Annotated in this window: 103 protein-coding genes and 2 tRNA genes (2 of these 105 cut by a window edge); 44 read left to right on the top strand and 61 right to left on the bottom strand. The window is 62.1% G+C overall.

The window, feature by feature from the left end; genetic code table 11:
* Nucleotides 1-592, bottom strand: the 5' portion of a protein-coding gene (locus OVA24_RS12650; RefSeq protein WP_267670187.1) for a class I adenylate-forming enzyme family protein. The gene continues 656 nt to the left of window position 1, outside the view; the window shows 592 of its 1248 coding nt (coding positions 1-592); it begins with the start codon at nt 590-592; its stop codon lies off the left edge, out of view.
* 74 nt (nt 593-666) lie between these two features.
* Between OVA24_RS12650 and OVA24_RS12645 the strand changes: the two genes are divergently transcribed.
* A complete protein-coding gene (locus tag OVA24_RS12645) occupies nt 667-1917 on the top strand; it encodes a beta-ketoacyl-[acyl-carrier-protein] synthase family protein (RefSeq protein WP_267670186.1) in 1251 nt (416 codons plus the stop codon).
* The gene (locus OVA24_RS12640; RefSeq protein WP_267670185.1) at nt 1914-2933 is read left to right on the top strand and encodes a beta-ketoacyl synthase N-terminal-like domain-containing protein; all 1020 of its coding nucleotides are present in this window, start codon (nt 1914-1916) and stop codon (nt 2931-2933) included. The genes OVA24_RS12645 and OVA24_RS12640 overlap by 4 nt, the downstream gene beginning before the upstream one ends.
* A 10-nt stretch (nt 2934-2943) precedes the next feature.
* Here the strand turns inward: OVA24_RS12640 and OVA24_RS12635 are convergent, their stop codons facing one another.
* Entirely contained in the window at nt 2944-4047 is a 1104-nt protein-coding gene (locus OVA24_RS12635) for a Gfo/Idh/MocA family protein (RefSeq protein WP_267670184.1), read from the bottom strand.
* A 129-nt stretch (nt 4048-4176) separates the two neighbouring features.
* Between OVA24_RS12635 and OVA24_RS12630 the strand changes: the two genes are divergently transcribed.
* From OVA24_RS12630 to OVA24_RS12620, 3 genes are all read left to right on the top strand, one after another.
* Nucleotides 4177-4602: a hypothetical protein gene (locus OVA24_RS12630; RefSeq protein WP_267670183.1), complete on the top strand. Its 426-nt coding sequence runs from the start codon at nt 4177-4179 to the stop codon at nt 4600-4602.
* A gap of 36 nt (nt 4603-4638) precedes the next feature.
* Nucleotides 4639-5688 carry a BPSS1187 family protein gene (locus OVA24_RS12625; RefSeq protein ID WP_267670181.1) on the top strand — a complete coding sequence of 350 codons (1050 nt, stop codon included), beginning with the start codon at nt 4639-4641 and terminating at the stop codon, nt 5686-5688.
* A gap of 260 nt (nt 5689-5948) precedes the next feature.
* Nucleotides 5949-6437: a hypothetical protein gene (locus tag OVA24_RS12620; RefSeq protein WP_267670180.1), complete on the top strand. Its 489-nt coding sequence runs from the start codon at nt 5949-5951 to the stop codon at nt 6435-6437.
* Nucleotides 6438-6455: 18 nt separating this feature from the next.
* Here OVA24_RS12620 and OVA24_RS12615 read toward each other — a convergent pair whose 3' ends face one another.
* Nucleotides 6456-7262, bottom strand: a complete 807-nt coding sequence (locus OVA24_RS12615; protein WP_267670179.1) for a 3-keto-disaccharide hydrolase — start codon at nt 7260-7262, stop codon at nt 6456-6458.
* A 104-nt stretch (nt 7263-7366) separates the two neighbouring features.
* Here OVA24_RS12615 and OVA24_RS12610 point away from each other — a divergent pair, with 104 nt between their 5' ends.
* Nucleotides 7367-7867, top strand: coding sequence for a hypothetical protein (locus OVA24_RS12610; RefSeq protein WP_267670178.1), 501 nt, complete (start codon nt 7367-7369; stop codon nt 7865-7867).
* Here OVA24_RS12610 and moaA read toward each other — a convergent pair.
* The 6 genes from moaA to OVA24_RS12580 all read right to left on the bottom strand — a co-directional run bounded on the left by moaA (nt 7852) and on the right by OVA24_RS12580 (nt 12417).
* Nucleotides 7852-8859, bottom strand: a complete 1008-nt coding sequence (moaA, locus tag OVA24_RS12605; RefSeq protein WP_267670177.1) for a GTP 3',8-cyclase MoaA — start codon at nt 8857-8859, stop codon at nt 7852-7854. The genes OVA24_RS12610 and moaA overlap by 16 nt on opposite strands.
* A gap of 64 nt (nt 8860-8923) precedes the next feature.
* A complete protein-coding gene (locus OVA24_RS12600; protein WP_267670176.1) occupies nt 8924-9880 on the bottom strand; it encodes a molybdenum cofactor biosynthesis protein MoaE in 957 nt (318 codons plus the stop codon).
* 18 nt (nt 9881-9898) lie between these two features.
* Nucleotides 9899-10144, bottom strand: coding sequence for a MoaD/ThiS family protein (locus OVA24_RS12595; protein ID WP_345783443.1), 246 nt, complete (start codon nt 10142-10144; stop codon nt 9899-9901).
* Nucleotides 10138-10731, bottom strand: a complete 594-nt coding sequence (locus OVA24_RS12590; protein ID WP_267670174.1) for an NTP transferase domain-containing protein — start codon at nt 10729-10731, stop codon at nt 10138-10140. Before OVA24_RS12590 ends, OVA24_RS12595 begins: the two co-directional genes overlap by 7 nt.
* A complete protein-coding gene (gene moaC, locus OVA24_RS12585; RefSeq protein WP_267670173.1) occupies nt 10728-11213 on the bottom strand; it encodes a cyclic pyranopterin monophosphate synthase MoaC in 486 nt (161 codons plus the stop codon). Before moaC ends, OVA24_RS12590 begins: the two co-directional genes overlap by 4 nt.
* Before the next feature lie 10 nt (nt 11214-11223).
* Nucleotides 11224-12417 (bottom strand): molybdopterin molybdotransferase MoeA, encoded by a 1194-nt coding sequence (locus tag OVA24_RS12580; protein ID WP_267670172.1) that lies wholly within the window; start codon nt 12415-12417, stop codon nt 11224-11226.
* Between the two features lie 89 nt (nt 12418-12506).
* Between OVA24_RS12580 and OVA24_RS12575 the strand changes: the two genes are divergently transcribed.
* Complete coding sequence (locus tag OVA24_RS12575) at nt 12507-13196, top strand: 3-keto-disaccharide hydrolase (protein ID WP_267670171.1); 690 nt, start codon at nt 12507-12509, stop codon at nt 13194-13196.
* Between the two features lie 56 nt (nt 13197-13252).
* On the opposite strand, the gene OVA24_RS12570 is transcribed toward OVA24_RS12575, so the two are convergent.
* Nucleotides 13253-13606, bottom strand: coding sequence for a cupin domain-containing protein (locus OVA24_RS12570; protein WP_267670170.1), 354 nt, complete (start codon nt 13604-13606; stop codon nt 13253-13255).
* An 83-nt stretch (nt 13607-13689) separates the two neighbouring features.
* Between OVA24_RS12570 and aroB the strand changes: the two genes are divergently transcribed.
* From aroB to OVA24_RS12540, 6 genes are all read left to right on the top strand, one after another.
* Nucleotides 13690-14772 (top strand): 3-dehydroquinate synthase, encoded by a 1083-nt coding sequence (aroB, locus tag OVA24_RS12565; protein WP_267670169.1) that lies wholly within the window; start codon nt 13690-13692, stop codon nt 14770-14772.
* Nucleotides 14773-14839: 67 nt separating this feature from the next.
* On the top strand, nt 14840-15853 hold the full coding sequence (gene hflK, locus OVA24_RS12560; protein ID WP_267670168.1) for an FtsH protease activity modulator HflK: 1014 nt from the start codon (nt 14840-14842) through the stop codon (nt 15851-15853).
* A gap of 2 nt (nt 15854-15855) precedes the next feature.
* Complete coding sequence (gene hflC, locus OVA24_RS12555; protein ID WP_345783442.1) at nt 15856-16857, top strand: protease modulator HflC; 1002 nt, start codon at nt 15856-15858, stop codon at nt 16855-16857.
* Nucleotides 16858-17246: 389 nt separating this feature from the next.
* Complete coding sequence (locus OVA24_RS12550) at nt 17247-18014, top strand: hypothetical protein (protein ID WP_267670166.1); 768 nt, start codon at nt 17247-17249, stop codon at nt 18012-18014.
* Nucleotide 18015: 1 nt separating this feature from the next.
* Entirely contained in the window at nt 18016-18555 is a 540-nt protein-coding gene (locus OVA24_RS12545) for a hypothetical protein (RefSeq protein WP_267670164.1), read from the top strand.
* Nucleotides 18552-19709, top strand: coding sequence for a hypothetical protein (locus OVA24_RS12540; RefSeq protein ID WP_267670163.1), 1158 nt, complete (start codon nt 18552-18554; stop codon nt 19707-19709). The genes OVA24_RS12545 and OVA24_RS12540 overlap by 4 nt, the downstream gene beginning before the upstream one ends.
* Before the next feature lie 7 nt (nt 19710-19716).
* On the opposite strand, the gene OVA24_RS12535 is transcribed toward OVA24_RS12540, so the two are convergent.
* Both OVA24_RS12535 and OVA24_RS12530 read right to left on the bottom strand, forming a co-directional pair.
* Entirely contained in the window at nt 19717-22287 is a 2571-nt protein-coding gene (locus OVA24_RS12535; protein ID WP_267670162.1) for a right-handed parallel beta-helix repeat-containing protein, read from the bottom strand.
* 135 nt (nt 22288-22422) lie between these two features.
* Nucleotides 22423-22839, bottom strand: a complete 417-nt coding sequence (locus OVA24_RS12530; RefSeq protein ID WP_267670161.1) for a YlbF/YmcA family competence regulator — start codon at nt 22837-22839, stop codon at nt 22423-22425.
* 117 nt (nt 22840-22956) lie between these two features.
* Here OVA24_RS12530 and OVA24_RS12525 point away from each other — a divergent pair, with 117 nt between their 5' ends.
* From OVA24_RS12525 to OVA24_RS12515, 3 genes are all read left to right on the top strand, one after another.
* Nucleotides 22957-23385, top strand: a complete 429-nt coding sequence (locus tag OVA24_RS12525; RefSeq protein ID WP_267670160.1) for a protein kinase family protein — start codon at nt 22957-22959, stop codon at nt 23383-23385.
* 24 nt (nt 23386-23409) lie between these two features.
* On the top strand, nt 23410-24216 hold the full coding sequence (locus tag OVA24_RS12520) for a PP2C family protein-serine/threonine phosphatase (RefSeq protein ID WP_324287859.1): 807 nt from the start codon (nt 23410-23412) through the stop codon (nt 24214-24216).
* Nucleotides 24217-24369: 153 nt separating this feature from the next.
* Entirely contained in the window at nt 24370-25392 is a 1023-nt protein-coding gene (locus OVA24_RS12515) for a glutamine synthetase beta-grasp domain-containing protein (protein ID WP_267670159.1), read from the top strand.
* A 99-nt stretch (nt 25393-25491) separates the two neighbouring features.
* On the opposite strand, the gene OVA24_RS12510 is transcribed toward OVA24_RS12515, so the two are convergent.
* From OVA24_RS12510 to OVA24_RS12500, 3 genes are all read right to left on the bottom strand, one after another.
* Entirely contained in the window at nt 25492-26037 is a 546-nt protein-coding gene (locus tag OVA24_RS12510; protein ID WP_267670158.1) for a J domain-containing protein, read from the bottom strand.
* On the bottom strand, nt 26037-26393 hold the full coding sequence (locus OVA24_RS12505) for a HesB/IscA family protein (protein WP_267670157.1): 357 nt from the start codon (nt 26391-26393) through the stop codon (nt 26037-26039). The genes OVA24_RS12510 and OVA24_RS12505 overlap by 1 nt, the downstream gene beginning before the upstream one ends.
* A 76-nt stretch (nt 26394-26469) precedes the next feature.
* Nucleotides 26470-26778 (bottom strand): hypothetical protein, encoded by a 309-nt coding sequence (locus OVA24_RS12500; protein ID WP_267670156.1) that lies wholly within the window; start codon nt 26776-26778, stop codon nt 26470-26472.
* Between the two features lie 147 nt (nt 26779-26925).
* Here OVA24_RS12500 and OVA24_RS12495 point away from each other — a divergent pair, with 147 nt between their 5' ends.
* From OVA24_RS12495 to OVA24_RS12485, 3 genes are all read left to right on the top strand, one after another.
* Nucleotides 26926-28086, top strand: a complete 1161-nt coding sequence (locus tag OVA24_RS12495) for a class I SAM-dependent rRNA methyltransferase (protein ID WP_267670155.1) — start codon at nt 26926-26928, stop codon at nt 28084-28086.
* A 127-nt stretch (nt 28087-28213) separates the two neighbouring features.
* Nucleotides 28214-29470: a DUF1552 domain-containing protein gene (locus OVA24_RS12490; protein ID WP_267670152.1), complete on the top strand. Its 1257-nt coding sequence runs from the start codon at nt 28214-28216 to the stop codon at nt 29468-29470.
* A gap of 6 nt (nt 29471-29476) precedes the next feature.
* Nucleotides 29477-31930: a DUF1592 domain-containing protein gene (locus OVA24_RS12485; protein WP_267670151.1), complete on the top strand. Its 2454-nt coding sequence runs from the start codon at nt 29477-29479 to the stop codon at nt 31928-31930.
* A gap of 10 nt (nt 31931-31940) precedes the next feature.
* Here OVA24_RS12485 and OVA24_RS12480 read toward each other — a convergent pair whose 3' ends face one another.
* Genes OVA24_RS12480 through OVA24_RS12460 form a run of 5 tightly spaced genes read right to left on the bottom strand, consistent with a single transcriptional unit; the run spans nt 31941 to nt 40300 of the window.
* Nucleotides 31941-33113 carry a mandelate racemase/muconate lactonizing enzyme family protein gene (locus OVA24_RS12480; RefSeq protein ID WP_267670149.1) on the bottom strand — a complete coding sequence of 391 codons (1173 nt, stop codon included), beginning with the start codon at nt 33111-33113 and terminating at the stop codon, nt 31941-31943.
* Nucleotides 33110-34384, bottom strand: a complete 1275-nt coding sequence (locus OVA24_RS12475; RefSeq protein ID WP_267670148.1) for an MFS transporter — start codon at nt 34382-34384, stop codon at nt 33110-33112. The genes OVA24_RS12480 and OVA24_RS12475 overlap by 4 nt, the downstream gene beginning before the upstream one ends.
* Nucleotides 34381-35823, bottom strand: coding sequence for a DUF1501 domain-containing protein (locus OVA24_RS12470; protein ID WP_267670147.1), 1443 nt, complete (start codon nt 35821-35823; stop codon nt 34381-34383). Before OVA24_RS12470 ends, OVA24_RS12475 begins: the two co-directional genes overlap by 4 nt.
* The gene (locus tag OVA24_RS12465; protein WP_267670146.1) at nt 35820-39398 is read right to left on the bottom strand and encodes a DUF1553 domain-containing protein; all 3579 of its coding nucleotides are present in this window, start codon (nt 39396-39398) and stop codon (nt 35820-35822) included. The genes OVA24_RS12470 and OVA24_RS12465 overlap by 4 nt, the downstream gene beginning before the upstream one ends.
* A gap of 59 nt (nt 39399-39457) precedes the next feature.
* The gene (locus OVA24_RS12460; RefSeq protein WP_267670145.1) at nt 39458-40300 is read right to left on the bottom strand and encodes a PEP-CTERM sorting domain-containing protein; all 843 of its coding nucleotides are present in this window, start codon (nt 40298-40300) and stop codon (nt 39458-39460) included.
* Nucleotides 40301-40436: 136 nt separating this feature from the next.
* Here OVA24_RS12460 and OVA24_RS12455 point away from each other — a divergent pair, with 136 nt between their 5' ends.
* Nucleotides 40437-41462, top strand: coding sequence for a LacI family DNA-binding transcriptional regulator (locus tag OVA24_RS12455; protein WP_267670144.1), 1026 nt, complete (start codon nt 40437-40439; stop codon nt 41460-41462).
* A 3-nt stretch (nt 41463-41465) separates the two neighbouring features.
* Here OVA24_RS12455 and OVA24_RS12450 read toward each other — a convergent pair whose 3' ends face one another.
* The 3 genes from OVA24_RS12450 to OVA24_RS12440 all read right to left on the bottom strand — a co-directional run bounded on the left by OVA24_RS12450 (nt 41466) and on the right by OVA24_RS12440 (nt 47043).
* Nucleotides 41466-42656, bottom strand: coding sequence for a hypothetical protein (locus tag OVA24_RS12450; RefSeq protein WP_267670143.1), 1191 nt, complete (start codon nt 42654-42656; stop codon nt 41466-41468).
* 134 nt (nt 42657-42790) lie between these two features.
* On the bottom strand, nt 42791-44785 hold the full coding sequence (locus tag OVA24_RS12445) for a c-type cytochrome (RefSeq protein ID WP_267670142.1): 1995 nt from the start codon (nt 44783-44785) through the stop codon (nt 42791-42793).
* A gap of 38 nt (nt 44786-44823) precedes the next feature.
* Nucleotides 44824-47043 (bottom strand): DUF6797 domain-containing protein, encoded by a 2220-nt coding sequence (locus OVA24_RS12440; RefSeq protein WP_267670141.1) that lies wholly within the window; start codon nt 47041-47043, stop codon nt 44824-44826.
* 94 nt (nt 47044-47137) lie between these two features.
* Between OVA24_RS12440 and OVA24_RS12435 the strand changes: the two genes are divergently transcribed.
* Nucleotides 47138-47608 carry a GNAT family N-acetyltransferase gene (locus OVA24_RS12435; RefSeq protein WP_267670139.1) on the top strand — a complete coding sequence of 157 codons (471 nt, stop codon included), beginning with the start codon at nt 47138-47140 and terminating at the stop codon, nt 47606-47608.
* 189 nt (nt 47609-47797) lie between these two features.
* Here the strand turns inward: OVA24_RS12435 and lpxI are convergent, their stop codons facing one another.
* The 10 genes from lpxI to OVA24_RS12385 form a co-directional block, all read right to left on the bottom strand.
* Nucleotides 47798-48622, bottom strand: coding sequence for an LpxI family protein (gene lpxI, locus OVA24_RS12430; RefSeq protein WP_267670137.1), 825 nt, complete (start codon nt 48620-48622; stop codon nt 47798-47800).
* A gap of 56 nt (nt 48623-48678) precedes the next feature.
* Nucleotides 48679-49527 carry a phosphodiesterase YaeI gene (gene yaeI / locus OVA24_RS12425; RefSeq protein ID WP_267670136.1) on the bottom strand — a complete coding sequence of 283 codons (849 nt, stop codon included), beginning with the start codon at nt 49525-49527 and terminating at the stop codon, nt 48679-48681.
* Nucleotides 49528-50683: 1156 nt separating this feature from the next.
* A tRNA-Leu gene (locus OVA24_RS12420) sits at nt 50684-50763 on the bottom strand.
* 82 nt (nt 50764-50845) lie between these two features.
* Nucleotides 50846-52525 (bottom strand): right-handed parallel beta-helix repeat-containing protein, encoded by a 1680-nt coding sequence (locus OVA24_RS12415; protein WP_267670135.1) that lies wholly within the window; start codon nt 52523-52525, stop codon nt 50846-50848.
* Between the two features lie 104 nt (nt 52526-52629).
* Entirely contained in the window at nt 52630-56847 is a 4218-nt protein-coding gene (locus tag OVA24_RS12410; protein ID WP_267670134.1) for a PVC-type heme-binding CxxCH protein, read from the bottom strand.
* 73 nt (nt 56848-56920) lie between these two features.
* Nucleotides 56921-58096, bottom strand: coding sequence for an FG-GAP repeat domain-containing protein (locus tag OVA24_RS12405; protein WP_267670132.1), 1176 nt, complete (start codon nt 58094-58096; stop codon nt 56921-56923).
* 277 nt (nt 58097-58373) lie between these two features.
* A complete protein-coding gene (locus OVA24_RS12400; protein WP_324287858.1) occupies nt 58374-58847 on the bottom strand; it encodes a DUF6886 family protein in 474 nt (157 codons plus the stop codon).
* 322 nt (nt 58848-59169) lie between these two features.
* Nucleotides 59170-59244, bottom strand: a tRNA-Thr gene (locus tag OVA24_RS12395).
* Nucleotides 59245-59369: 125 nt separating this feature from the next.
* A complete protein-coding gene (locus OVA24_RS12390; protein ID WP_267670130.1) occupies nt 59370-60008 on the bottom strand; it encodes a response regulator transcription factor in 639 nt (212 codons plus the stop codon).
* Complete coding sequence (locus OVA24_RS12385) at nt 60005-62083, bottom strand: ATP-binding protein (protein WP_267670129.1); 2079 nt, start codon at nt 62081-62083, stop codon at nt 60005-60007. The genes OVA24_RS12390 and OVA24_RS12385 overlap by 4 nt, the downstream gene beginning before the upstream one ends.
* A 118-nt stretch (nt 62084-62201) precedes the next feature.
* On the opposite strand from OVA24_RS12385, the gene OVA24_RS12380 reads away from it, so the two are divergent.
* Together OVA24_RS12380 and OVA24_RS12375 are read left to right on the top strand one after the other, a co-directional pair.
* Complete coding sequence (locus tag OVA24_RS12380) at nt 62202-63077, top strand: hypothetical protein (protein WP_267670128.1); 876 nt, start codon at nt 62202-62204, stop codon at nt 63075-63077.
* Nucleotides 63078-63093: 16 nt separating this feature from the next.
* Nucleotides 63094-64743, top strand: a complete 1650-nt coding sequence (locus tag OVA24_RS12375; RefSeq protein ID WP_267670127.1) for an FAD-dependent oxidoreductase — start codon at nt 63094-63096, stop codon at nt 64741-64743.
* A gap of 55 nt (nt 64744-64798) precedes the next feature.
* Here the strand turns inward: OVA24_RS12375 and OVA24_RS12370 are convergent, their stop codons facing one another.
* Complete coding sequence (locus tag OVA24_RS12370) at nt 64799-65272, bottom strand: phage regulatory CII family protein (RefSeq protein ID WP_267670126.1); 474 nt, start codon at nt 65270-65272, stop codon at nt 64799-64801.
* Nucleotides 65273-65315: 43 nt separating this feature from the next.
* Entirely contained in the window at nt 65316-66320 is a 1005-nt protein-coding gene (dusB, locus tag OVA24_RS12365; RefSeq protein ID WP_267670125.1) for a tRNA dihydrouridine synthase DusB, read from the bottom strand.
* 95 nt (nt 66321-66415) lie between these two features.
* Between dusB and OVA24_RS12360 the strand changes: the two genes are divergently transcribed.
* The 3 genes from OVA24_RS12360 to OVA24_RS12350 all read left to right on the top strand — a co-directional run bounded on the left by OVA24_RS12360 (nt 66416) and on the right by OVA24_RS12350 (nt 68450).
* Entirely contained in the window at nt 66416-67084 is a 669-nt protein-coding gene (locus OVA24_RS12360; protein ID WP_267670124.1) for a hypothetical protein, read from the top strand.
* Nucleotides 67085-67164: 80 nt separating this feature from the next.
* The gene (locus OVA24_RS12355) at nt 67165-68124 is read left to right on the top strand and encodes a phosphoglycerate dehydrogenase (RefSeq protein ID WP_267670123.1); all 960 of its coding nucleotides are present in this window, start codon (nt 67165-67167) and stop codon (nt 68122-68124) included.
* Nucleotides 68124-68450: a DUF2288 family protein gene (locus OVA24_RS12350; protein ID WP_267670122.1), complete on the top strand. Its 327-nt coding sequence runs from the start codon at nt 68124-68126 to the stop codon at nt 68448-68450. Before OVA24_RS12355 ends, OVA24_RS12350 begins: the two co-directional genes overlap by 1 nt.
* Before the next feature lie 143 nt (nt 68451-68593).
* On the opposite strand, the gene OVA24_RS12345 is transcribed toward OVA24_RS12350, so the two are convergent.
* The 9 genes from OVA24_RS12345 to OVA24_RS12305 form a co-directional block, all read right to left on the bottom strand.
* Nucleotides 68594-69040, bottom strand: coding sequence for a hypothetical protein (locus OVA24_RS12345; RefSeq protein ID WP_267670120.1), 447 nt, complete (start codon nt 69038-69040; stop codon nt 68594-68596).
* Nucleotides 69041-69217: 177 nt separating this feature from the next.
* A complete protein-coding gene (locus tag OVA24_RS12340) occupies nt 69218-70501 on the bottom strand; it encodes an RNA polymerase sigma factor (protein ID WP_267670119.1) in 1284 nt (427 codons plus the stop codon).
* Nucleotides 70498-70890, bottom strand: coding sequence for a YciI family protein (locus tag OVA24_RS12335; RefSeq protein ID WP_267670118.1), 393 nt, complete (start codon nt 70888-70890; stop codon nt 70498-70500). Before OVA24_RS12335 ends, OVA24_RS12340 begins: the two co-directional genes overlap by 4 nt.
* A gap of 17 nt (nt 70891-70907) precedes the next feature.
* Nucleotides 70908-71258 carry a DUF1428 domain-containing protein gene (locus OVA24_RS12330; protein WP_267670117.1) on the bottom strand — a complete coding sequence of 117 codons (351 nt, stop codon included), beginning with the start codon at nt 71256-71258 and terminating at the stop codon, nt 70908-70910.
* A 31-nt stretch (nt 71259-71289) separates the two neighbouring features.
* Nucleotides 71290-71676, bottom strand: a complete 387-nt coding sequence (locus OVA24_RS12325; protein WP_267670116.1) for a hypothetical protein — start codon at nt 71674-71676, stop codon at nt 71290-71292.
* A 15-nt stretch (nt 71677-71691) separates the two neighbouring features.
* A complete protein-coding gene (locus OVA24_RS12320; RefSeq protein WP_267670115.1) occupies nt 71692-72099 on the bottom strand; it encodes a VOC family protein in 408 nt (135 codons plus the stop codon).
* The gene (locus OVA24_RS12315) at nt 72096-72533 is read right to left on the bottom strand and encodes an SRPBCC domain-containing protein (protein ID WP_267670114.1); all 438 of its coding nucleotides are present in this window, start codon (nt 72531-72533) and stop codon (nt 72096-72098) included. The genes OVA24_RS12320 and OVA24_RS12315 overlap by 4 nt, the downstream gene beginning before the upstream one ends.
* Nucleotides 72530-73060, bottom strand: a complete 531-nt coding sequence (locus tag OVA24_RS12310; RefSeq protein ID WP_267670113.1) for an SRPBCC family protein — start codon at nt 73058-73060, stop codon at nt 72530-72532. Before OVA24_RS12310 ends, OVA24_RS12315 begins: the two co-directional genes overlap by 4 nt.
* A 176-nt stretch (nt 73061-73236) precedes the next feature.
* A complete protein-coding gene (locus OVA24_RS12305) occupies nt 73237-74115 on the bottom strand; it encodes a hypothetical protein (RefSeq protein ID WP_267670112.1) in 879 nt (292 codons plus the stop codon).
* An 89-nt stretch (nt 74116-74204) separates the two neighbouring features.
* Here OVA24_RS12305 and OVA24_RS12300 point away from each other — a divergent pair, with 89 nt between their 5' ends.
* From OVA24_RS12300 to OVA24_RS12265, 8 genes are all read left to right on the top strand, one after another.
* On the top strand, nt 74205-75065 hold the full coding sequence (locus OVA24_RS12300) for an alpha/beta hydrolase (RefSeq protein WP_267670111.1): 861 nt from the start codon (nt 74205-74207) through the stop codon (nt 75063-75065).
* A gap of 140 nt (nt 75066-75205) precedes the next feature.
* The gene (gene gltB / locus OVA24_RS12295) at nt 75206-79879 is read left to right on the top strand and encodes a glutamate synthase large subunit (protein ID WP_267670110.1); all 4674 of its coding nucleotides are present in this window, start codon (nt 75206-75208) and stop codon (nt 79877-79879) included.
* Nucleotides 79880-79948: 69 nt separating this feature from the next.
* The gene (locus OVA24_RS12290; RefSeq protein ID WP_267670109.1) at nt 79949-81670 is read left to right on the top strand and encodes a 4-alpha-glucanotransferase; all 1722 of its coding nucleotides are present in this window, start codon (nt 79949-79951) and stop codon (nt 81668-81670) included.
* Between the two features lie 21 nt (nt 81671-81691).
* Nucleotides 81692-82900: a peptidylprolyl isomerase gene (locus OVA24_RS12285; protein WP_267670108.1), complete on the top strand. Its 1209-nt coding sequence runs from the start codon at nt 81692-81694 to the stop codon at nt 82898-82900.
* Nucleotides 82901-82990: 90 nt separating this feature from the next.
* Nucleotides 82991-83305, top strand: a complete 315-nt coding sequence (locus tag OVA24_RS12280) for a Sec-independent protein translocase subunit TatA/TatB (RefSeq protein ID WP_267670107.1) — start codon at nt 82991-82993, stop codon at nt 83303-83305.
* 13 nt (nt 83306-83318) lie between these two features.
* The gene (locus tag OVA24_RS12275; protein WP_267670106.1) at nt 83319-84329 is read left to right on the top strand and encodes an endonuclease/exonuclease/phosphatase family protein; all 1011 of its coding nucleotides are present in this window, start codon (nt 83319-83321) and stop codon (nt 84327-84329) included.
* Nucleotides 84330-84447: 118 nt separating this feature from the next.
* A complete protein-coding gene (locus OVA24_RS12270; protein WP_267670105.1) occupies nt 84448-85332 on the top strand; it encodes a metal ABC transporter substrate-binding protein in 885 nt (294 codons plus the stop codon).
* Between the two features lie 35 nt (nt 85333-85367).
* Complete coding sequence (locus OVA24_RS12265) at nt 85368-86246, top strand: DMT family transporter (protein WP_267670104.1); 879 nt, start codon at nt 85368-85370, stop codon at nt 86244-86246.
* Nucleotides 86247-86253: 7 nt separating this feature from the next.
* Here OVA24_RS12265 and OVA24_RS12260 read toward each other — a convergent pair whose 3' ends face one another.
* The 4 genes from OVA24_RS12260 to OVA24_RS12245 form a co-directional block, all read right to left on the bottom strand.
* Complete coding sequence (locus tag OVA24_RS12260; RefSeq protein WP_267670103.1) at nt 86254-87408, bottom strand: Gfo/Idh/MocA family protein; 1155 nt, start codon at nt 87406-87408, stop codon at nt 86254-86256.
* 67 nt (nt 87409-87475) lie between these two features.
* A complete protein-coding gene (locus OVA24_RS12255) occupies nt 87476-88558 on the bottom strand; it encodes a Gfo/Idh/MocA family protein (RefSeq protein WP_267670102.1) in 1083 nt (360 codons plus the stop codon).
* A 116-nt stretch (nt 88559-88674) separates the two neighbouring features.
* Nucleotides 88675-89715 (bottom strand): sugar phosphate isomerase/epimerase family protein, encoded by a 1041-nt coding sequence (locus OVA24_RS12250; protein ID WP_267670101.1) that lies wholly within the window; start codon nt 89713-89715, stop codon nt 88675-88677.
* Between the two features lie 73 nt (nt 89716-89788).
* Nucleotides 89789-90514, bottom strand: coding sequence for an aminotransferase class IV (locus OVA24_RS12245; protein WP_267670100.1), 726 nt, complete (start codon nt 90512-90514; stop codon nt 89789-89791).
* 82 nt (nt 90515-90596) lie between these two features.
* On the opposite strand from OVA24_RS12245, the gene OVA24_RS12240 reads away from it, so the two are divergent.
* Genes OVA24_RS12240 through OVA24_RS12220 form a run of 5 tightly spaced genes read left to right on the top strand, consistent with a single transcriptional unit; the run spans nt 90597 to nt 94889 of the window.
* Nucleotides 90597-91997 (top strand): glycoside hydrolase family 183 protein, encoded by a 1401-nt coding sequence (locus tag OVA24_RS12240; RefSeq protein ID WP_267670099.1) that lies wholly within the window; start codon nt 90597-90599, stop codon nt 91995-91997.
* Nucleotides 91998-92006: 9 nt separating this feature from the next.
* Entirely contained in the window at nt 92007-93821 is a 1815-nt protein-coding gene (locus tag OVA24_RS12235) for an NPCBM/NEW2 domain-containing protein (protein WP_267670098.1), read from the top strand.
* 48 nt (nt 93822-93869) lie between these two features.
* Complete coding sequence (locus tag OVA24_RS12230; RefSeq protein ID WP_267670097.1) at nt 93870-94247, top strand: hypothetical protein; 378 nt, start codon at nt 93870-93872, stop codon at nt 94245-94247.
* 31 nt (nt 94248-94278) lie between these two features.
* Nucleotides 94279-94491 (top strand): ribbon-helix-helix protein, CopG family, encoded by a 213-nt coding sequence (locus OVA24_RS12225; RefSeq protein ID WP_267670096.1) that lies wholly within the window; start codon nt 94279-94281, stop codon nt 94489-94491.
* On the top strand, nt 94488-94889 hold the full coding sequence (locus tag OVA24_RS12220) for a type II toxin-antitoxin system VapC family toxin (RefSeq protein ID WP_267670095.1): 402 nt from the start codon (nt 94488-94490) through the stop codon (nt 94887-94889). The genes OVA24_RS12225 and OVA24_RS12220 overlap by 4 nt, the downstream gene beginning before the upstream one ends.
* 45 nt (nt 94890-94934) lie before the next feature.
* On the opposite strand, the gene OVA24_RS12215 is transcribed toward OVA24_RS12220, so the two are convergent.
* Entirely contained in the window at nt 94935-96362 is a 1428-nt protein-coding gene (locus tag OVA24_RS12215; RefSeq protein ID WP_267670094.1) for a glycoside hydrolase family 75 protein, read from the bottom strand.
* Nucleotides 96363-96587: 225 nt separating this feature from the next.
* Between OVA24_RS12215 and dnaX the strand changes: the two genes are divergently transcribed.
* From dnaX to polX, 4 genes are read left to right on the top strand one after another with little or no spacing between them, the layout of a single operon-like run.
* Nucleotides 96588-98093, top strand: coding sequence for a DNA polymerase III subunit gamma/tau (gene dnaX, locus OVA24_RS12210; protein ID WP_267670093.1), 1506 nt, complete (start codon nt 96588-96590; stop codon nt 98091-98093).
* An 18-nt stretch (nt 98094-98111) separates the two neighbouring features.
* Complete coding sequence (locus OVA24_RS12205; RefSeq protein WP_267670092.1) at nt 98112-98417, top strand: YbaB/EbfC family nucleoid-associated protein; 306 nt, start codon at nt 98112-98114, stop codon at nt 98415-98417.
* A 52-nt stretch (nt 98418-98469) separates the two neighbouring features.
* Nucleotides 98470-99465, top strand: a complete 996-nt coding sequence (locus OVA24_RS12200; RefSeq protein ID WP_267670091.1) for an endonuclease/exonuclease/phosphatase family protein — start codon at nt 98470-98472, stop codon at nt 99463-99465.
* 13 nt (nt 99466-99478) lie between these two features.
* Nucleotides 99479-101224 carry a DNA polymerase/3'-5' exonuclease PolX gene (polX, locus tag OVA24_RS12195; protein WP_267670090.1) on the top strand — a complete coding sequence of 582 codons (1746 nt, stop codon included), beginning with the start codon at nt 99479-99481 and terminating at the stop codon, nt 101222-101224.
* On the opposite strand, the gene OVA24_RS12190 is transcribed toward polX, so the two are convergent.
* From OVA24_RS12190 to OVA24_RS12160, 7 genes are all read right to left on the bottom strand, one after another.
* Complete coding sequence (locus tag OVA24_RS12190; RefSeq protein WP_267670088.1) at nt 101225-101464, bottom strand: hypothetical protein; 240 nt, start codon at nt 101462-101464, stop codon at nt 101225-101227. It lies immediately after the preceding gene.
* A gap of 725 nt (nt 101465-102189) precedes the next feature.
* Entirely contained in the window at nt 102190-103296 is a 1107-nt protein-coding gene (locus OVA24_RS12185; protein WP_267670087.1) for a DUF4350 domain-containing protein, read from the bottom strand.
* Nucleotides 103293-104735 (bottom strand): DUF4129 domain-containing protein, encoded by a 1443-nt coding sequence (locus OVA24_RS12180; RefSeq protein WP_267670086.1) that lies wholly within the window; start codon nt 104733-104735, stop codon nt 103293-103295. The genes OVA24_RS12185 and OVA24_RS12180 overlap by 4 nt, the downstream gene beginning before the upstream one ends.
* The gene (locus tag OVA24_RS12175; protein ID WP_267670084.1) at nt 104725-105696 is read right to left on the bottom strand and encodes a stage II sporulation protein M; all 972 of its coding nucleotides are present in this window, start codon (nt 105694-105696) and stop codon (nt 104725-104727) included. The genes OVA24_RS12180 and OVA24_RS12175 overlap by 11 nt, the downstream gene beginning before the upstream one ends.
* A 1-nt stretch (nt 105697) precedes the next feature.
* The gene (locus tag OVA24_RS12170; protein ID WP_267670083.1) at nt 105698-106426 is read right to left on the bottom strand and encodes an RDD family protein; all 729 of its coding nucleotides are present in this window, start codon (nt 106424-106426) and stop codon (nt 105698-105700) included.
* A 57-nt stretch (nt 106427-106483) separates the two neighbouring features.
* A complete protein-coding gene (locus OVA24_RS12165) occupies nt 106484-107614 on the bottom strand; it encodes a serine hydrolase domain-containing protein (RefSeq protein WP_267670082.1) in 1131 nt (376 codons plus the stop codon).
* A gap of 4 nt (nt 107615-107618) precedes the next feature.
* Nucleotides 107619-108863: an AI-2E family transporter gene (locus tag OVA24_RS12160; protein WP_267670080.1), complete on the bottom strand. Its 1245-nt coding sequence runs from the start codon at nt 108861-108863 to the stop codon at nt 107619-107621.
* A gap of 163 nt (nt 108864-109026) precedes the next feature.
* Between OVA24_RS12160 and OVA24_RS12155 the strand changes: the two genes are divergently transcribed.
* Nucleotides 109027-109563, top strand: a complete 537-nt coding sequence (locus tag OVA24_RS12155; RefSeq protein ID WP_267670079.1) for a hypothetical protein — start codon at nt 109027-109029, stop codon at nt 109561-109563.
* Nucleotides 109564-109654: 91 nt separating this feature from the next.
* Here OVA24_RS12155 and purB read toward each other — a convergent pair whose 3' ends face one another.
* From purB to OVA24_RS12130, 5 genes are all read right to left on the bottom strand, one after another.
* The gene (gene purB, locus OVA24_RS12150) at nt 109655-111073 is read right to left on the bottom strand and encodes an adenylosuccinate lyase (protein ID WP_267670078.1); all 1419 of its coding nucleotides are present in this window, start codon (nt 111071-111073) and stop codon (nt 109655-109657) included.
* Nucleotides 111074-111094: 21 nt separating this feature from the next.
* The gene (gene ccsA, locus OVA24_RS12145; protein WP_267670077.1) at nt 111095-113134 is read right to left on the bottom strand and encodes a cytochrome c biogenesis protein; all 2040 of its coding nucleotides are present in this window, start codon (nt 113132-113134) and stop codon (nt 111095-111097) included.
* Complete coding sequence (locus OVA24_RS12140) at nt 113127-114401, bottom strand: cytochrome c biogenesis ResB family protein (protein WP_267670076.1); 1275 nt, start codon at nt 114399-114401, stop codon at nt 113127-113129. Before OVA24_RS12140 ends, ccsA begins: the two co-directional genes overlap by 8 nt.
* A 40-nt stretch (nt 114402-114441) precedes the next feature.
* Complete coding sequence (locus tag OVA24_RS12135) at nt 114442-115047, bottom strand: hypothetical protein (RefSeq protein ID WP_267670075.1); 606 nt, start codon at nt 115045-115047, stop codon at nt 114442-114444.
* Nucleotides 115048-115194: 147 nt separating this feature from the next.
* Nucleotides 115195-115343: the 3' portion of a hypothetical protein gene (locus OVA24_RS12130; RefSeq protein WP_267670074.1), read on the bottom strand. 607 nt of this gene lie beyond the right edge of the window; 149 of the gene's 756 nt are visible here — the last part of the coding sequence; its start codon lies off the right edge, out of view; its stop codon occupies nt 115195-115197.

Below are 115343 nucleotides of genomic sequence, written 5' to 3'. Positions count from 1 at the left end.
GTGAACCCAGGATCCCGGCCCGGTGCCAGGCCCGCCAGATGGAAGGCACCGCGGGGATGGTGATCGAATCATGGTCACGGCAGATTTCCTCGATCACCCGTGGGAATGGGACCGTCGCCAGGCAGACGGGGACGCCGTGCAGGATCATCTGCAGCACCACGTTTGAGAAGCCATAGGAGTGTGCCAGCGAGATGACCGCCAGATTCGGCACATCCGCGGAAAGGCCCATCGCATGGAACAGGCGGTCCCCGTCCGCGATGACCTGCCGGTCCTCGAAAAAGATCGCCCGCGGCACTCCGCTGGCACCCGGGGTGTACTTCACCAGACAGGTTCCTTGCGGAGGGGGGGCCTTCAGGACAGGCTCCGGAGCATCTTTCTCGACCGGGACGACCGCCACCCCGTCACGCCACGCCCGGAGGATGGTCACAAAAAAACCGGCATCCCCCGTCCTGGCAACCAGCGTGCTTTCCGCCACGGGTGCCCGTTCCACCCTTTCCGCCAGTTCTCCGAAGGAAACGACATTTCCGCCGTCGAGGACGGCAGGTCGTGCGGCATACCGCCTTGAGGTTTCCAACCAACGGAGATAGAGCATTTGACAAGGTGCGCGGCAGTCCGTAGCTACCGCGGACCCTGTCTGACGAGCCTTAACTTCCCCAAGATCTCTCCGTGGCCTACTTCCATGATGCCCTCCACCCGGTCCTGACCAGGCCCGTGGTCATTTCGGGAGCGGGGATCGTTTCCCCCATGGGCCGGAATTGGGAGGAAAATGCGACCGGATTCCGCGAAGGCAGAACCACCTTCCGGCCCGTCACCCTGTTCGACGTGTCGAAACAACGGGTGGGCACCGCAGGTCAGGTTGATCTCCCGGAGGCATCTCCTTCCCTTCGAATTTCACAGAAGGCGTGGTCCCGCATGGATCGCGGCACGAAGCTCGCCTGGATCGCCGCGCGTGAGGCTCTGGCAAGTGCCGGACTGGACGGTGGGGCGATGCCTGTGGTGGTCGGCACCTCTGCGGCTGCCATGCCCATCGGTGAGGAATATTACAAGGAAGCCCTGCGCTCCGGCAACAGGAGGCACGACCAGTTTTCCCGGGTGGAGTGGTATCAGTCACAGAGGCAGCTCACGAACATGGCGCGCCTGCTGGACGTGGAAGGCCCGTTGAGGATCATCTCGAACGCGTGTGCCTCCGGTGCGAATGCCATCGGCCATGCGTTCCACCTCGTCAGATCCGGGCGGGTGGACCGTGTGCTTGCGGGAGGCTATGATGCGCTCTCCCAACTCGTTTTCGCCGGGTTCGACGCACTCCAGGCGCTCAGCCCATCCGGCATTCCCCGCCCGTTTGACGCGGCGCGGGATGGTCTCGCCCTCGGTGAAGGTGCCGGCTTCGTCGTGGTGGAATCCGCGGAAGCGGCGAAACAACGCGGCGCACGGGTGATTGCGGAGGTCCTCGGCTACGGGGCGGCCACGGACATCCATCACCTCACCCAGCCGCACCCGGAAGGTGACGCCGCGTTGTTCACCATGCAGACAGCTTGCCGGATGGCCGGGGTGTCTCCGGAACAGATCGACTACATCAACTCCCACGGTACCGGCACTCCTTTGAATGACATCGCCGAAGGGCATGCCATCCAGCGCTGGGCGGAAAATTCCACTTCTGGAGTGAAGGTCAGCTCCACGAAATCATCGATCGGACACTTGCTCGGCGGGGCTGGTGCGGTGGAGTCGGTGATCTGCCTGATCGCCATGGAAAAGCAGTTCCTGCCCGCGAATCTCAACGTCCGCGAACCGGATGAGATCTGCACTTTCGACCTGATCCGTGAACCCCGCGAGGCGGTTCTCAACCGTGTCTTGACGAATTCCTTCGGATTCGGCGGCGCGAATGCCACCCTCGTCTTTGCCAAGGAGGGCCTCCGATGAACGGCAAAGACCTGATCATCAGCGGCATCGGCGCCGTTTCCCCCGCAGGTTGGGGTGTTCCCGCCCTGATGGCAGCCCTCGGTTCGGGAACCACCTTGCCGACCACGGAGATCGAGCGGCCTCTGGAGCAAGGAACCGTCCGCACCCCCGTTCTGAGAGTTCCGGCAGATGCCGCATCATCGCCGAAGTTCGCACGGCTCCGGAGGACCAGCCCGATCTCAAAGTTCGCGGCGGCGGCCGTGGCGGAGGCACTGGGTTCGGATCGCATCGCCGCCAGCGTGGCGGGAGAACTCCGGATTGGCGTCATCTTCACGCTTACCAACGGCTGCGTGAATTACTCGAACCGGTTCTTCGGTGAGGCACTGGCAAACCCGGCCATCGCCAGCCCCATTCTTTTCCCGGAGACCGTCTTCAACGCGCCCTCCAGCCACATCTCCGCGATGATCGGCGGGCGCAGTCCGAACGATACCCTCGTGACGGATGGTGCGGGTTTCTTCAGCGGCATGGATCTGGCCGCCGAGTGGATCAGCCGTGGCGATGTCGATGGATGCGTGGTGGTCGCCAGCGAGGAGATCGACTGGCTGAGCGCGGAGGCACTGCTCCTCTACTCCCGGAACTATCTTCCATCAGAAGGAGCCGCCGCCGTGTATCTCGAGCGCGGCGATGGCCCTGTGCGGGTGTTCAGGCTGCCGGATCCCATTCCTTTCTCCTCCGTGTCCCGTCCACAGGCGGCAAGGGACATCCGGGAAATCCTCCGCAGTGAAAACGAGGATGCTGCCCTACTGGTTGACGGCACCATCGGCATTCCCCGGATCGACCGCGCGGAGACGGACGCATGGACGGATTGGTCCGGTGCACGCCTTTCGCCCCGCCGCATTCTAGGGGAGTCCATGGGAGCCGCCGCCGCACTGCAGGTGGTCGCCGCAGTTGCATCCGTCCGCTCCGGCACCTGCCGCCAGGCGGTCGCCACCGCCGTCGGTGGCAACCAGCAGGCGGCCGGGCTGGTCATCGGTTGAGGAGCGCGGCTCAGTAGCCGAGATCCGCGAGTTTCACGGCGGCACCCGTGTCCGCCGCTTCCACGATCCCGCGGATCACACCGATGTCCCTGCGCCCCATTTCTCCTGGCACGCGGCTGGGTTGCTTCGCCAGAATGGCCGCGATCTGCCCTTCGATCTGGAGCGCCTGTTGGTTCACCACCGGGTGGGCCATCGCGCCGTCCGGTGTGAAGCCCTTCTGCCCGCCGTAGCCATAGGCGGGTGAAATCTCGATCTTCCCTTTCTCCAGTTCCGCCCGCACGTAGTTCCCGCTCCGCCCGTAGCTGGAGAAGCCATCCGATTTCCTGCCACCGGGGAACTCCAGCGTCCACTCGTAGGTTTCCGGCACTTCTTTGAAGATGTCGGGACGGTCCGTGGACTTCTTCGCGGTGACGGAAATCGGATTCACCTGGGCGGTATAGAGCGCGCCCTGCACGGCATAGACACCCACATCATAGAGCGCGCCCGCCACGCCCATGTCCTTCTTGATGCGCCAGGCGTTGTGGCCGGTGAAGTTGTTCACCTTGTAGCCGTTCCCCACCTCGATGGATTTCCAGTCGCCATATTTCTTCGTCTTGAGGGCATCCATCAACTGGAGGTGATAGGGATCCCAGTGAAGGCGGTAGCCGATCTGGAGGGTGACGCCCGCCTTCTTCGCCGCGGCGATCATGCGGTCACAGTCCTCAACGGTCGGAGCCATGGGTTTCTCGCAGATGACGTGTTTCCCGGCCTCCGCCGCGCGGATGGCATACTCCGCGTGCAGGCCGGTGGGGGTCACCACATAGACCACGTCGATATCCTTGTTGTCCTTGATGCTGTCGAAGTTCCCGTAGCTGTACACATTGCCGTCCGGAATGCCGTATTCCTTCTGCCATGCCGGCACCTTGTCCGGAGAACCGGTCACCACTCCGGCCACCCGGGCGTTGGAAGTCGCCTTCACCGCCGGAGCCAGATGCTTCGTCGCGTAGTCCCCCAGTCCGAGGAAGGCGATTCCGAGTTTCTTCCCGCCACCCTCCTGGGCGCGGAGGTTCAGAAGCGGAGCGGCCGCAGCAGCGGCACCAAGATGCAGGAAATGACGGCGGCTGAATGGTTTCATGGTCTGCCAATCAAGGGCATATGGCCCCGATTTTCAACGGAAAGGTTTCCGGAAATCCGGCCGCACTCTCCCTCCCCCTCCTGTTGACAGCAACTTGACAATCTAACAAAGCCGCCGGACGCTGCTGCCATGATCTTCCGGCATCTCTTTCCCTTCGTGGGCGGCGTGTTGCTCCTCACCCAGTGCGGACCCCAGTCCATGTTCAATCCCGCGCAGGAAGTATCCGTGAAGGACATCCCTCCGGTGACCAAATCGGAGGCGGCCTTTGTCAATGATCCGGCAGGCAGCCGTCTGGACTACCGGGACAACCACGGCGAATACACCTACCGCCTGAGCAAGACCCGCCTCTATCAGTTCGCCTCCCTTTCCAAGAATCGGAAACAGTCCGACACCCGTACCGGCGTGTGGATGTACAAAAAGACCGGCGCGAAAACCGGCCAGCTCATCCTCGATGGCAACGACATCTGGAACCTGCGCTTCATTTCGAAGAACCGTGCCGCCGCCAAGAATGTGGGCGATGTCCGGACCTATTACTTCGACTTCGAGTGGGAGTAAGAACAGGCTGAATGTGGCCGTAGCCATCCGCCGTTTATGAAACCCACCTTGCTCTGTCTCTCGCTCGCGCTCGCTTCGCACGCCTTCGCCGCGCCTCCCGCTTACAAGGATCCCGAGCCAAAGCTGTATAATCTGACCGCCCGCGCGAGCCAGATCGACCCGCGGGCAAAGGAGCATCCGGAGGTCGGCTTCGTTTTCGAGAAGGAAGGCAAACCCGCCGATACGGAGAAAGCATCCGTCGATACCCGCGTTGCCCCGCAGGGGAAGCTCGTCATCTGGCTGATGGGCCACAACCAGGCGCACTTCGACCGCATCTCCAGCTATGGTCTCCATGCCATCCAGGTCCACTATGCGAACGGCTGGTTCGGAAAGCTGTCGAAGGAAACCCCTCCCGGAGATGATCTGTGGCTCTCCAAAATCCGCCTGGAAGCCGCCATCGGCGAGGACCAAGGGCCTGCGATCGACATCCCGAAGCCGGATTCCATCATGGAGCGCTCCTACCAGTTCGTGAAGTGGCTGGAAAAGGAGAATCCGCAGGGCAACTGGGGCCAGTTCCTCTCGGCGGATGGCAAGGGCCTGCAATGGGAAAAAGTGATCCTCAGCGGAGCCTCCCACGGTTCCACCACGGCGGCACGTTTCGCAAAGCATACGAAGGTGGACCGGGTGGTGATGTTCTGCGGTCCGCGCGACCAGTTCGAGGCCTGGCAGAAACTCCCGTCCGCCACGGCGGAGAACCGCTATTTCGGATTCTCCCACGTGCTGGATGGCGGCTGGTCCGGCGACCACTATTGCCGCTCATGGATCATGCTGGGATTGAACAATTTCGGCCCGGTGGTGGACATCGCGGAAGCAAAAACACCCTACGGCAACACCCGCCGCCTCGTCTCCGCCGCTGATGTGGGTGGCAGCTCGGAGAAAGCCCATAGCTGCGTCACTCCGGGCAAGGCCTCACCGAAGGACAAGGACGGAAACTTCCTGTTCGAGGATGTCTGGCGCTACCTCTACACCCACCCGGTGGAGGAGGCCGGGGATCCCGTGAAGCCGGAAGCGGACTGCCGCCTGGACCTGCGGAGCGTCAAGCAGTGACGACAGATGCGCCCGACGATCATCCTAGCCCTGCCCCTCGTTGGTGCGGTATCCTGATCTCCCCGACCGAAGAATCCGGTGTTCACTCTGGAGCAACTCACCGGACAGCGGGTGACGGACCACCGTCTTGTGCGAGAGCCATCATCGGCAGACCCGCAAAGAAAAGAACCAGCGGGAATCAATCAGTCGCCGCTATTTCCACGCGATACCATTCTTACCATCTTGAAACACGGATAGAATCGCCATAGTCCCATCATCCGATGCACCGTGCCGTCCTCTGCCTTCTTCTGCTTCCGCTCTGCACTTGCAAGCCCGGTGCCAAGGGATCCGCGCAACCCATGGAGAAGCATCAAGAAACTCAGATCGTGTATCCGGAGCACTTCGAATCAGCATGGGTCATGTCTTCCGGTTGGAACGGATACATGGGCGTTGCCATCGCGCTCACAAAGGATCGCTATTACTACTGGATGTATTCCGATGTGGGAAATCCCACAGACTATCCCTTCACCGGAAGTTATGAGATCCGGGGCGATCTGTTGCTGCTAGGAGAACCAAGTTGTGTCCTGGAGAAGACTCCGCCCGACGAGTTGGTCCTCTATAGCTCCAGTTGGAAAATCTCCGACACAAAGAGGGGCAAGAGACTGAATGCCACCGGAGACAGGTCCGGCGACAAGGGCAGAAGCCTGATGCCCGATTTCCAGTTCAACCCGAAGAATCCGTTCAGGAATCAACACTCCCTCGATCCATGAACCGTCGGATAATTCCGATCAAGGTTGCTCCAGCGACTTCAGCTCGATGTTCCGGAACCACACGCCCTGGCCTTCCGCCTGCAGCGCGATGTGTCCGTAGCTGAGCAAGCGGGCCGCACCGGCATCCAGCAACTCGCTGGCGGGTGAGATGGCATTCTCCGGATCAAGCTGCGGCTTCTGGAAGCGGAGCACCTCCACGCCGTTCACGCGGTGGATCACCTCCTCATTGCCACGGACCTCCACCTCGATCTTCACCCACTCGCCCGCCGGGAATGTGGGCGAGGTGGAGTTGACGATGTGCTTGGTCACCAGCTTTCCATCCATCTCGATGTGGGTTCCCGGCGAGCACATGTTTCCGGTCGGGCGCGCACCCTTGCCTTCATCCGCGAGGAACTGGCACTCGATGCTGGAGGGGAACTCCTGATCGATGCCCATGCTCTGCGGCGACTGGGAATGGATCATCACGCCGCTATTGAGATTCACGTAGTGCGGGGCGTCCGCCATCATCTTTCCCTCGAAGCGGTATTCGCAGCGGAAGATGTAACGGGAGTAGGCTATGTTCGTGTAGAGGTGGCCGTATTGCTTGCCGAATTTTTCATAGCCGTCGTAGGACACCTTGAGGATACCATTTTCGACGCGGAACGTGTTGTGCGTGTTCTCCCCCAGCGGATGGCCGGTGATTTTTGGTGTCCAGCCGGTGAGATCCTTGCCGTTGAAAAGCTTCACCCATTTCCCCTCCTCAGCAGCACCGGCAGGCAGGATGGCGGCGAGCATGAGAGGACAGGCGGCGACAATGGCACGGAGTTGGTTGCGGGAAAGAGGCATGGCGTATGGTGATGAAACTCTGCCGCTTCCCGCAGGATGCCAAGCGGAATGAATTCAGCGGTCCCAGCTTCCATTGGCCAAACCATCCGCTATCACCACGACACATGCCGCCACGCATCACAGCCCCGGAACCCACCACGATTCTCCGTACGTTGAAGATGCTGTGGCAGTCGGTCTCCATGGCGGCGTTTCTCGGTTCGCTTCTCACTGCTCTCATCTTCCACGGCGATTTGCCTGAGAACACGGCATTCGTCTGGACCATGGGCGTTTTCGCCGGGAGCCTCCTGCTGGCGTTGCCGCTTCTCCTCCTGCTTTCCGTTCCCTTTCTGGCAGGCATCAGGGCCTTCTCCCGCAGGTATGACCGCCACCTGTTCCCGACCACCGTGATTGGTGGCATGTGCGGTGTGGTGGCGGTGGTGCTCCTGCTGCTCTTCATCAGGATCTCGGCTTCCGGACTCACGTTGCCGGGTCCGCTCCCCGTGACGGCAGCATCCGTCGGAAAGATCCTGTTGGTGGGCTTTGCCTACGGCATGTCCCTGGCCCTGTTCATCTGTCTGAACCAACGTCCCGCGGATCGCCACCGCGAAATTCAACCGCCCAGATAACTCATCTCCGCTTTCGGCCTCGCTACCAAGCCACGCTCCTCGGAGTATCGGTCGGTACGGGCCTGCCACACGTTACGGACCGTTTCCCGCAACGCGTCATCCGGAAGGCCACCGCGCAGCACGCCTTTCAGATCAAACCCATCCGCCGCGAAGAGGCAGGTGAAGATCTTTCCATCCGCAGAAACACGGAGGCGCTGGCAGTCCTGGCAGAACGGATTGCTGACGGAGCGGATCAGCCCGATCTCCCGGCCATCGTCCGCATGCCGCCAATGCACGGCAACCTCCCCGCGATAGGCGGCCTGCCGTGGCTCCAGCGTGAACTCTTTCCCGAGGATCTCCAGGATCTCATTCCCGGACACCACCTGGTCCATCCGCCAACCGTTGGTCTCACCCACGTCCATGTATTCGATGAAACGGAGATCCACGGCCGCGTCCTTTGCCCAGCGGGCCAAGGGGAGGATCTGGCTTTCATTCACGCCGCGCTGGATGACGGCGTTCACTTTCACCGGCAGGCCGAAAACCTGTGCCGCGGAGATCCCGGAAAGCACGCGCTCCACCTTCGCCCCCGTGCCGTTCATCCGGGCGAAAATCTCCCCGTCGAGGGCATCCATGCTCACCGTCACCCGGTTCAGGCCGGCCAGTGCCAGCGCCTCGGCATGATGTCCCAGCAGGATGCCATTCGTGGTCATGGCGATGTCCTTCACCCCGCGGATGGAAGACAGCATGGCAATGAGATCATCAAGGCCACGGCGCAACAACGGCTCGCCCCCGGTGAGGCGGATCTTTTCCACGCCCAGCGGCACCATCACGCGCACCAGCCGTTCCATTTCCTCGAAGCTGAGCAGCTCATCCTTCGGCAGGAACGCGTAGCCAGGACCGAAGATCTCCGCCGGCATGCAGTAGCGGCAGCGGAAATTGCAACGGTCCGTCACGGAGATCCTCAGATCCCGCAATCCCCGTCCCATGCGGTCCACCACCGGCGGCAACTCCATGTGGGAACCATAAGGTGGAACAACAAGGGGGGCAACTGGGTATGGCGGCATCGGACTTTCCTGCTTATTTCTCCGCTGGATCCACTTTCAGCACGCCATCCGACAGGATTCTCGCCCGCAGACCGCCCCCAAAGTCCGGCTTCAGGAACTCTTCCGCTCCGGGAGCGATCGCCTCGTCCATCCAGTAGCAGGGCTTGCATTCCTCGCTGCCCTCGAACTCCACTCCCTGGAACCGGAACCTTCTGCCCACCCACTGGGAAAGATCGACTCCCTCCACGATGACGTTCCTGCGGAAAATACCCGCCGAGAGATCCGGCTGCCCGAACTTGCCGCGGATCGCCTCCACCATCTTGATATCAAAAAAAGTGATCTGCCCCTTGTAATCCTCCTTCATCCCGAAGTAGCGGTCCCCCCTCAGTCCCATTCCCGCCACGCACTCCACGGAGTCAACGGCGCGGATGCCATGATCCTGCCTGCCCAATCCATGGCGGCCACGGAAGTCATGACCGTCGGAAAGGTACATCCAACGGATGCTCGCGTCCCACTCCGGCGGGTCGCCCGGCTTTTCCAAACCGGTCTCCGACGACTTATTGTCCGGCCCCACCCAGTCGATCCGGCCGTCCTTGTAGGTCTCTTTCTTCCACACCGGCAGCTCGTATTTCAAGCGCTCCATGATGGCCCGCGCACCATCAAATGCGGCGGCCCGATGGGCGGAGACCACCCCCACCCATACCGCTGACTCGCCGATCTCCAGCGCCCCGGTCCTGTGGACTCCGCGCACGCGCAGCAGGCCATGTCTCGCAGCTTCTTCCTCCAGGATGCGCTGGCCGACTTTCACCGCCATCGCCGGATAGGCCTGGTACTCCAGTCCGGCCACCTCGGAGCCTTCGTTGTGATTCCGCACCCGGCCGTCGAACATCACCCGTGCACCCGCGCGGTGGTCCGTCAATTCCTCCGCCAGCAGGGAGGGCTCAAAGCCCTCCCCCGCAAGCGTGAACCGGATCGGCGTATCGTCATTCATGACACGGAGACCCTATCTTCAACCTCCGGACATGGGAGGTAAAAACGCCACCACATCCCCGCTTTTGATTCCCCCGTCCCATGCGGCGAATTCATCGTTCACCGCCACCCGGAAGTGGGCGATGGAAAGGCCGAGTCCATGGCGCGCGTCCAGTTCCGCGTAGAGTTCCGCCGCTGTGGTCGCAGCGGAGTCCACACGCTCCTCAGCAAGTCCACGTCGCTCCGCCAACAGGCCGAAATAGAGGACGGTGAAAGTCGTCATGATTCCGTGGCGGCCTTCCAGTCCTCCGGTGTGTTCGCGTTGTCGAGAGCCCCGTTGGTCATCGGCTCCAGCAGACGGCATTCGTTCCGGATGAGGATCTTCCTCGGGCAGAAATGATCCGCCTTCACCACCACTTCCCGGGCCTCACTGGAATACCACGTGCAAAGCGGTTCCGGCAGCGAGTCGAACTCACTCCGGTAGGCGAGGAACAGCTCCCCTTCCCGCCTGGAGGAAAGCAGATGCTCCAGCGAGGCGAGATCCAACCGGGGCAGATCACACGCCACCACCAGCCAGTCCGCATCCGGCCGCGAATTCATCGCCGCCAGAATACCGGAAACCGGGCCTGAACTACCATCTGCATCCCTCAGTAACTCCGGTGCCTTGTCGGCAAAACCTTCCGGGACCTCCTGATCCGCCCGCAGGGAAAGATACACGTCCGCGCAGCCCGCCTGCTCCAGCAGGTCATGGCAGCGCCTGCCGAGCGTCCGTCCGTCGGGATGCAGAAGGGATGCCTTGTCCGTCCCCATCCGGGAACTCCGCCCGCCTGCCAGCACCAGTCCGCAGAGCGGCTTCCGGATTTCACCACTCATGGGTTCTGGTAATGGTAGTCGCCGGACTTGCCCCCGGTTTTGGAAATCAGCCGCGTCTCGCGGATCACGATGCCCTTGTTCAGCGCCTTGCACATGTCATAGACGGTCAGTGCCGCCACACTGGCTCCGGTGATGGCCTCCATCTCGACGCCGGTTTTTCCGGTGGTGGTGACGGTGCAGAGGATCGAGATCCCATCACCTTCCGGATTGATCGTGAAATCACAGGCCTCCACCGGCAGCGGATGGCAGAAAGGGATGAGCTCGCTGGTCTTTTTCACCGCCATGGTTCCGGCAATGATCGCCGTCTGGAACACCGGGCCTTTCGGACCTTTCAGATCGCCGTCCTCCAGCCTGGCCATGATGTCCGCGCCGAGCGTCATCTTCACTTCCGCGACGGCGGTCCGGCGGTTCGCCGCTTTTCCCGTGATGTCCACCATCGATGGCTGGCCACCGCGGACGTGTGTGAATGCGTTTTCTTCCATGGGGATATAATCAGAGCCACGGGGTGAACGGGACTGCGACCGGCAGACCCGCATGTTCGCCGCGTGGAGGCAGGGTGACAAAACCATCGCTTTTCAGCAAGCCGACGAAATCGCCGCTGTTTCCGGTAGGTGCGGCCTCCACCCGTCCGTCCTCCCGCAGCACCACCGGCAGGTGCTGCGTCATACCCTCCAGCCCCCGGCAATCCACCGGCACGACCCGCCGTCCAGACTTCTCCTCCAGCCCGACCGCACGGCCCAAGGCGGGCAGCACGAACGCATGCAGCCCGGTGATGGCTGAGACCGGATTCCCCGGCAGGGCCATGACGATCTGTCCTTTTGGGCCGATCCAGCATCCGGCCGGCTTTCCCGGGCGCTGGGCCACTCCGTGGAAAAGCTCCGTGCATCCCAGTTCCGCCAGCACTACCGGAACAAAGTCTCTTGCTCCCTTTGACACCGCCCCCGTCAGGATCAGCCAATCCCCGGCGGCCAGGCGCTCAGCAAGGACAGCGACCGCCACTTCCTCGTCGTCGCAAACCGTGCCGACATTCGCGGCGGGGAATCCGGCCCTCGCCAGAGCGGTCGCCACCGCGTGGGCATTGGACTGCCGGATCTGGTGAGGCAGCGGCGTTTCGTCCACTCCCACCAGTTCATCCCCGGTCGCCACCACGGAAATGACAGGCACTCTGGACACCTCCAGCGATCCCACGCCACATGATGCGGCCACGCCGATCTCCCGCGCCCCCAGCAGCGCACCCTCCTGCAGAAGCACCGTTCCTGCCGCCACATCACTGCCACGGGCGTGGATGAATTTCCCAGCCACCGGTGCGGCCCCATCACGGAACCTCGCTCCGCCTTCCTCCATTCCCGCCAGTTCCTCCACTGGCACCACGCAGTCCGCACCTGCCGGACAGGGCGCGCCGGTCATCACCTCCACACAGGTTCCCGCCTCCTCCGGAAATCCGACCTGTGGCAAGCCCGCCATCGCCTGCCCGGTCACCTTGAAAACCCGCGTCCCGTCCGTCCACTCCGCGCTCCGCAGCGCGAAACCGTCCATCATCACCCGGTCGAACGGCGGAAAGTCCCGGTCCGCCAGGATGGTCTGGCGGAGCACTCGTCCCGCGGCATTCTCGATCCGCACCTCCTCCGTCCCCATCCGTGGGACCATCTCAAGCAGTTTTCCGAGCGCCTCGCGGAACGAAATCATCCCCCATCATCCTACTCTTCCGGTTATCTCCAAGTGAAATTCCTTCATTGAAACAATGACCGGAACCCGCTCGTATCGGCTTCGCTTTTATGAAATCCATCATCCTGCTCAGCGCCCTGGCGCTTCCTGTTTTCGCCGGCGAACCCAACACCCTCTCCGACAAGGAGAAGGCGGACGGCTTCAAACTCATCTTCGACGGCAAGTCGCTCGACGGTTTCCGCAACTTCAAGAAGGAGGATGTGAACGCAAAGTGGATCGTCAAGGACGGTGCCATCACCCTGACGGAAAAGGGCGGCGGCGACCTCCTCACTAAGGACCAGTATGCGAACTTCGAGTTCCGCTTCGAGTTCAAGATCGCCCCGGAAGGCAACTCCGGCATCATGTGGCGTTCCAGCGAAGCGGGCAAGGCCCCCTACGAAACCGGTCCGGAATACCAGGTGCTGGATTCCCGCTCCAAGACCGCCTATCAGCATGAGATCAAGCGCGGCAACCTCGCTGGTGCCTTCTACGACATCATCCCCGCCAAACCGGAGGTTTCCAAGCCGGCCGGCGAATGGAATGAAGGCAGCATCAAGGTGGATGGCACCAAGATCACCCTCACCATCAACGGCACCGTCACCGCCGATGTGGATACCTCCACCGAGCAATGGAAAGAACTGCTCGCGAAGTCCAAGTTCGCCAAGTGGGAGAAGTTCAACAAGGAAGCGAAAGGTCACCTCGTCTTCCAGGACCACGGTGACGTGGTGTCCTTCCGCTCCCTGCGGGTGAAGGAACTCTGATTTCCCAATCCAGGAACAGAGCCGGGAGCATCCAGCCCCGGCTCTTTTTTGTGCCCTCAGGCAAAGAACGTGTCCTCATGCGCGTAGGGCGGCGCGCAGCAGCAGAGGAAGCGCATCGCCCCTTCCGCTGTGATCTGGTGCCAGGCCTTTGCCGGGATCAGGATGGCGTCACCGGGACCCACTTCGCGTTCCTGTCCGTCGATTTCCATGAGGCCCTTCCCTTCGAGGATGTAGTAGAACTCCTCGCTCACTCCGTGATAGTGCCGCTCGGTCGCCGCTCCCGGCGGCAGCGTCGCTTCCGCCAGGCTCTGGTTCGCCACGGGGGCGTTCGCACGGTCCAGCAGGCTGCGGATCGTCGAACCGTCCTTGGTGGTGAACGGCACCTGTTCGTCGTATCTGCGGATTTCCATGCGCCAGCCCATCATAGCCGGATTGAATTGGGAATTTGGAATTTTGGATTTGGAAAATGCCGATCCTCGCCAATCCTCCGCGCATGCCTTCCGTGCGAGTCAATCTGTCCGACCGTTCCTACGATGTGGTTGTCGAACCCGGCCTGCTCCAGCGGGCGGGCCAAGCCATCCTTGAAGCAGGCATCAAGCCCTGCCGGGTCGCCGTCGTCACGGACAGCAACGTGGTGAAGTTCCACTCGGAGGCCCTACTCGCCTCGCTGGCTGAGGCTGGTTTCCAGACCACCCTCCATGTCGTTCCCGCCGGAGAATCATCGAAGTCGATGACCCAGGCGGAAGAAGTCTGCCGCGGAATGATCCGGGAGAACCACGACCGCAAATCCCTGCTTGTCGCCCTGGGCGGTGGTGTGGTGGGAGACCTCGCGGGATTCGTCGCAGCCATCTTCTACCGCGGCATCCCCTTCATCCAAGTGCCGACCACCCTGCTCGCTCAGGTCGATTCCTCCGTGGGAGGGAAAACCGGCGTCAACGTGGAGGAAGGGAAGAACCTGTTGGGAGCATTCCACCAACCGAAACGCGTGCTGGTGGATCCCCACACCCTGCGCACCCTGCCCGCCCGGGAGTTCCACGAAGGCTTCGCGGAGGCGATCAAGCATGCGGCCATCCGCGACGCCGGCATGGTGGGTGAACTGGCCGCGCTCGATCCCGAAAGCCGGGATGTGCCTGCGGATCTCATCGCCCGCAACATCGGCATCAAGGCCCGGGTCGTGGAGGAGGATGAGTACGAAACGAAGGACATCCGCGCACTGCTCAATCTGGGGCATACCATCGGCCACGGCATCGAGGCGTCCCTTCCCTACGGAGAGATGCTCCACGGTGAGGCCATCTCGCTGGGCCTGCGGGCCGCAGTGTTCCTGTCCGAGAGGAAGGCCGGCCTCCCACCGGAAGCTGGCCGTGCCATCATCTCCCTGCTGGAGCGTTTCCACCTCCCTGTCATCCTCCCGGAGCGGATCACCACGGACACGGTCATGGACCGGCTTTCCAAGGACAAGAAATTCTCATCCGGGCAGATCCGCTATGTGCTGATCGACTCTCCTGGCAGTGCCTTCGTCAGCAGGGACATCAACGCGGACGATCTCCGGGAGGCCATGGGGCACCTCCGGGACTGAGCCGGTGATGCCTGGATTTTCCGGGTTTTCTTGACTCCTCACGCCGGTCGGGACTTCGTTGGTCGCCATGGCCACCAAGCCTCCCAAGTTCCCATCATCTCCCCCGGCATCGAACATTCTGACAAAGCTGCCGAAGATCATCTTCGGGGTTTTCATCCTGATCATGGTGCTGTCGGGGCTGTTTTCCTCATTCTACACCGTCCCGGCGGAGTCGCAGGCGGTGGTTCTCCGCTTCGGCAAGCCGATCAAGACCAGCATGCCCGGCCTCCACTTCAAGATCCCATTCGGCGTGGACAAGAGCTATGCGGTCCAGGTTGAGCGGCAGATGAAGCAGGAATTCGGCTTCGGCACGGACAACTCGACCAATCCCTGGCAATACGGAGCGGAGGACGAGCAGGAGCAGGAGAAGAACATGGTCACCGGAGATCTCAACGCAGCCTTGGTGGAGTGGGTGGTGCAATACCGGATCGATGATCCCATGCAATACCTCTTCGAGGTGGAGTCCCCGGATGCGGCCCTGCGGGACCTTTCCGAGAACGTGATGAGGGAGGTCGTCGGAGACCGCACGGTGGATGAGGTCATCACCATCGGACGGCAGGAGATCGAGACCATCGCCACCCAGAAGCTCCAGGATGCCACACGCAGCTATGAGATGGGCCTGCGCATCGACCAGATCCAGCTCAAGAACGTGAATCCTCCGCGCCGCGTGCAGGGCAGCTTCAATGAGGTGAACAACGCCCTCCAGGAGAAGGAAAGCGCCATCAACATCGCCAATGGAGAATACAACAAGGCCGTGCCGCTCGCGCGCGGTGAGGCGGACCGGATGGTCAGCGCCGCTGAAGGGTACGCCATGAAACGGGTGAACGAGGCCGAGGGTGATGTCGCCTCCTTCGAGGCACTGCTCAAACAGTACAGCACCGCGCCCGACGTCACGCGGAGACGCATCTATCTGGAAACCATGTCCGAGATTCTCCCCAATATCGGCAGGACCGTGATGCTGGATGAGGACGCGAAGGGCCTGCTGCCGCTGCTCAACCTTGGCGGTTCCACCGTGACTCTTCCGGAAGGAGGTGCCCGATGAACATGCGCGCATTCGTCACCTTCCTCGTCGTCGTGGGTTGCATCCTACTGCTGATGATCTTCTCCGGCTGTTTCTACACCGTGAAACCGTCGGACCAGGTGATCATCACCGAGTTCGGCAACCCCGTTGGCAAGCCCATCACTGAACCGGGGCTGCATCTCAAGAAGCCGTTCATCCAGGTGGTGAACGTCATCCCGAAAAACATCCGACCATGGGATGGACCCAGGAATGAGATGCCCACCAAGGACAAGCTCTACATTTCGGTGAACGCCTTCGCCCGCTGGCGCGTCACGGATCCGCTGGAGTATTTCCGCCGCCTGCGGGACGAGCGCAGCGCCCTCTCGCGGATCGAGGACATCATCGGCAGCGAAACCCGCAGCGCGGTCGCCAAGCATGATCTCATCGAGATCATCCGCACCGACAAAGCCCGCAAGCCTCTCCGGGACGAAACCTTGGAGGAAATGACCGAGAACTCACCCGGCAGCATCGGCACCCTGCCGCCCATCCGTCGTGGCCGCCACGCCATCGAGGCTGACATCCGGAATGACGCCAGGGCGAAGCTCGCTGAACTGGGCATCGAGCTGCTGGACGTCCGATTCAAGCGGATCAACTACAACTCGACGGTGGTCGAGAAAATCTATGAGCGGATGATCTCCGAGCGTCTCCAGATCGCCTCGAAATTCCGGTCGGAAGGCCAGGGTCAGGCCGCGCGGATCCTGGGCGACAAGGAAAGGGATCTGAACAAAATCGAATCCGAAGCCTACAAGAAGGTCCAGACCACCCGTGGTGCGGCTGATGCCAAAGCTTCCGAAATCTATGCCCGGGCCTACGGCCAGCGGCCGGAAGCGGCGGAACTCTATGAATTCCTGAAGTCCATGGAGATGTACCGTCGCACCATCGGCGGAGACTCCACCCTGATCCTTTCGACGGACAGCGATCTATTCAAATACCTCAAATCCGCTGACGGAAAGCCGAAGGCACCGGCCCTCCCGCGAGCGGAGTGACAACCTGGTAAAAATGCGGGGTTTCTGCATTCATAAGCGGGAAATCCCCGGAATGAGTGTTTTCCGGGCACAAGAGGTCCGCGGATACGTATTATCGCCCGACGTGTAATGTCCTCATAAGCACATTGTCGAACTGACCTTTGGTATCACCAGAGGCAAAGGCTGTAAGGTGATGCTCACACCCGCAGACGCCAACGGATCACCCACCCGGCTCACCTTCAACGGTGGAACGGGATTCCGGAAGGCGGCTGATCACCCGCACCCCCTTACATCCAGTTCCGATGAGCGCACGCTCGAAAATAGGCGTCCTTGCCATGGCAGGGGCGCTGGCCCCCTGTCACCAGAGCCATGCCCAGGTCCAATGTTGGGCTCCCGGGATGATCGCGCCGGTGAGCCTCACCGAAACGAATCGTTCCGCGACCATCTCCGTCGGCAAGCCGTTCCGTTACGACGTCTTCGGAGTGGCTGGAAAGCTCGAACTCGGTGAACGGGCGGTGAATGCCACCGTGGTCAACGGGGTCTTCAAGGAAAAGCTCCTGGGCGGCCTGCTGGGCACCGGCGGCACGGTCCAGTCCACGGGCTTCGTTGCCCTCCAGACCGGACTGACGAACTTCTATCCCCAGCGTCTCTCGATCAAATCGAGCACCCCCGGCACTTCCGTCGGGCCGGTCCACCAATACGGCGCCAACTGGACGCTCAGTGATCCCCTGCATCCGGCCACCGTGAACCTCGGATTCCACATGCCAGGGTCCTCGCTGCTCGGCTCCCTGCTTCCAGGCATCGCCAGTCCGGCCAACTACAACCTCAACCCGAAGGGTTACTTCTACGTTCTGGGGGAATACCACGCCGCCCCGCCAGTGATGTCCGGGGTACTGACCATGTCCTCCGCGGATCAGGTCATCACCGGATCCATGGTGAACGTCTCCTTCCAGATCGCCCGCTATGACGCACCGATCTACCGTCCGCCCTTCCTCGGGCTGGATCTCGCGGATGTGGGGCTGACCGTGCTGGGATCCCCGCCCGCCGAGCCTCCTGCCGGACCGCTCACCCAGGCCATCGCGCCCATTACCACCGGCCTGAGCACCGACCTGAACGTCACCGTGGACATCGCCACCGGCCAGGGTCCGGGATGGCTGAAGGTCACCATCACACCCTGAGATGAAGCATCACCTCCACATCCTCGGCCTGCTCGCCGCCACCTGTTCCGTCCTCCATGGAGCGGATGTGCCGGAACGCAAGCCGGGAACCGGGCTGGCCGTCGTGCCGAAGGACGCCGGACACCCAACCATCGATTCGACCACGGATGAGCAACTGACCGCCCGGAGGCAGGCATCTGTAGCCGGGCAGGAACTGCCCAAACCGATGCCACCGCAGCCGCAGGGCTTCGGACTGCTGGAGATGTCCACCCCGCTGGAAGGCGGCGGCGAATTCATCCTCCTGCCAAAGGACAGCGTCATCTGGTGCCCACCCGGCCTGCGAAGCCACATGGTTTCATCGCCCTCCGGCAAGTTCACCGACTGGCTGACCTTTTTCTCAGCGAACCGCGCGTGGATCACCACCATGGATGTCACCCATGACCAGATCACCGGCAAGACCCCGCTGCATCCCGACACCATGGAACGATACAGGAAAGGAAACCTGCTCGTTGTCGCAACCTTCCAGGGAGGCCCCATTTCCATCCCGACCCAGACGCCATGAAAACCCGGCAGATTTCCCTTTTCATCATCACGCTGCTGGTATCCCAGGCAGAGGCTGTGGATTTCGTCCGGCAGATCCAGTTGATCAATGGACGGACGGTCGTCTATGACACGCCCATCGCCCAGAAGAATGGCACGGTGCGGTCGAAGCCACTGGAGGGTGATGGCGCGATCTTCCAGCTCTACGCCTACCAGGATCCCGTCTTCAGTCCGTTCACACTACTCGACGCCGCCGTGGGTACTGCAGTGCGCGCGAATGTATCCCTCAGCTCCAACCTCATCGACCTGACGGTGCTGGGCATTCATCTGGACATCAACCTCGGCAGCGATCCGGCTGGTTCCTCCCTGCCGCAGCTCCTGGCGGAGCAAACCGTGGGCGCCTACATCCCGGAGGCACGGATCTCCCTCACCTCCGCGGACCCCTATTTCCCGCCCCGCACCAGGGCGGACCAACCTTTCGCCGCCAGCGTGGCGGTCGGCCGGCTCCCCACGGACACGGACAATCTGCCCGAGGGCGTCCCCACCAAGGTGACGATGGCCCGCAGCTACAAGCTCTACGAGAGGACCCTCCACATCCCTGCCGAGAACGGCACCGGACAGGGAACCTACGACCAGGGCTTCGAGTTCAGCAAGAACGGCACCTTCAGCCTTCCGGGCATCTATCAGAATCTTCCCGGGGAGTTCCCGACCAAGGCCATGGGCGAGGAATCATTCACCGCCACGGTGAAGCTCGGCGACGCACGTGCCACCGTCGGCTCCGCGACCATCCAGATCTGGCCGGTATGCACCGCGGTGATCGAGGGGATCGAGCCCGGGAAAACGTATCAGGAAGCGCCCCCGGAGGCCCGGGTGACCCTGACGGATCTCTATCCGGACAGCGTGACCTACGCCCAGATCTACCGCGGACCTCCCGCCCTGGGAACCACGGGGACCAAGCTGCCGTCCTCAGCCTTCTCCATCAACACCTTCGCCCCGCAGAATGCCGTGGTGCCGCTGGCCGACATCGCGGATGGATTCGGGGAGGATGGAACCTACACCATCGAGGTGCTGACGATCACGCCTTTCAACCACCGGCAGCCCGAACGGATCGCTTATGTCTCCTTTGAGCTGAAACGGACGATTTCCGTCCGGGCGATGTCCGCTACGATGGAGTAAAGGCGGATCAGGGCTTCGCCCGGAATTCGCTGTCGTATTGGCCGATCTTCTCCACCGGAATCTGCTGGAACCCGAGCTTGAATGCCGGCGAGTCCTTCTTCAGGCGATAGTCATCCTTTTCCTGATTCTCGAAGAGCGGATCAGCGATGATGGAGTGCTTGTCCCAACCGACGGACTGCCATGATGTCCAGCCGTCGAGTGCCACCGCCTCATGGACCGTCAGGTCCTTGATCAGAACGTCCCCCTCGGAATCCGCCAGATCCACGCGGATGAAGAACTTGCTCATCCAGGGCTTCCACTTCGGATCGGACTCCCGGAGCATCGCGCCGGTGAGTTCGAATTCCTGCCACTCCGTGCCGAGGGTCACTCCCTTGGCGTCGGATTGCCAATAGCCGTTCCCGGCTGAGAAAATGGCGTAGGAAAAACTGCCCCGCATGCCGGGCTTGGTCCCTTTCAGCTTCATCTTCGCCCGATAGGCTCCGCCCGCCTTGGCAGGCATCGACGGACTGTGCAGGCTTACCTTGCTGTTCTTCGGGTCATCGCTGGTTGCGGCTTCCACCCGCAGGACGTTTTCCGGCTCCGCCTGGAGTTTCAGTTCCTTGCGAGGCTTGTGGTTCCATCCCCATCCCTTCGGCACCTTGCCCTCCGGTGTGCCCGCCAGCAAGGCAGAGCTCCCCATGAGTTCTTCACCGGTATCAGCTCCGGTGAGGACCACGGAGGTGTTGATCTCCCTGCCGCCGTTCCAGACCAGATTCCGGTCGAACGTGTTGTATTCCGCGGAAACACTCTTCAGGTCCGCATAGCGGAGGGAGGCATCCTTCCAGGCGATGATGTTCCTTTGTGCGATGTTCCCGGACATGATGGTTCCGTCCGGACGGACCGCGTTGCGCGGGTCGAAGTCCATGTTCCGCAGCCCCTTCCAGGCGGGCTGCTCCTTCACCTTGTCCCAGCCGTCGATCATCATCTGATGGTGGTTCTTGAAGAACGGATGGTTGCCGCTCCAGCCGCTGTACTCCACCTGGCGCTCGCCGCCGTCCACGAAGATGTTGTTCTCGATGATGTGGTCGCGGCCGTTGTGCAGGTGCAGTGCGGCACGTGCGCTGCGCACCACGATGTTGCCCACGATGTCCAGACCGCCCGCGTTGTCATCCATGTAGATGCCCCAGGTGAAGTGGGGGTGCTTCAGTCCGTCCGCACCCTGCCCCACGCCGATGGTGTCGTGGATGAAGTTGTATTTCAGGGAGGTGCCGCGGGAGCTGATCCAGTCCCGCCCTCCGGTATAAACCGCACCGCCGTCCTGGGTCTCCAGCACGGTGTGGTGCATGTGGTTGTAGTCGACCACGAGATTGTTCCCGCTGAACTGGACGGCCATCCGGGGAGTATGGTGGATGTGGTTGTGGGTCGCCTTGTTCCCCACCCCACCCAGGCCGATGCCGGCACCGTTCTTCTGGATCATGCCGGGATGGTGGACGTGGTTGTTGTCCGCCACGTTGTTCGCGGACTCCAGTTTCACCCGATCACCACCGCCCAGGCTGATGCCCGTGGCACCGGTGAAAGAGACATCATTTCCGGTCGCCAGGTTGTTCTTTCCATGCATGGAAATCCCAGAGCCGTTCCAGCCGCCCGCTTCGGTGATGACACAACCGGCCACGGTGCAGTTCTCCGTTCCGGAAAAGCTGATGGCAGTCTCCGTGCAACCGGTGAAGTTCAGACCGCGGATGGTGATGTGCTTGGTGGCTGCCGCCATCTTCACGAAGCTCCCCAGCTTCGGGATCCGCACCTCACCCTGGTCTGCCGGAGGCCAGAAGTAGAGGGTTTCCGTCGTGCGGTCGATGTACCACTCGCCGGGTGCATCCAGCTCCTCAAGGGCGTTCTGGATGAAATACCGGTTGTGTGGGTGAAGATCATAGCCGCAGTCCTTCTGCAGTGTCAGGGTGTTCGCTGTGGCATCGACCGATGCCACCGGCATGATGAAATTCCACCAGCCGTAGCCCGCGAAAATGTTCATCTCAAGCTCCTCCGGTTTCGCCCATTTCCGGACGTCCTTCGGATCCAGATAGGCCACACGCTTCCAGCGGTGCCCCTCGATCTTGTCCTTCGGCACGTCCTTGAGAAACGCCCATCCGCTGTAGAGCGGATCCGCCGGGTCCGCATTCGGGTATCGTGCCAAGGGCTGGCGCTTGCCATTGAACAGCAACTGCCGGATCGCCGCCTTGCCCAGTCCCAGTTCCTTCAGGTCGGCCTTCCGGATCTTTCCTTGGTGCCCGGTGAAATCCTCCACCTTGGGGGCTCCGTTGAACCAAGCCGTTTCCCCCTCCACCCCGCGATAGACCACCGGGAATTTCTCCGTGCCGGAATCGATCACATCGAGGGCGAGCGTCTCTTGCATTTCATAGGCTCCCCCGTGAACCCAGACGGTGACCGCTTCATTGAGCGGCGCCTTCTTCTTCAGGGCACGGATGGCATCGCGGGCCTGCACCAGGGTGCCGAACGGAGCCTCCACGGTCCCCGGAGCGTCCGCCTTTCCGGAGGGGGTCACATGGAACTCCAAGGCGAAGGCGGAACTCGCCAAAAACAAACAAAAACCGAAACGAACCAACATAATCAGACACAGAACCAACCATAACCGACCCGACTTGCACCAAAAAAAATCCGGAAACCGCACGAAGCGGCTCCGGATGGTGAAAAAGACTACCGGTTTGGCCGGAACGTATCAGCCGCAACCGCAACCACCACCGCAGCAACCGCCGGAATCCTGGATGTCGTCCTCAGTGGCGACACGGCCAAGTTCGATGGTCGCACCGACGTACTTGGCGATTTCCCCCTGGAGCTGCTCCAGTTCCCGTTGGGCTTCGAGGAAGTCACGGGCGATCTCGTTGGCGAACAGGGCGTCGCGGGCGGCTTCGAACTCGGTGACCTCGGACTTGCTGAGTTCGATCCCGGCCCGTTGCTTGTGGGCGAGCTCATCGCCGCGCTCATGGACACTCTGGTACTGGAGGCGTGCGGCGTCATCGGAGAGGAAGCGCTCGACCTTAGCCTGGTTCTTACGGAAAGAAGGGTCCGCGACGATTTCGGCGCAAAGTTCTTTGGTTTTCGCAATGACTGCGGACTGTTCGGCAACGGCTGACATAGCGGTTTTATAAACCCGCCCACCCCGACTGGCAACGGAACATTTTCCGGACGGTGGTCCCCGGTAAGTTTGCGCTGGGCCATGGGCAGCCAATGCCTACCATCTCCCCCAACTTTCATGTCCATCCAACCGATCAAAGACGGAATCCGTTCCCACGTCCGCATCGACTTCTACGGGAATGTCCACAAGCGCCTGCGCGGCACCGATGCGGACAAGCGCTACGCCACGGAAGTGGAGGTGCTGAAGGTGCTCGAGCAACGGGGCTGCCCTTACGTGCCGAAGGTGATCGAGGAACATCCGGAGGAGAACTACTTCGTCTCCACCAACTGCGGGATGCCCGCCCCCCATATCCCGAAAGAGCGGGCGGACCAGCTTTTCGCCGCGCTGGAGCGTGACTACGGAGTCCGGCATCTGGACGCGGAGCCGCGGAACATCACCTACTCGGACAAACTGGCGCGTTTCTGCATCATCGACTTCGAGTTGGCGGAAATCCTGCCGTTCCCCACGCCATCGGAGGATGCATCCCAGCCCGCCGCCAATATCTGATCCATCCTCCCAGAAAAACCCACCGTGTCCGAAGGCGCGCTTTTCCACTGGTCCTATCGATCCCACAGCGGATCCCGCAAACCCCGGAATGACGATTCCGTGGTGGCATTCGCTTCGGGCCTTGGCGGAGCTGAATCGCTCCCGGAATCCGGGAGCAGGACCTTGTCCGAATGTGACCTAGTTTTCGCGGTCTCTGATGGGATGGGTGGCGGAAATGCGGGAGATCTGGCTTCCTCCCTTTTGTTGCGTGGGATGAGCGAAATGATCCCGGAGACATTCAAAGCCGCGGCTTCAGGTTTCTTCCCGGACTCACTGGAGCATCTCGGCGACACGCTCCGGGCCGTGCATGAGCAGATCAACGTGGCCGCGGCATCCTGTGAGGAACAGAAAGGGATGTCCGCCACGGTGGCACTGGCGTGGTTCACCCCGGAGAACCTCTATCTGGCGAATGTGGGTGACTCCCGGATCTACCTTTCACGCGGTGGAGAACTCACCCAGCTCTCCAAAGACCACACCCTCGCCTGGGATCAGTGGAAACGGGGCCAGATCGGCGAGATGCAATATCGCTCCCACCCTCGTCGGTCGGCGCTCTACGAAGTCATCGGTGGCGGCCACCCAAGGATGCGGCCCCATCTGGCAGCAGTCCCCTATCTCCCCGGTGACCGCTTCCTGATCTGCTCCGACGGACTCATCGACGGGCTTACCGAACAGCACATCGCCAATGCCCTGTCGGAAGACCTCAGCCCCACCGGAGCGTTGGAAAAGATGATGGAACGGGCTCTCCGCAGTGCCGGCGGCGATGATACCACGCTCATAGTGATCCACTTGTAGAATTCATTGAAAATTTTCGAAGTTTCCACCCGCTGGCATATTAGTTGCTTTCATACCTCTCGGAAAGCAATCCGCCCATTGAGAATCTTCACAGATTCCCCTTGACCGGGCTGCTCTCCAAAAATACCGCTAACGCACTGATTACCAAAAAATATGGCCAAATACAAATTGGAATACATCTGGCTCGACGGCTACAAGCCAACCCCGAACCTCCGCAGCAAAACCCTCATCAAGGATTTCGACGCATTCCCGAAGCTTGAAGAACTGCCAAACTGGGGCTTTGACGGTAGCTCGACCCAACAGGCTGAAGGCCGCAGCTCCGACTGCGTCCTGAAACCAGTGGCCCTCTATCCGGACACCACCCGCCGCAACGGCGTGCTCGTGATGTGCGAAGTCATGATGCCAGATGGTGTGACCCCCCATCCTTCCAACTCCCGTGCCACCATCCTGGACGATCCGGGCGCATGGTTCGGTTTCGAGCAGGAATATTTCCTTTATCAGGACGGCCGTCCCCTCGGCTTCCCGACCGATGGCTACCCAGCCCCGCAAGGTCCATACTACACCGGCGTCGGCTACAAGAACGTGGGTGACATCGCCCGCCAGATCGTTGAGGAGCACCTCGACCTCTGCCTTGACGCAGGCATCAACCACGAAGGCATCAACGCCGAAGTGGCGAAAGGCCAGTGGGAATTCCAGATCTTCGGCAAAGGCTCCAAGAAGGCCGCCGACGAAGTGTGGGTTGCCCGTTACCTCCTGATCCGCCTTTGCGAAAAGTACGGTATCGACATCAACTTCCACTGCAAGCCGCTGGGTGACACCGACTGGAATGGTTCCGGCATGCACGCGAACTTCTCCACGGACTACCTCCGTGAAAAGGGCGGCAAGGCCTACTTCGAGGCCCTGATGGCTGCATTCGGCGACCACACCGCCGAGCACATCGCCGTCTATGGTCCGGACAACCACATGCGCCTCACCGGCCTCCACGAAACCCAGTCGATCGACAAGTTCTCCTACGGAGTCGCTGACCGTGGTGCATCCGTCCGCGTTCCGCACAGCTTCGTGAAGGGTGACGCCTATCGTGGCTATCTCGAGGACCGTCGTCCGAACTCCCAGGGTGATCCATACCAGATCGCCTCCCGGATCCTCGCGACCATCGAGACCGTGCCCAAGCCCTGATTCTTTCCGGGTTATTCCGTTCATCGCAAAACCGTCTTCCCTTCATCGGGAAGGCGGTTTTTCCGCGTTCAGGCGTGAGAATGAACCTCATCCAGTGGATCACAACATCCTGGCGTAGAGGCTCTTCAGGGAGGTTTTCCACTTTTCCAGGAATGCCAGGTTCCTTACCTTCTCCGAGCCCGTAGCTGAATCCGGATTCGTGGCCATCCACGGCGCGAACACGGCGCATTCCGCCGCCAGGGAGGCATCCACCTCCGCGATCATTTCCTCAACGCGCTGGAGGCAGTTCTGGAGTTCCGGCTCCAGCAATGCCTTCCCCAGGGCCGACTGGGCGGTCTCCCGCTTGCGGATCACGGTTTCCGCCATCTGGCTGACCGGGCCGATCTTTCCGAACAGATCCATCAGTCCCGGGGCGATCATGCCACGGGGTTCCACGGCCGTTCCCCGGAGGGAAAGCCAGTGGGCAAGCCGCCGGGACGGGCTGGACAGAATCGCGAGAGCTTCCTTCAGTGCGGCGAATTCCCCTTCCCCACCTCCGGCATCCGGGTGCAGCCGCTTTCCGGCTTCCCGGAACGCGCCACGGAGCTCTTCATCGCCCAAGTCCAGCCGTGGCGGCAGCGAGAGGGTCTCGAAAGCATCCGTCATCACGCCGCGAAGCTTTCACCGCATGAACAGGTGACCACCGCATTCGGGTTGCTCACCTTGAAGCCGCCCTGCTGGAGGTCATCGGAGTAGTCCAGTTCGCTGCCGCTGACAAAGAGGGCGCTTTTCGGGTCGATGACCACGTTGACCCCGTTGCTGGGAACGAGGATGTCTCGGTCCCGCGGCCCATCGACCAGATCCATCTTGTATTGGAGTCCGGAACAGCCGCCGCCCACCACGGCGATGCGCAGCCCACCGTCGGGCCTGCCCTGGCGCTCCAGCAAGCCACGCAGGTGGCCGGAGGCGCCGTCCAGCACCTTGATGAGCTTCTCGTTACCTATCTTGTAGTTGGCCGTCATGGCTTCGTATCGACTTTGGTAGCACAAAAAAGGCGACGGTCATAGACCGCCGCCCCTTTTTCATGTGGGAAAATGATCAGGACTCCTCTTCGGCAGGTGCCGGAGCGCCTTCCTCGATGTTCTCGATCGCCTCAACCGTCTTGTCGGCGACTTCCGCCACGGCGGCATCATCGACTTTCTTCGCAGGAGCCTTCTTGGCGGCTGCCTTCTTGGCAGGAGCGGCGGCTTTCTTCGCAGGAGCGGCTGCCTTCTTGGCAGGAGCGGCTGCTTTCTTCACGGTCGAAGACTTCTTGGAGATGCCACCCAATTTCGCCTGATCCTTCTTGCGGTTCAGGTAGTCGGCACGGCGGCGGCGTTTGATGATCTTATTGGATTGCTGTCCCATGATTGGTAGAGCCACTGGCTAGGGACTGGAGCCGACCAGCGCAAGATCATAATTCCACAAGGCCTGCGAACCGTCCCGGACGGGGAGAAATTGAGCTGAGATTCGCATTCGACATTCCGCCGCTTCCCGGCGCAGAGTCCCCGCCCCATGGCAGGACTCATCATCGCACCGCGCGCCCGCATTTTCCACGGTCACGAGTGGATCTACGCCACCGAGATCAAGAAGGCATTCGGCAATCCGCAGCCCGGGGATGTGATCACGCTGAAGGATTTCCGCGACCGGCCGCTCGGCTCCGCCATCTACAATCCGCAATCCCAGATTGTCGCCCGCCGCTTTTCACGCCGGAAGCAGGACCTGGATCTGGATTTCTTCACCCGCCGCATCCAGCAGGCGATCGAGCACCGCCAGCGCCGTGGCATCGACGATACCCTCGCCCGTCTGGTCTGGAGCGAGTCCGACGGCATCCCCGGCCTGATCGTGGACCGCTACGGCGACCACCTCTCCGTCCAGACCCTGACGCTGGCCATGGATCAGAGGAAGGAACTCATCCGTGACGCCCTGCTCGCGCTGCTTTCCCCGAAGTCCATCGTCCTGCGGAACGACTCCCCCTACCGCAAGGCGGAGGGGATGGAGCCGGGCATCGAGATGCTCCACGGCGAAAACCCCGGACCGTTCCAAGTGCGGGCGAACGACCTGACTTTCGAGATCGACCTCTTCGACGGGCAGAAGACCGGCCTCTACCTCGACCAGCTCCAGTCCCACGCCGAGGTGGCGAAGCTGGCCAAGGGCAAGCGGGTGCTCGACTGCTTCACCAACCAGGGCGGATTCGCGCTCGCCTGTGCGAAGGCGGGAGCCGCGAAAGTCACCGCGGTGGATGTCTCCGCGAGCGCCTGTGAGGCCGCGAGGAAGAATGCGGAGGTCAACGGAGTGGAGATCGATGTCATCGAGCACAACGTCTTCGATTTCCTCAAGCACGCGAAACCGGACTACGATCTCATCATCCTGGATCCGCCGAGTTTCACCCGGAACAAGAAGACGCTCATGGATGCCATGCGCGGCTACAAGGAGATCCACCTGCGCTCGCTGAAGCTGCTGGAAAAGGGCGGCATCCTCTCCACCTTCTGCTGCTCCCACCACGCGTCGCGCGAGCTGTATCTGGAGAATATCGTGGATGCCTCCATCGATGCGAAGAAGTCCCTGCGCCTGGTCGCGGAGCACAGCCAGCGCGCGGACCATCCGATCCTGCTTTCCATCCCGGAGACGGGCTACCTGAAGGGCTTCACGGCCGAGGTGATCGCCAGCCGCTGACCGGTCGCGCGGCGGGTCGGCGATTTCCCATGATTTCGTTGAAAAATGAAATCATGCGGACGTGTATGGCAAAGGTTGGCACCGGTCCGTCCGGATGCTTGCCCGCGACCCAACCCATCCGCAGGTCATGCAAAACCCCACCACGTCCCGCCGGAATTTCATCAGGACATCCTCCGCCTTTCTCGCCCTGCCGTGGCTGGAGACCTACGGCGCCCCGGGAGGGCCGCCCGCACCACGCCGGATGGTGAATGTCTGCACCGCCTTCGGACTGTATGGGCCATCCTTTTTCCCAAAGACCGCAGGCAGGGACTACGAGCCGGGCGAATACCTGGGCATCCTCAAGGATCTCCGGGAGCGGTTCACGGTGTTCTCCGGGATTTCCCATCCCGAGATCGGCGGCGACCACGCATCGGAAGTGTGTTTCCTCACCAGCGCGAAGCACCCCACCTCCAGCGGTTTCCGGAACACGGTGTCGCTGGACTATCTGGCGTCCCGGCATGTGGGGAGCGCCACGCGCTTTCCTCTGCTGTCCCTGCGGACGCATGACGGCGGGGGCGGCCTTACCTACACCGGCACCGGCGCGGGAGTGCCTCCGCTGGACTCCCCTTCGCGGGTCTTTGCGAAAATGTTCCTCGCCGGACAGGCGAAGGAGGTGGAGGCGGAGGTGGAACGCCTTCGGCAGGGCCGAAGCGTGCTCGACCGGATGGGCGACCGCTTTTCCTCGCTGAAAGGAAAGCTCAGTGTGCGGGACCAGACCCAGCTCAATGACTACACGGATGCGGTGCGGGACATGGAGAAGCAGCTCCAGGCCGACGAGGCATGGGCCGTGAAGCCCAAACCACAGATCAGCGAGGCCCCACCCGTGGACAGCAATGACCGGGCGGACAGCATCGGCCGGGCGCGCTTGTTATTCAATCTCACACGACTCGCGCTGCAGACGGACTCCACGCGGGTGATCTCGATCTTCATCCGGGGGATGGATCTCAAGCCACCGATCGATGGTGTGGACGAGGACCATCACGGCCTGTCCCACCATGGGAAGAATCCTGCGAAGATCGAGCAACTGCGGATCATCGAGCGCGCGGAGATGCAAGCGTTCCGGGATTTCCTCACCTCGCTGCGGGATACCCCGGAAGGCGGCGGCAGTCTGCTGGATTCCACGCAGGTGCTCATCGGCAGCAATCTGGGGGACGCCAGCGGCCATGGCACCACCAACCTTCCCATCCTGCTGGCAGGTGGAGGGCACCGTCATGGCGGCCATGTCGCCGGAGACACGGAACGCAACACGCCGCTGGGCAACCTGTTCGTCACGATGCTGCAGGAGTTCGGCGTGGAGACGGATCGGTTCGGTTCCAGCACGGGCAATATGAACGGCATGCTCTGAAAGGCCATGCACGCGCTGAAACGAATCTCCATCCTGCTCGCCGGCATGTCCTTTCTCCGCGCCGTGGCGGCGGAGGATGCAGCCGTGTCCTATGGCAGGCAGGTGGAAGCGGTGCTGGAAGCCCACTGCAAGGAATGCCATTCCGGAAAGAAGGCGGAGGCAAAGGTGGATCTGGACAGCAGCCTTGAAGCGCTGATGGCGGACAAGGATCTGTGGTTCCGGATCCTGGACCAACTGGAGTCTGGCAACATGCCGCCGGAGGATGAGGAACAGCCGGCGGCGGAAAAGAGGCAGGCGGTGATCGGCTGGATCAAGGGTGACTTCAGCCGCATGCATCTGGAAAAGCAGCGGAGCGAGGGCCGCAGCATGCTGCGGAGGCTTTCCCAAAACGAGTATGCCAACACGGTCCAGGATCTGACCGGCATGCGTCCCACGGTGGGCATCAACCTGCCGGAGGACAACCTGATGGACGGCTATGACAAGGTGGGCGGCGCGCTGGGACTTTCCGCCAGCGGCGCGGCGGGCTATGTCACCATGACGGAGGCGGTTTTGAAATGGATCCTCCGCCCCCTGCCGCAAGGGGAAGCCCCGCAGTCGGCGGAGTTCGATCCGGCGCGGACCCGGAAAGCCGTCGCGAAGCCCAGCGAGCAGTCGAAAGGCCACATCCTGGAACTTCCCGATGGGACGATGGTTTCCTTCAACTCCGATCTGACCTCCGGCCCGGTCACCTACAAGGGCACCGAGCGTCCGGGCATCCACCGGATGAAGATCTCCGCCTACGCCTACCAGACGGACAAGCCGCTGGTGGTGGGGATTTACGCCGGGCATACCAGCGCGTATCCGCAGATCGTCGAGCTGGTCGGCATCATCGAAGTGCCACCGGGAAAACCCTCCGTCATCGAAACGGATGTGTATCTGCGGACACGTGACCTGAATGACAAGGCCCCGGTGGGTGATGGCATCCGGTTCGTTCCCTTCGGACTCGGCGTGCCGGTCCCGAAGAACCACCAGGCCTCCGAGTGTAAGGGGCCCGGATTGGCGCTGCAATGGGTGGAGGTGGAATCCCCCGCCCTGCCCCTGCCCGGCGACCGCTGGCTGACGGCTGACTTTCCGCCGGAACTCGACCAGCTCCTGCGCAAGCCCGGCGACAACACGAAGCTGCCTCCGGAGCTGAAGGAGTCCTTCTCCGCCGCGATGCGCAAGACATTCGCAAGGATCGGCACACGGCTCTACCGCCGTGATTTCACCGCCGGAGAACTGGACGAGGTGATGTCACGGCTGACCGCCGCGGTGGATGCCGGCATGCCGGTGAAGCGGGCATTTCTGGACGAGGTGACCCTGCTCATGACCTCGCCGGATTTCCTCTGTCTGGTGGAGGAGCCAGGGAAACTCTCCGCACACGCGCTGGCCTCGAGGTTGTCCTATTTCCTGTGGGGATCCACGCCGGATGATGAACTGATGGAAGTGACAGCCACCGGCGGAATCTTGGATCCCGCCACCCTGAGGCGGCAGACGGAACGCATGCTGGAGGATCCGAAGGCGGAGCGTTTCATCACGGACTTCGCGAAGCAGTGGCTCGGCCTGCGTGCCATCAATGATACCTCACCCGACGGGAACCTTTATCCGGAGTATGGGGAATTCCTGAAGCTCTCCAGCGTGTGGGAGACGGAGGGATTCCTACGCCGCATGCTGAAGGAGAACATCGGCGTGAAGGATCTGGTCGCGGCGGACTGGACCATGGCGAACGGGGCGCTCGCCACGCACTATGGGATCCCCGGGGTGGAAGGCGCGGGCCTGCGGCTGGCAAAGTTGCCGGCGGGTTCCCCGTTCGGCGGGATCTGGACGCAGTCCTCTGTGATGAAGGTGACCGCCAACGGGACCGTAACCTCTCCGGTGAAACGGGGACGCTGGCTGGCGGAACGGCTGCTTGGCACGCCGATCCCTCCCCCGCCCCCGGGCATCAAGCCGGTGGAACCGGACGTCCGCGGGGCGAAGACGCTGCGGGAACAGTTCGCGATGCATGCTGAGGGACGTTCCTGCGCTGCCTGCCACGCACGGTTCGATCCCTACGGCTTCGCGCTGGAAAGCTTCGACGTGATGGGAAACCACCGCGATCACTACCGGATGGTGAACCGGGAAACATTGTCCATTTCCGTGCGGGAGCGGAAACCGGAGCAACTCACGTGGAAGGATGGACTGCCAGTGGACAGCTCAGGGCAGACGCCGGATGGCAAACGATTCGCGAATATCCATGAGTTACGCACCTATCTGGCCCACCGGCCCGCCTTGCTGGCCAAAGGAGTCACGAGGCACCTGGTTACCTACGCAACGGGCGCGGTGCCCACTCCGTTCGACCAACCCGCCATCGACGGGATTGTCGCCCGTGCCGGGAAGGATGGCTACGGGATGCGCTCGCTCATCCACGAAGTGGTGCAGAGCGAGCTGTTCCAGTGGAAGTGACCGGAGGCTGTCAGTAGGCGGGCTTCGTGCCGAACCAGTCCGGCCGCCTGGGATCCAGATACGGATTGGGGATGACGTCCGACTGGAGCCTGGCGACGGCGGCCTCGTCCAAGTCCACTCCCAAGCCCGGCTTTCCGGCGATGGGTTCCATCCAGCCGGATGACCAGTCGTGGCGTTCCGGGATGATGTCGGCGCTGAGATTGGGATACTGAGTGTCGATCGCCAGACTGAGGTTCGGCACACTCGCCGCGAAGTGGAGGTAGGCCGCCATCGAGACGCCGCATTCTCCTCCGCTGTGGAGGGTCACCGGGATGCCCGCCGCCTCACAGAGGGCGGCCTGCTTCCTTGCCTGGATAAGCCCCCCCGCTTCGTGGGGATCGATCACCACCACATCCGCAGCCTCCGCAGCGATGATGGAATGGACATCCTGCAGGGTGTAGGCAGCCTCATCCAGCGCGATGGGGATGCAGGTGTTCTTCCGCAGATGGGCGCTGCCTGCCAGATCCTCCAGCGGCAATGGCTGCTCGACATACTCGAGGTCGAAGGGTTCCAGCTTCCGTAGCTGGCGTTTCGCGGTACCGATGGTCCAGGCCCCGTTCGCATCGCCACGGATCCTCGCGGTCGGTCCCGCTCCGTCCCTCACAGCCCGCACCAGCTCGATGTCGAGAGCTTCGCCCATCCCCAGCTTCAGCTTGAGCGTGCCGAACCCACGGCTGACGAAATCCGCCGCCTCTCTGGCCGCCACGGCGGGATCGGCGGACTGGATGTAGCCGATGATGGGCACCTGCGCGCGGAACTTGCCGCCCCACAGCCGGTGCAGCGGCATCCCGGCCTGCTTGCCGACGATGTCCCAGCAGGCCATCTCCACCGCGGCGCGGGCCATGGTGACCGCCCGCTTGTGGTGGTAGTAGCCCGCGCCTTCCGTCTTCCTCAGCAGCCGTTCGATGTCGCAGGCATCCTCACCGATGGCGAGCGGGATGACCGTCTTGCGCAGGACCGGCTCGATGAACTCCAGCAGGCAGATTGTCTCGCCGATGCCGACGGTTCCATCCGCCGTCTCCACTTTCACGACCAGCCGCGTGATCCCCGGCCGGGTTCCCGCGCTCCATTCCACCTGGTGGACGAACGGGACGAAGACCTTCCAGCAGGAGATGGAGGTGATGATGGTGGGTGACGGATTCATGGATGGGTGGTTCGGAAATGGGCGACCGCACGCGGGAGCAACAGCACGAGCAGGAGCGCGGCGAGCGGATGTAGAAAGCTCATGGCCGTGAACAGGCCGTCGTAGGAATGGTGCTTCGTGAGCACCGCACCGATCAGTCCGGTGGAAAAGAATCCGCCGATGCTGCCACCCATGCCGATGAGGCCCTGCGCGGAGCCAAGCGAGCCGGACGGAAACAGATCGAGCGGCAAGGTCACGCAACTGGCCATGAACATCATCACACATCCGGCGAAGAGGCTGGCGAAGGCGATGGCCCATCCGGCACCGGGCAGCAGCGGGATGACGAAGCTCAAGCCCATCACCAATGCGGTGGCACAGATGACGCGGAGCCGTGCGTTGACCGGAGAGATCCCCTTACGGATGAAATAGCCGGATGCGAAGCCTGCGGCCAGGCAGCCGATGTCCGCCGCGACGAAGACGATCCACAGCGTGCCGCCAACCTCACCGAGGGTCATGCCGCGCTTTTCCTGGAGATACTTCGCGAACCAGACGAGGTAGAAATACCAGATGGGGTCGGTGAGCATCCGCACCCCCATCACCAGCCAGAGCGGTTTCCACAGGATGATCGTCCCGAACGGCAGCGGCGGAGCCTTTGCCTTCGCGGTCTCCATGAGGCCGTGGGAGGTGAGCAATTCCTTCTCCTTTTCCCCCACCCACCGGTGGGAGGCGGGAGAACGGTAGAAGTAGTACCAGAGGGGTGCCACCACCAACCCCATCATACCGGTGACGATGAATGCCGAGCGCCAGCCATATTGGAGCGCCAGCCATGCGACCAGCGGCGCGGCGATGGCCGCCCCCAGCGTCCCGCCCATCATGTACATCCCGGCGGCCACGCCTTTCTCCTTCGGTGGGAACCAGGCGCCCACCACCTTTGCGGAGACGGCATAGTGGCCCGGTTCGCCGATGCCCAGCAGGCTGCGGAAGCCGACCATCGAAAGGAATCCGGAAGAAAGCGCCGTCAGCATGTTCGCCACCGACCACCAGGTGACGAAGATCGTCTCCGAGGCGCGCGCGCCCAGGCGGTCCACCACCCGACCGGCGAAGAAGTAGGAGATGGTGTAGCAAAGGAGGAAGGCCTGGCCGACGCGCGCGTAGTCGCTGTCGGAAAGATGGAGTTCTTTCTGGATGGTGGTCGCCAGGATCGAAAGCGCCTGACGGTCCACGTAGTTCAGGACGGAGAGCAAAAGCAGCATGACCGCGATCACCCACCGGATGGGTATGCGGCCTTTCATGCGAAGACCTCTTTCACCACGCGTCCGAAAACATCCGTGAGCCTGAAGTCACGGCCCGCATAGCGGTAAGTCAAGCGTTCATGGTCCAGCCCCATGAGGGCGAGCAGGGTGGCATGCAGGTCATGCAGGTGGATCTTGTTCTCCACCGCATAGTAGCCCAGCTCATCCGTCGCCCCCACACGGCCTGGCTTCACTCCCCCACCCGCCAGCCACATGGTGTAGCCGTGGGGATTGTGGTCACGGCCATCCCCGCCCTCACGGGTCGGAGTGCGTCCGAACTCCCCTCCCCAGATGACCAGCGTGTCATCGAGCAGGCCGCGTTGCTTGAGATCCTTCAACAGACCGGCAGCGGGCTTGTCGCTCGCGCGCGCGTTGTCTCCATGCCCCTTCACCAAGCCGCCATGCTGGTCCCAGACCGCTCCCGTGCTGATCTGGATGAAACGGACGCCTGCCTCAGCGAACCTCCGTGCGAGGAGGCATTTCTTCCCGAACTCAGCGGTGACCGGATCGTCGATCCCATACAGTTCACGCGTGGCGGCGCTTTCCTTTGAAATGTCCATGACCTCCGGAGCGGCCATCTGCATGCGGAACGCCAGCTCATAGGTCCCGATGCGGGCCTCCAGTTCCGAATCGACCGGAGTGCCTGAGTTGAGATTGATCTCGCGGAGGAAATCGAGCTGCCGCCGTTGCAGCGCGTCGCCCGGTTTGCCGAGGAATCTGAACTTCGCCTCATCCGCCTTTGAAGCAGCGGAGCCGAGCGCGGTTCCCTGATAGGCTGCCGGGAGGAAAGCGGAGCCATAGTTCCTCACGCCGCCGTGCGTGTCACTGGGGGCGATGGTGATAAACCCGGGCAGGTCCTGGTTTTCCGAACCGAGTCCGTAGAGCATCCATGATCCCAGGCTGGGCCTGACAAAGGCCTCCGTGCCGGTGCTCATCCTCAGCACCGCCGCACCATGGTCCAGCGCGGTACCATGGCAGGAGTGGAGGAAGCACATCTCATCCACGTGCCCGCCGAGGTGCGGGAACAGCTCGCTGACCATGTGGCCGCTTTCACCACGAGGGCTGAACTTCCACGGTGACTTCCACAGCTTCGAGCCATCCCGGCCATTGGCCGCCGCGAAAGTGATCTTCGGCAGGTTCGGGGCGGTCTGGCCGTCGTGCTTTTCCAACGCGGGCTTGTGGTCGAACGTATCCACGGACGACGGGCCACCATGCATGAAGAGGAAGATCACCCGCTTCGCCTTTCCCACGAAGTGGGGCGCACGTGGAGCCAACGGATTCCCTGCTCCGATCCCCGGTCCTGCCGCCGTCACCGCAGCACGTGCCGTCTCACCGAACAGACTGGACAGGGCGAGTCCACCGAAGCCCAGGCCGAAGGTCTTCAGCGCGTCGCGGCGCGAATACGGGCTGGAGAATTGATTGCAGGAGAATGGGTTCATTGCAGGTAGAGGAATTCGTTCGAAGCGAAAAGGGTCTGGCACATGCGGGTCCATGCGGAACGGCGGGGCGACTCATCCCCCAGTGCGCGGAGATCACCTTCCAGGGCATTGACATAGGCGAGCGCGCGGGCGATCTCATCCGCCCTTGCCGGGCGGGAAAGGACGAGCTGCCACGCCGCTCGGGCACGGGCCTCGTCATCGCCATCCATCTTGCCGATGCGGTCCGCCAGCGCCGCCGACTGCTCCAGCACGAAGGGGCTGTTCATCAGAAACAGGGCCTGCGGCGCCACCGTCGTCTGGGAACGCTGGCCGGTGATCACGCCGGGGTTCGGATAGTCGAAGGCACCGAAGAAATCATGGAGCGCGTTGCGGATGATGGGCACATAGACGGAGCGGCGGGGCGATCCGTAATTCATCTTCTTCGCAATGTCCGCCGGAGCGTTTCCGCCGTTCGCATAGGTGCGGTCCTGGACGGTCATCAGGGAGCCGCCCATGGTGGTGTCCAGCTTCGCGGAGATCGCCAGCATGGAGTCACGGAGCACTTCCGCCTCCAGCCTGCGGCGCGGAAAGCCTGAGAACAGGCGGTTCTCAGGATCCTGCGCGGGAGCCTTCGCAAGGACCGCCTGCCGGTAGGTCGCGCTGTTGCAGATGAGTTCGTGCAGCTTCTTGAGCGACCATCCGTTCTCGACGAGCCAGACGGAGAGCCAATCCAGCAGCTCCGGGTGGGAAGGTGTCTCCCCCCTCAGTCCGAAGTTGTCCGGAGATCTCACCAAGCCCTCGCCGAAGTGCCAGAGCCACACCCGGTTGACGATGACGCGTGCTGTCAGCGGATGATCCGGATGCGCCAGCCAGTCCGCCAATTCTTTCCGACCGCTGGCCTCCGCTCCGGGGGCGGGCATTTTCACATTCGTGACGATCTTCGGGAAGCCGCGCGGCACCACCACGCCGGGAGTCGCGGGATTCCCCCGGACCAGAATGGGGGCATCCGCGATGGTTCCTTCCAGCGGAACCATCACCCGCGGCATGGCCGACAGCCGATCCTCCGCCTTTGCGATGGCGGCGTCCATTTTCTTCAGGCGTTCCTTCCGGCCGTCGTCCTTCACGGCGAAGCCTGCCTTTGCTTCCGGGGCGGTCTCCGAGTAAGCCTGCGCACGGGGTTTTCCGATGATCCATTTGTCAAAGATGGGCACCGGTCCGTCGCGGTGGAACGCAAGGACGTTCGTTCCCTTTCGGAAGCGGTAGGTCCCCTGGACAAACCACCGCTGAGCCCGCGGCGTCCAGTCACCGGTGATCTCCGCAGCGGCCTCCTCGGTCTCGAGGTTGCCATTCACAAGGAGCTGGGTGGGCCGTGATTCCTTTGCCGCATAGCGGAGTTCGATCTGGTAGTCGCCCTCCTCCGGCAACCCGAACTCATACTCGATGTGGTCGGGATACTCGGTCCGGGTGCGGATCACCCCGATGCCCCTGCCCAGGCTGTCGGATTCCACGCTCACATTTCCGGACGTGAAATGTTCCGCCTCCACCACGAGATAGTCCGTGCCGGATGCGAGCACCTTCTTTTCCTTTCCGCCCCCGGCTTTCGCGATGGCTTCACGTTGCTTCCGCAACTCCGCGATCTCATGTCCCAGCGACGCGTATTTCTCCAGCTCCGCATTTCCTCCGAGAGGTCGCTCCGTCCAGGTGGCCACCCGCTTCGAAACGTCCATCGTCTTCGTGCTGCTGAAGATGCCGGACATGGCGTAGTAGTCCGCGGCGGACAAGGGGTCGAACTTGTGGTCATGGCAACGGGCGCACCCCATGGTCATCCCGATGAAAGCACGGGACACGGTGTCCACCTGTTCGTCGATGACATCGGCCGTGAGCCGCGCCTTGTCGAGATCCGCCAGCGCCTTCGGCCCCAGCATCAGGAACCCGGTGGCGGTCAGCGAATCGTCATCCGCATCCGGCAGGAGATCACCCGCGATCTGCTCGCGCAGGAAACGGTCGAAGGGCTTGTCCGCATTGAATGAATGGATCACATAGTCCCGGTAGCGCCAGACGTTTGCCATCGCGTGATCCACCTCGGATCCGTTGGAGTCGGCATAGCGTGCGACGTCCAGCCAGTGGCGGCCCCAGCGTTCTCCATAGTGCGGGGATGAAAGAAGACGCTTCACGATCTTTTGGTAGGCCTCCGGTGAAGGATCCGCAGCGAAGGCTTCCGTCTCCTCCGGGGTGGCTGGCAGGCCCGTAAGGTCCAGGCTCACGCGGCGGATGAGCTTCCGCGCGTCCGCCTCCGGGGAAAGAGCCAGCCCGGCCTGTCCGAGCTTCTCCGCGATGAAATGATCGATGGGGTTCTTCGCCGACGGTGGCACGACCGGCCTAGACATCGGCTGGAACGCCCAGTGGGACTTCATCTCATCGCTGAACACCATCTCGCCGCTCACCTTCGAGGTATGGGACTTTCCGTCATCCGGCCATGCCGCGCCCTTGCGGATCCATTCCTCCAGCTTTGCCACCACATCCTGCGGAAGCTTTTCTTCCGGCGGCATCTGGAGATCCTTTTCATGGTAGCGGACCGCCGTGATCAGAAGGCTTTTGTCCAGATCCCCCGGGACGATGGCCTTGCCCAGCTCCCCTCCGGCGAAGGCGGCGGCCTTTGTATCGAGGCGCAATTCCCCTTTCTGCTTCTTCTCGCCGTGGCACTCGTAGCAGTGCTCCGCCAGCAGCGGGCGGATCTCTTTCTCGAAATACTCCAAGCCCTGCTCGTCGGAGACGGGTGTGACTACGGACGATGTTCCGATCCGTTGGGAAAACATCCACTCCAGCGCACCGTCCTCCAAGACCTTCCGGGCGATGTCATGCCCGGCTCCATCGTATTCCTTGAGTTCCGCATCCGCGCCTTCCCCCTTCAGCGCGGCGATCATCCGGCGCGTGCGCTCGACCGGAACCACATCGTCGAGGGTGCCGTGGAAAGTCCGTATCCTCACCGTTTTCAACGCCGGTGCCTTTCCTTCCTCACTCAATCCGCAGACCGGCAGCACCGCGGCGAAGCGCCCGGGTTGTCTGGCGGCCCAGTTCCACGAGCCGCTGGCTCCCATGGAAACTCCCGCGAGATAGATCCGTGCCGGATCGATGGGATGGTTCTCCATGATCTCATCCAGAGCCGTCATCGCGGCATGGAGCTGGTCGCTGGGTTCCACATCCGACTCCACCCACTGCGCGGGCGGCAGCTCTTTCTGCCCCTTCCACTTCACCCAGTTGTTCGGACGACCTTCGGAATCGGAGCCGTCGCGGCACTGGGGCACCAGGACGAAGCACGGATGGGCTTTCTGGAAATCCGCCGACGCAAGATGCGCGGGGATCGGTTCCGCCTCCGGCCGTCTGTTGTCGTTTCCCTTCGCGCCTGCTCCGTGAAGGTAGATCACGATGGGAAGACGGACATCTTTCTCCGCGGTATCCGGCACCAGCAGGCGGTACGATCGGTTCGCCGTTTCCGCCACAGCCGCTCCACCGATCCGGCCATCAGCGAAGGATGCGGCCATGCACCATCCGGCGGAGAGGACGAGAGAAGCGAGGGATATCAGGATGGATTTCAAAGCGAAACAAGATGGGTTGCTGATGGTTCAGGTAAGGCGCGGGAACCGGCTGCCTGTCATCAGATCCCACGATTTATGGGGGTTTTCAAAGGATTCGTCATGCACTCCGTTGCACCGGAGCGGCGGCGGATGAACAGGCCGAGACCGGCGGCGGAGACCAGGCAACCGGTGGCCGGTTCCGGAACGACGGCCACATTATCCACCAGGAAATTCTTCGCCGCCGCTCCGCCGTAGAAGGAGACGGAGTTGAGGGTATTGGTTCCCGTCGCCGGCGCACCGCCCTGGAAATAGTTGAGGCCGCTGACCGTGGTTCCGTTGAGGTTCACACTGTAGGTTGGGGCGCCGGTGTAGTCGCCGGTGATGGTCAGGCTGTTGGTGACCACGGTCTCCCCACCCCATGCCCCTGCGGTTCCGGTGTCCACGCTGAAGGCCGCGACCAATGATCCGACGGCCTGCCAGCTTGCCCCGTCGTAGGCCTGGAGCTGACCGGACTTCGCCACCCGCAGGTTGATCTGGGTAACGGAGGTGACCGCACCATGCTTGAGCTGCATGCTGAAGTAGCGGGTGGAGACGTCCGCAGCGGCATCCGGAGAGAGTGCCGCGAAGTCCAGCGAAACGGTGAACTGGGACAGGGCGGTCGGCACGGTCTGGCGGATGGCACCGCCGTTCGCCGCGAGGGCTACCATTTCCACGCTGGTGGTCCCGGAGAGGTGCGCTCCGCCGATGATCGCGGATGATCCCTTCGAATCGACGGCGGTGTCGTTCGATACTTCGTTCCATCCGGTGAAGGTGGGGTTTCCGGCTCCGGAGATCTCGAAATCACCGTTGACCAGCACGGCGGCATGACAGGTTCCTATCATCATTGCCGCGGCTGTGAGAGACAGGGGGATAGATCGTTTCATGGTTTTTCGGAGGGATCAGGGTTTTCCGTTTCAGCCGTGCATGCTGGGACATTCCGGGAAATCCACGCAAAGGAAGTTTCATGCACCCCGTTGCACGTTCTTGCGTTCATCAACCTCACCCGCGTATGCATCCACCGTGGATCATCGCAACCCAACGCTGAAGGATGTGGCCGATGCCGCAGGCGTCCACCGCGCCACGGCCTCCCGGGCGCTCAACAACGATCCGCGGATCACGGAAGCCACACGTCTCCGTGTGCTGGAGGCCGCCGAACAACTGGGATACCGGGTGGACCCGCTGGTATCCCTGCTGATGAGCCACCGGCGCACCGCCACCACGCCGGCCTTCCAGGGAGTCATCGCCTACGTCACGCGGTATGAGACACCGGGCGCGTGGCAGGAGTTTTCGGAAAGCTTCACCCGCATCCACCGTGGCGCGGCCAGCGCGGCGGAGAGACATGGCTATGTGCTGGAGGAGTTCTGCGTGCCGCCGGTGAAAGGCGCCGTCGCGACCTTCCAGCGGGTGGCCCTGGCCCGTGGCATCCAGTGCGTGCTGTTGGCCCCGCTACCGCGCCCGAACGGGCATCTGCGACTGGAATGGGACAAGTTCAACGCCATCGGCATCGGCTATTCGCTCATCCGGCCGGAAATCCACCGGGTGGCGACGGATCACTTCGGTTGCCTCATCCTGGCGACGCGCCAGGCCCGGCGGCGGGGCTACCGCCGCATCGGCGTGACGCTCAACGGCCAGGTCAACGAGCGCACGGACCGCCGCTGGCTGGGGGCGCTGCTGGTCGAGCATGAACGCTCCCGCCCGGAGGAACGCATCCCGCCACTGGTCACGAGGGACTGGGATGAAGGTGCCTTCCAGGAATGGTATGGAACCCACCGCCCGGAGGTGATCATGGGCGTCCACATGTACCGCGTGGCGGATGCCCTGGAGAAAATGGGCCTGCGGGTGCCGGAGGATGTCGGCCTGATTTCACTGGAACTCCGCGACCGGGAGAAAGGCATGAGCGGCATCGACCAGAACTTCGAACAGATCGGCGCCACGGCCGTCCACAACGTCATCGGCATGTTCCACCGGGGTGAGCGTGGTCTCCCGCTGGCGGCGCAGAAGAGCCTGATCGACGGCAACTGGGTTGAGGGAAGCACGCTGCGCTGAAGCCTAGTTCCCTGCCCCGCTTCGCCCGATCGCGGGAGCGAGCTTGTCATCAAGCAGACGATGCTTGCCCCAGAGGTTCTCGTGGTGGGCCCAATCAAATGAGACGAAACCGGCGGCTGCGGCCTGCGCTACCGCATTGGCAGCCATGCCCCCATAGTAGTAGTCCCCGTTGGCATCCCCTTTCCCCGGATTCTCTCCTGACTTGAGGAAGCCATAATGGTCGGCGATGACGGCGATCCAACGTGAGGCTCCCAGTCCGTCGATGAACGGCCAGTTTGCCTTGTCCATCGGATCGCGTGCGTCCCCGGGTTTCGTGAGATCGACCGGGTTTTCCTCCGCGACGGAGCTGCAGTGCAGGGAGACCTGGTCTTTGTCGTGGATGGCCCGGGCGACCATGTGCCATGCAACTCCCATCGAAACCAATTCATCCGGCCTGGGTTCACCAGCGGACAATGCAGACAGGCTTTTTGCGACCGTCGAGGGCCTCGCGCCCTTGCCGGGCATCATGATCTGGAAAGGACCGCTGAAACCCGCCTCTTTGAAGGCGACGATCTGGAACTCCCCCGCGTCCGCCAGTGCGGCGACATACCATCGGTACCATTGTTCCATCTGCTCCGCTGTGGCCGGTTGTCCGGGCCTCCATTCACCGAGCGGACGCCTCGGGATGGTCGCGGGTCGCACTGATTCACCCGACGCTCCGGCATTCGCATCGTATGCCCAGAGCGTGTCTTCCCTGGCATCCGGATACGCGAGTTCTCCCTGGATGCCTCCATTGCTGACGCGGACGCTGGAGAAGTGCCGCGGACCGAGTTCCTTTGCCAGACTGCGGATGACCCCGATCAAATGATCGCGGACTTTCTGGTTGAAAACGATGTTCGGACGTCTGGCGCGCGATCTCCGGTCGAGATCGCCACTGCGGATTCCCGCGGCACCGACATAAGACGAATCCGGAATCTGCCAGATCCACCCGGGATAGCGGTGCCACTCGATGTTGAGCACGCCTTTCAGCCCATTGCGCTCCAGCATCGCCACACGATCTTTGAGGAACTTGATCTTCTCCGGGGAATAGACGGAGGGAGCGGTCTCATACTCGCTCCACGGGACGCGGATTTCGACATTGCGGATGCCCGCTTCGTAGACCCGCCGGGGACGGTCCGTGTTCGGGCAACCGGGACAGCCGTGCGGATCATTCATCCATCTGGTGTCACCAAGCACACCGAAGACCGGCCCGGCAGGCGCACAGGGAATGCCAATCGCAATAACCGCCAGAAGGAGGACGAGCCCCGGTATCCGCGGGCGGGGAATGCCAACGGCTGCCGCGGTGCGGATCACTTCGCGTGGAGATACTGCCAGATCGCCTCGTACTGCTTCCCAGCGTCCCCTTCGAGCACGTCCGTGCGCTGGGAGGCATTTCCGTCGGCATACCGCGGCATCTTCGTGCTGGGTGTCACCATGGCGGGATTGTCCATCCAGCGGTGGTAGTAGTCCGGGCGCATGCGGTCCGGAACGAACTCGAAGTTGATGCCCTCCACCTCAAACGCGGCGGTGGGTTTCACCGGGCCGATGCCGTGGCAGGTGGTGCATCCGAAGCCCTCCGTTCCGGCGAGCTTCTTGCCGATCTCCACCATCTCGGGATCCGTCTCCACCTTTACCGGTGCGCTCGGCTCGAAGCCGTGCATCTTGGAAAGCCCTTCCGCCAGCGGCTTCGCATGGGCCTTGAACGCGGGCATGCGGGTCCCCAGCCACGGGCGAGGTCTCTTTTCCATGGAACCATCCAACATCTTCTCGATGTAGCTGGTGAAAAGCATCTCACCGATGAAGGTCAGTTGTGGCCGGGTCTGATCCACCCGCTCATGCAGGCCGGCCAGATGCTCGGTCAGCTTCTTGCTGTCCTCATGGGTCGAACTGAGGAGCGACTGGTGGTCATCCATCGAGTGGCACCCGATGCAGCGCATGGACTCGATCTGGCGGCGCGCGAACTCAGCCGGGGTGTCCCGCTTGAGGGAGTCACCGCCGGTCTTGCCGAAGGCGGCCAGGGCGCTGCGGGCATCATCATCGAGGTTCAGCACCGGTGCGTTGCCGCGCTTGTCGGCAGGGGCCGCGCATCCGGAAGCGGACCAGTCCTTTTTGAAAATGGCCTCCAGCGGGGCAACCTTGCCGGGTTCCATGGGAAGGCCCGGGTGGCAGGTGCCGCATTGCAGGGATGCGGCGACCTTTTCTCCCCGTGCCGCGTCGCCCTTCGGATAGGGCTTGGCAGCCTTTGTCTCGTTTCCGGCCGAGGTCTTGGTGAGGTAGGCGGCGATGGAGTTCGCCTCCTCATCGGAGAATTTGAAATCCGGCATGCCGGTGGTGGCGTGGTAGGCATCCGGCTTTTTCAGGAACGCCACCAGCGCGCCCGGCTGGAATTTCGAGGCGACGTTGTTGAGGGGGATCCGCTTGGTTTCCAGATCCGGACCATCCCTGTCCGGGGTGCTGTGGCAGGCCACGCAGCCCAGTTCATGGAAATGTGCCCCACCCTTTTCCGCCAGGGCGGGATCAGGTGCCGGGGTGGCCGGCAGGCCCAGCTTCGAACTGGCAAGGAATGCGGCGAGGTCCGCCGCCTGCTGGCGTCCTTCCTCCGTCTCCGCATTGACCAAGGTCGGCATATGGGTGGTGGGCCGGAGGTGCTTCGGATCGGAGATCCAGCGTTGCAGCCATTCCTCCGTCACGCGCTCACCGATGCCGATGAGGATGGGGCCGATCTCGCTCGTCTCCGGCATCGGCGTGGCGCCAAAGCCCTCGCTGGGAACGTGGCACTTCGCGCAGTTCTGTTGCGCGAAGTGGAGCCTGCCGGAACGCAGGATGTCGCCCGCCTTGCTCTCCTCCGTCTCCTCCGCCGCAAAGGCTGTCGGCGGGATGGTCTGGCGGACAAAGCCCACCTCCTGCCAATAGATCCGCATCGAGGCGGAGCCATCGTCCTTGCTCTTGTAGATCAGCTCGAAATCGTGCTCGCCGGGGTTGAGGCGCTTCGTTTCCGAAGGCTCACCCGCCAGCGCGCCCTCGCGCTTCAGCATTTCATTCCCCCCGATCTTCAGCTCGACACTGCCCTCCCCCTCGAACGAGAAGGCGAGGCGCTGGCGCTTGTCCAGCTTCAGCTTCCCCTTCCAGACGACCTCGAACTTGCCGGGCGTCAGGAAGGGCGTCGCAGGCTCCCCCTTCGCGATGCTCAGCGCCGGGAACCGGTCACGCCTGGTGTCAGTGCTCCCTTCACGGGTGAAGGTGGCGATCAGTTCGGCGCGGGCCGCGGCGGCCAGCATGAGCAATACGAGGAAGGAGCGCAGCATGTTCGAAGACTTCGGGATAAGTCGTCTGTGGAATGGGATCAGTCTTTGTAGACGGTGGCGAAGATGTCGCCTTTCAGGATCTCGCCCCCGGTTCCTTCGAGGTCGAAGGAAACCTTGAGCTGGTGGGAAGGCTTCATGCCGGCGAGGACCAGCTCGACGGTCTTGCCGTCGGCGGCCAGCTTGGCGGACTCCACGGCGACGGTGTCGTGCTTGCGGACGCCCTTGGACTCCTTGACCAGCGCGGCTTCCTCAGCGGCGGCATCCACCTCATCCACGGAGAACTCTCCGGAACCATACATCGGTCCGCGGACGTAGTTCCAGCGCTCCACGCCGTAGCTGGCGGGATCGTTGGCCAGTTCCGCATCCAGCTTGGAGGCGAAGCTGATCTTCACGCCGGTCGGGGTGTATTCCAGTTTGTCCGGCACCGGCAGGGTTTCACCGTTGTAGCGGACACGCTGGAACGCGCACTCGGTGGCGGCATTCGTCTGCCAGCCGCGGAAGCCGAGGAGGTAGAGCGAGCCGTCATTGTGGAAGCGGCCGCGCATCGCGGAGGACTGGAGTTTGATCGGCAGTTTCACCACACCGCCCTGCAGGGTGTCGCCGCGCTTCACGGGCAGCACGCGGTAGACGCTGGACTGGCCGTAGGAAAGGTGGATGAGTTCGTTCTCCGCGAGGCCGAACTTCGCCTTCTTGTCCACCCAGATCTGGGAGCCGCCGGAGTTGTCCACCTCCATCGGCAGGTAGCACAGAGGCTCCAGATACTTGGCGTCCTTCAGGGCATGGCGGGAATCTTCCGTTCCCCAGAAGACGGGAAGCTGGGAGGCCTTGGCGAAGTTGATCTTGCAGCGTGGCTGCCAGGTGCCCTCGTTCTCACCGGTGGTGATCTCACCGTTCGGCCCGACAGCCAGACCGCCCGGAGCGCGGAGGCCGGTGGCAATCACCTCGAACTTGGCACCGTCCGGGGAGATTTTCGCGACGACACCGTTGTGGTCGAGGATGCGGTCGAAGCCGCGGCCGCCGCCCTTCACCGGGGAAGCCTTGGCGAAGTAGAAGTTGCCTTCCTTGTCCGTCTGCAGGTCGAAGGCAAACTCGTGGAAGTTCGCGGTGATGATGACGTCGCGGTTGAAAGCCTTGAAATGGTCCGTCTCACCGTCGCCGTTGAGGTCGATGAGCTGGGTGATCTGATCACGGCCGTTCACGTAGATCGCGCCGTTGACGACTTTCACACCAAGGGTCTCGAACAGACCGGAGGCGATCCGCTGCCATTTGAGGTTCTTCCAGTCACCTTTCAGACCCTTCACGGTCCAGACGTCGCCGTTCCAGGAGGAAAGCGCCGCGCTGTCCTCGTCGATGAAGTCGAAGCCGCCGAAACGCAGGTTCGCGTTCCATGGATTCTCCGTCGGCAGGGTGAGGATGTCCGTCGCATACGAGGACTTCTTGTCATCGGAGACGGTTCCGGCCGTCTCGATGGTGCCGGGCCACAGTGGCTCACCACCCTTCACCAGCGCCGCGAAATCCGGGGCTGCGGCAGGCTTGGGATCACCCTTGCCGAAGGCGAGCTGGACGACCGTTTCGCCGCCCTTGGCGATGGTGCCGATCTTGCGGCCCGCGGTTTTCGCATCGTCGGAAATCTTGATGTCGCCACCCGTCGCCACCTTCAGGTCGGCGGAGGAACCTTCATCGCTGACGAGCAGGACCAGGTCCTTGTCGCGCTTGCCGACCTTCAGGGTGCGGGTGAAAACGCCGTCCTTGTGGCTGATGGCCTCCTGCACGGAAACACCGTTCACCACATAGTCGAAGACGATGCTCTTGCCGCTGCGGAAGTATCCCTTGAAGGAGGCATCCTTCAGGTTGCCGTAGCCGGGGGTCGCACGCTTGTCCTCGAAGGAACCGCCCTGGTCCGCCCAGCCGGGGCCTCCGGCGGTGTTGAGAAGGGCTTCCTTGTTGCCGAGCGTGACCAGCGGGCCGTGGGCGCCGGTCCATGGGGTGCCGCCCCACTCGATGCCGCCGTTGAACACGGTCACCAGGCGCAGGGTCTCCGTATCGAAAAGGGCACGGTTTCCGTCGCCCAGGTCCAGCAGGATGCCTTTCAGCGCCGCCGTCCGCTTCTCGCCCTTCAGATAATCACCGAAGGTGTTCGACCACGCCGGGCCGATCTGCATCGATTCATACCATTTTGTGCCTTTCTTCGCTTCCGCCGCATGGGTGACGGGGAGCAAGGCGGCAGTGAGGGCAAGGGTTGCGTAGAGTTTCTGCATGAGGCCCGACCATACGAACCGCCGGTTTGCCGTCTAGCAAAGAAATCCCGGTTTTTCTACTCGAACAGGTAGTGGATTCAGCTTCAATCCGGGCATGATCGACATGCTCGTACGGCTCTACGACCTTCCGGATGGCACGGAACTCTACCGCTCGGTCACAGAGCAGGGCATCACCCTGCGGAAGGCGCGCGCCTTCGAGAAACACACGGTCGCCGCCTTTGCGAAAGAACACTTCTCCGCGAAATGGGTGAGCGAGGTGGAGGTCGCCATCTCCCGCCAGCCGGTCGTCTGCTACATCGCCACCCGGGACAAGGAGATTCTGGGCTTTTCCTGCTACGACGTGACCCAGAAGGCGTTCTTCGGCCCCACCGGCGTCGCGGAATCCGCCCGCGGCTTGGGACTGGGCAAGGCCCTGCTGCTGAAGGCCCTGGAAGGCCTGCGCGACAGCGGCTACGCCTACGGCATCATCGGCGGCGTGGGTCCGCGGGAGTTTTACGAGAAGACGGTCGGGGCGTTCGAGATTCCGGGAAGCAGCCCCGGGGTGTATGGGGATATCCTGCCGTGAATCATTCTCGCTGATCGAAGCTGACGGAGAATTCTACAAAAGAATAAAAAAGAGGTCGAGATCTGGCCTTCGCGCATTCTTTGTGACCTTTGCGGCTTTGCGGTAGGTCTTGATGATTCGCCATTGCAGCCGAGGGACAGGAATGGGAGCGAAGCGGACATAGCGGCTCTGCCGCAATGTCCCTCCTCCTTACTCTCCCTGCACCGCGTGGATGCCCACGCCGTGCTTCGCACAAAGTGCCGCCACCTTTTCCTTCTCCAGCAGCAGGGTCATCCCGGCCTCAATGGCGATACCGGCGACGCCTGCCTTCGCGCAGGTCTCGATGGTGTGCGGGCCGATGACCGGCACGTCGAAGCGCATGTCCTGGTTGGGCTTTGAGACTTTGACCAACATGACGTCCTTGCCACGGCCAAGCCCGCCGCCACGGACGATGCACTCGTTCGTTCCTTCGAACGCCTCCACGGCCAGCACGGTGCCATTCCTGACAACGACGGTCTGGCCGATGTCCAGGCGGCTGGTTTCCTTCGCGATCTTGTAGCCGAACGCGGCATCCGCGAGCTGGCGTTTCTTGAAGGCGGGGCCGCAGACATGACCCGCGCCGGGCAGATGATCTTCCAGGAAGGTCGTGGCGGGCAGCAGGGTGATGCCGTCCTTGGCCATTTCCTCACCGATGGCGCCGAAAAGCGTCTCCGCATTCCGCTCCTTGACCCGTGCCAGCATCATCAGGATGCGGAGGTCCGGCCGGAGGTCGAAGAGGTTCTTCGGGGAGATCTGGCCGACCATCACGGCTTCCGTGGCACCTTCCTTCTTGAAGAATTTGATGAGCTTCGAGAGCTGGCCGACGCGGAACCAGCCGATGGCGTCCACTTTGTCCGCCAGCTCGGGCTTGGTTTCGTTCTCAAAGGCGGTGACGACCAAGCGCGTGCCGGGGGAATGCCTGCGCGCCGCGGCGACGAACGTCTCCGGATAGACTCCGTTTCCTGCGATGATACCGATCGTGCGGGTGGCTGCCATGCGTGTTACCAAGGCAGTGTTCCGGGTGAATCCGGCCGCGTCAACCATCCCGACAATCAGGTGAGATCCACAATGCTGATCTCCGGGGGACAGAACAGGCGGATGCCATGCAGGCAGCCGACGCCGCGTGTGATGTGGATCTTCCGCCCCTTCCAGTCGTAGATCCCCTCCACCATCGAGCGGTCCTCCACCGGAAGCAGCGGTGCCCAGTCAATGATGGGCACTTTGATCTGTCCGCCATGGGTGTGGCCGGAGAACATCACATCCCAGGCGTAGTCCTCCACGTCCACCTTGCTGTCCGGATTGTGGGAAAGCAGCAGGGTCAGCGGTCCGTCGGACCCGGCGGGGAGCAGACATTCCCACGGCTTCGCCTCATGCCGCCAGATGTCCCCCAGCCCTGCGATCCTGAGCATCTGCCCGCTCACCTCCTCATCCACCCGCTGGTTCACCAGAAAGCGGACTCCGGCTTTCCCCATCTCCGCCTCGATCTGCCGGGCGCGGCTGTCCGGCGGGAGATACCTGCCGTCGTGGTTGCCCAAGCTTGCGTAGCAATGGGGAAAGTCGCGCAGCGGGGAGAGCGCCTCCCCGTAGCCGGAAATGTCATCGCTCCGGGAGCTGACATAGTCACCGGTCAGCACGACCAGATCCGGCTTCTGGGCCATGCCGGTCCTGACCGCCTCATGGATCTGCTCCCATGAAACACACCAGGACGCGTGGAAGTCGGAAAGATGCAGCACGCGCAGCGGACGCTCCAGCCCCAGCCCGGAGATCTTCTTGAAAGTCATCCTCAGCCACTTCGACTCGATGCGGGCCGCCCCGATGCCTCCTGCGGTGCCCAGAACACCGAGACCTCCCAGCATGAGGAAATTCCGGCGGGTCAGCAGGCGACGCGGTTTGCGGTTCATGGCGGGATCTTACTCCGGCACCGGACCGACGCGTGTGAAATTGGTGTGAATTCTACAGGGGTTGTGGGCCATACACACCGTAGGGCTCACACCCTCTACCTGTGCAGTCTTATAGCGGGCAGGAAAGCCTCCTTGTCCATCCTCGCACCTCCGCCATCAATCATCAGGACACAACTAGCTCCGCATCCAGTTCTAAGCCGTATACACTTGCTAATTCGCAATTTAGAGCCCATTTCGCTACTAGATAGCTCGTTCTTTGAACATTTTTGAAAAGAATACCAATTTTTCTTCACCCCCTACATATCCACATCGAGGTCCGCTGATGCCAAATTTTTCATGAAATGCTGCATCGATTTGAAACACTATATCGGGTTATAAGGTGTTTTGGGTTCTTTATAAGCGTCATAAGACGCAAAATGGGACACAATTCAGCAAAACGCGTCTTATGAAGCAAAATACCATATATGGTATGACGAATAGGATGTGAATACCGCAGGATCACAAGCAATGGAAAAGTCCATTGACCCGCTCCACGGCTTGGGGCAAATATCTCGTCGTTCGAGAGGCCTACTCCAAAGGTCCGAAGAACAAAAAACCGCAGGGCAACTTCTACTAAAAGCCACCCTGCGGCGAAACATTGAACCAAAAACAAGACCTCCTGATAAAGGACAGTCTCATCCTTAGGTATCCTTGCTCTGCACCGTCAGGCTACCGAACGGGTGAAAAACGTCAAATATGAAAATCAGGAGGCACTCTGCCTCATGAAACATAAACGTCAGCGCACACGAAGCTCCCGTCCCCTCGCACACAATTCCAGCAAAGGCCTTGCTACCCGGATCACCACTGACCCCATATCTCGTATCAGCGCACTGATCACGATCGCTATTGGTATTCCTGCCCTACTTCCGATGATAGGGGGAGCTATCTCACATACTATTCGGTTTATCGAGCTTCCCAACAAAGTAGAGAAACTCGCTCAAGATCGGGTTCAACAAGACTCGAGGATTCAGACTTTGGAACGCGAGCTTTTCCAAGGACGAGGAAAAGCGCCACCTTAGAACATTCTTCGCCAGCCAATCCAAGCCGACACCAAAATTGAACGAATTCTGCCCAGTTTGAGATTCATTGGCGTCACCCAACTTTTTGAGAAAGAAAGTAGCGGCCGTGGGACTCGAACCCACACTCGTTAGAACTCGATTTTGAGTCGAGCGCGTCTACCAATTCCGCCAGACCGCCATCTGGTGCGGGCGGAATGTGCCAATCCCCGTGCATACGCGCAAGAGGATTCTGGAACCGCTGGTGTTGCCGGGCCGCGCGATCAGCGGACCGTCGCGGTGTATCCCTTCGACGTGTTGTTGAAGGCTTCCTTGCCCTCCGGGAGTCCTGTGATGGTGTTGCCCTCGAAGATGCCGGTGCCTTTCGCCTGGTCCGTGATGTGGACCGCCGAGCCTCCCGGGGAGTCGATGGTGTTTCCACGGAAAAGGATCTGCTGTTCCGCCCCGCCGGTGATCTGGATGCCGCTATACATCGGGGAAAGGATCCGGTTGCCCTCAAAGACGACGCCTTTGACCGTGTCGCTGCCGGCAAAGATCCACGCGGCTCCCCTCCTCTGGCCGACGTAGTTGCCGCCGCCGCGCAGCAGCGTGTTGCCACGGACGATGCTGTCCGAAAGCGGATGGTTCGGGTAGGCGCCGGTCATGTTGATGGTGAAGACGCCCATCATGGCATTGTCGGCGAGCAGGTTGTTTTCGACGAGGTGCTGCGATCCACCGGCGAGGTCGAGATTGTGGCCCCACCAGATGGCTTCGATGGTGTTGTTTCGGAGGATGTTCCGTTCCGCGGGCGGATCCTTCCGCTCCGTTTCCGAAAGGATGGCGATGCCGTCGTCACCGCAGCCCCGGACGTGGCAGTGCTCCACCAGATTGTGGCTGGCTCCGCGGTTGAGGTTGATGCCATCCGCATAGGTGAAGCGGACGCGGCAGCCCTGGACCTTTCCTCTGGACGCCACGCTCATCCAGAAGCCGGTCTGGGTATGGGAGATCCAGACATTTCTCACCGTCCAGTTCACGGGCGTAGCCCCGGTGAAGCCCTTGCCATTCGATTTCCCGCGCTGCGTCTGGGCAATGCATTCCAAATAGAGGTCCGCGACCTCCGCTCCATCCCCGGCAAGGCGGAAGCCCATGTTGCTGGCGAAATCCTGCCCGAGGGTCGTCCCGAGGATGGAGGTGTGCCACATTCCCGCGCCCTGCACCTTCACCGGGCCTTCCAGCTCGAAGCGCTTCGACTGGTGGTAAGTGCCCGCCGGGATCCACACGACCTTCCCCTGCGCCTTCGCCTCGCGGATGCAGGCGATGATGCCGTCCGTATCGTCCTTCCCGTCGGTCCCATTGGCTCCGAAATCCACCACGGACAGCGAATTGGCGGGCTGTGGCAACGGCGGGGGTGCGAGTTCCAGGTCAATGAGATCGATGCGGTAAAACTCCGCCGCGTCTTTTTCCTGGCGCCGCAGCTCGATGCGGTCACCCGGCTTGATCTGCTGTTTGAGGATATGCCGCGACTCCGCCCAGAAAACATGGGGTGCATTCCCCGGAGTGTTCGACTGCCCGTTCTGACCTTCCTCCCCGTAGAGCCAGTTGTGACGGGAGCTGAGGGTGAGGGATTCGCTGAACGCGCCGTTGATGAACAGGGACAGAGTGGCTTCCAGTCCGCCACCGTCGGATGCATCCGGAATACAATGGCGGATGACGATGCTGTTGGCGCGGGCCTTCACCGGGAACACCACCGCGTCACCGGTCGCCTTCAATTCGACATAGCCACGCCCGGAGGCCTCCATCTCCGGGGTCACCACCTTTCCCGGCAGTCCCTGCAGGGTGACCACCGCAGCCTTCGTGCTGGCTTTCTCCGCTTCCAGGGTGGTGAAAGGGACATCCGCGCCCACGGATGCGGCATGGACGGAAACGGGCAGACAGAGGACGGCGAGGGCGAGGGGCTTCATCATGCGGTTGGTTTCAACGCATGATGAAAGCAGGATATATCAAGACCAGCCGAAAGGCGGATGAACGACAACCGCGCCCGGAGATTTGCCGGGCGCGGAAAGCGGGATCACCACTCCGGCAGGAAGGTGCCGGACTCGCAGATCATCCGCATGGCCCTGCCTCCCTTCGGAGCGCGCACCACGATCTTGTGGATGCCCGGCTGGAGGTCGGCGGTGCCGCTGGGGGCGGACTTGCCATTGATCCAGATGTCGGTCGGCTTGAAGCCATCCGCGAAGGTGAGTTGGATCTTCGCCGCTTCCGAAAGCTGGAGCTTCGTTCCGGCCATGATCTCGCTGGAGCTGGGAGCCACGGCGGCGACGTCCTCCTGCAGCAGGCGTCCGTTCACGGTGGCGCTGACAGGCGTCCATGCCAGCGCGGGATCTCCGGCGGAGGCTTTCTCCTGGAGATCCGTGGTGAGGCCGAGCACGGCCCATACCTTCGGCGCCTTGCTCTTGGTGGCGTCATAGTCGCCGGGCTTGCCGAGCTGGGAAAGGAACTTGAACAGGTCGTTCACATCGTTCTCCGGGAGGGCGGCGATCAGGTTACCGGGCATGAGGCTGCCAGCGTCCGTCTTCTTCGCGACGTTGCTCTCCGGGATGACGATCTCCTGGCCCGCGCCGTCACGCACGGTCAGGCCGCTGCCACCGCTGCGGATGAGCTGGCCCATGATGGCCTTGCCGTCCTTGGTTTCGATGATGACGGAGTGGTAGCCTTCCTTCACCTTCGCGCCCGGGTTCACCACGGACTCGATGAGGTAGTCCATGGGCGCGCTGGCACCGATGGAGGTCATGTCCGGGCCTACCTTCCCCCCTGCCCCGCCGATGGCATGGCAGGCGGTGCATGCGAGCGCAGGACGGCGATAGATCATCTCCCCGCGGGCGGCGTCACCCTTTTCCGTCGCTTGGGTGGCCATCTTCTTGATGGTCGCGTCATCATAGACCTTCTGGGCGGAACCGGCCTGTTCACGGAGCACCTTCAGGAGCGCGTCGTGCTCCGCCACATCCGGGATGTGCTGGAGGGAGGCGACGGCGGTTTCCGGCGAGAATTTCTTCTCCGCGATGACCGCGGCGAGCTGCTTCGAGATGCCCTTCGAGGAAAGCGCCTTCTGCCAGAAATCCCGGCCTTGTTCCGCCCCGGTGATGCCTGAGGCGTAGGCGGCGATGAGCGGCACGGCCGCATCCCGGTGATGCTTCGCCAGCGAAAGCACGGCGTGGCTGCGGATGTCCGCAGGCTGACCATCGGCCGCGGCGGCCACCAGGGCCTCCTTCGCGGCGGGTGCCGGGAAGTTCCCCAGCGCATTGATGGCGGCACCACGGATGGCCGGGTTCCCCTTTGCGGAAAGCTCCACCAGCGCCGGGATGAGGTCGGACGACACGGTGGCACCGGCCAGCGAGATCGCGGCGACCTTCTGCGCGTCGGAGCCGCCGTTGATGAGCGGCAGCAGCTTCGAAGCATCGCCCGCAGGTTTGATCTGGCGCTGGGACACGGCATCACCGAGACCACGGAGGGCGGACAGGGTGACAGCCTCATCAAAGCCCTGTGAAAGCACTTGGTCGTAGATGGCGGTGAGCACGGTGGCGTCGCCATTCTTCAGGCCGAGCGAGAGCCATGGTCCGGAGCCATCCTTCGGCAACGGCTTGGGGAACAGTCTTGCGATCGCCGCAGTCGCCTTTTCCGGAGGAAGGTTGCCCAGTACGAACTCGAGCGCCTTCGCGTTTTCCTTCGACTCGGGCGAGGCGAGCCATTCCTCACCGTGTTCCTGGATGTTCAGCCACAGGGCGTAGTCGATGAAGCGGTCCGTCGGCTTGTCGAGAGCCTTGAGTGCGAGATTCATCGCCTGCGCGCCGGGCACCTTGGAAAGCGCACGGATCGCCTCGATGCGGACGCGGGCGAAGTCGTCCGCAACCGCCGCCGCGAGAATCTCCATCGCCCTTTCCGAACCGATCTTTCCGTCGGTGATCGAGTCGCCATAGACCCGCACCGCCGCGGCGCGGACCTCGCCCACCTTGCTGTTCAGAGCAGCGGCCAGCAGCTTTTCGTCCAGCCCCTTCGTGTCACGGGTCTGCTGCAGCCACAGCGCGGCCAGCAAGACGCGGTCATCCTTCGATCCGTCCGACCATTTTCCGATCTCCGCATCCAGCGTCGCGGACTTGCTCTCGAACAGGATCGCCGTTGCCTGGTCGCGGTCGTAGCGGTTGTCGCTGACGAGCGACTCCAGCAGTTCCTTCTCGGAAAGCTTGGTGAAGTCCTTCGTCTTGGTGAGCGGGCCACCCTTTTTCGTGATCCTCCAGATCCGGCCGTGCTCGCGGTCGCGGCGCGGGTCGCGGAAATCGACCTCACCGTGGTTGATGATCGGGTTCGACCAGTCGGCGATATAAAGTGCGCCATCCGGGCCGATCTTCGCGTCGATGGGGCGGAAATTGACATCATCCGTGCGGACGAGATCGCCCAGTTCCTGCGCGGCGTAGCCGGAACCCTGGTCCGCGATGCCGAAGCGGACGATGCGGTGCGCGCGGAAGTCGCAGGTGATCATGTTCCCCTGCCAGTCCGCCGGGAAGTGCGCGGACTCCACGATCTCCAGGCCGGAGAATTTCGGATAGCTGCCGGGGCTGATGCTGCCGAGGATCTTCGGCGCCTTGGCGAAGGTGAAATACATCGCGCCGGGGACACCCCAGTTGATGCCCGCACCACCGGCCCCGTCCGTGACGAAGGATTGGCCGTATTTGTCGAACTGGTGGCCCCATGGGTTGCACCAGCCGTAGAAGACCGGCTCGATCTTCGAGTCACGCGGGTCGAAGCGCATGATGCCACCGCTTTTCAGGCGGAAAACGCCGTGCGGGGTCTCCGTGTCCGTGCGGGTGTAGATGCTCTGGTTGAACCACAGGCGGCCGTCCGGCCCGCGGCGCAGGGTGTGGATGTTGTGGTGGGTGTCCTCCGTGCCGAAGCCGCTGAGGACGCGGGTCTTCACATCCGCCTTTCCGTCGCCGTCGGTGTCCTTGAAGTGCAGCAGGTCCGTGCTCTGGCCGACATAGACGCCGCCATCCCCAGGCAGCACCGCGGTGGGCATGAGCATGCCTTCGGCAAAGACGGAGGACTTGTCCGCCTTGCCATCGCCATCACTGTCGGAAAGGACGATGATCTTGTCATCGGCGGTCTGGCCCACCTCCACCTGCGGATACGTTTCCGAACTGGCGACCCACAGTTTTCCGGAGGGGTCGAAGTTCATCTGCGTCGGCTTGTGGAGGAGGGGGTTCTCCGCCCACAGGGTGATCTCATAGCCCTCCGCCACGGTGAAGTTGGGATGCGGCTGGGTCACATTCTTCGCGAATGCGGACTCCGTGCGCACCGGCGCATCCGGCACCACGACGTTCTTGGAAAGATCGCGCATCTTCGCGATGGCCACCTCCTGCTCCGCGATGAGCGCGTCGAACTGCGGGATCTCCTTCGCGTTGTTCCCTTGCTCCTTCTTCCGGAAGCCGAAGATGTAGGCCATGTTCGCCGGGCGGGACCGGTTGAAGAACCACTCGTTTTTCTTGAGGATGTGACGGCGCAGGGCGGCGGCGCTGTCGCCCTTGTCCCACGCTCCGGCTTTCCAACCGAGGCCCTTCTCGATATGGCGGGCCAGCGCCTTGTAGCCTTCACCGGTGAGGTGGATGCCGTTCTGCGTGTAGGCCGGTTCCTGCGGAAGGTCCGCCAGCGGGACGAAGGGCAGGCTGCGCTTTGCGGCCGTGTCCTTCAGCACCTTGTCAAACGCGGCGAGATGCTCTCGGTGCGCGGCCGCCTCCGAGGCCGCGATGCCGGGGAACTCGAAACGCGGCGGCGCTCCCAGCACCACGATGCGCACTTCATTTCCCGCGGACTTCGCCGCGTCATCCAGCAGGCGGTCGAGTTCCTTCTGGAACTGCTCCGGTGTCCCGCCCTTCACGAGAGAGGATGCCATGCCGTAGCCCAGCACGATGACGTTCGGCTTGTAGGTGGCGAGCTGGTTCTGGAGCTGCCTCCATCCTTCCTCCGGCGGTTCCAGTCCGGCTTGCAGAAGGCTCAGGCCATTCCGCGAATCACCGGCGGGGGTGTCCGCATTCCATCCGAGGTTCCGGAACGTCACGTTGCGGTCCGGGAACTGGGTCGTGAAGGCGAGTTCCACCCATCCTTCGTATTGCTCGCGCTCGATCAGCGCATCCCCCAGAAAGGCGACGCGGTCGCCGTCCTTGAGGTCGAAGCTGGCGGCGAACACCGGCGCGGTCAGCACCGGCAGGAGGGCGAGAGATGGGATCAGGTGTCTCATGCGGAAAAACGGATGGGTTGGGAAAATGGAAAAACGGCGGCGGACCGTGGCCCGCCGCCGCAGGGAAAGTGGATCAGCGTTTCTGGATGTGGATGAAGGTGCCCTTCTTGTTGGCGGTCAGGAAATCGACCAGACCGTCACCGTTCACATCGCCGGATGGCAGCATCACGCCCACGCCGGAGTCCCCATGGATCACCTTGGGAGTGAACTTCACCTGGCCGTTCTCACGGGTGACCTTCAGCCAGAAAAGCGTGGCGGGATCATTCACGCCCGGGTCACCGGTGCCATCGGCCTTCGGTGCGTGCGCCCAGAAGCGCTTGCCCGTGATGACATCCTTGATGCCGTCGCCATCGACATCCACGAAGTCCACGCCGTGCATCTGCGTCTCGTTGAAGCCGCCGGCGGAGGTTTCCTTCTTGTCCGTCAGGATGGGGTGCTCTTTCCAGCCGTCCGCCGTCTGCTCGAACCACGACATGCCGTAACCGTGCGCGTCGATGACGGTGAGGATGTCGTTCTTCCCGTCGCCGTTGAAGTCATAGACGTACATCTGCGCGCCGCCCTTTCCGGGAATCGGCACGGGGTTCAGCACCCACTCGCCTTCCTTGCCGGGGTTCTTCCACCAGCCGCGCTTCTCGATGAAGTCGATCTTGCCGTCGCCATCCACATCACCCACGCCCTGGCCGTGCGTGTAGCGGAAGACGGACTTGTCCGACGGGGTGATCGGCTTGAACGTCCACGGCTTGGTCGGGTCCGCTCCAGCGGTGGCGTAGCCGTAGGAGCCGTTCTGCGCGCAGACGATGTCCACCTTGCCGTCGCCGTCGATGTCCACGAAGTGCGGTGACTCGCCGTCAACGATGTCGAGGACCTGGTGCTTCGCCCAATGGCCGTCCTTGCCCTTCGGGTTCTCATGCCACCACGCGCCCTTGCCCGGCCAGCTATAGACCATGATGTCCTGCCAGCCGTCGCCGTTGATGTCATGGGCGAACTGGAGGAAGATGTCCGAGTAGACCTTCGGGTCGTAGGACTTCGTGTCATAGATTTCCTTCCGCTCCTTGAAATCCGGCCCCGCATACCAGTAGGGCCCGGAGATGATGTCCGGCTTGCCGTCCTTGTTGACGTCAGCGATCGCGCCGCCCTCCGCGAAGAAGTTGTTGTCCAGTTGCTTTGTCTCCCAGGAAATGGAGATGACGGCGGCCAAGGCAACAGTGCCGGTCATCGCGGCCAGCGGGAGCATGAGGGTGGGTTTCATGGAGAGACTATTTCGGGATTCGGGCCTGCGATCAATCAAAGATTTTCACAGAGATTCACAGATTTCCACAACCTGCGCCGGTCCGATACGCTACTACCCCGGAAAGCATTTCAGGAAAAGCGAATCCTCCGCTTTCACGATGATTAAGCCCCTCCGCCCGCTCTCCACCTCCGCTCATTTCCTCCGGAATCATGGACTCCCGTGCAGATGGAGCCGCTGGCCGGATCTGGACTGACGCCCTATTCGGTACGGATGGGAATTGAATCCATGATCAATTTCATGGTGGTCCAATTTTCCGAGGTTCGGCATTGCGCATTCTGATGCAGGAAAACTCGACTTGCGTCGAAACCACTTGATCGAAAATCGGCCAAAGGGAGGAAACCACGTGAAGCTCTGAACCTGTTTCTTCCAGAGCTGCGGTCGGATCGTCAATCTGGCGGCAATCCAGAGGAATGACCGCTTCGCGGGATACAAAATAGCCTGCAATCGCATCGGCGGATTCAAAATTTTCACCAGGCATCTCATAAACCCAGATCGCCGATTGCCGGATTCTCTCTTTCCAGGAGTTTTCGACATGAATGATGCGGTGACCTTTTTCAGAAAGGAATGAAACCCGTGGACAGTCTCTGGGAAAAAGGTAGTTGGCCAGGTGCTTCTCATCAACAGCCCATACGACGGGGCTTTCGCCCATGATGCTTCTGGGGAAAAATCGGCTGATTCCCGGGGAATCACTCACATGAAAGAGGCGCATCTTTGTCTGATTGTGTGATTGAAGTCCCGGCCTCGGAATCCAGACAAGGAGTGGGAATCGGACATGATGCGCGGCTCTGAAATCGGCACCAAATCAGTTCCTGCAGGTTCGATTCCTGTCTCGGTCGCAAAGATGGGTGAAGCGTCCATTCGGAGAAATCGTGAATTTCAGGCGACGGTCTTCCGTTTGTTTCCCACAGACCCAATCAGATATCCCCAAAAAAGCAGAAGATCACTCGCTTTTCAAGGTGACCTGGAGGTAACCGGAGAAAGAAGCGATTGATTGAGTTCTCCTCTGCAAAGGCAGAAACAAGTGGGATAGGTGGAGCCGCTGGTCGGATTTGAACCGACGACCTATTCATTACGAATGAATTGCTCTACCCCTGAGCTACAGCGGCCTTGATCACCCTCCAGTCCCGTTGGAACAATGACTTCGGAGCGTGTCGCGGCGGCGAGAGAAGCAGCTCCAGGTCACCGCGTCAACGGAAATGGAACAGATGGATTCCGTCCAATGTGGGACGATCTACTCATCCACCTTCAGGATACCCCGTTGCATCGCTTCGGAGATGGCTTCCGCCCGTCCGGTGACACCCAGTTTCACAAAGATCTGCCGCAGATGCTGCTTCGTGCCGCTTTCCGAGAAGCCCAGCACTTCGGCGATTTCCTTGTTGCTGAGACCTTTTGAGACCAACGAGAGGACTTCCCGCTGGCGCCCGGACAGGACCGGCGAGTCGGCGGCCTCCTTTGCCCGGCGAACCAGCCGTTCCGGTATCCATGTGCCGCCGCCTGCCACCGTCCGGATGGCCTGCACCAATTCCACGGCCTTGCTCCGTTTCAGGGCATAGCCTGTCGCCCCGGATGCCATGGCCTGCTGGATCTCGTCCTCCGTCTCATAGGAGGTGAGGAAGAGGATCCTCGCATCCGGAAACTCGCGGCGGATCTGCCGCGCGGCCTCCACGCCGTCCATGTCCGGCATCCGCAGGTCCAGGAGGATGAGGTCCGGCCGCTCCCGGCGGTAGGTTTCCACCGCGGTCCGTCCGTCATCTGCCGTCGCCACGACCTCCATATCCGGCTCCAGCGAAAGTACGGCTTCCAATCCCATGACGACCACGGCATGATCGTCCGCTAGGACGAGACGGAGGTTTCCGGCGGATTTGCTCATACGTTGCCCTCCACCGTTTCCAAGGATGCGATGGGACAGCAGGCACGGATGCTTGTTCCCTCCCCCGGCTGGCTCCGGATCTCCAGCAATCCGCCGAGGCGGCGCAGCCGTTCCTTCATCCCGTTGATGCCGAAGTGACCGGTGGAAATGCCTGGGGCCTGCCGGATATCGAATCCCAACCCGTCATCGGCGATCACCATTTCCACTTCTCCTTCCGCCACCATGAGGAACACCTCCACCCTTTCCGCATGGCCATGCCGGACCGCGTTGGAGATCGCCTCCTGCGCCACGCGGCAAAGATGGGCGGAGATCCGGTCCGGCACTTGCGAGGCATCTCCTGAAGCCGTGACGTCCACCGCGACCCCCAGCTCCGACTGCTCCCCGGCGATGACCTCCAGCGCCTCCGCGAGGCCACGTTCTTCGATCACTTCCGGGGTGAGATCCCACACCGCCCTGCGCAGTTCATCCCTGCTGCGATCCAGCAATCTCCGGGCGAGCGCCAAGGGCCTCGGAGCCTCCGCCGTCCCCACCGCTTCGAGCTGGAGCGACGCACCGGTGAGCGTCTGTTCAAGCGTATCATGGAGATCCGCGGCCAATCTCCGACGTTCCTGGAAGACGATCTCCTGCTCCCTGCGCGCCGCGATCTCATGGACCAGCGCCCTGGACTTTTCCGCGACCCGCCGCTTCAGGAACAAGGCCCATCCTCCCGCACCCGCGGCCACCACCGCCGCACCACCCACCACGGCGAAGATCCGCAGCGGAGTCCACCAAGGACCAGCCTGGATCAGTTTCAGATCCTCCATGCCCTGCAGGTGGAGCCGGTAGTCCGCCTCGCCACGGCCCACCCTCAGGAGGTGCGCGTTCAGGCCGGCCTCCAGCGCCCCCGTCGCTTCCATGATGCTACCCGCCACAGGCAGCGAGCGATCCTCCGGTCTCTCCGCGAAGTAGAGCGGGATCTGCCGGGAACCGAACAGCAACTGGAGCGGCGCACCTTCCGGCTCCGTGGATCCTCGCGTGACCGTCCCCTTCATCCGCACGCGCATGCCATCCTTCCACAGGAACTCCTTTTGCAGGAAATACTCCGGCTCCATCCGTTCGGCGGGTGGCAGGATGGCACGACCGGTTTTCCTGACCACTGCATCCTCCAGCTCCCCCCGTGGTCCGTTGAGCCCGGGAAAGCCCACCGCCTCCACACGGTCACCAGGTACCAGCGCCGGAGCCTCACGCGGGCGGATCCACAGCACATCCTCCTTCTCACGGATGACCACCGTATCCCCGTCCGCATAGTTCACCACCCCACCGACGCGGATCGTCTCGGAAAAATCATCGTCCGCGGCGGCGGGCAGCACCTCCGGCAACGGCTGCCGGGGCACCGCACCGAACTCAGGAGCCGGTTCCACTATGGTCACCCAGTCGGGTTGGTTCACAACGACGAAGGGGACGAGCGGCAGCCAGTTGACCGTCTTCCAACGCATCAGCACTCCGCGCACACGAACGGTCGTACCGGGCACCAGTAACCGCCGCGTTTCCTCATCCCACCGGGATATCCACACCATCAGCCTCGCGGAAGCTGGTCCGAGTTCCAGGACCAACCGAGATGGAGTGACATCCTCCTCGATCCTCGCCACACGGATCACGTCCTCACACTGCACGGAAGAGCCATCCAGTTCCGAAACACGCAGGGCCGCAAGATCCATCTCCACCGGAGCCGGCAGCGGTGCCGTCCCCAGCACCCTGAAACCCTGGACATGGATCCGCGGCGTCGGCGGAGAGGTGATGGTACGACCCGTGACCTCCACCTTCATCCCCACCTGGAAGGAAGGATCCGCGGACTCGTCCTCCCTGATGCGCGGCCACTCCAGCATCACTCCTCCCGTATCGTCCTCCACCACCAGTCCCGCACCCTGTCCGCGGACATAGGTGACCACTCCGGTGATCCTCACCGGCTTCATCGAAGCACTTTCCTTCCGCGTCAGGCGGCGCACCTGCTCCGCATGGGTGAGTTCCCCCGCATGGAGCCAGCCCGGGGCGCACAGCCACACGCAGCAGCACAAGACCATGGGCAGACGGAGCATCGTTTCCGTGATAAGCGGGCAGCACCCGGCTGTCGATCCACTTCCAACTCCACTAGCCTTTCGCCTACTGGACGCATTCCGGTCCATCCGGCAAGCTCTCCATCAAACCCGAAATCCCATGAATCCGTTTCTCCCCATCATCCTGGCGCTATCGACTACGATCCTTCCATCCGCGGGCACCGTCCTGCTCAGCGACGATTTCTCCGATGGAAACCGGACCGCACCCGCCTGGTACTACGCCCAGGGACAGGCGGGAAGTACCCTCACCACCAACGGAACACGGCAGAACCTGCTCCTGGATGCGGCATCCCGGAACAATGCGCAGGTCTGGACCACGTTCGCAGGAACCACCCTGAACATCGGCCACACTCTGTCCGTCAGCTTCAATTTCGATGCCACCGGTGGAATCGCCTCCGCCGACGATGGGCCGTTCCGGATCGGTTTTTTCAACGTGGGATCTCCGGTGAATGCGGACATCAACAATGGCATCGGCAATCCGAGTTGGAATGGAGCAACGGGCTACGGTGCCTTCGCTGACATCCATGCGGACGCCGCCGTCGACACCTCCCCGGAGTCCACGCTGAGGCAAAGGACCGGTGCCAGCGACACCCTGTGGGCAGGGGCGGCCAGCCCGGTTTCCTTCACCACCACCCTTACACCGTCCGACAGCAGCCATTCCGTCGGCAGCACCGCGAATCTGGCGGCGGATGATCTCCGCTATCTCGTCACCTTCTCACTCACACGCACCGGGAGCGACACCATGGATTTGTTCTACCAGATGCGGGACACGTCCAACAACATCATCAGCACGATGAACGCCACCGATGGCAGCGGGATCGTCTCAAGTTTCAATACGTTCAGCGTCTTCACCGGGACATCGGTCGGTCAGGATTTCGCCATCGACAATGTGGTGATCTCCGTCGTCCCTGAGCCCTCCTCCATTCTGGTATTTGCACTTGCACCATTCCTGACCGCATACCGCCGCCGGCGTTGATGCTCCATTTCCCATCATGTTGAGATCCAGATTCCTCTCCGCCCTTTCGTTCCTTCTCTGCCCCGCTGTCCATGCGGCGGACGCCCACCGGGCTGACATCATCGTCTATGGCGAATCGCCTTCCGCTCTCGGCGCCGCGCTCGAACTCGCGGACTCCCGGCATGACGTGCTGCTCGTCTCTCCGGTCGCACACGTGGGAGGTATGATGGTCGAGGGACTCGGCCATCAGGACATCGACAAGCGCAGCGGCAGTGGAGAACCCATCGGCGGGCTGACCGCGGAGTTCTACAAACGCATCGGGGACGCGTATGGTGCGAAAAAACCACGCTACCATTTCGAGGCGAAGGTCGCACAGCGCGTGATCGACGGCTGGCTGGATGAAATGAAGGTCCGCCAGATCCGCGGCAAACGCCTCGCTGAAACCCCGGAAGCCGTGGCGAAGAAGGACGGCCGTATCACCTCCCTCAGGCTGGAGGATGGCACCGTCATCGACGGCAAGGTTTTCATCGACGGCACCGTGGAGGGCGACCTGATGGCGGCCGCGGGCGTCACCTACGCCTGGGGACGGGAGGGAAATGCCGCCTATGGGGAAAACGTCGGGGGAGTCCTCAACCCGACCCACAAGGACCAGTACAAGGTCGCTGTCGATCCCTACGTCGTCCCAGGGGATCCTTCCTCCGGCGTCATCAAGGGTGTCAGCAACGAACCGGTCGGCACCCATGGCGCGGCCGACCGTTCCGCGATGGGATTCTGCCTGCGCCTGCCCCTCACGAAAAACCCCGCCAACAAGATCCCCATCACCGCGCCTCCCGGCTACGACCCCAAGGACTACGAGATCTACCGCAGGTTCCTCGCGGCAGGCGGAAAGAACGATTGGCTCGATGGCCCCGGCCGCCAGAATGCCAACCCGATGCAAAAGCTGTTCGACCTGGGAAGCTGGCATGACCTTTCAGGCAACTTCTACGGCCGCAACCATGACTACCCGACCGCCAGCCACGCCCGGCGGCAGGAAATCTACCGCGAACACAAGGAGTACACCCAGGGACTGATCCACTTCCTCTCCACCGATCCGTCCGTGCCGCAGGAGATCCGCGACGAGTGGAGCAAGTGGGGCCTGCCCGCCGACGAGTTCACCGACAACGGCGGTTGGCCCCGCCAGCTCTACATCCGCTGTGCGCGGCGCATGGTTTCCGACTATGTCATCACGGAGGCGGATGTCCGCCGGGATCCCATTGGCTCCGTCACCCCCCGCCCCGCCGTGGATGACCCCATCGGCATCTGCTGGTGGGCGGTCGATCTCCACAATGCCCGCACCATCATCCGTGACGGAAAAATCTACAACGAGGGTGCCTACTTCGACCTGACCAACTACCGGCCCTTCGGGGTCCCCTACCGGTCCATCGTTCCGAAGCGGGCGGAATGCTCCAACCTGCTGGTTCCCTCCGCCCTATCTTCCAGCTATGCCGGATACGGAGCCGTGCGGCTGGAGTGGACCTTCATGGTACTCGGCCAGTCGGCCGGCGCGGCGGCGGGGCTGGCACTCGACCGGGATGTCTCCGTCCAGGATGTTCCATACCAGGATCTGAAAACCCGGCTCATCGCGCGGGCACAGAAGCTGGCGCCACAACCGGTGGTCGCCCCGGAGCCTGTCCCGGCGAAAGATTGACCCCGATATCGGGGAGCTGTCTCCACGATGGCTCCCGCCCGCCCCCGGGGTTCCTTCAGTTCGCGGGCTTGCTGTTCACCATCCGCTCGAAGTCGCCCTTCTCACAGCAGCGGACGAATCCCTCCGCGTAGCTCTTGAGCTTGTCCCATATCTCGCGGATTTCCTTGGCCTCGTCCTTGGTGATCGAGTGATCCACCGCGGCGGTGGAGATCTGGCTCAACAGTCCGGAAAACTGGGCGATCAGTTCCTGGGTGGCCGGCATGACATGCTGGATGTCCAGCTCCTCCACCTCCGGGTCCATGACGAAATGCCCGCCGTTCTGGCGGCAGAGCCATTCCACGATGCTGGGGTCCCCGCTGAGGTCGATCACCTTCTGCAGGCGATCCAGCGGATTTCTGCTGCCAGAGCCGTCCTCCGAAGGCTTCTCCGCCCACTTGTAGACAAGGGACAGCGAAATCCCCAGCTCCGCGGCAACCGCCTTGGGACTGGTTTTTTTCAACGCCCGCTTCAACACCTCATGGCTTTCCATGCGGGGAAATTGCACGGCCCCGGCCAACTTGGAAAGCCGGGATTCAGAAAACCGGCTCCACTTCGGCAAGCTCAGCCTGGCCGATGGAAAACGCGGCGAGATCCTCCACCTCAGCGACCGAAGCGACCTGGCAAAGCCTCTGGCGGAGGTCGCGGGCGCCGGGAAATCCCTTGCAATAGCTCATCAGGCGGGAGCGCATCGCGGTCAGGGTCTGCTTTTCATCCCCATAACGGGCCGACTCCACCGCCAGCCGGCAGTGCCGCAGCACCAGCAGCCAACGCTCCTCCAGCGGCACGGACGGCAGGGTTTCCCCTGTTTCCAGAAAGTGTTTCGCCTCCCGGAACACCCACGGGTTCTGCATGGCCGCCCGCCCGATCATCACTCCGGACACGGCGGTGGTACTCTTCCGCTTCACCAGATCCTCACCACAGGAGATGTCACCGTTGCCGATGACCGGGATGGACACCGCACGGGCCACCGCGTCGATGACCTCCCAGTTCGCCTCCCCGCCGTAGCCCTGCGCCCGCGTGCGGCCGTGGACGGCGATGGCCTGCATCCCGTTGTCTTCCAGAATCCTGGCCACCTCCACGGCGTTGATGGTCTTTTCATCCCACCCGATCCGCATCTTCGCCGTGACCGGCACCTGGTCGCCCACCGCCTTTGCCACGCCGGCGGCGACGGATGCCAGCACCGGGCAGTCCTTGAGCAGGGATGATCCGCCGTTACGTGCCACCACCTTGTTGACCGGGCAGCCGAAGTTGATGTCGATGAAATCCGGGCGCTTCCAGTCCACGACTTTCTTCGCCGCCTCCCCCATCCGCTCCCCGTCCGCTCCGAAAAGCTGCACCCCCACGGGACGCTGCTCATCCGTGAACTCCGTGTATTTCCGCGTGCGGCTGTCCGCCTGCATGATCCCCTCCGCGGAGACGAACTCCGTCACCATCACATCCGCCCCCAGCTCCTTGCAGATGCGGCGGAAAATGAGGTCCGTCACCCCCGCCATCGGCGCGAGGTAGAGCGGGAATTTGTTCTGGAACCAAGGGAGCACGCGGCGAGCCTAAACAAAGCGACGCAAAAGAGCCAACTTGCAAAAGTGAAGGATCCAGCTTCATTACCGAAAATCTTCCCGCCGGTTTTCAAGCCATGCCCTCTGATCCCAATTCACAAACCTGGCGATGGTTCCGTGACACTCATTTTCCAGATGATCGTTCACAGGATACCCCCGTTTTCCGGAGTGCTGTGAACCAGCCCATTCAGATCCATCAGAAAAGAAATCGCAAGCTGATCGCGCACGCTAGTGAGCTTGATCGGCTCCTGAAGACCGAAATCGACAAATTGAAGGCCGGAATCAATGACCCGGCAGTCAGAGGACTGATCTATATCATGTATAGCCGCGACGCACACGGCGAGTTTGATCCGGCATACGTGGGAGTTGCCGAGAAACTGGGAAGATCCGGAAATTTATCTGGGCCTCTCGCGAGATCCAAAGGCCCGTTCAGCCGCTTCGGATACGATTCGCTAGGGCATATCGGTGGTATTTCCGACGCGCTTTTCAGCGCGACTTCGAAGGGATACAGGAGGTGGCCGCAACGCTTCTTTTCCCTCGGCGCGAACGACGATCATGTTCTCTCACGCCCCCTTTTCGTTTGGGCTAAAGCATGGAATAGCCAAAATCCCGTCAAGATAGGCGACAGCCTGTTTCCTCACTGTTCTCTTGGTTTTCTGGAGGCGCTGTTGATTTTCACACTTGATTCACTCTACCCCAACCGTCTGTTGAACAGCAAGGGCATGGACCGGACGATTCCGAACTAGATTTGTTTGCATTCAAAGGAAGCGACAAATCCCACTTCTTGGGGATTGATCGCCGGAACGAGTGCATTCAACGTCCCGCCATGCGCGTCCTGCTTTCCACCTGTTCCTTCCAAGACACCCCCGGCCCCCACCATCCGCTGCTCGAAGCCCAGGGCTGGGAAATCGTCCGCGAGCGCGGGCCGCTTTCGCTTGAGAAAATGCTGGAGATCGCCGGTGGATTCGACGCGTTCCTCTGCGGTGATGACGCCATCACCCGCGAGGTGCTGGAGAAATCCCTGCCCCGTCTGAAGGTCATCTCGAAATACGGCATCGGTCTGGACAAGATCGACATCGCCGCGACCAAGGATCTGAAGATCCCTGTCCTTTTCACCCCCGGCGTGAACCATGACACGGTGGCGGAGCACACGTTCCTGCTGCTGCTGGCAATGGCAAAGAACTTCCCCTACGCCATCGACGGCACCCGTGCCGGACGCTGGGACCGCAAGACGGGCAACGAGCTGTTCCAGAAGAAGATCGGCCTCATCGGGCTGGGCCGCATCGGCCAGGAAGTCGCCCGCCGGGCGCACGCGTTCGGCATGGAAGTCCACGCCTACGGCAACTACTGGCCGGAGGACATCGCGGAGCAATTCCAGATCAAACGCCACGATTCGCTCGATTCCCTCTTCTCTTCCGTGGACATCATCAGCCCGCACACGAAGCTGAATGCGGAAACCCACCACTGCATCAATGCGGAGCGGCTGGCCATGATGCCGGACGGCTCATGGGTCATCAACACCGGTCGTGGCGAACTCATCGACCAGGACGCGATCATCGCCGCGCTGGATTCCGGGAAGCTCGCAGGCTACGCAGCCGACGTCCTCGACGAGGAACCGCCATCTCCGGACCATCCCCTGCTCCACCACCCGAAGGTCATCATCACCCCGCACGTCGGCTCCCGCACCTTTGAAAGCGTGCCGCGCCAGGCGATGAAATCCCTCACCAACCTCATCAACGCGCTCAAGGGCGAGGGTGAGACCAACTGCGCCAACGGCGTGATCTGATGCCAGCTCCGGACGACGACAAGCTGCGCTACCAGATGCTCGGGGACGATGGTCTGACCGAGGAGGAACGGCTCCGGAAATACACCGGTCCCGTTTCCTATGACTATCTGTTAGGACCGTTGCGCAACGGTGTGCTGGTCGTCGTCCATGAGGCGCTCGATCTCGCGGATGTCGGCATGGCTTTCATCCGCGATGACCGCAGGCGGGTGCAGGCTTGGCTGGATGAGGAATTGCTGGTGAAGGCGGACGAAGAGACCTTCGAGAAACGCGAAGGCGCGGAAGCTTATACGGCGGTCGTCGTTTCGCCGTTCGTGCTGGTCCGTTGAGTAGCGAACCTCGTGAGAGGTTCGGCTGGGTGGACGGCATCCAACAGAAAAGCACCGGCCTGCTTGATTGGAGCGCGGACTTCAGTCCGCTTGGCTTCGTATGGATCGGATTCCCCGGGGCGGACTGAAGTCCGCACTCTGTCCTATTCAGCCGGAGACTTCTCTTCCTTCAGCGGAAGACGGAATTCCTCACTGTAGGCGGTGTGGCTCTCAGATGTATCCTTCAGGTCTCCGACCGCATCCACGCGAAAAACGAATCTCATCCGGAGTAACGCGTCGCCAGCTGGCATCTGTTCCAACATCGGTAACCTCACCACCCTTTTCGCCTCCGGCGAAATCTCAATCCAACGCAGTCCGGTTCCGCAATCCCATATTGGTCCGGACACCCACTTGCCATCCCGCAGAAGCTCCACGGTGGACATCGGCACGGACTCGGAAAATCCCGAATAGACGAATGTCCTTTTCGTGGGATTTGAGATCTCGGCCTCCATGTATCCTTCCTTGCCGAGATAAGGCTTCCCTATCACCGGTAGGGCTTCTTCGGCTTGCAGGCAGAAGCAACCCGACAGCAGCAGGGCGGTGACGGCCATGGAATGGCGGAGTGACACCATGACATCGTAGATGGAGAACCGGCGAAGATGAAGTGGTTTTTTCGTCCGCTGCCAGACGGTTCCCATCAGATAATCCGCCGAAGATGCCGGTCTGAAGACCGGCGCTCCCAGCGGCCGCAGTCCCGCCAGGGATTCACACGGACGACTGTTGGCCCATCACCCCCGGCAATTCATCAGCCGCTTCGCGAGAAAAACCTGCTCGGATTTGACCCCGGTGAGCTGGAGGGCCTTTTCAAAGTGGATCTCCGCGGCTTTCGGCCGATTCAGCCGTTCTTCCAGATCCCCCATCACCGCGTGCAGCAGGTAGTAGGAATCCAGGTCGCCTTTCTCCAGCAAGGTCTCCAGGGCCCCCATCCCCGCTTCCGGTCCGTTCACCCGCGCGAGCGCCACCGCACGGTTCAACCGCACGACCGGCGAGTCGGAGATGGCGGTCCATTGGTCGTAATAACCTAGGATCCTTTTCCAATCCGTCGCTTCATCACTTTCCGCGACGCAATGGCAGGCGGCGATCCCGGCCTGGAGGTGGAACTCCGAAAGCTCCCCTCCCCGCGCCGCGCTGGCGAGGTGCAGGAGTCCGTGGCCGATCATGCTCTTGTCCCACAGCGTGCGGTCCTGATCCTTCAGCCGGAGGATGTTCCCCTGCCGGTCCTCACGGGCGGAAAGGCGCGCGCCGTTCATGAACATGAGGGCCAGCAGGGCGTGGAGCTTCGGCCGGGCCGCGACCGGGTGCGCGACCAGCAGGCTGGCCAGGCGGATGGCCTCGAAACACAGATCCTCCCGCACCACACTGTCGCCGGTGGAGGCGCTGTAGCCCTCGTTGAAAAGGAAATAGATCACACGCATCACCCCATCCAGCCGCTCCGTCAGGTCCTGCCCGGCGGGGATCTCGAATGGGATGGCGAGTTCCGCGATCTTCTGCCGCGCACGGGTCAGCCGCTTCGCCACCGCGGCCTCGGTGGAAAGGAACGCGCTGGCGATCTCCCCGGGGCTGAATCCGCAGAGCGTTTTCAATGCGAGCGCGGTCTGCGCGTCTTGCGGCAGCAACGGATGGCAGCAGGCGAAGATGAGCCGCAGCCGGTCGTCCTTGATCTCGTCGTCGAACTTCGGGTCCGCCTCTTCCGGCACCCATTGCTCGAGCGAGGTGATGATCTCCGGCTGCTTGTCATGGAAGAACTTCTCCCGGCGGATGACATCCAGCGCACGGTTCTTCGCCGTCTGCATCAGCCATGCGGCGGGATTGTCCGGCACGCCGGTATACGGCCACGTCTGGAGCGCACGGATCATCGCGTCCTGCACCACATCCTCCGCGAGCTGGAGACGGGTGATGCCGAAGATGCCGGTGAGCATGGAGACCAGCTTCCCCGCCTCATGGCGGAAAAGCTTCTCCGTGATCCGCGGGATCTCCCCGGCGGATGGAACTGCGGATGCCTCCCCTTTCACGCGCCGACGGTGAAGAGTTTCTGCTTCGACAGCCGGCTGGCAGGGCAGTCTTCGGAGACGGGGCGCACCTCCACTTTCAGGCCACAGGGAACCATGGGATTCTGGCGGGCGACAGCCACCGCCTCCTCCAGGCTGGCCGCCTCGATGAGGATGTAGCCGCCCACGGATTCCTTCGTTTCCGTGAACGGACCATCCACCACCACGCCGGACTGGTAGGAAACCTCCGCCCCCACCCCGTCCAGAGGCTGGCCGGCTTTCATGATGCCCTGTTGGGCCAGGCTTTCGAACCACGCGTTCGTGCGGCTCATGATCTCCTGGATCTCGTTGAGCGAGAGCTCACGATGCCAGTTCGTGTCGCGGAACAACAGCAGGTATTGGGACTTGCTCATGATGTCGGTGGTTTGATTCAGGCGGAGACGATGGTTTTGAAACCACCATAGGCCATGCGTTTGTAGTCGAACGGGCAGCCCTCGCAGTTGAGGCGGGGATCCGCCATCACCTTCGCGTTCACCGCGTCGCGGTCCTCCCGGGATTTATAGACGACGTAAGCGAAGACGACCGTCTCCCCATCCTTGGCACCGGCCAGTGCGGGAAAGCTGACCATGTCATGGCAGGTGGCGTCATCCAGCAGGCACTCGCGGTATTCCAATGCCCCATGGTCGAGCCAGACGGTGGCTGCGGTGGTGGCCATCTCCTTGTATTTCTCAATCCCGTCCTTTGGCAGCGGCAGGACGAATCCGTCAACGTAGGTTTCCATGATCGTGGTGGGTTCGTGGTTTGGTGGTGTGTCAGTTTTTCAATGCGAGGAATTGGCGGCGTCCCACCCACAGCAGGTAGAGTGCGGCGAGGCAGATCAGGATGAGCATGGGAGAAAGCAACCCCACCCCTGCGGTCACAAAGCCGTGGAACGCGATGATATTGATGATGATCGGCCCCAGGATCAGCAGGCCGAAGTTTCTGGTTCTCGGGATCGCCACCAGGATACCTCCGACCAGTTCGCACACCTTGACGAAGGTCAGGTAGCCGGTCGGCCCGAACGCCGCCATGAAATGGGCTGGCGGAGAACCCTCCGGTGGCGCCGGAGGGGTGGGTCCCAGTTTGAAGAGAACCATCGAAGCGGCGAAGACAAACATCAGGCCAAGCAGGCCTCCGACAATGTTGGGGATATGTTTCATGGCATTATGGAGAGTTCAGGATTGCGGGATGGCGGACATGTCCATGTGGTACACCTCCCAGACGTGGCCGTCCGGATCCTGGAAGCCGTGGCCATACATGAAGCCGTGGTCCTGCGGCTCGTTGTAGGTGTTGCCTCCGGCGGAGACCGCCTTGCGGACGAGGTCGTCCACCTCCTCCCGGCTGGAGCAGGAAAGCGCGTTGAGAACCTCCGTGACGGAGCGGGCGTCGCTGATGGGGTTCGGGGCAAAGCCGTTGAACTTGTCGTGCGTCAGCAACATCACATGGATGACATCGCTGATGACGACACAGGCGGCGGTTTCGTCGGTGAACTGGGGGTTGAGGTCGAAGCCGAGGGCCTTGAAGAAATCCATGGATCGCTGGAGATCTTTGACCGGCAGATTGATGAAGATGAGGCGGTTCATGCGGAGTGGGAGTTGAGGTGGGATTGGAGGCGGTCGAAGTTCTCTTCGTTGGCTTTCGTGATGAAGGAACGGAGATTCGCCTCCTCAGCGGGATCATCGAAGCGCATGAGCCAGTCGAACCGGCTGCCCGCCCCTTCGTCGTGGAAGGAAATCTCCATCAGGAAACCATGCACCGGTCCGTGGTGGCGCAAAGCGACTTTCTCATTTGGGATCAGTTCCGTGAACGTCTTGTCCTGCTCATAGGTCTGGCCATCCGGGCCGTGCATCGTGAAACGCCAGTGACCGCCGGGCCGGAGATCGAACTCTTGGATGGTATTGGTGAACCCTGCCGGTCCCCACCAGATGGCCACCTGTTCAGGATCGGCGAAGGCAGCATAGAGGCGCTCCCGGGAAACGGCGAAGGAGCGGCTGCTGTGGATCCCTTCCGCACTCATGGTTTCGCTTCGGAAAGGGTTTTGAGATCCGCCAGCCCCTGCTCGAACGGTCCCCCAATCATCTTCTCGCAGTCCATGAAAACACTGAAGATCTTCGCCAGGAAGTTGTTCCTGCCTTCCATCGACCAGGTCACCACCGTACCGTCCCCTTCCGGCTTGAAAGTGAACTCTGCGGTGTTCGTGGCACTGAACGGTTTGCGGAAAATCAGCATGAACCGGATGAATTCATCCTGCCTGATCTCGGAAGTCGCCATCGTCCCCTCTCCGATCTTGCCGCCCTGCCAGGAAAAGGAGGAACCCACCCCGGACGCCGGGCCTTCGTAGGTGACCTTGGATTGAGGATCCATCTTCGCCCAGGGAGACCATGTCTGGAATGCCCGCAGATCACTGACGAGCGGGAAAACGGTGGATGGCGGGGCGTTGATCGTGGTGCTGCGGGAGACCCGGAACTCGTCCGGGAGGCTGGCCACGTAGATCACGAAGACAGCGATGAGGAGGGCAACTGCGGCGAGGATTTTCTTGGTCATGATGATCGGAATTTCGGCTCGGGGAAAAAGCGCTCCGATGATGCCGGTGGCATCGATGAATCCGCAACTTCCCCCTTTCCAATATCACGACGAACGGCATCCGAAATCGAGGACATCCTTCCCCGATTTTTTCGCAAAAATCTCTCTCCCCACTGAAAATACCCGTCCGGGTCAAATCACTTGCCCGTGATCTGGCGGACCATCATGTCGTCCACGTTGAAGATCTGGGTGCCGAAATCCTTCGGCTGTTCCCCTTCCGCAAGCTGGTATTCGAATGCCTTGACCGGCTTCACGCCCTCGACCTCGGAAAACAGGTAGACACGGATCGTCATCGCCTCAGTGCCCTTGCCACCCTCCAGTTTCTTCACGGAGAACTGGACCTCGTTCGCTCCGTCCTTCAGCCCGCCAATGACGATCTGCGCGTCCTTCGCATTGGCAAAGCGGTGGCGGCTGACCTTGTTGACCTGCACGTGCACCTCACGCCCGGGAGAGAAGACGTACACCTTCGCGATGTACTTCGCAGGATTGACCGGGATCGCTGGTGGGGGCAACTGCCCGGACGCACGCGCCTCGGGGGTTTCCTTCAGGTATTCCAGATTTCCCTCAGCCAGTTCCCGCCTTACTTCGGGCAGGGCCACCAGGTTCACGAAGTCCGCCCGATCATAGAGCCAGGAGTTCCCCTCACGGATGAAGGAAAGCACCAACAGGTTGTCCGTGGGGGTACCATCCACCTGGAAATCGATCTTCCCGAAATACGATGCCTTCGCTGTCGGCCCGCTCTGGGTGGCTTCCAGGAACTTGAGCCCCTGCAAGGCGGGCGGAGCCCCCGGGATATTGAAAATGCTCCCCGGAAATGGCCGCTTCTCGGAGTAGATGAGGTTCCGCACCTCGATCCGACGGTTGCTGGCGGTGGCCCGCTCCCACGCCGCGTAGTCACGGCTGATGATTGCCTGCCGCCAGGTGCTATACGTCGTTTCCAGGGCCGGACGGAGATCCTCCTGGGCTGCGGCGATCAAGGTAAGCGAGAAGAAAATCGTAAAAAATGCACGGATCATGCGGCAAAAGATTGGACAAGAGGCACCTTTCCACAACAAACAAATCGCGCCGCTCCCCACTTGTCTGGGAGAGCCGCATTTTTATTGGTATGAGCAGCATTTTGCAGAAGGTGGCACCTATCGGAGAGGCGCGGGAACGTGAGATGCTCAAGGATTCCGCCTCCTATGCCTATCACTCCACCCCACAGGGTGAAATTCTCGCGCACGTTTTCCAGCCTGAGGGTGTCAGCACCACCCCCAGGCCCGCGGTGGTATTCTTCCATGGTGGCTTCTGGGACACCCCCATGCCCACCCAGTTCGTCCCTCACTGCCTCCACTTTGCCAGCCGGGGCGCGGTCGCTGTGGCAGCGGAGACCCGCACGGCATCCCGCCATGGCACCGGTCCCGTGGAAGCGATCGAGGACGCCCGCGAACTGATCCGCTGGATCCGCCTGAATGCGGAGACACTCAACATCGATCCGGCCCGCATCACCATCGGCGGTGCCGCGGGTGGCGCCTATCTGGCACTCCTGACCACCATGCCGAAGGAGAAGGATCTCCCGACGGTGGAAGGCGTGGACTGCCGGCCCCAGGCCCTGGTCCTTTTCAGCGCGACCGTGAACACCGGGCCGAGATCCCCTCACGCCGCCCGCTTCCCGGATACCAAGACCGCCAAACGGCTGAGTCCCACGTCACTGGTTCGGGGCAAACTTCCTCCCATGCTGGTTTTCCACGGCCGGGCCGACCGGATCGCCCCATTCGATGAGGTGGACAAATTCCGCCGTCGGCTGCGCTGGAGACGGAATTCTATTGAACTGGTTGATTTCGAACGGGCTGACCACAGCTTCTTCAACTTCAATGTCAGCCACCTGAACTTCGAACTGACCATCGGGGCGATGGACCGCTTTCTGGTCAAGCACGGGCTGTTGGGTCCGGAGTCCGGGACTCCGGACGAAGGCCCGGTTTTGTGAATTCCAGCGGTGCCCACCACATTCCGGGCACAATTCCTGCTTGGCAGACCTTCCCCGGTCGCTTTTATTCGGCCAGCGCCGGAGGTAGGGACCACCTGTCCCCTCTCCGGCTTCTACCTCTTTGATTTAGAGAATCCCAGATGAATCCGTTCTACCATTCAAGCACCCCGCTCGTTCCCGGTTCACTCCACCGGCTTTCCCAGGAACATGATAACTGCGGCATGGGCGCCATCGCCCACTTGAAGGGAAAACGCAGCTATCAGATTCTCGACCACGCCCTGACCTCTGTCTGCTGCATGACCCACCGTGGTGCGGTGGATGCGGACATGAAGACCGGTGACGGCTCCGGCGTTCTGACCCAGATCCCCTACCCGCTCTTCCGCAAGGCTGCCGAGAAGCTCGGCCACAAGCTGGAGAACGAGGCCGACCTCGGCGTGGCCGTGTTCTTTTTCCCCCGCGACAACGAAGGCGCGGCTGCGGACATCAAGAACATCGCCGCCGAAGTGACCGACCGGCGCGGCATCACCCGCATCGGCTGGCGTGAGGTGCCTGTGGATGTGGACGCGCTGGGCAAGATCGCCCAGGCGAGCCGCCCCCATATCGAGCACCTGCTTCTCCTCAAGCCCGCCGGCATGGAGGCGGATGTCTATGAGCGCCAGCTCTACCTCTGCCGCCGCGAGATCGAGCACCGGACGAAGGAGGTCCACGGCTTTTACATGCCGTCCTTCTCCAGCCGCCTGCTTTCCTACAAGGCACTGGCGATGCCGGCCGCCCTGCGCGCGTTCTATCTGGACCTGCAGGATCCGGACTACGAAATCGCGATTTCCCTCTATCACCAGCGTTTCTCGACCAACACGTTCCCGGCGTGGCCGCTCGGCCAGCCGTTCCGGAATATGTGCCACAACGGGGAGATCAACACCGTGGAAGGCAACCGCAACTGGATGACCTCCCGCGAGGAGTTCTTCTCCTCCCCGATCTGGGGTGACGAGATCGATCTGGTGAAGGATCTCATGCGCCATGGCGAATCCGACTCCGCTTCACTCGACCACGCGCTGGAGTTGCTGATCCTGTCCGGACGCTCCCCGGAGCATGCCATGTGCATGCTGGTGCCACCCGCCTACCGGAACGACGAGGAGATTTCCGACAATCTGCGGGCGTTCTACCAATACACCCGCTCTTTCTCCGAGCCTTGGGACGGTCCTGCGGGACTGGTCTTCACTGACGGCACGAAGCTCTGTGCCTCCCTCGACCGGAACGGCCTCCGCCCGTCGCGCTACAAGGTGACCGCCGACGGCATCCTCTACATCGGCTCCGAAGCGGGCGCGGTGATCTTCGAGGACTCCAACATCGTCCGCAAAGGCCGCCTCGGCCCGGGCCAGATGATGTCCGCGAACACCCTGACCGGTGAGCTGAAAATGGACCGTGAGATCAAGGAAGAGCTCGCCCAGCAGAAGCCCTACCGCCGCTGGATCGACGAGAACCGCCTGGAACTGCGCAAGTTCGTCTCTCCGTCCGCCCACGCGCCGGACATCGACTTCACCCCGCTGGACCTTTCCCGCCAGCAGGTTGCCCACGGCATTTCCCTGGAGGAACTGGACATGGTCTTCCCGCCGATGATCAAGGGCGCGCAGGAGGCCGTGTTCTCCATGGGTGATGACATCCCGCTGGCGGTACTTTCGACCCACCCGCGCCTGCTTTACACCTACTTCAAGCAACTCTTCGCCCAGGTGACCAACCCGCCGATCGACCCGATCCGCGAATGGGCGGTGATGTCGCTGAGCGCGGGCCTCGGACCGGAGCGGAACCTCCTTGAGGAAACCCCCGGCCACTGCCGCACCGTCAGCCTGGAAAGCGCGATCCTGTTCGAGCACGAGCTGGAGAAGACCAAGGACCTCGGCGAGGAAGGTTTCCCCGCCGTGACACTCGACTGCACCTGGGCCGCCTCCAGCGGTGCCGAAGGCCTCAAGATCCGCCTCGACAAGCTCTGCCTCGAGGCGGAGGAAGCGGTGAAGTCGAACCACAGCATCCTCATCCTCTCCGACCGGGCGACCTCCGCCGGCAAGGTGCCGATTCCGACGCTGCTGGCGATCGGGACGATCCACCACCACCTCACGCGGATCCGCAAGCGGATGCGTGCTTCCCTCGTCGTGGAGACCGGCGAAGCACGGGACGTGCACCAGATCGCCTGCTGCTTCGGCTTCGGGGCGACCGCCATCTGCCCTTATCTCGGTTACGCCACCGTCCGCCAGCTCGTCGCGGCGGACAAGGGCAAGGGCAAGCTCGACATCAGCACCGAGAAGGCCATGTCCAACTACCGCAAGGCGTTGGAGAAGGGCCTGCTCAAGATCATGTCGAAGATGGGCATCTCCGTCCTCAACTCCTACCAAGGTTCCCAGACCTTCGAGGCCATCGGCATCGGCAACGACGTCGTTGAGTTCTCCTTCACCGGCGTTTCCTCGAAGATCGGCGGCATCGGTTTCGCCGAGATCGCGGAAGAGTCCCTCATCCGCCACCGCGCGGCCTATGAGTCGGAGGTTCCCGCCGGTGAGACCCTCGACCTGGGCGACCCGGGCTACAACCGCTACCGGAAGTCCGGTGAGCGCCACGTTTTCACCACGGAGAACATCAAGAATTTCCACACCTACGTGAAATCCGGCCGTGCCGAAGATTACGAGGAATATGTGCGTGTCTCATTGGAAGTGAACCCGGTGGCGATCAAAGACCTGATCGAATTCGTCCCTGCCGCCAGCGGTCCGGTGCCGATCGAGGAAGTCGAACCGATCGAGTCCATCCGCCGCCGTTTCACCACCGCCGCGATGTCCCTAGGGGCGCTGTCCCCGGAGGCTCACGAAACCCTCGCAATTGCCATGAACCGGATCGGCGCGAAGTCGGACTCCGGCGAGGGCGGTGAGGACCCGGTCCGCTTCCAGCCCTACCCGAACGGCGACTACGCCCGCTCCTACATCAAGCAGGTGGCGTCGGGACGCTTCGGTGTTTCCGCCTTCTACCTCGTCAACGCTGACGAGCTTGAAATCAAGATGGCGCAGGGCGCGAAGCCCGGCGAAGGCGGCCAGCTTCCCGGCCACAAGGTGAACGCGCTGATCGCCCGCCTGCGGAACACGCAGCCCGGCGTGCAGCTCATTTCTCCTCCTCCGCACCACGACATCTACTCCATCGAGGACCTCGCGCAGCTGATCCACGACCTGAAGGAAGTGAATCCACGCGCCCGGATCACGGTGAAGCTCGTCGCCGAGTCCGGGGTGGGCACGGTCGCCGCCGGTGTGGCAAAAGCCTCTGCGGACAATATCCTGATCTCCGGCCACGACGGCGGCACGGGTGCCTCCCCGCTTTCGTCCACGAAGCACGCCGGTTCCCCATGGGAACTCGGCTTGGCCGAAGCCCAGCAGACGCTGCTGATCAACAACCTGCGCGAGCGAGTCACCCTCCGCACGGACGGCGGCATCCGCAACGGACGGGATGTGGTCATCGCCGCCATCCTCGGCGCGGAGCAGTTCAACTTCGGCACCACCGCGATGATCGCGATGGGCTGCGTGTATGTCCGCAAGTGCCACCTCAACACCTGCCCGGTGGGTGTCGCGACGACGGATCCGAAGTTCCGCGCCAAGTTCAAGGGCACGCCGGAAATGGTCATCAACTACTTCAACGGTGTCGCCCAGGAAGCCCGTGAGTGGATGGCGAAGATCGGCATCCGCACGCTGGATGAACTGATCGGCCGCCCGGAGTATCTCGCCCAGCGCGAGGTTCCGGGCCACCCAAAGGCGAACACGCTGGATCTCAGCGCGATCCTGAAGGACGTCGTGCCGGATCTCTCCGCCCAGACCGGTCGTCCGCTGGACCAGATCGCACGGATCCGCACCCACGAGCGGAACGACGGCCTCACCAAGCCCGCGTTGGACCTCAAGATCATCGCCGACCTGGTGAAGAACCTCACCGGATCCGACCAGCCGGCAGGAATCCCGGAATACGGCGCGGGTTCGACCCCGGCCGCCATTCTCGATGCCCTCAAGCTGCTGCCTGACCGGCCGCCGGTCCGGCTGGAGTATGACGTGGTCAATACGGACCGGAACATCGGCACCCGCCTTTCCGGGCGGATCGCCGAACTCCATGGCGACCGCAAGCTTCCCGAAGGCACCATCCACATCGTCTGCCGCGGCACCGCCGGCCAGTCGTTCGGCACCTTCTTGGTGGCCGGCGTGAAGCTGGAAATCTTCGGTGAGGCGAACGACTATGTCGGCAAGGGCATGACCGCCGGCGAGATCGTCATCCGCGTGACGGAAGACGCAAGCTTCGATGCAGCGGCCAACGCCATCTGCGGCAACACCTGCCTCTACGGCGCGACCGGCGGACGCCTGTTCGCCAACGGGCGCGCGGGCGAGCGCTTCGCGGTCCGGAACTCCGGCGCGTTGGCGGTCGTGGAAGGTGTGGGCGACCACGGCTGCGAATACATGACCAACGGCACCGTCGTCATCCTCGGCAAGACCGGGAAAAACTTCGGCGCGGGCATGTCCGGTGGCGCCGCGTTCGTCTACGACGTGGACGGCAAGTTCTTCTCGCGGGTCAACTCCGAGATGGTCGTCGCCCTTCCCGTCACCCGTCCGCAGGACCTCGCGGAGGTGAAGTCTCTCATCGAGCAGCACGTCGCCGCCACCGGCAGCGCGCAGGGCAAGAAGCTCCTCGCTGCCTGGGAGGAGTCCTCACGCAAGCTCGTCCGGGTCATCGCCAAGGAGCGCGCCGCGCTCGAGGCCGCGGAAGAGCAGCACGAAGCCGCCTCCACTCCGGTCGGGGCGAAATAAGATCCTGATTCACCCAAGAGCGGAGGAGCCACGACGAGTGCTCCTCCGCTTCATTTCCAATAAAACCCCTTGGAAACACATCGTCGCACCTCCGGCATCCTGCTTCCCGCCTTCTCCGCAAGGCGCGAAGGCGACCTCGGCGTGGGCGACACCCTGGCCCTCCGGCACTGGGTCGATTGGTGCGCCGACCATCATGTCGGCTTCATCCAGCTCCTGCCGATCCACGAGAACGGCCCGGATGAGAGTCCCTACAGTGCGATCTCATCCATCGCCCTTGATCCCATCTACCTCACCATTTCTCCTGAAGAGGTCCCGGGATTACAAAATTCAGATTTTTCTGATATTCAGGAAAAATTAACTGAATCATCTCATTCTGATGAAGTTGAATATTCTTCAATCAGACGATTGAAGCGAAAGCTTCTGGAGGCAGGATGGGAACGGCGCCACGAATGGACAGTCCCAGAGTCAGCGGAGTTTGCTGAGTTCAGGGAAGCCGAGAAAGCCTGGCTGGAGGACTACTCCCTCTTCCGGTGGCTGATGGAGATCCACGGCGAATCTCTCTCCTGGAACTTCTGGCCGACCGGCTGCCAGAGCCCGGAAGGTGCCCGCCGCTTTCTGGCGGTGGAACGGTCAAAGGGACCTGACGCGGATGACAGACTGGGATACTTCTCCTTCGTCCAGTGGCTCTGCTTCCGGCAATGGCGGGCGCTCCGCCGACATGCGGACGGACGGGGGGTGAAACTGATGGGTGACATCCCCATCGGGGTGAGCTGGCATTCCACGGACACGTTCTTCGACCGGAACCAGTTCCATCTGGATCTCTGCGGCGGCTCCCCTCCGGAGCCAATGGTCCCGGATGACAAATTCTTCCAGCAGTGGGGACAGAACTGGGGCATCCCCCTCTACCGCTGGGACCGGATGGAGAAAGACGGCTTTTCCTGGTGGAAGGCGCGGGTCCACCGCATGACGGACATTTTCCGGATCTTCCGCATCGACCACATCCTCGGCTTCTACCGCATCTACTCCTTCCCGTGGCCGCCTTCGCGGAACCATGAGTTCATTGATGCCAGCATCGAGCAAGCGGCTGAACTGACTGGAGGCCGGCTCCCGCGTTGGTCCCGGCGACCGGATGACAGCCCGGAGAACGAAGAGGCCAATCGTCTGGACGGAGACCTGAGACTCCGCAACATCCTGGCCGGGATCGGGGATGCCGAAGTGATCGCGGAAGATCTCGGCTGGGTTCCCGGCTATGTCCGCCCCCACCTGGCCAGCCTGGGCATCGCCGGATTCCGGATCCCCCACTGGGACAGTGACCACGGCCATGCCGTCACGGGCGACCGCTTTCCGGAGTGCAGCTTCGCCACCTACTCGACCCATGACCATGATCCGGTCAACACGGTGTGGCGTTGGTGCCACGAGGCCGTCCACCGCAGCCTCTACGAACCAAACCACGACCACCACCGGGATGCGGACCACGCCCGCCACACCTTGAGATTGCTCTCGGAGTTCGCTGGCATTCCGATCCCGGCGAACGGGGTTTTCCCGCCATTTACCGACGGTGTGCACTGGCGGCTCATCAAGGCCCTGTTTGCGTCGAACTCCCGCTACGCCGTCCTCTCGGTGGCCGAGCTGTTCGGGATCGAGGCCCGGATCAACCGCCCGGGCAGCCACGGGGGACAGAACTGGAAATTCCGCCTGCCATGGACCATCGAGGAGATCAGGCAAGATCCGAAGTTGGTCGAAATCGGCAGTAAACTCACCTCCATCATCGGGGTGACACGGCGGGGATGATCTGCTTTCCTGCCTGCGTTCATGAAGTGGTTCACCCTCACCTCCGCCGCGATTTTTCTCTGTTCCTCCGCCGCCAAGGCGCAGATCTATGCGGATTTCTCCACCAGCATGGGGGATTTCACGTGTGAACTGAACTATACCGTTGCCCCGAAAACGGTGGCGAATTTCGTGACCCTGGCGGAAGGCACACGGAAATGGGTATCGCCTGCGGGAGTGATCCAGGAGAACAAGCCATTCTACAACGGGCTGATCTTCCACCGGGTCGTCGCCAATTTCATGAATCAGGCGGGCTGCCCACTCGGCACCGGCGGAGGCGGACCAGGCTACAATTTCCCTGACGAAACCGTCGGTGGCCCCGTTCACTCCCCCTATGTCATTTCGATGGCGAATGCCAGCGGCTACACCAACGGCTCACAGTTCTTTGTCACCGTTCCCCGCAACCCGACGGACAATTTCGAGCACTTGGACGGCATGCACACGGTATTCGGTGTGGTGACCTCCGGAAGGGATGTCGTGGACCAGATCAACGCCGTGGCGGTCACTGCGTGGAAACCGAACACGCCCGTGGTCCTCCAGTCCGTCACGATCCGGAGGGTCGGCACCGCAGCCACCGCATTCGACGTCCATGGGCAGAATCTTCCGGAGCTCCAGCCCACGCCCTACGATCTGGATCTGGATCTCCCTACCTTGGTGCAGGCGGTTCCGCGAATGCCACGCGACGAACGAGTGACGACCTCCACCTACGTTTCGGAAGATCTCGAGACTTGGGAACTCGCCACACAGGACTACGCCGGCCTGGGTGGCCCCGGCAATGTGCCGTTCCCCATCGCAGTTCCATACGGCTTCGGCCAGTATCCGGAGAAGCAGTTCTACCGGTTCGCCGATGCCGTGAACAGCGACGCCTTCATCCCCGCATCGCTTTCCGGGAAAACCCTCACGGTGAACTGGCCGGGGAATTCCCTGATACTCACATTCAACGCGGCCGGCGATGGCGGCACGGCAGTTTTCAACGGTGAGACGACGCCCAGGGAGATCGACCATGTCTATGAATCCCATTCCCCCTACGACCTGATTGTCGAGATCCCCGGGCTCGTCCCACTCAAGATCAGTGCATCGCTCACAGGTTCCACACCCACCACGAATCTGGGGACCCACAAACTCTGTGGATACAGCTACCAAAGCAGTGCTTGGTTCTTCGCGGGACTCGGCACGGTTTCGATCACCAAATAGTTTCCGGCGTTCCAAAATCACCCGAAAGAGTTTCCCACCATCCCAGTATATTCCTTTGCATGCCCGCAAGCGGGCGCTTACGCTGAACCTATGAACGCAACACTTGCCTTCCTCGGACCGATCGGTGGTCCTGAAATGATCATGATTTTCGTCGTGATCCTGCTTCTCTTTGGAGCGAAGAAACTTCCCGAACTGGCCCGGGGCATCGGCAAGAGCATGGGCGAATTCAAGAAGGCCCGTGAGGATTTCGAATACGAAATCACCCGCTCGGAAGCTGACAGCCGCCGCGCCGCCGCCGCGAAGCCGGAAGGCAAGAGCAAGGAAGAACTCGAAGCCGAGATCGCCAAGCTGAAATCCGAAGCCGCCGTCAAGGAAGCCTCCGGCAAAGAGCCACGGGACGTCTGACCCACCAGGAAACGTGATCTCCCGTTTCCTGAATATCATTCTCACAGGCACCGCCAGCCGTTCGCTGCTGGCGGTGCTTCTTTTTGGAGCGGTATCCTGCGACCACCAGCAGACCCCGGAATGGGGAAAAACGGCCACCGACACCTCCCCCGCCCCGGTTGCGACTCCGGTGGCAACGGAGCCGGTTTCCCGGGGACAACGCCAGGACATCCGCTTCATCGCCTACAACGTGAAGAACTGGCTGGTGACGAACCGCTACGCCAATGGCAAGACGCTTGAGTCCAAGCCAAAGCCCGATGAAGAAAAGGCGGCGGTGATCTCCATCCTGGCGCGCCATTCGCCGGACATCATCGGGCTTTGCGAGATCGGGACCGCGGGGGATCTGGCGGAGATCCAGCAACTGCTGAAGGAAGCTGGAGTCGATCTCCCCCACTCCCATTTCACAGGAGGCGCCGACCCCGTGAGGCATCTGGGATTCCTTTCCCGCTACCCCATCTCCGCCACCGGCAAGCCGGAGAAGACGGAGTATCACCTCCAGAACAAGCTCTACTTCTGGAACCGGAGCGTGCTGGACGTCACCGTGGACATCCATGGCCGGAATTTCCGTTTCCTGGGTTGCCACCTCAAATCCAAACGGGAGGTCGAGGAGGGTGACGAGGAGGAGATGCGGCGGGCGGAATCACTGCTGCTGCGGCAGCATGTGGACTCGATCTTCGCGAAGAATCCACAGGAGCGCCTGGTGGTCTATGGGGACTTCAATGACACCCGTTCCAGCGTATCCGGAAAGAACATCACAGGCAGCTACAATGATCCAGGGTATCTGACGGCCATCCCGGCGGAGGACTCGGCCGGCACCCGCTGGACCCACCATTGGGCGTTGCACGACATCTACTCCCGGATCGACTTCATCGCGGTGAGCAAAAGCCTCAAGCCGGACACCCTTTTCCCGAAGGCGAAGGTTCTGGATGACCCGGAATGGGCGAAAGCCTCCGACCACAGGGCGGTGCTGGCGGTCTTCCGTTAGGCAGGGACCGTTCTATTAGGCACTGACCGCATGGAATGCGGTCCCTGCCATCACAGCCCAGAAACACTATCGCAATCTACTTGCGAGAATACCTATTCTGCGCGAAACTGGGCCAGCCATGCGCCCGTTGCTCCTCTCACTGCTGTTTTCGCTCGCGTCGGCGACCGCCGCCGAACTCAAGGTGGCCGTCCTGCATCCCCTGCTGGCGGACATCACCAAAAGCGTCGGCGGTGAACGGGTGGAGGTCATCGACCTGATCGGTCCCAACGGGGATCCCCATCATTTCGAACCGAGCACGGAAAGCCTGACCCAGTCCGACGGCGCGAAGCTCTACCTCGTCGCGGGCATGGGCCTGGAGGGCTACCTGCCCAAGCTGAAAACCATCGTCGGCGGCAAGGCCACCGTGGTGGAAGTCGGTGCCACCCTCCCCGCGCTGGAAGGTGAATGCGACCATGACCATGACGGCCACGACCATGACCACAAGCATGGCCTGGACCCGCATTGGTGGCACTCCATCGATCTCTTCAGGCGGGCTACGAATGTCGTCGCGGACTCCCTCTCCACGGCGGATCCTGCGGGTGCGGAAGATTTCCGGAAGAATGCCGCCGCCTACCGCGGCAAACTGGATGAACTGGAACGCTGGACCAAAAAAGAGGTCGCGAGAGTGCCCAGGGAACGCCGCCATCTCGCCACCGCCCACGCCGCTTTCAATTACTTCTGCAAGGACTTCGGGTTCACCGCCCACCCTGTCCAAGGCATCAACCGCGAGCAGATGCCTGGGCCGAAGGAACTGTCCAAGCTGATCTCCGACCTGAAGGAACACCAGGTCGCCGCAATCTTCCCCGAAAAGGAATCCAACCCCAAGATCCTCCAAACCCTGACCAAGGACACCGGCATCAAGCTGGCTGGGCCTCTCATCGCCGATGGCACCGGTGTTGCCAGCTACGAGGAAATGGTGAAGCATAACGTCACGGTGATCGTCACCGCGCTGAAGCCGGAGTGATGTCGCGTTCCCGCGGACGGGTTGGTCCGACCGCCGTGAAGAACTACGTCCAACTCCATCTGCTCGTCCTCCTGCTGGCAGCCACCGCGCTGCTGGGTGAGGTGATTTCGCTCCCTGCAGTTGGGGTGGTCATCTGGAGAACCTCCATCGCCGCACTGGGAGCAGCGGCCTGGGTGGCCATCGTCAGGCGGCAGTCATTGTGGCCGGGCAAAGCCTCTGCCGGAGCGTTGCTCGGAGTCGGTGTGATCGTCGGCATTCACTGGATCAGCTTCTTCCAGGCGGTGAAGATGACAAACGTGTCCATCAGTCTCGCCGGACTCGCGGCGATGCCTCTCTTCACCGCCCTCACGGAACCCTGGCTGGAGAAGCGCCGCGTGCGCCCGTTCGAGGTCTTGCTCGGACTGCTCATCCTCGCCGGCGTTGGCACCATCGCCGGAGCGATCCAGCGGCAGGATCTGGCGGGACTCGCGGTCGCGCTTTTCAGTGCCTTCCTCGCGGCCGTGTTTCCGGTGCTGAACCGACGGTTGGTGACCACCGGTGGTGATCCCCTGACAATGGTCATGTGGGAGATGCTCGGCGCGCTGTCCGCCGCCCTCGTCCTGCTCCCCTTGCTGGGAGAGGGAAGATCCCTGCTCCAGTGGCAGGGTGCCGACTGGCTGTGGCTGCTGACACTGGCGCTCGGCTGCACGGTGTTCGCCCACAGCTTCCACATCCGGCTGCTCAAAACCCTGAGCGCCTACACGGTGAACCTCGCCATCAGCTTCGAGCCGCTCTACGGCATCATCGCCGCCGCACTGCTGTTCGGCGAATACAAGCAGCTCACGCCGATGTATTACGTGGGACTGGGGACGATCCTCATCGCGAACATCGCCCATCCGGTCTGCGTGCGGATGACACGCAAACCGGTGGCATGAAATTGGTTCAGTGCAGCTTCGTCCAGGCCGCGTTGGCGGCGGAGGATTTCACCGTTGCTTCGATGAACGCGAGACCTTCCACCCCGTCATCCACGCTTGGGAAATCATAGGTGCCCGGCTTGAACTCGCCCTTGAGCGAATCCCGCACCGCTTCGGTCACCGCGGCGTAGATGTTGGCGAAGCCCTCGATGAACCCTTCCGGATGGCCGAACGGAATGCGGGTGTTCTTCTGCGCCTCAGGGCCGTTGTAGCTGTTGCCACGACGCCAGACCTGGCGCGGTTGGTCGGCGAATTTCACGATCAGCTCGTTCGGGTGTTCCTGGTGCCACTCGACGGATGCCTCCGTGCCGTAGATGCGGACGTGGAGCGCATTCTCATCACCTGTGGAAATCTGGGACGCGTAGAGGACACCGCGGACGCCGCCTTCATAGCGCAGCAGCACGCTGCCATCGTCATCCAGCACACGGCCGGGGATGAAGGTGTTGAGATCCGCGGCGACTTCCTCCAGATGGAGTCCGCTGATGTAGCGCGCGAGGTTCTCCGCATGGATGCCGATGTCCGCCATGCAGTTCGAAACACCGGCTTTCTTTGGGTCGGCGCGCCAACTGCCGATCTTGGTGTTCTCCTGCTCCTTGAGGTTGGTGACCGCGTAGCCCTGCGGATACTCGGCGACGACCTTGAGCAAACGGCCCAGCTTGCCGGCTTTCACCATGGCACGGGCTTCCTTCACCATGGGGTAGCCGGTGTAGTTGTGCGTGAGCGCGAAGACGAGTCCGGACTTCTCCACGATCGCTTTCAGTTCCTTCGCTTCCTCCAGCGAAAGGGTCATCGGCTTCTCGCACACCACATGGATGCCGTTCTCCAGAAACGTCTTCGCCACCGGAAAATGGAGGTTGTTGCTGGCGACGATGCTGACGAAGTCGATGCGCTCGCCGGGAGGCTTCGCGCCCTCCCTTTTCGCCATCTCTTCGTAGGACGAATAGACGCGGGATGGATCTAGGTAGAAGTCCCCGCCGGAAAGTTTCGACTTCTCCGGGTCGGAGGAAAAATTTCCGGCAATCAGTTCGATCTGGCCGTCGAGGTTCGCGGCCATGCGGTGGACGGCGCCGATGAAGGCGCCACGGCCGCCGCCGACCATGCCCATGCGGAGTTTGCGGTTCATAGGAAAAATGACGTTGGGGTAAAAGAAGAAGGCCGGGACGATGAAGTCCCGGCCTTTGTGATCCATATCAGATCGCGACAGGAGCACCGGTCTTCGCCGACTCGTAGATCGCGTCGATGATCTGCATCAGTCGGAGGGCCTGGACCGGCTCGTTGAACGGCTCGGCCTTGCCTTCGATGGCTTCGATGAAGTTCTGGGCGGAGCCGCTGCGGCCCATGTCCTCGCACTCCGTGGTGACGATGGTGCGGTTCACGCTGTTGCCGTTCTCCTGGACGTAGAGTTCGCAGGTGTCGATGGCGGTTTCATCCAGACCGTCACGGCCGAAGAGACGCTCGACCTTGCCGCCCGCCTTGGTGCCTTGGAACACGACGGAGACTTCCTCGCGCTTGACCATCTCCGCCCAGGAAACCTGGAGGGAAAGGACCTGGCCGGTCTTGAAGGTGACGAAGCCGTGTGCGGCCGCCTCCACGTCGTTCACACCATCGGCACGGTCAGGGATGCCCCATGGGCCCTTGAAGCCCTTGTCTGTGATGAAGGTGTCGAAGGTGTTGGCGAGCACATGGGCGGGTTCCGGATAGCCCATGAAATACATGGACAGGTCGATCATGTGGCAGAGGTCGATGACCGCGCCACCACCGGAGAATGCCTTGCTGGTGAACCAGCCGCCGAAGCCGGGGATGCCGGTGCGGCGGATCCACTTCGCCTGGGCGGAGTTGATGGTGCCGACGGTACCGTCCTCGCAATACTTCTTCATCGCCTGCGACTCCGGACGGGCGCGGTTGTTGAAGTTGAACATCAAGCGCTTGCCGGAGGCCTCCGCGGCGGCGATGAGTTCCTTCATCTCCGTGGCGTTGAGGGCCGGGGGCTTTTCGCAGAAGACGTGCTTGCCGGCCTTCAGGCCCTGCAGCGCGAGCGGCGCGTGGAATTTGTTCGGGACGATGATGCTGATGGCATCCAGCTCCGGACACTCCGCGAGCATCTTGTCGACGGAGTCGAACTGCTTCGCGATGCCCCAGGTCTGGGCCGCACGTTCGGCGGCACCCGGCGCCGGGTCGGCGACAGCCACGATTTCAGCACCCGCGGCGCGGAAACCCGCGGCGTGGTATTTGAGCATTCCGCCCGCTCCGATGACTCCTACTTTGATGGACATGATGTGTTCTGTTAGATGGGTTGCTTGAAGTATTTCAACCGCGAATTAACGCGAATAGACACGAATGAAGAGTTTCTTATTCGCGTTGATTCGCGTGCATTCGCGGTTTGATTGAATCATTGGTTCTTGCGGTCGAAGGCCGCGTCGAAAATGACGTCGCTGCCGGGGAAGTCGAGGCCACGGACGAAGGCGCATGCCTCCGCACCGCCATGGACGCGGTCCATGCGGCCGTCCTCCCACTCGACGGAGAGCGGTCCACGGTATTTGACGTCGTTGAGGGCGACGATTACGTCCTCGAAATCGACATCTCCACGGCCCGGGGAGCGGAAGTCCCAGTAGCGGCGCGGGTCGCCGAAGTCGGTGTGGCCGCCGAAGACACCGACGGTGCCGTCGCCATGGCCCCACCATGCGTCCTTGATGTGGCAGTGATAGATGCGGTCGCCGAATTCACGGATGAACCGGACGTAGTCCACACCCTGATAGCCGAGATGGGACGGGTCGAAGTTGAAGCCGAAGCGCTTGTGGTTGCCGACCGCTTCCAGCGCGCGGCGGGCGGACACGATGTCGAAGGCGATCTCCGTCGGGTGGACTTCCAGACCGAAGTTGACGTTCGCTTTCTCGAAGGCCTCGAGGATCGGGCCGAAGCGCTTCGCGAAATCCTTGAAGCCCTTCTCGTAGTAGGCCTGATTGGTCGGAGGGAAGGCGTAAATGGAGTGCCAGATGGAGGATCCGGTAAAGCCGTTGACCACGGCGGGGAAATCAAAGTCGTCGCCCTTCGGCTTCGCGTCGATGAATTTGCGGCAAGCCTTGGCGGCGTTCGCCATGTGTTTGGCGGCGCGCTTGCGGACACCTTCCGGATCACCATTTCCCCAGACGCTTTCCGGCAGGATGGACTTGTGCCGCTCATCCACGTTGTCGCAGATCGCCTGGCCGACGAGGTGGTTGGAGATCGCGTAGGAGGTCAGTCCGTGGTCGGCGAGCAGCTCCCACTTTTCCTTCACGTAGGATTTGCTGCCGAGCGCGGCTTCCACATCGAAGTGGTCGCCCCAACAGGCGAGTTCCAGGCCATCGTAGCCCATTTCATTGGCGAGAGCCGCGAGTTTCTCAAGCGGCAGATCTGCCCATTGACCGGTGAAGAGAGTGACAGGACGTGACATGGTTGAATGGAGTCGGGGTTTGCCCGGCTAGGTTGAGGGGAACGATTACGGTGGAGAAAGCAAAAACATCCGCTCAGCGGCGGCAAATTTCGTCCCGCCACGCGGCCCGGACGGAATCCGCCACCGGAGTGGCCGGAAATGCCCGCTGCCCGAACCGGGAAACCGGCACCGGTCCGCGGATGGCGGAGGTGAGGAAAATTTCGTCCGCCTCCTCCAGATCCGTGCTTCCGAGGGACGTTTCCACACAGGTCAGGTCCATCTTTCCGATCAGACCGATGATGACGGAGCGCATCACCCCCGGCAGGCAGCCGCTGTCGAGCGATGGGGTCAGCACACGCCCTCCCCGGACGATGAAGACATTCGAAGTGCCCGCCTCGCAGAGTTGGCCCGTGGTGTTGAGGAATAGCGTCTCGTCGAACCCGGCGGCGCGGGCATGGTCCAGCGCCAGGATGTTCTCCGCGTAGGACGCCGTTTTCAGCCCGGCCAACGGCGATCTCTCATTCCGCCGCCATGGGGATAGGAGGACGGAGACGCTGTCAGGCGGGGCATCCACCGGGGTGGCGGTGATCCAGGTGAGGGCATCAGTGCCGGCGTCCTTGGTGAAGACCGACCCGGAACCGGAGGTCATCGTCAGGCGGAGCCTGCCCCTGCCCTGCGTCAGTCCATTCCGCGCCAGCAGCTCCGTGCCGATGGCTTCCAGACCGATGTCCGGGAACTTCCAGCCCAACCGGTGGCAGCTTTCCTCCCACCGTTTCAGGTGCGCCGGGATGAATTTCGGCCTTCCATCCACGGCGAGCATGGTTTCAAAAATAGCCAGACCAAGAATGACTCCACGGTCCGTAGGAGGGAGCGTGAATTCCTCTGCCCCGATCCATCCGCCATTGCACCAGAAATCCGACATCAGGCGGACGATGATCCGTGTCCTGCTGACCTGCAAGGCCGCAGCATGGGCGCTGTGCGCGCTGCCCGCCGCCGGTGCGGAGCAGCCCTTCCGGATCGAGGTGGTGGACCGGGAGAACGGCTGGCCGGTGCCGCTGGTGGAGCTGCGCACCACGCACCACCTTTCCATTTTCACGGACAATGCGGGCCTCGCCGCCATCGATGAACCGGACCTGTTCGGCCGGGAGATCTGGCTCGGCGTTTCCTCCGACGGCTATCAGGTGAAGGCGGACGGCTTTGGCAGCGCAGGAGTGCGGGTGCAGGTGGAACGTGGGAAGAAAGCCCGCGTCGAGGTCGAGCGGACGATGGTCGCCAAGCGGCTGGGACGGCTGACGGGGGCGGGACTTTTCAACCATCTGGAGAAGCTCGGGGAGACGGCACCCATCGGGGAGTCCGGGGTCATGGGCAGTGATTCCGTGCTGTTGAGCCGCTACCGGGACCGGCTTTTTTGGCTGTGGGGGGACACCAGCATTCCGGAGTATCCGCTCGGGAACTTCAACTCGACGGCGGCCACATCCCCTCTCCTGCCGCTGGCGAAATTTCAGCCCCCCCTCGCACTCCGCTACGACTACCTGAAGACGGATGGCAAGCTGCGGGGTGTCTCCCCTTTGGAAGGTCCCGGACCGACCTGGCTGGGGGCGATGACAAGCGTGAAGGACCGCAGCGGCAGTGAGCGGCTGGTCGCCACCTACTCCAAGATCGAGAACCACCTGGACGAATACGATGTCGGCCTGTGCGCCTTCGATGATGAGCGCGGGATCTTCACCTCCGTTCACCGCATCTGGAAGAAGGGGGATGGGAAAAAGCCGCTCATTCCGCGCGGGCATCCCTTCCCGTGGAAGGATCAGGACGGCAGCGATTGGCTGCTGTTCGGAGACCCCTTTCCCTCGATGAAATGTCCCGCCACCTATGAGGGATGGGAGGATCCGTCGAAGTGGCAGGAGATTCCCGCACCCTCCTCCCCGCGTGATGCGGGGGAAAATGAAATCACCCCCCACCGCGGCTCTGTCTGCTGGAACGCCCACCGGCAGCGCTGGATCACCATTTTCACCCAGAACCATGGAAAGCCGTCCGGTTTCGGAGAGATCTGGTATGCGGAGGCGGATTCACCGCTGGGACCATGGAGCACCGCAGTGAAGGTGCTGTCGCACCGCAACTACACCTTCTACAATCCACGGATCCAACACGAACTCACCGCCCCGGATGCACCATTCATCCTGTTCGAGGGAACGTACACGGCGGAATTCGCAGACAAAGCGGCCGCCACTCCGCGTTTCAATTACAACCAGATCCTCTACCGCCTGGATCTCGACGATCCCAAGCTGGTGCCAGCCCGCAAGTAGCCATTCCGAATGACAAAACCCGCCCTTCTTCCGCTCCTCATCCTCCCTGCGATGCTGGCAGCAAATGCCCCACAGGATAGGATCTCCGACCAGGTACCCCGCGCCGTCTCCATCCTCGGCAATTGGCAAGCCGTGGATCCGGTGAAAGCGGAAAAGAAGGTCCACCTCGTGTATTGGTCGCCCGCGGACCGTGAGCCACCCACTGGATACGTGGTGAGGCTGTCGGCGATCATGGAGGATATCCGGAAATTCTATGGCCGGGAGATGGTCCGGCTCGGGTTCGGTCCACGCAGCATCCAGTTCGACAAGGGCAAGGACGGCAGGCCGGTCATCCATGTGGTGAAGGGCGAGAAGCCCTACGCCTCCTATGGGCGGGAATCCGGTGGCGACATCCGCAAGGAATGCCTGCCCACCCTGAACGCCGCCGGGCTGGATCCGGAGAAGGAAACGATCGTCATCTTCTGCAACATGGCCAACTGGGACCAGGCCACCCGCACCATCACCCAGAACAGCCCCTACTACGCCAGCGGCACGAACTGCAACGGAACCGCCTGGCAGGTGGACTCTCCCATCCTCAACCTCGCCTTCCTGGACAAGAAGGAGCCACGCGTGAAGGACGGGCAGTATGGCGACATCTCCGTCGGCAAGTACAACTCCATCTTCATCGGCGGCATCTGCCATGAACTCGGGCATGCGCTGGGCCTTCCCCACAACTGCGAACGGCCGGACGAAAAGGAAGCGTTCGGCACCGCGCTGATGGGTTCCGGCAACCGCTCCTATGGGGACCAGTTGCGGGGTGAAGGGAAGGGTTCATTTCTGACGCTCGCCCACGGCCTGAGGCTGGCTTCCCACCCTATTTTCTCCGGCTCCGCGAAAGGGATCGATACCCCGGCCAACGCCACGCCGACCGACATCCGGATCACCAACCATGGCAAAAGTTTCAGCTTCTCCGCAAACGTGGTGGCGGATCCACCGGTTTATGCGGTCGTCGGCTACATGGACCCGGCGGGTGGCGGTGACTATGACGCCACCACCTGCACGGCGGTACCGGATTCCAGCGGAAACTTCACCCTGGAAGCCGACGCCCTGACTCCCGGGAAAGCCGGAGTCTTCCGCGTGGTGATGCTCCAGGCGAATGGAGCCGCCAGTTCCTTTGCCTCCCCGACGGCCCGGTTTATCTTCCCCTACCGGCTGGAGAAGGATGGAACCGTGAACACGTCCGCCGCAGAGGCAGCCGTCATCCTGCGCCCGCTGTTGGCGGAGGTCGCCGCGGCCTCCACCATGGCCGCCCGGGACAGCCTGCGGAAAATCGCCGATGCAAAACCTGATCCGAAGGTTCTCGAGGCAGGCGAAGTCATCGCCGCCTCCCTCGGATTCCGCGCGGGGAAAGCCCCCGCCGATGAATCCGGCAACCCCTGTCTGCTTTCCGAAGCATCAATGACCGGATCCAAGGTCGGCTACGGGAAGGCCAAACCGAACCGGCTGCCAGATGACGCTCTACTGCTTTCCTGCGGAGCCAGACTGTTCTCACGGGGGATCTATGCCCACGCACCTGCCAGCCACCGTTGGGACCTGGGCGGAAAATGGAAGACGCTGAAGGGCCACGCCGGTTTTCCCGATGGCATCTCCAGTGGATCGTGCGAGTTCGTGATCAAGGGCGACGGCAAGGAACTGTGGCGCTCCGGGAAAACCACCCCCGGAACCCTCCGCAGCTATGAACTGGCGATGGACGGGGTGAAAGAGCTGGAGTTCACCGTGGAGGACGCCGGGGATGGCATCCAATCCGATTGGGGCTGCTGGTTCGAGCCGGAGCTTTCACTCTGAAGTAACGCGCGGCTTGCCAGCGGGCCGAGTTGCGTTTCCCTTTCCGCCATGCGCGCCCACATTCTCCTCACCGGCATCCTGATCCTGGCCGCCGGCATCTCCGCGATGTTCATCCTGCCGAAGATGCCCGGTTTCGAGTTTCTGCGCGGAGGCCTGACCCTGGGCGGTGCGCTCCTCATCTGTGGCATCTTCACCTTCAGTATGTATTGGCACGGCATCATCGGCGCGGGGATCGTCTCGCTCATCGGCACCGGCAAAGGGCTGATGGGCATCAAGGGAGTGGCGGATTGGTTCACCGGCGACCGCTCACGGGGTATCGCCCCGCTGCTGGAACTCGGCATCACCATCCTCTGCGTGGTTCTCCTGCTGCGGGTGCTCAAAGCATTGCAGGCGGAAAGGACCAGGAGGATGCTGGAGGCGAATTGACAAAGGAAAGCGCGTCATACACCTTTGCCACATGAGTACGACACTGAGCATCCGCTTGGGTGAAGATCTGGCACGCTGGGTGGAAGAACAGGCTCGTGCCACCGGTCGTTCCCAAGGGAGTCTGGTCAAGGAAGCATTGGAGAAAGTGCGGCAGGCGGAGCAAGCCAAGCCATTCATGAAACTGGCTGGCAGCTTGGAAGGGCCGGAGGATCTTTCCCGCCGCAAAGGATTCTCTCGGCCATGACCGGGATTGCGGACACAGGCTTTGTCGTCGCATTTCTGAACAGACGGGATTCCTTTCACTCATGGGCCGTGCGGTTGGCTGAGCAGGTGGATGCGCCGCTGGCAACCTGTGAAGCGGTGCTGGCCGAAGCGGTTTTCCACACCGGATCCGCGGAGAAAGTGCTGGCATTGGTGCAGGCTGGCCTTCTGCGTGTGGAACTGGATTTTTCCATTTGCCAGCCACGGTTGGAGATTTTCGCGAAGCGCTACGCCGACCGTTCACCCGATCTGGCGGATCTGTGCCTCATCTGTTTGAGTGAACGCTTTCCGCACCTCCCTGTGATCACCGTGGACGGCGATTTCCACATTTACCGCAGGCATCAGCGCGAGATGATCCCTGTCCTTATGCCACCTTCGTAGACTGGCATGCACGAATGCCGGTGTCTTGCACCGTTCGAAAATGCTTCACTGTCCCGGCGCGGCAGGCGGCGACACGGGTGCTGCCGGTGTGACCGGAGCGGTTGGTGCGTCAGGCGCTCCCGGCACGGCGGGACCGGGTGGCCCGGGAGTTGCCCCGGGGGCTGCGGGCGCGGGTTCCGGAGGAGCAGGCTTTGGCAAAAGATCCTGCCATTCGTGGAGCGAATATCCCTCTCCCACCCCGCCCATCTCACCGAGCAGTTCATGGCATTTCTGCCGCCATTTCACGTAGTCCGGGGGCTGACGTTCCTCTTCACGGCTACCGGAGAACACGAGGTAACTCACCGTCAGATCAGAAATGGGTCGGCTGTAGGGCGATGACTTCGGATTGATCTCGCGGGCCATCCGCAGCGAAGCTTCGCCGACCTTGAAGGTCGGACCACCATCACCGACGATGGCGGGGTAGATTTTCTCCCCGTGGACGACGACCGCATAGTCACCCACCCTGGGGGCGAACGGATCACGGCTGCTGTTCGCGGTGATGATGCTCACCGGAATGACGATGAAAGGATCGTATTCCGCGATGAGAAAGCTGCGCGCCTTCATGTCCTCGATCCCGCGCTTCAGCATCGCGATCCGGTCACGCAGCCAGGTCTTCCGCTCCGCAGGCGTCCCTTTCTCCTCCAGTTCTTTCTGGCCGGCCGCGATCCTGCGCTCGAAACCGGCGATCAGCGGATTCGGAGTGCGGGTTTTCTTCGGCCAACCGTAGCTGGTGTAGGGCTGGTAATGGGTGGAGTTGACGATCTCCTCCGGCATCGTCGGAAGGCGATCTCCGTCCGAGCCATCGGAAACCACATCCATCTCCGCCTGCAGGAAAAAGATCTTCCGTCCGGTCGGAGCCTGGAGATGCAGCATGGTCTCACAGTCGTAGAGATTGTGCTTGGTCAGCAACTCGTTGAGGGTGTTCGCACTCCTGCGTATGCGGGTGGTCTTCTCATCGTAAAGCCGGTAGAACCACGGGGAAACCTCGGCTTTCTCCACCAGTGCCGGCAACCCGGGCAGCACCTTCGACAGGCTCTTGTTCGATGTCTCCAGCTCGGTGATCGTCTTCGCGGGCGTGGGAGCCTTGATCGTGAGTTGGTAGGAAGCCGCATAGCTGGCCGCATCCTTCCGTTCGATGGAAGCGATTCCGCCTTTGGTGACGGTCACTTCCGTCTTGAATGGGATCCCCGACCGCAACTCACGCACGTCCGACACGGAACCGAGGGTCATGTCCGTGGGGGCAGGTTCCTCGGGTGCCTCCCTGGGGGTCTCCACCTGGGCTTTTTTCAGGGCAGCCAGTTCCTTTTCCTGATTTTCCCGGAGTTCCTGCATCTCCGCCTCATACCTGGCCCGGATCTGGCGTTCGATATCCGTTGTGTCCGTCTTGATCAGGACCTTCTCGGGTTTGACCAGATCCTTCAGACTTTGCTTCAAACGGCCCGGAATTGGAGTAAAAAGGAGGCCAAATCCGCCGCAAATCAACACGAAAAAACCCGCGCCAAACCACGGAAATCCTTTCGTCCTGCGCTGATTCTGAGATCCTTTGTCATCCATTTCCCGGGACTCTAGCAGCCCTGTCAGGACCATCAACCCCGCGTTTTTTGACAGTCGCTGAAACTGAGCGATGACAAACCCGCGCGGCCACCTACACTCGCCCGTGTGAGCTATCAGGTCTTCGCCCGGAAATACCGGCCCAAAACTTTCGACGATGTCCTTGGACAGGACCATGTGGTGCGCACCCTGCGCAACGCCATCGCCCAGAAGCGGCTGGCCCACGCCTATCTTTTCGTCGGGCCGCGCGGCACCGGCAAGACCTCCACCGCCCGGATCCTGGCAAAGGCGCTGAACTGCCCCGGCGGCCCGAAGGCGGATTTCGATCCGGATGATGATATCTGCGTGGAAATCGCCGAAGGCCGCTCGCTCGATGTGCTGGAGATCGACGGTGCTTCCAACAACGGCGTCGAACAGGTCCGCGACCTGCGGGAGTCCGTCCGCTTCGCCCCGGCGCGCGGCCAGTTCAAGATCTACTACATCGACGAGGTGCACATGCTCTCGAACGCCGCGTTCAACGCGCTGCTCAAGACGCTGGAAGAGCCTCCTCCGCACGTGAAATTCATCTTCGCCACCACGGAGGCGAACAAGATCCTGCCGACGATCCTTTCCCGCTGCCAGCGGTTCGACCTGCGGCCGATCCCCACCGAAACGATCGCCCGCCATCTCCAGCACATCGCCGGCCAGGAAGGCATCGCTCTGGACGAAACCGCCGCCTGGGCGATCGCCAAGGGAGCGGACGGCGGCATGCGCGACGCTCAGTCCATGCTCGACCAGCTCGTGGCTTTCTGCGGCGACCATATCACGGAGGCGAACGTGCTGGATGTCTTCGGTTTCACCTCCCGGGAAAAGGTGGCAACACTCACCTCCGCCCTGCTTGAACGCGCGACACCGGCCGCGCTTTCACTCATCCAGAAGGAAGCGGAGAGCGGTCGGGAACTGTCCCAACTGCTGGGCGAACTGATCGGTTGCCTGCGCGCTCTGCTGGTCGCGAAGCTTGATCCCACGGCGGACGGCGACGGTATTCCCGCCGAGCTTTGGAGCAAGCTGATCGGTGCCGCCGACGAATACGCCCCTGACCGGATTCTCGCGGCCATCGATGTCTTCGCGGAGACCGAAGGCAGGATGAAGTGGGCGACGAACAAGCGCCTGCACTTCGAGCTGGGCGTGATCAAAGCCATCCAATCCCTCGGGGAAGTGAGAATCGCGGATGTCATCAAGGTGCTGACCCGTGGTGCGGATTTCATCCCGCAGGCTCCTCCCACCGCGCCGGAACCCGTGGCGACGGAAGCGGAGCTCCCACCCCGCCCCTCCATTCCCGCGGTGGTGACTCCTCCAATCCCCGCTCCGGAACCCGAGAAGCCCGCAGTCACTCCAGTGCGGAAACCCGGATTGAGCGCGATCAGTGCGCTGGATTCCCTGATCGAAGCCGCGCCGGAGATCAGCGAAGCCCCGCCCGCCCCCGAGCCGCCGCCATGGGAGGAAGCGAAGCCGAAGCCCGCAGCGGAGGCACCACCGGCCGCCGCCCCCCAACCGACGCTCGACGAAAGTTTCTACGATGATCCGCTGATCAAGTCCGCCCTTGAGAAATTCGAGGGCAAAGTGCTCAGGTAACCACCAACCATACCCCTTATGAACATCGCCAAACTGATGAAACAAGCCCAGCAGATGCAGGCCGGGCTCGCCGCAAAGCAGGAAGAACTCTCCGCCCGCACCGTCGAAGCCTCCGTGGGTGGCGGAAAGGTCAACGTCACCGCCACCTGCGCGGGGGACGTCCTCTCCATCAAAATCGACCCATCCGTGGTGGATGCCTCCGATGTCGAATTCCTGGAGGATCTGGTCCTCAAGGGCGTCCAGGAAGCCATCACCAAAGGCAAGGACACCGCAGCAGCGGAAATGAAGAAACTCACCGGCGGCATGGGCCTCCCCGGAATGTGAGTCCCGGCCAGGGCGGATGCCGTCCGTTCACCCCCTCTCCCCCAAGGTCATCATGTCTCCCCTCCGCCGCAGGCTAGGTTGGACCCTGGTGACCCTGTCGCTTTTCCTGCACCTGTTCACGATCGGCTGTTATTCCACCCAGCCGGATGCCTTGGCGGCATTCACCGTGATGCCGATCTGGCTGTGGGGGGCCATCGGGCTGCTTTTGTCGGCGGGTGCCTTCTATTTCATGCGGGCCCCGCTCTCACTGGTGCTGTCCGGCATCTGGGCGCTCACACTCCTCATCGGGTCTGATGAGGCGAGGGCGCTCGGCCACATCGGGAAGCCAGCACCGCAACCCGGCCCTGCAGCGCCATTCCAGTCCCGGAAGGTCCTCCGGGTTCTGACCATCAACACCGGGAACTTCTACTTCGGTGATCCCACCGACGAGATCCTCGCGTGGGATCCGGACATCGTCCTGTTGCAGCAGACCAACCCCGCCCACACGGCGAAGATCGCCGCCCGGCTTTACCAGGGGAAAGGCGACTTCCGGACGAACATGTTCAACGGCGTGATCACCCGCTGGAAGATCCGCAGGGAGGACAAGAACCGCGTGATCCGCAGCCAGCAACTGGAAGTGGTGACACCGGATGGCTCCGCCCTCCAGGTCGTCAACATCCACCTGGCGACCGCAGCCACGGATCTCCGCCTGTGGAGGCGCTCCGCCTGGCGGGAACACAGCCAGAACCGGAAGCTGCGCCGCCAGGAAATGTCGGTCGCACTCCAGATCCTCAGCCAGACCACGGACTTTCCCACCGTCCCCACCATTCTGGGAGGGGATTTCAACGCACCGGCCACGGATGTCGTCCACCGCCAGCTTTCCCGCGACTTCATCGACGCGTTCTCCGAAACCGGCATCGGCTGGGGAAATACCTTCCACCGCCGCTTCCCGATCCTGCGCATCGACCATATCTACTCCACTCGTCACCTCACTCCGGTCCGCTGCCGGGTGGTGGAGACGCGGCATTCCGACCACCGTTTCGTGGTGGCGGATTTCCTGATGCGCTGACCCTCTTCTGATCATGCCCGCAACCCGTGAAAATCTGGCCGAAGTCCTCGACGAAATCGCCCTGTTGCTCGAACTGAAGGGAGAGAACCCCTTCAAGGTCCGCGCCTACCGGCAGGGCGCGGAAGCGGTTCGCGGATTCGACGGAGACATCGTACAACTGGCCACCGACAACGAACTCACCGGCATCAAGGGCATCGGTGATGCGTTGCGCGACAAGCTTCATGAGCTGGCCGCCACCGGCACCCTCCAATTCCACCAGAAGCTCCGCGCGGAATTTCCGGCCGGCCTGTTCGAACTGTTCGATCTCCAGGGTCTCGGTCCGAAGAAGATCAAGGTTCTCCACGAAACGCTGGGGGTCGGATCGGTTGCGGACCTGAAGGCTCTTTGTGAGAGCGGCACTGTGGCCAGGCTCCCGGGCTTCGGCGAGAAGACCCAGACCAAGATCCTGGAGGCGATCGCCCTCCGGAGCACCGTGGCGGACACGTTTCTGCTGGGTTCCATCAACCCGTTGGTGGAGGAGATCCTCGAGTTGCTGCGCATGCATCCGGAAGTCACCCGTGTGGCGGTGGCGGGATCCTTCCGGCGCGGAAAGGAAACCGTGCATGACATCGATTTCCTCGTCGCCACGAAGGAACCCGCGCTGGTCTGCGAGGACTTCACCACCCTGCCGCAGATGGAGTCCATCATCGCCTGCGGCGACACGAAAACGTCCATCCGCCTGAAGAACGGGATCCAGGCGGACCTGCGGGCGGTTTCCAACAAGCAGTTCCCATTCGCCCTCCAATATTTCTCCGGCTCAAAGGAACACAACGTGGCCATCCGCTCGTTGGCCCTGAAAAAAGGACTCTCCCTCAATGAATATGGCTTCACAGCGGTGAATTCCGATGCCCCCGCCGCCATTCCGGAGGTGAACGAGGAAGGCGACATATACGAGGCGCTGGGCCTGCAGTTCATCCCGCCGGAACTGCGGGAGAATCGCGGCGAGATCGAGGCGGCGGCGGAGCGCACCCTTCCCCGCCTGATCCAACTGGAGAACCTCCGCGGCACCTTCCACAACCACACGACCGCTTCCGACGGGCACAACACGCTGGAGGAAATGGCGGAGGAAGCGATCGATCTGGGTCTCCAGTATCTCGGCATCGCGGACCACTCGAAGTCCTCCTTCCAGGCAAACGGACTGGATGAAATCCGTCTCCTTGAACAGATCGCCCGGATCAAGGAACTGAATGCCGGCTGGGAGCATTTCCGCCTGTTTTCAGGAACGGAAGTGGACATCCTGAAGGACGGTTCACTGGACTTCGACGACTCCATCCTCTCCAAACTGGACTACTGTGTGGCATCGGTCCATTCAGTCTTCAACCTTGATGAGGACACGATGACCCGCCGGATCTGCCGCGCGATGGAGAACGAGCATGTGACCATGCTGGGGCACGTCACCGGCAGGCTGCTGCTCCGCCGTGACGAGTACAAGGTCAATCATGCGAAGATCATCGACTGCGCGGCGGAAACGCGGACCATCATCGAGCTGAACTGCAGCCCGAAGCGGATGGACATGGACTGGCGCTGGTGGAAAAAGGCACGAGACAAGGGCGTCCTCTGCTCCATCAATCCGGATGCCCATTCCACCGCCCGCATCCACCACATCGGCCTGGGCGTGAGGATCGCCCGCAAGGGCTGGCTGCGCCGGGAAGATGTCCTGAACACCCGCCCGGTGAAGGAAGTGGAGGCCTTCCTGAGAACACCGAAGTCGGAACGATGATCACTTCCGTCGGCGGATCAGCATCCCAATCGCCGCCATGCTTCCAAGCAATGCGGCGGCCGGTTCGGGAATGGGGGTGAAATTTGTTGCCGTCAGCAACACATCGTCAACGTTGTATTGGGCAAAGGTGGTCGTGAATCCGTTCGAGATGGCAATCTGGTCGAAGGAGGTGCGAATGTTCGCGCTGCTGTCCACCGCGGTGATGGGGGTGCCTCCGTCGAACACATAGGAGAGCGACATCTGGGTGAGGCTGGTCCGCGTGATGGGTCAGTGAAACCGAATGCGCGGCCATATTTCCGGATGCCACGGTGGGACCAGTGGAACTCGCCGCCAGCGAAGAACGGTCCGCTCCGCCGAGGATGGGGCTGGTGCCTCCATTCTCATTGAACAGGATCGCACTCGCCGCAGGAACTGTCGTCGCTCCCACCACCGCATAATAACCCCTGTCATTGTCAGAAATCCCGGTTCCGAAATTATCGGACACGACCGGTGTGCCGTTGGAGTTGAAAATACCGAACCGGAACGCCGCTCCATCCGCCGTCGGGGAGTTTGTGAACCGGAACTTGAAGCTCAGCGTCAGGGTATCATTGACATTCGCAAGCGAAACGGTTCCTCCCAGAGGGGTTATCAGGTGGTAGTTCGCACCGGCGGTGACGGTGAGTGCCTTGCTGCCAAATGTCGTATCATCAGTGATGGACGCCGCCGGTGAGGACGATCCGTAATAGGGACTGCCCGGAGACGTCGCAACCGTCCGGAAACCGGTGGGATGGGTCGCCGTTTCGAATCCGTCATCAATCACTGTCACAGCGGACGCAATCCCCGCCGATGCGAGGAATCCAATGACAGTGAACCCTGCGAAAATGGGGGACTGGGTTTTCACTCTCCAAACGCGCTATCATCTTCCGGGAAAATTTTCAACCAGTAAATCGTTGGAAGATTTCCCCCGGCCCTATTCCGGCAAATCGTCACGACCGCAGCACCGAGAGCAGCTTCTGCAGATCCGCCGTCGTCCGGGTCATCACGCTGCCATCCGCCGGAGCGTTCTCCGTCAGGGCACGGTTCACACGTTCCCTGGGAATGCCGGCACGTTCGGCGAGGAACTGGAAGAAGTCCGCATCCTTTCTGCCGGCGGCAGCGGCGGCTTTCTGCCCACCCTCGATGATCCGCTCCCGGATGGGAGCCAGCAGTGCGGAACCTCTGTCCAGCCTCCATTGGTAATCCCCCAACGCCTCCAGGTGATGGTCATATCCCCGCAACGGGGATGCGGTGGCAGCGGATTCCATGGGACCGAAGCGGGTGAAACTCTTCCACAGCCAGATGATGAGGGCCACGCCCAGGCCCACCAGCACCGGCCAGAGATGGCGTGCAAGCATCCTCCAGAGCGAGATGCCCGCTCCACGCAGGAACACGACCGTTCCCTCCATCGGAGATGATTCGATGAGGGCGGAAAGCAGCGCGGCGTGCTCCTGATCCCCGATCTTGCGGTTGCGGAAGATCCTCGCATCCGGGATGACGGTCACGCGGCCGTAGTCGTACTCCACCGAAGCGAAATTCCCGTCCTTCACCGACTGTGTCGAAACAGACGCGCTGGAGGAGGTTTCGACCTTATATTTTTGTTCACCGAAGGTGACCTCTGTTCCATCAGGTTTGCCCGAGCCTGCCCGGTCGATGGTCATCCCGGTCTGTTTCAGGAATTCGACCAGCGGTGATTGGAGCTCGGGAACATTGCGCTGGAAGTGCCCCCAGTCATTCCACTCGGAATCCGAGTACTCCACCAGCAGCACCAGATGTCCGCCGTTGGAGACCCACTCCTTCATCGGAGACACCACCCCGGCATTGTTCAGCACACCGACGGGAACGAAGTAGACGCTGTGATTCCACTCCGGCTTCAGCCAGCTTCCGGATGCGCGGACCTCATGCCCCTTGCGCTCCACGAACCTTTCAGCAGCGAGCCAGGGATTGAGCCGTGCCTTCCCCTTGTAACCCGTTTCGCGGGTCACTTCCTCGAACTCGCAACCTGCGGACAAGAGGGCGAAGAGCAGCAGGCAGCACCTGAGGAGATGACGGGTCATCCAACCCTCCCTTCCCTGAACGGCCAGCTTTCACACAAGGCACGGACCTCCATTTCCGGAGGATCCTGCGCGGCATACGCCAGGCGCATCCATGCCCCCGTGAGGCCTTTGAAATAGTCCGGGTGCGCGGAGCTTCCGGCATCCTCCACCCGACGGAGGCAGTCCCCTTCCGTGTCCGACTCCTGGATCTCCACCCTTGCGACATCGATCACCTTCGAAATCGTCCCACGGTAGAGCAAGGCGAGCGCCTCGTGCCGCCGTCCAGCGGTCCATAGCGCCCATGCCGCCGTCGGAATGTCCTTCGGCAGTGACTCCGCGGTGACTTCCATGCCCATCACCATCCGTGCGGATGGTGCTTCCTTCAATGCACCTCCCCCTGAGTACGCCAGCCGGAATGCATGGCGGTTGTTCCAGATCACCCAGATCAAAAAGCCGAGCAACGCGGCAAGAGCCGTGTAGCCGAAGATCAACGCCACGTAGGCGGGAACGGCGCCAAATCCACCCGATGATGAACTGGATTTCGATTTCGAGACCGGCACCTTGTAGGTTTCCGAGTGGACCTTGAAATCCTCATGGGATTTGACCTCGCGGATGATCTCCGGATCCGGGCCGGTCTCCTGCGCATGAGAGGACAGCGGGAAAAAGAGAGACGCCGCGAGCACCAGCACGGCAGCGAGTTTGCCGAGGCGTTGTCCCAGACGCTTGAATGCCAGTTCGACATCCCAGCCCTCCAGCCACGTCCGGTTATTCACGTAGACGCCGAAGCCGGCTCCCGTGACGAAGATGTCCACCAGAGCCATCCCCAGCATCGCACAACCGGCGGCGGTCCATGAAATGACCAATGGAATGTCGAATGGATTGCTCTGGTCAAAGGATTCCAGCGCCGCCTGCCACGGGCCGCTTTCACCCTCCGGCATCATCATGATGACAATGGCGAAGACGCTCAGCGCGAGCCACGCGGCGGTGAGATCCGCGGCGAAATACAACCACATCACCACTCCATCCCCGCGTCGCGCAAGCTGCTTCGCCCGCTGGCGGTAGGGCTTTCCACGCAGCCCCTCCAGATCCTCCACTGCCAGCGTGACCGGCAGCCAGGGTGAGAACCTCGCGAAGATCATGCGGTAGAAGAACCGGCGGATCCAGGCACGCGGGATCTCCCGGAAAACCGCTTTCCAACCCGGCTTCTCTCCGAAAAGGCGACGGCTGAGATCGAACAACACCATCCGCGAGCCGACGGGCTTCCACCACCAGAACAGAGCGGCCAGGACCAGCGGCATCTCCCGCAGGAACCAGCCGGCGATGAGCACCGGTGCCAGCAACGCCAGCCACCAGACGGTGAAGCAGCGCCAGAAATCCCTGCGGATCATGGCGAATCCCAGGTCCACCGCCTCCCAATCACTCCGGGGACGGATCTCCGCGGTGACATCCTCAAGGCGCATGCTTCACGCCCCTCCCCGCGAAAAGAAAGTAGGCGGCGTGCAGCAGCCAGAAGAAAATGCCGACGGCGTACTTCAGCATGGAGGGAACCGGCTGGGCGGACCAGAAGCCCTCCACAACCGCAGCCAGGGTGGTCAGGAGTGCGGCACCATAGATCAGCGGCAGCGTGTGCTTCGTCGTCTCCGCAAGCGCCCTCACGCGGGGCAGCCTCCCCGGCTTGAGGATGGCCAGTCCGAGGCGCATGCCCGCCATGCCCGCCACCACCATGCCCAGCAGCTCGAACGACGAGTGCCCGGCGACGAAGGTCCAGAAGGATTCCGGATTTCCGGCCACATTCACGTAGCCCGCCGCCGCCCCGATGTGCACCCCGTTGAAGAGAAGGAAGAACAACGTCCCCACACCGGCAGCCATGCCACCGGCGAAGATCCGGAAATCAATGGCGACATTGTTGTAGATGTAGAAACAGAACATCATGAAGTTCGATCCATACTCGGACCTCAGGTGGGCGATCTGTTGTTCACGGCCACCATACATGTCATCCATCGAGGCCATTCCCTCCGGTCCCAGTGCGGCCTGCACCCAACTGATGTCATGGTGGGCGGAAAGCATCATGGCAAAGAACGGCAGCCAGAACATGATGCTGCACAGCCAGAACAGTTTCCAGTCCCCGCGCACCGCCCGGGGGAACCCAACCGCGGCGAATTCCGCGAACGCCCTCCAGCCGCCGCGGCGCGTGCGGTAGATGATTTCATAACCGCGGATCACCAGAGCATTGAGCCGCCCGGTCAGGCGGGAGCCATACATCCGGCACTCCGCCAGGGAAAGATCCACGCAGAGTTCGCGGAACCGTCTTGGCAGTTGGTCCGCATGCTCGTTCGGTTTCCCCTTTTCCAACGACTCCACGAGACGCTCGTACTCGCGCCATCGTTCCGCATTCTTCGACTCGAAATCCCCCACCGTCATCTCACGTCCCTCCCTCCCGCTTTTCCTGCACCCAGTGGGCCATCGACATCAGCCGGTTGACCCCGGCGGTGCCGGAAGCTCCGCTGAGCGCGCTGACATGATCGCCGATCTCCGCGCGCCGTCCCTCCGACCACAATCCGGCCCGTTCCCGGAAAAGAACCAACGCCCTGGTTTCATCCGCCGTGAGACCGACCGAAATCGGCACCGATTGCATGGGGGGAGGAGCTGCGATGATGATCTCCGGGGCGGTCTTCGTGTAGACCACCACCGTCCCCGCCGCCAGATCACCCAGCCGTTGGAAACGCCGCGATGCCAGACAGCTCCCCAGGCCGATGCCATACGTGAAGAACGGCATGCCATCGATGAAGCGGAGGAAATTCCGCACCACCGCCTGCCCGAGCGTGATGGGGGAACCGGTGGCCTGCACCACGCGAAGCCCCGCGACACGTTTTCCGGGTGTGGCTCCACGTTTCCCCGCTTCGAAAATCACCGGGTAGAACCAATCCAAAAGAAACCAGGCCAAGAGGAACAATCCCATGGCTACCTTTCCTCCAATGGCAATCCCACTGATGGCCATGGCCAAGGAAATGACCGTGAGGATGGCGCTGCGGATCACCAGATCCACCAGATAGGCTCCCGCCCTGACAAGCGGCCCGGCGATGCGCAGGCGGATCTCGATTCCTTCCGCGAGTTCCACGGTCTGCAGGGTATCCAGTTTCTCCACCACCATTGTGCCGTGCCGAAGTTAGGCGATTTTCGCTGGGCGTAAATGCCGAAAGAACACGCCTCAGGAGAACAGTGCCGTCACCATATCGACGCACTTCGCGCCTGGCATCACGCTCATCTCCATCTGGTTCATCACATAGGCGAAGGAAACACCGGAAAGAGGATCCGCGAAAGCATGACTGCCGCCGGCACCAGGGTGGCCGAAGGCGGCCGTGGACGGGCCATAGAGCTGGCGGATCTTCCGCCCGTCCACATCCACGGGATCCTGTTGGCAACCGCAGGTGAAGACCGTCGGCTTCAGGAGCACCTTGTCATCGGCTGCGCTCCGTGGTCCCGCCAGAGCCCTTCTTATGGACTCCGGGATCGGCCCCGGCATCGAACCGGCAGCGGCTTGATAGAATTTGGCGAGAGCGGATGCGGTGCCGATGCCCCCCATCGCGGGCAGACCGGCCGCCCAGGGTTCGGGATGGTTCATTTCATGGACGGCGTGCAAACCACGCGGGGAGGTGAATGCCCGGCGGGTGAGCGCGCCGGGTGTGTTGAACTCCTTGTAGAAGCCCGCCTCGATGTCCGATGGCGCGGCTTTCCCGGGATACAACTTCGTCACGCGCGGCCATTCCTCCTCCGGCAGCCCGATCCAGAAGTCCAGCCCCAGCGGGACGGCGATGACCTTCCTCCAGTAGCCGCCCAGCGTCATGCCGGTGAGCAGGCGCACGGGATGATCCACCAGCGTGCCGAAGGTACGGGGATGGTAGCCATGCCCCTCCCCCAACTGCCAGGCGGGTTGCTGCGCCTCGATGGCAGCCACCACGGCATCATGGTCCAGCACATCCGCCGCCTGGTCCAGCGCGGGGAGGCCGCATTGGTGGGAGAGCAGGTGAGCGAAAGTCGCATCCGCCAGCGGAAAGCGGTCCCACACCGCGCGGACGGGTGTTTCAGGACCCATCCCATTCGCCTCCAGCGCCATCAGCAGCGTGGCAGCGGCAGGTCCTTTGGTGGCGGAATAGACCGGAACCAGTGTATCCTTGGTCCATGGCCGCAGGTGTTCCTTTTCGCACCATCCCTGCCCTATCGAGAGGCACTCCACCCCATCCCACCAGACACTGACGGACGCGCCGATCTCCCCTCTTTCCCGGAAGTTTCTCTCAAAAACCTCCACCACCTCACCCAAAACCGAAGGAGCCACGGACATGCGGTCAGATCTCGTAGTTCCCACCTTCCTTGGGACCTGCCAACACCGGATTGGTGGACCATTCGTCAATGAGCCTGTAGGCGACCGCGAGCAGCGTAGGGCCGAGGAACAGCCCCACCAACCCGAAGGCCAGCGCCCCGCCGATGACGCCGCAGAAGATCAGCACGAACGGCATCTTGCTCCCTTGGCTGATGATGAGCGGACGCACGACGTTATCGACTCCGCTGATGCCGAAGAAACCCCATATCATCATGAAAATACCCCACCCGGGCCGTCCCTGCGCGAACAACCAGAGCGTGGCGGGAACCCATACGATCGGAGGACCGAAGGGCACCACCGCGAAAAAGAACGTCAGCACTCCGAGCAGGATCGCGCCGGGAACATCGGCGATCCAGAAACCCGTGCCGGCGACGATGGCCTGGATCAGCGCCGTCCCGAGGAAGCCGTAGATGACCCCGCGCACGGTGTCGCCCGCCACTTTCAGGAGGTGCTTGCCGCGGTCACCCGCCAGCCGTTCCACGGCCACCTGCAGCCGGTCCGCGAGCAAGGAAGCGTCCCGCAGGAAGAAAAAGGCGAGGAACGCGCTGATCATCACCTGGGTGACTCCCTGGCCGACCGCCACACCTGCGGTGACGAGGGCTTTCCGCGCCATTCCGAGCGTCTGCCCCAGCAAGACGACCAACCGGGAACTGTCCGGCCTCTCCACGGTGATCTCATCCTCAGGCTCGACCGGCAGTGGCACCGGGATGGTTTCGTCCACCATTTCCTCCTCCTGCCGCGCCCGCTTTTTACGGCTGTCCGCCTCCGCAGCCTTCTCCACGTCCTCCATCCAGCGCTTCCGGTCCTCGCTGAACTCCGTCCAGTAGGCCGCAGCCTCGTCACCGACGATCGGCAGGCGGTGGACCCACGGAGGAGCCTCCTCCGGTGCGGCGAGGAACCATTTCTTCGTTGCACCCGCCAGGTCCTTCCCGTCCTGGACCAGGCTCATGCCGATGAGCACGATGGGTCCCGCCAGGATGACGGTCAGAGTGAGGGTCACCAGGCACGCCGCCAGCGTGCGGGAGCCGCGGAACCAGATGGTGAACCGCCGTTGGAGAGGATACAGCGAATAGGACAGCACGATGGCCCACATCAGGGACGACAGGAATGGCTTCAAAACCACCACGCAGCCGACCAGCAGCAAGAGCAGAGCGAGTCCACCCAACAAAGGTTCGATCTTAAATCCCGTCCGCCGTGCGCCTTGTTCCATCTGACAGCGGAATAGTAGGACCGTCCCCTGTGCCGGGAGAGGAAAAAATGGAGGGATTTATTTCTTTTCTTGGTTTTGGCGGCAATACCCTCACCAGACCCGACATATCCCGTATCGTCAAAGAAACTCGACCTCACGTGCCGGGAGATCATAAAGTGAGGTGATGAAAAAATTCCGACTTATCGCCGCCTCATTGGGTTGTCTGTTTTCTCTGATTCCCCAAGCCGGGGCTGCGAGCGGGAAGTTGGTGGAACTGCGGAAAGAGCGGACCGAGATCAACCGTGCCATCCGCAAGGCCATCCCCGATGCCACGAAGATTGATCCGGAACTGGCAAAACTCCAGAGGGCATCGATTGATGCCAGCAAGGCGCACCTGCAGGCGATGGAAGGGCATCCCGCCCTGAAGGAAGTGAACGCCGAACTGGAAAAGGAGAACAACGCCCTGATCCAGGCGATCACCGCCAAGGACGACGCCGCAAAACAGGCGGTCCAGACAAAGCTCCAGGAACTGCAACACCGCCGCTCCGATGAAGCGGCGAAAATCCCTGAACTCGCAAAACTGGCGGAAGAAAGCAACCAGGCGGGATCCGCCTATTTCACCCGGGAAAAGGAGATTCTCGCCTCACACCCGGAAACCAAGGATCTGGCGGCGCGCCTCGCCAAGATCAATGATGAGATTCAGGCGGAGATGAAGAAATAAGCCCGAATCTGGCGGACCCGCGCGGCCCTTGGATCCAGTCATTCGGAAAACGGCGTGGTGATCTGCCACGCCGTTTTCATTTCATATGTCTTCACAGAATCGACCCCGGCCCGTAGGCGGCGGCTTCCGGACTGGCTTGCTCCAGCTTGCGGACTTCCGCAGCGAAGGCGGCGATCTGGGCCTTTGCGGCGCCGCTTTCGCGGTCGCCTTTCGAGAGGATCGCATCCAGCGCGGCGCGGTCGAGACCGAGGCGGGAGTCCCCGGCGAGGCGCTCGATGAGGTTATTTTTCTCCACCTTGCCGGTGCGCAGGTCGGCGACCGTGGCGACGGCGTGCTCCTTGATCGCCTTGTGCGCGGTCTCGCGGCCGACACCGGCTTTCACGGCTTCCATCATGATGGTGGTGGTCATCAGGAACGGCAGATAGTGCGCGGTCTCCGCGGCGATGACCGCCGGGTAGGCGTCCATCTGATCGAGCACGGTGAGGAAGGTTTCGAAGAGTCCGTCGATGGTGAAGAAGGCGTCCGGCAGCATGACGCGGCGGACCACGGAGCAGGAAACGTCGCCTTCGTTCCATTGGTCCCCTGCCAGACCCGCCGCCATGGCGAGGTGGCCCTTGAGGATGACATGGAAGCCGTTCACGCGCTCACAGGAGCGGGAGTTCATCTTGTGCGGCATGGCGCTGGAGCCGGTCTGGCCCGGAGCGAAGCCCTCGCTGGCGGTTTCATGGCCGGCCATCAGGCGCAGGGTCTTGCAGAGCGAGGACGGTCCGGAAGCGAGGTCCGTGAGGGCGGCAACCACGCGGAAGTCAAGGGACCGCGGGTAGACCTGGCCGACATTCGTCCAGACGGCGGGCATGCCGAGGTGGGCGACGACGCGTTGCTCCAGTTCCGCGACCTTGGCGGCGTCCCCTTCGAACAGGGAAAGCTGGTCCATCTGCGTGCCGACGGCGCCTTTCAGGCCGCGCACGGCGTATCCGGCGATGACGGCATCCAGCGCGGCGAGGGCGGAAAGCAGTTCCTCACCGAACATGGCGACGCGCTTGCCGAGGGTGGTCGGCTGGGCGGCGACGTTGTGGGTGCGGGCGGTCAGGATCAGTTCGCTCCATGCTTCCGAACGCTCACGGAAGCGGCGGAGCGCGGAGACGGTCTTGTCGCGGATGATCAGCAGCGAGCGGAAAACCTGGAGCTGCTCGACGTTTTCCGTGAGATCCCGGGAGGTCATGCCCTTGTGGATCTGCTCATGCCCGGCGAGGTCGTTGAACTCCTCGATGCGGGCCTTCACATCGTGGCGGGTCACGCGCTCCCGCGCCATGATGGAGCCGGGATCCACGCTGTCCTTCGCCTTTTCATAGGCGTCGATCGCTTCCTGCGGGATGTCCAGGCCCAGATCCTTCTGGGCCTTCATCACCGCGATCCAGAATTCGCGTTCGAGGATGATCCGGCCTTCGGCGGACCAGATGGATTGGATGGCGGAGGAAGCGTAGCGTTCGGCGAGGACGTTTGGAATCACGCGCCGAGTCTGGCGGGCCGCTCAGCGGGATTCAAGAGACACTTCATCCGATGTTTCCGGAGCCTTGCGCCCTGTCGTCGCGGACGCCTGCTTCTGGTGACGGTCGATGAACATCATCACCGCGCCGAAGATCATCACGGCCACTACCACCAGGTAGAACACCCAGATGGATCCCTTTCCGGCGGTGAAGCCGTAGTTGTGGAGACCCACTCCGAGGAAATTCACGTGCCACCAGGAGAAGACGACCACGCAGGCGGTGAACAGGGAGGCGAAGTGGAGACCCCACTCCTTGATGTAGCCGCCGAGGCGGGCATGCAGGATGGCCAGCGTCCAGAGAACGATCATCAGCGCGCCATTTTCCTTCGGGTCCCATCCCCAGAAGCGGCCCCAGGAGTAGTTGGCCCAGATGCCACCGAGGACGGTCCCCACCAGCGACAGGAAGAGGGTGAGGCAGATCATGCCATAGACCGCCCGGGTCAGGGAGCGGCGCATGTCCTTTTCCCCGTTGTCCAGCCCCAGACCACGCATGAGGACATAGGCGGACGAAAGGACCGCGGACGCCAGACCGCCGCAGTAGCCCAGAGCGATGGTGATGACATGGGTGGCGAGCCAGAATTTCGAGTCCAGCACGGCCACCAGCGGGTCCATGTGGTCCTTCCCTTCCCCGAGTTCATAACGGCGGGAAAGGATGATGAGCAGGGTGCCAGCGATGGGCGCGAGGCCGAGGGCGAAACGCCGCTTCGTCATCAGCTCCGTGATCAGGCAGAGGAACACCACGACGGCACAGATAAAGATGATGGTGTCGTAAAGGTTGCCGACCGGCGGCCGGCGCATGATGAGGCAGCGTTCGACGATGGCGATGGTGCAAAGCACGCCGCCCGTCGTCGTCAGCAGGCCGGTGAGTCCGGCGAATATTTTGCCCCCGGTGCTGCGGCCGGTGGCCCACATCACCAGCGCGCAGACCATCCCCAGGACGAAGCAGACCATCGTCCAGTAGAACCAGTCGGCACGGTAGTAGTGCGCCTCCAGGCCGATGCGCTTGTATTGCCCACGTTCCTCGGCCCGCTTCACGAAGCGGTCGTGCACGGCGGACAGCTCCTTGCGGAAAGCCTTGTCATCGTCAGGCTCCACGGCGCGGACAAGCTTCTCGATGGCCTTGATGTCCTCGATGGCCGTCTTGGAATCCCCCGCTTCCTGCTGCATCACGGTCCAGATCAAGTTTCCTGCGGTGTTCCAGGTGGTCTGCGACCTTTCGGACGGAGGCACCATGAAGAGGCCGAACTTGGAGAAATTCGCCAGATCCACCACCTGCTGGAGCAGGTTCTGCATCTGCGGGTTCATCGGCAGGCCAGCCTGCTGGTCCTCCGCGAGCTTCCGCTTGATGACGGGAGCGGTGAGCATGATGTCGCTGATGTCCGCGCGGCGGTCCGGCTTTCCATCCACGGCCGTTCCTGCAAGGGTCACTCCGGACCGGGCGAAACTCATGTAGCCGAGGATCGCCTCATAGTTCCGGATGTTGTAGGCCAGCGTGATGGTCTGCTTCTGGACCGGGTCGCGCTTTTCGTCGGCGATCTTCTCGTAGGAAAGCGCCAGCTCGATGATCTTCTCCCGGCCTTTCTCGATGTCCGCGTAGCTGTAGCGGTCACGCTTGCCGCGGATCTTGATGCCCGCGTTGGAGAGGATCTCCGAGTTGTCGATGCCGAAGGTCGGCAGATCTACCGCCAGCTTCGGGCGAAAGATCGAGTCCATCATCCATTCGGTGGGTGAAATGGTGATATTCTTTCCGCTCTTGCCCTTGATCTCCATCGACCGCGCCTGGTGGAGCGACATCATGGTGAAGCCCGCCTGGGAGGACAGCGGCTTGATCCGCCCGCCTTCCTGGACCGGCAGGGTCTCGAAAAGTCTCACGGTTTCGTCGCTCCACGGCACATAGGCAGGGATCTCACGGACCTCGCCCTTCGGGCGGTTGTCCTTGGCGACCTGGAGGAGGACGAGCACGACCGCGCCGAAAGCGAGTCCGGCGGCGATCCAGCGTCCCACGGTGGGTTTTTTCTCAGACATTGCGTTTCTTGGATGTGGTTCCGCCAATGAAGCCGGCAAGTTTCATGATGAAGTGCACCAACAGGCCGAAGGTGACGATGTAGAGGCTGTATTCCGGCCACTTGTCCGCCGGGTTTTTCACGACTTCGAAGACCGAAAACAGCTTGTCTCCCGGTCCCGCGCCATCCGGACCGTAGCTGGCCTGGAAGAAAGTGAGTCCCTCATAGCGCATCGGCTCGTTCATCTCGATGCGGACCTTGGCCTCCGCGCCATTCTCGATGCGGGTGATGTCGCTGATGAATTTGGAAGCCCGCCGGGTTCCCGGGTGGAAGTCCGCGGTGAACTTGTCCAGTCTCACCTCGAAGGGCATCGGCCACAGACGCTTCCTCATGTCGATGGTGAACACCCGGTCGTCCACGCGGACGGTGTAGGGATAGAGGGAGGCGCCGGTGAGGATGAAGGGGGTGGATTTCTCCCCGTTCTTGTAAAGGAGCCTCGCATGGCAGCCGGCCATTTTCCGCTCTTCCTCGACCGCCTTGCCGCCGACCTGCTCTTCCTGTTGTTCCAGGAAGTATCCGTCGAAGACCGGTTCGCCGTTCCGCGGCGCGCGCTCGGTGGCGGCGATCGGGACGGCATAGGGATAGTAGCCGGTGATCTCCAGGTCAAAGGGCATGTCCGGCAGGCGGAAGATGCGGCGGCTCTCGCCCTCCAGCGGCTTGAGGTGCTCGCTGCCGATGACCCGGATGTTCTCCGGCTTGTTGTCCTTGATCTCCGCCGCTTCGATCACCCACTCGAAGTAGTCCTGGGCCACATCGCTCACCTTTCCTTCATGGATGGCCATGTTGCCTCGCCTGGAGAAATGGTCGGTCACTCCACCGCCGATGAGCATAAGGATGATGCCGAAGTGGGAGATGAGCACCCCAGCCTGCTTCCAGCCCTTGCGGATGCGGAGGATGCCACCGAGCAGCAGGTTGAGGGTGAGGAGGGCGCAGACGTAGTAGCCGCCGGGAAGCGGGATGGTCAGCGGGTTGCCGTTCACGCGCGGGTACCAGGTGTTCTCCGGGGAGACCGCGTCCGGCAGGACGTAGAACGCGCGGTAGTCGAAGTATTTCCTCAGCGTGGGATAGAGGCCGTTGTGGATCTGCTCCAGGGTGGCCAGCCAGGTCAGGATGCCCAGCAGGATGAGGAGGACGGTGGCCAGCCCGAGGCTGGACAGGAAGTTGATGACACGCATCCCGGCGTTGCCGGATTTCCGGACGGGCGGGAGCGATTCGGAGGATTCCATCATGGGTTGGCGGGAAAGTTGGATACGGTGCGGAATGCGCGGATCATTCAGCGCCGGTGAGGCGCAGCGAGGAGACGAGCTGCTTGAGTTGGGGTTGGGCGTTGGCGACCTCATCCTTCGGACCGACCATTTTCACGGTGAGGATCTGTCCGTTCACCGAGACGACCACCCCTGCGAGGGCGAAATCGGATTGTGGCGCCGCCCCCATGGCACCGCTGTAGGTCCCTTCCGCGGTGACCCACACGCCATGACCACCGGCGGCATCCGCATGTTCCAGGGCATCCAGCCCGGCCTGGTCAACGTGTTCCTTGGCAAACTCACCCAGCCAGCGGTTGACGTTGTCCAGCACGCTGCCGCCGACCAGGGAGACCCATGCCTCCCCCTTTCCGCTGTCACCGAAACGGTAGTTGAGGCTCCGGAACTGCGTGGCCGCCACGCTGCGCCAGCCTTCCGGGAGATCCGCCTGCACCGGGCTGGGCTTCGTGTCACGGAAGCGTTCGTCGCTGGTCGCAAAGAGCTTGAGCTTCTCGTCCGCGGTGGTGATGCGGCGTGTCTCGGTGACCGTCAGATCCTCGAAGGCCTCCGGCTTCTTGTCGCAGCCGGAAAGGAACAGCAGACCGGCGGACAGGCAGATCGGGACATTTCTCATGCCTGCGGGGTTAGTCTCGCGGGGAAGTCCGTGCAAGAGGAATCCGGCAGGAAGCATCCGCCTGATCGTGGGATGATTCTTTTGAAAGTTATTGGAATAAATCAACGATGCCCCCACTTGCCCTGCCTCCGGCCTTTCCGCTGCCCGTCACCGGATTTTCCAGATCCTCACGTCGTCGATCCAGACGGTGTGGGGGATCAGAAAGCTGAACCATCGTTTCATCGGATGGGCGAAGCCTGCGGAGCGGTGCGTGGCGACGAGGTTGCCGTCGAGCGTCAGACGCATCTCGTCGCCGA

It is taken from the genome of Luteolibacter sp. SL250 (assembly GCF_026625605.1).
Lineage (GTDB): Bacteria > Verrucomicrobiota > Verrucomicrobiia > Verrucomicrobiales > Akkermansiaceae > Luteolibacter.
Note: the sequence above shows the minus strand (reverse complement) of the source record. Positions and strands in the feature narration are given on the sequence as shown.

Excerpts from the sequence above, each read along its gene's own strand:
- OVA24_RS12640 (WP_267670185.1), top strand. The coding sequence starts at position 1,914 with ATGAACGGCAAAGACCTGATCATCAGCGGCATCGGCGCCGTTTCCCCC.
- OVA24_RS12635 (WP_267670184.1), bottom strand. The coding sequence starts at position 4,047 with ATGAAACCATTCAGCCGCCGTCATTTCCTGCATCTTGGTGCCGCTGCT.
- OVA24_RS12630 (WP_267670183.1), top strand. The coding sequence starts at position 4,177 with ATGATCTTCCGGCATCTCTTTCCCTTCGTGGGCGGCGTGTTGCTCCTC.
- OVA24_RS12625 (WP_267670181.1), top strand. The coding sequence starts at position 4,639 with ATGAAACCCACCTTGCTCTGTCTCTCGCTCGCGCTCGCTTCGCACGCC.
- OVA24_RS12620 (WP_267670180.1), top strand. The coding sequence starts at position 5,949 with ATGCACCGTGCCGTCCTCTGCCTTCTTCTGCTTCCGCTCTGCACTTGC.
- OVA24_RS12615 (WP_267670179.1), bottom strand. The coding sequence starts at position 7,262 with ATGCCTCTTTCCCGCAACCAACTCCGTGCCATTGTCGCCGCCTGTCCT.
- OVA24_RS12610 (WP_267670178.1), top strand. The coding sequence starts at position 7,367 with ATGCCGCCACGCATCACAGCCCCGGAACCCACCACGATTCTCCGTACG.
- moaA (WP_267670177.1), bottom strand. The coding sequence starts at position 8,859 with ATGGAGTTGCCGCCGGTGGTGGACCGCATGGGACGGGGATTGCGGGAT.
- OVA24_RS12600 (WP_267670176.1), bottom strand. The coding sequence starts at position 9,880 with ATGAATGACGATACGCCGATCCGGTTCACGCTTGCGGGGGAGGGCTTT.
- OVA24_RS12590 (WP_267670174.1), bottom strand. The coding sequence starts at position 10,731 with ATGAGTGGTGAAATCCGGAAGCCGCTCTGCGGACTGGTGCTGGCAGGC.
- moaC (WP_267670173.1), bottom strand. The coding sequence starts at position 11,213 with ATGGAAGAAAACGCATTCACACACGTCCGCGGTGGCCAGCCATCGATG.
- OVA24_RS12580 (WP_267670172.1), bottom strand. The coding sequence starts at position 12,417 with ATGATTTCGTTCCGCGAGGCGCTCGGAAAACTGCTTGAGATGGTCCCA.
- OVA24_RS12575 (WP_267670171.1), top strand. The coding sequence starts at position 12,507 with ATGAAATCCATCATCCTGCTCAGCGCCCTGGCGCTTCCTGTTTTCGCC.
- OVA24_RS12570 (WP_267670170.1), bottom strand. The coding sequence starts at position 13,606 with ATGGAAATCCGCAGATACGACGAACAGGTGCCGTTCACCACCAAGGAC.
- aroB (WP_267670169.1), top strand. The coding sequence starts at position 13,690 with ATGCCTTCCGTGCGAGTCAATCTGTCCGACCGTTCCTACGATGTGGTT.
- hflK (WP_267670168.1), top strand. The coding sequence starts at position 14,840 with ATGGCCACCAAGCCTCCCAAGTTCCCATCATCTCCCCCGGCATCGAAC.
- hflC (WP_345783442.1), top strand. The coding sequence starts at position 15,856 with ATGCGCGCATTCGTCACCTTCCTCGTCGTCGTGGGTTGCATCCTACTG.
- OVA24_RS12545 (WP_267670164.1), top strand. The coding sequence starts at position 18,016 with ATGAAGCATCACCTCCACATCCTCGGCCTGCTCGCCGCCACCTGTTCC.
- OVA24_RS12540 (WP_267670163.1), top strand. The coding sequence starts at position 18,552 with ATGAAAACCCGGCAGATTTCCCTTTTCATCATCACGCTGCTGGTATCC.
- OVA24_RS12530 (WP_267670161.1), bottom strand. The coding sequence starts at position 22,839 with ATGTCAGCCGTTGCCGAACAGTCCGCAGTCATTGCGAAAACCAAAGAA.
- OVA24_RS12525 (WP_267670160.1), top strand. The coding sequence starts at position 22,957 with ATGTCCATCCAACCGATCAAAGACGGAATCCGTTCCCACGTCCGCATC.
- OVA24_RS12515 (WP_267670159.1), top strand. The coding sequence starts at position 24,370 with ATGGCCAAATACAAATTGGAATACATCTGGCTCGACGGCTACAAGCCA.
- OVA24_RS12510 (WP_267670158.1), bottom strand. The coding sequence starts at position 26,037 with ATGACGGATGCTTTCGAGACCCTCTCGCTGCCGCCACGGCTGGACTTG.
- OVA24_RS12505 (WP_267670157.1), bottom strand. The coding sequence starts at position 26,393 with ATGACGGCCAACTACAAGATAGGTAACGAGAAGCTCATCAAGGTGCTG.
- OVA24_RS12500 (WP_267670156.1), bottom strand. The coding sequence starts at position 26,778 with ATGGGACAGCAATCCAATAAGATCATCAAACGCCGCCGCCGTGCCGAC.
- OVA24_RS12495 (WP_267670155.1), top strand. The coding sequence starts at position 26,926 with ATGGCAGGACTCATCATCGCACCGCGCGCCCGCATTTTCCACGGTCAC.
- OVA24_RS12490 (WP_267670152.1), top strand. The coding sequence starts at position 28,214 with ATGCAAAACCCCACCACGTCCCGCCGGAATTTCATCAGGACATCCTCC.
- OVA24_RS12485 (WP_267670151.1), top strand. The coding sequence starts at position 29,477 with ATGCACGCGCTGAAACGAATCTCCATCCTGCTCGCCGGCATGTCCTTT.
- OVA24_RS12480 (WP_267670149.1), bottom strand. The coding sequence starts at position 33,113 with ATGAATCCGTCACCCACCATCATCACCTCCATCTCCTGCTGGAAGGTC.
- OVA24_RS12475 (WP_267670148.1), bottom strand. The coding sequence starts at position 34,384 with ATGAAAGGCCGCATACCCATCCGGTGGGTGATCGCGGTCATGCTGCTT.
- OVA24_RS12470 (WP_267670147.1), bottom strand. The coding sequence starts at position 35,823 with ATGAACCCATTCTCCTGCAATCAATTCTCCAGCCCGTATTCGCGCCGC.
- OVA24_RS12460 (WP_267670145.1), bottom strand. The coding sequence starts at position 40,300 with ATGAAACGATCTATCCCCCTGTCTCTCACAGCCGCGGCAATGATGATA.
- OVA24_RS12450 (WP_267670143.1), bottom strand. The coding sequence starts at position 42,656 with ATGAATGATCCGCACGGCTGTCCCGGTTGCCCGAACACGGACCGTCCC.
- OVA24_RS12445 (WP_267670142.1), bottom strand. The coding sequence starts at position 44,785 with ATGCTGCGCTCCTTCCTCGTATTGCTCATGCTGGCCGCCGCGGCCCGC.
- OVA24_RS12440 (WP_267670141.1), bottom strand. The coding sequence starts at position 47,043 with ATGCAGAAACTCTACGCAACCCTTGCCCTCACTGCCGCCTTGCTCCCC.
- OVA24_RS12435 (WP_267670139.1), top strand. The coding sequence starts at position 47,138 with ATGATCGACATGCTCGTACGGCTCTACGACCTTCCGGATGGCACGGAA.
- lpxI (WP_267670137.1), bottom strand. The coding sequence starts at position 48,622 with ATGGCAGCCACCCGCACGATCGGTATCATCGCAGGAAACGGAGTCTAT.
- yaeI (WP_267670136.1), bottom strand. The coding sequence starts at position 49,527 with ATGAACCGCAAACCGCGTCGCCTGCTGACCCGCCGGAATTTCCTCATG.
- OVA24_RS12415 (WP_267670135.1), bottom strand. The coding sequence starts at position 52,525 with ATGATGAAGCCCCTCGCCCTCGCCGTCCTCTGTCTGCCCGTTTCCGTC.
- OVA24_RS12410 (WP_267670134.1), bottom strand. The coding sequence starts at position 56,847 with ATGAGACACCTGATCCCATCTCTCGCCCTCCTGCCGGTGCTGACCGCG.
- OVA24_RS12405 (WP_267670132.1), bottom strand. The coding sequence starts at position 58,096 with ATGAAACCCACCCTCATGCTCCCGCTGGCCGCGATGACCGGCACTGTT.
- OVA24_RS12400 (WP_324287858.1), bottom strand. The coding sequence starts at position 58,847 with ATGCGCCTCTTTCATGTGAGTGATTCCCCGGGAATCAGCCGATTTTTC.
- OVA24_RS12390 (WP_267670130.1), bottom strand. The coding sequence starts at position 60,008 with ATGAGCAAATCCGCCGGAAACCTCCGTCTCGTCCTAGCGGACGATCAT.
- OVA24_RS12385 (WP_267670129.1), bottom strand. The coding sequence starts at position 62,083 with ATGCTCCGTCTGCCCATGGTCTTGTGCTGCTGCGTGTGGCTGTGCGCC.
- OVA24_RS12380 (WP_267670128.1), top strand. The coding sequence starts at position 62,202 with ATGAATCCGTTTCTCCCCATCATCCTGGCGCTATCGACTACGATCCTT.
- OVA24_RS12375 (WP_267670127.1), top strand. The coding sequence starts at position 63,094 with ATGTTGAGATCCAGATTCCTCTCCGCCCTTTCGTTCCTTCTCTGCCCC.
- OVA24_RS12370 (WP_267670126.1), bottom strand. The coding sequence starts at position 65,272 with ATGGAAAGCCATGAGGTGTTGAAGCGGGCGTTGAAAAAAACCAGTCCC.
- OVA24_RS12360 (WP_267670124.1), top strand. The coding sequence starts at position 66,416 with ATGCCCTCTGATCCCAATTCACAAACCTGGCGATGGTTCCGTGACACT.
- OVA24_RS12355 (WP_267670123.1), top strand. The coding sequence starts at position 67,165 with ATGCGCGTCCTGCTTTCCACCTGTTCCTTCCAAGACACCCCCGGCCCC.
- OVA24_RS12350 (WP_267670122.1), top strand. The coding sequence starts at position 68,124 with ATGCCAGCTCCGGACGACGACAAGCTGCGCTACCAGATGCTCGGGGAC.
- OVA24_RS12345 (WP_267670120.1), bottom strand. The coding sequence starts at position 69,040 with ATGGCCGTCACCGCCCTGCTGCTGTCGGGTTGCTTCTGCCTGCAAGCC.
- OVA24_RS12335 (WP_267670118.1), bottom strand. The coding sequence starts at position 70,890 with ATGAGCAAGTCCCAATACCTGCTGTTGTTCCGCGACACGAACTGGCAT.
- OVA24_RS12330 (WP_267670117.1), bottom strand. The coding sequence starts at position 71,258 with ATGGAAACCTACGTTGACGGATTCGTCCTGCCGCTGCCAAAGGACGGG.
- OVA24_RS12325 (WP_267670116.1), bottom strand. The coding sequence starts at position 71,676 with ATGAAACATATCCCCAACATTGTCGGAGGCCTGCTTGGCCTGATGTTT.
- OVA24_RS12320 (WP_267670115.1), bottom strand. The coding sequence starts at position 72,099 with ATGAACCGCCTCATCTTCATCAATCTGCCGGTCAAAGATCTCCAGCGA.
- OVA24_RS12315 (WP_267670114.1), bottom strand. The coding sequence starts at position 72,533 with ATGAGTGCGGAAGGGATCCACAGCAGCCGCTCCTTCGCCGTTTCCCGG.
- OVA24_RS12310 (WP_267670113.1), bottom strand. The coding sequence starts at position 73,060 with ATGACCAAGAAAATCCTCGCCGCAGTTGCCCTCCTCATCGCTGTCTTC.
- OVA24_RS12305 (WP_267670112.1), bottom strand. The coding sequence starts at position 74,115 with ATGATCCGTGCATTTTTTACGATTTTCTTCTCGCTTACCTTGATCGCC.
- OVA24_RS12300 (WP_267670111.1), top strand. The coding sequence starts at position 74,205 with ATGAGCAGCATTTTGCAGAAGGTGGCACCTATCGGAGAGGCGCGGGAA.
- gltB (WP_267670110.1), top strand. The coding sequence starts at position 75,206 with ATGAATCCGTTCTACCATTCAAGCACCCCGCTCGTTCCCGGTTCACTC.
- OVA24_RS12285 (WP_267670108.1), top strand. The coding sequence starts at position 81,692 with ATGAAGTGGTTCACCCTCACCTCCGCCGCGATTTTTCTCTGTTCCTCC.
- OVA24_RS12280 (WP_267670107.1), top strand. The coding sequence starts at position 82,991 with ATGAACGCAACACTTGCCTTCCTCGGACCGATCGGTGGTCCTGAAATG.
- OVA24_RS12270 (WP_267670105.1), top strand. The coding sequence starts at position 84,448 with ATGCGCCCGTTGCTCCTCTCACTGCTGTTTTCGCTCGCGTCGGCGACC.
- OVA24_RS12260 (WP_267670103.1), bottom strand. The coding sequence starts at position 87,408 with ATGAACCGCAAACTCCGCATGGGCATGGTCGGCGGCGGCCGTGGCGCC.
- OVA24_RS12255 (WP_267670102.1), bottom strand. The coding sequence starts at position 88,558 with ATGTCCATCAAAGTAGGAGTCATCGGAGCGGGCGGAATGCTCAAATAC.
- OVA24_RS12250 (WP_267670101.1), bottom strand. The coding sequence starts at position 89,715 with ATGTCACGTCCTGTCACTCTCTTCACCGGTCAATGGGCAGATCTGCCG.
- OVA24_RS12245 (WP_267670100.1), bottom strand. The coding sequence starts at position 90,514 with ATGCTCGCCGTGGATGGAAGGCCGAAATTCATCCCGGCGCACCTGAAA.
- OVA24_RS12235 (WP_267670098.1), top strand. The coding sequence starts at position 92,007 with ATGACAAAACCCGCCCTTCTTCCGCTCCTCATCCTCCCTGCGATGCTG.
- OVA24_RS12230 (WP_267670097.1), top strand. The coding sequence starts at position 93,870 with ATGCGCGCCCACATTCTCCTCACCGGCATCCTGATCCTGGCCGCCGGC.
- OVA24_RS12225 (WP_267670096.1), top strand. The coding sequence starts at position 94,279 with ATGAGTACGACACTGAGCATCCGCTTGGGTGAAGATCTGGCACGCTGG.
- OVA24_RS12220 (WP_267670095.1), top strand. The coding sequence starts at position 94,488 with ATGACCGGGATTGCGGACACAGGCTTTGTCGTCGCATTTCTGAACAGA.
- OVA24_RS12205 (WP_267670092.1), top strand. The coding sequence starts at position 98,112 with ATGAACATCGCCAAACTGATGAAACAAGCCCAGCAGATGCAGGCCGGG.
- OVA24_RS12200 (WP_267670091.1), top strand. The coding sequence starts at position 98,470 with ATGTCTCCCCTCCGCCGCAGGCTAGGTTGGACCCTGGTGACCCTGTCG.
- polX (WP_267670090.1), top strand. The coding sequence starts at position 99,479 with ATGCCCGCAACCCGTGAAAATCTGGCCGAAGTCCTCGACGAAATCGCC.
- OVA24_RS12190 (WP_267670088.1), bottom strand. The coding sequence starts at position 101,464 with ATGTCGCTCTCCTATGTGTTCGACGGAGGCACCCCCATCACCGCGGTG.
- OVA24_RS12185 (WP_267670087.1), bottom strand. The coding sequence starts at position 103,296 with ATGACCCGTCATCTCCTCAGGTGCTGCCTGCTGCTCTTCGCCCTCTTG.
- OVA24_RS12180 (WP_267670086.1), bottom strand. The coding sequence starts at position 104,735 with ATGCGCCTTGAGGATGTCACCGCGGAGATCCGTCCCCGGAGTGATTGG.
- OVA24_RS12175 (WP_267670084.1), bottom strand. The coding sequence starts at position 105,696 with ATGACGGTGGGGGATTTCGAGTCGAAGAATGCGGAACGATGGCGCGAG.
- OVA24_RS12170 (WP_267670083.1), bottom strand. The coding sequence starts at position 106,426 with ATGGTGGTGGAGAAACTGGATACCCTGCAGACCGTGGAACTCGCGGAA.
- OVA24_RS12165 (WP_267670082.1), bottom strand. The coding sequence starts at position 107,614 with ATGTCCGTGGCTCCTTCGGTTTTGGGTGAGGTGGTGGAGGTTTTTGAG.
- OVA24_RS12160 (WP_267670080.1), bottom strand. The coding sequence starts at position 108,863 with ATGGAACAAGGCGCACGGCGGACGGGATTTAAGATCGAACCTTTGTTG.
- OVA24_RS12155 (WP_267670079.1), top strand. The coding sequence starts at position 109,027 with ATGAAAAAATTCCGACTTATCGCCGCCTCATTGGGTTGTCTGTTTTCT.
- ccsA (WP_267670077.1), bottom strand. The coding sequence starts at position 113,134 with ATGTCTGAGAAAAAACCCACCGTGGGACGCTGGATCGCCGCCGGACTC.
- OVA24_RS12140 (WP_267670076.1), bottom strand. The coding sequence starts at position 114,401 with ATGATGGAATCCTCCGAATCGCTCCCGCCCGTCCGGAAATCCGGCAAC.
- OVA24_RS12135 (WP_267670075.1), bottom strand. The coding sequence starts at position 115,047 with ATGAGAAATGTCCCGATCTGCCTGTCCGCCGGTCTGCTGTTCCTTTCC.